This is a genomic window from Streptomyces sp. SGAir0957 (assembly GCF_043523415.1).
The window spans coordinates 5,942,450-6,056,135 of the sequence record NZ_CP027293.1 but is presented as its reverse complement, the minus strand read 5'-3'; the positions used below and the strand labels follow the sequence as shown (position 1 = coordinate 6,056,135).

Genomic DNA, 113,686 nt, shown 5'->3' with positions numbered 1-113,686 from the left:
AAGGTCCTTGAGGTGCTGCTCATAGCGCTCAGGAGAGACGACCTTCACGTTGAAGAGCATCCGGGAGTGGTCGACGCCGCAGAGCTCGGCACACTTGCCCAGGAAGGTCCCCTCCTTGTTGGGGGTCACCTCGAACGCGTTGGTGTGGCCCGGGATGACGTCCTGCTTCATGAGGAACGGCACCACCCAGAAGGAGTGGATGACGTCGCGCGAAGTGAGGACGAAGCGGACCTTCTCGCCCTTGGGGAGCCAGAGGGTCGGGCCGGGGTTGTTGGTCTGCGGGTTCCGCGTACCCGGGGTGCCCACCTCGTAGACGCCGCCGGCGTTAGCCGGGAAGTCGTCCTTGAAGCGCTGGGGGATCGCCGAGAGCTCCTTGGAGGTCTTGGCGTCACCGTCGACACCCGGCACGTTCTCGACGTAGTTGAAGCCCCAGCTCCACTGGTAGCCGACCACGTTGACGGTGTGCGCCGGCTTGTCGTCGAGCTTGAGCAGCTTCGACTCGTCGCGCGCGGTGAAGTAGAAGAGGACCGACACGATGATCAGAGGAACGACCGTGTAGAGGGCCTCGAGCGGCATGTTGTACCGCGTCTGCGTCGGAACCTCGATCTTGGTGCGGCTGCGCCGGTGGAAGATGACGCTCCACAGGATCAGCCCCCACACCAGCACGCCCGTGGCGAGCGCTGCCGCCCACGAGCCCTGCCAGAGGGAGAGGATCCTTGGGGCCTCCTCCGTCACCGGGGTGGGCATACCAAGACGGGGGAAGTCCTTGTATGTGCAACCGGTAGCGGTTACCAGGATCAGGCCCGCAGTCAGCACCTGCGGCAGCTTCCGCCGCATCGGGCGCCGCGACGAGCGGTCGGAGCCGTTGGGACTCACGTAGCGCCTTCCCGAGAGTCTCGCCCGCGCTGGTTGGCTACGGCCGTCTCGCTGGTCGCTCGCCGCCCTGGCACACGGGCAGGGGTTTGGATGTTTATGCGGAGCAAACCCTACTGGACGCTATTTGGGGTCGCGCGGGGAGGGTGCCTAACGCGCCGCGGGTCACTCCGAAGGGTGGGATCCGGGTCCGCCGGGCGTTTCTGACGGGGGGTTGGGGGGCGCCCTCCGGGGTGGGGAGCCATGTGGAGTGGCGGCCACCGGTTCGTCGTGGTCGCTCGCGCAGTTCCCCGCGCCCCTCAGCGGCGTTTTAGGTTTGGCGGCGTGGGTTACTTCGATGTCGCTTCCTCTGCTCCCCTTCATCCCGTCGCGCGGCAAGCGCTTCAGGCCTCCCTCGACGAGGGGTGGGCCGATCCGTCCCGGCTGTATCGGGAAGGGCGAAAAGCGCGTCTTCTCCTTGATGCCGCGCGGGAGGCCGCCGCGGAGGCGGTGGGGTGCCGGACCGACGAGCTCGTCTTCACCTCGTCGGGGACGCGGGCCGTGCACGACGGGATCGCCGGCGCGCTCGCCGGGCGTCGGCGTGTCGGGCGCCATGTCGTGGTCTCGGCGGTCGAGCACTCGGCGGTACTCCATTCAGCGGCGGCCCATGACGGGGCCGGTGGGCAGGTGACCGAGGTGGGCGTCGGACGGGAGGGCGCCGTGTCCGTCTCGTCCTACGCCGACGCCCTGCGGCCCGACACCGCCCTCGCCTGTCTGCAGTCGGCCAACCACGAGGTGGGGACGGTGCAGCCGGTCGCCGAGGTGGCCGAGGTGTGCCGGGCGGCGCAGGTGCCGCTGTTCGTGGACGCGGCGCAGTCGCTGGCGTGGGGGCCGGTGGAGGGTGCCTGGTCGGTGCTGGCGGGCAGCGCGCACAAGTGGGGAGGCCCGGCCGGGGTCGGGCTCCTCGTCGTGCGCAAGGGCGTGCGGTTCGCGCCGCAAGGGCCCGCCGACGAGCGGGAGTCCGGGCGGGCCGCCGGGTTCGAGAACATTCCGGGCATCGTGGCCGCCGCCGCCTCGCTGCGGGCCGTGCGCGCCGAGGCGGCCGGTGAGGCGGCGCGGCTGCGGGAGCTGACGGAGCGGATCCGGGCGCGGGTGCCCCGGCTCGTGCCGGACGTGGAGGTCGTCGGGGATCCGGAGCGCAGGCTGCCGCATCTGCTGACGTTCTCCTGTCTCTATGTCGACGGGGAGACGCTGCTGCACGAGCTGGACCGGGCCGGGTTCTCGGTGTCGTCAGGGTCGTCCTGCACGAGCAGCACGCTCACCCCGAGCCATGTGCTCCGCGCGATGGGGGTGGTGAGCGAGGGCAATGTACGGGTGTCGCTGCCGCTCGGGGTCGAGGAGGCGGAGGTCGAGCGGTTCCTGGCGGTCCTGCCGGATGTCGTGCGCGGGGTGCGGGAGAGGCTCGGGGTGTTCGTCGCCCCGTCGCAGGGCTCGGCGGAGGCGGTGACCGTCGACGCGGTGGGCATGGTCTGCCCGCGGCCGGTGATCGAGCTGGCCCGCGCGATCGGAAAGGTCCGGGTGGGCGGCACGGTCACGGTCATGGCCGATGACGAGGTTGCCGCCGTTGACATTCCTGCCTGGTGTTTCACGCAGGGCCATGAGTATGTGGGGGCGTCCCAGGGGCTTGAAGGGGCCGTCTCCTATGAGGTGCGGAGAGGTCTTTAGGGGCGCGGGGAACTGCGCGACCAGCCACGACGAAAGCCGCAGACGCGTCTGCCCGGTGCATGAGCAGACGCGTCTGCGGCTTTTCGGTGGCTGGTCGCGCAGTTCCCCGCGCCCCTGGCGGGGCCTCAGCCGAGGTACGACTCCACTTCCTCAGCGGCGGCGTCCCCGTACGCCTTGCGGAAGCGGTCCATGAAGGGCGCCCGGCGCAGCGCGTACTCCTGGGTGCCCAGGGTCTCGATGACGAGCGTGGCGAGCATGCAGCCGACCTGCGCCGCGCGCTCGAGGGAGACGCCCCAGACGAGCCCCGAGAGGAAACCCGCCCGGAACGCGTCGCCGACACCCGTCGGGTCGACCTTGGCCTGCTCCTCCGGGCAGCCGACCTCGATCGGGTCGTCGCCGACGCGCTCGATGCGGACGCCGCGCGCGCCGAGCGTGGTGACCCGGTGCCCGACCCGGCCGAGGATCTCCGCGTCGCTCCAGCCGGTCTTGGACTCGATGAGCCCCTTCTCGTACTCGTTGGAGAAGAGGTACGTGGCGCCGTCGAGGAGGCGGCGGATCTCGTCGCCGTCCATGCGCGCGATCTGCTGGGAGAAGTCGGCGGCGAACGGAATGTTCCGGGTGCGGCACTCCTCGGTGTGGCGGGTCATCCCCTCCGGGTCGTCCGCGCCGATGAGCACCAGGTCGAGGCCGCCGACGCGGTCGGCGACGGTCTTCAGCTCGATGAGGCGGGCCTCGCTCATCGCACCCGTGTAGAAGGAGCCGATCTGGTTGTGGTCGGCGTCCGTGGTGCAGACGAAGCGGGCCGTGTGCAGGGTCTCGGAGATACGGACCGAGTGGGTGTCCACGCCGTGCCGGTCCAGCCAGGCGCGGTACTCGTCGAAGTCGGAACCCGCCGCGCCGACCAGGATCGGGCCGGTGCCGAGCTGTCCCATGCCGAAGGCGATGTTGGCGCCGACGCCGCCCCGGCGGACGTCGAGGTTGTCGACGAGGAAGGAGAGGGAGACCGTGTGCAACTGGTCCGCGACGAGTTGGTCGGCGAAGCGGCCGGGGAAGGTCATCAGGTGGTCGGTGGCGATGGAGCCGGTGACTGCGATTCGCACGGCGAGGTCACGCTTCCTGAGGAGAGAGGGGTTGACGGTTCACGCTATCGGGTCGAACACCCTGTCCTGAAGTGGGGAAACTACCCGATAGTAGGGCTTTTTTCCTGAGGCGTGGCGTGCTTACGGTGCGAATATGACCTACGACGTGTCGTTCATGACCCAGGACGGGCTCGCGGCGTTGCGCGGCGACTGTGCGCGGATGGTGCCGCACTGGGTACTGCCACGGGCGCCCTGGGAGACGGACCGGGCGGTGCGGGCGGTCGGCGCGGCCGGTATCCACGGGGTCGTCGTGCCCGCGAAGTCGGCGCGGCTCATCGACGCGATGGCGGACTTCGGCGACTGAGCGCAAGCCCGGGGCGCGTAGAAGGGAACCGCGCGCTCCCCTGTCACGTCCCATCGCTGTCCCCTTTCGCTCTTCCGCATCGAGGGGATACGGGATACGGCGCGACAGGTGAAGGAGCGATGCGGTGAGCACCGAAGAGCAGACGCAGGATCGGCATCCGCGGCGGCGCACGCTTGCGGTCGCCTCGGTGGCGGCGGCTGTGCTGCTCGCGGGGGGCGGCGGCGCGTACCTCGCGGCGCAGAACACGTCGGGCGGTGGCGGCGAGCCCCGTACCGGCGGCGCCGGAGGTGACGGCACTCCCCCGCCGCTCGCCCTGGACGGTTACGCGCAGGGCGGCGGTCCGGGGACGACGAACGGGATCGCGCCGGGCGAGCCCGACCCCAACGGCACGCGGTACCGGGCCTCCGGCGATCTTCCGGAAGGGCCCGGCAAGGCGCCGGTCTACCGGGCCGAGGGCCAGGTGACGGCCGCGGAGGTGGCCGCCCTCGCGAAGGCCCTCGACATCGACGGCACGCCCGAACTCCAGGGCGGCACCTGGCGGTTGGGCCCGGCGAAGGACGGCTCGGGGCCCTCACTCCAGGTGACCCGGGAGGCGCCGGGGACGTGGACGTACGCGCGGTACGCGCCCTCCGCGGGGAACAAGTGCGCGGGCGGGACGAAGTGCGCCGACCCGGCGACCGGCGGCAGCGAGAAGGACGCGGTGAGCGAGGCCGAGGCGAAGGAGACCGCGGCCCCCCTCCTCGAAGCGCTCGGCGAGGACGACGCCGCGCTGGACGCGACCCAGCTCATGGGCGCCACCCGGGTGGTGAACGCCGACCCCGAGATCGGCGGCCTGCCCACGTACGGCTGGTCGACCGGGATCCAGATCGGCCCGGACGGACAGATCAGCGGCGGCAGCGGGCAGCTGAAGGCGCCGGTGAAGGGCGCTACGTACCCGACGGTCGGCGCGAAGGAGACGATCGAGCGGCTGAACAGCTTGGCGGCGGGCGACCGGGCGTCGGTGGGCGGATGCGCGAGCGCGGTCCCGCTGGACGGGGCCGGATCGGGCAGCGCGGAACAGGGCGCCGGGTGCGCGCCGTCGTCGCCGCGACCGCCCGCGTCCACGACGGTCGAGGTCTCGAAGGCCACGTTCGGGCTGGCCGCGCACTATGAGCGGGGGCGGCAGGCGCTGGTGCCGTCGTGGCTGTTCCAGGTGGAGCCGGCCGGGCAGGCGAAGGCGTTCACGGTGACGCATCCGGCGGTGGAGCCCCGGTTCCTGGCGGCGCCGAAGAGCCCCGCCGCTCCCTCCTCCCCCGCGTCCCCGTCCGCGGGTTCGGGGTCGCAGACCAGTGACGTACGGGTGCAGGGGTACCGGAGCGACGGGCGGACGCTGACGCTCCACTTCACCGGGGGCGTGTGCGCCACGTACGCGGCGTCCGCGAAGGAGTCCGGCGACGAGGTCACCGTGCGGGTCACGGCCACCGAGAAGAAGGGCACCGTCTGCATCGAGATGGCGAAGTACTACACGCTGCCCGTGACGCTCGACGCGCCGCTCGGCGACCGTGACGTCGTACGGGAGAACGGCGGGACCGTGCCGCTCGCGGAGAAGAACGGGCCGGGCGGGGCCAGCCCGGCGCCCCGGGACTGAGTGTCGGGGGCACGGCGAAGGGCGGTCACCCCGTACGGGATGGCCGCCCTTCGCTTTACCGGCTTCGGTGCTCGCTCGCTCTAGCTGAACGAGTCGCCGCAGGCGCAGGAGCCCGTGGCGTTCGGGTTGTCGATCGTGAAGCCCTGCTTCTCGATGGTGTCGACGAAGTCGATGGAGGCGCCGCCCAGGTACGGGGCGGACATGCGGTCGGTGACGACCTTGACGCCGCCGAAGTCCTTCACGACGTCACCGTCGAGCGAGCGCTCGTCGAAGAAGAGCTGGTAGCGCAGGCCGGAGCAGCCGCCGGGCTGAACGGCCACCCGCAGAGCCAGGTCCTCGCGGCCTTCCTGCTCGAGCAGCGCCTTGACCTTCGCCGCGGCGTTGTCGCTCAGGATGATGCCGTCGCTGACGGTGGTGGTCTCGTCCGATACGGACATCTACATCTCTCCCGGGTTGTACGGAGACTGCTTGCCGACCATTGCAACCGGCAAAGGCCCGGATCCATTCCGGATCGTCGGGACGTTTCGCGCTTCTCTTTCATGCTCGCACACCCGCGGCGCAGCGGGCACGGGACGGCCTGGGCGGATTGCGTCACATCGACGACATCGGCATCGTCAACGTGACGTGAAGGGGATATGATAGATAGCGTCATTTCGACGAGAAGTGACGTGAAGCAATGCTTAGCAAGCAATGCGAAGTATCGAGAGAAGTCTCGTTCCGCGAACAAGAAAGGGTGCGTGACGTGACCACGGCCCAGACCCCCCAGGCAGTCGTCGACCTGGACGTTGCGCCGACGCCGCTGGCGCTCCTGCTGCTCGGCCGCGAAGCCGACGCCGCGAGCGAGCGCGGTGTCGACTGCCCCGGCGACCTGCCCTCGCCCTCCGACCCCGACCTGGTGGAGCGGGCCCGCGCGGCCAAGGAGAAGCTCGGCGACAAGGTGTTCGTGCTCGGGCACCACTACCAGCGCGACGAGGTCATCCAGTTCGCGGACGTCACCGGAGACTCCTTCAAGCTCGCCCGGGACGCCGCCGCGCGGCCCGAGGCCGAGTACATCGTCTTCTGCGGTGTGCACTTCATGGCCGAGTCCGCCGACATCCTCACCGGCGACGATCAGAAGGTCGTCCTGCCCGACCTCGCCGCCGGCTGCTCCATGGCCGACATGGCCACCGCCGAGCAGGTCGCCGAGTGCTGGGACGTGCTCACCGACGCCGGGATCGCCGAGCAGGTCGTGCCCGTCTCGTACATGAACTCCTCCGCCGACATCAAGGCGTTCACCGGCAAGCACGGCGGCACGATCTGTACGTCGTCCAACGCCGAGCGGGCCCTGAACTGGGCGTTCGAGCAGGGCGAGAAGGTGCTCTTCCTGCCCGACCAGCACCTCGGGCGCAACACCGCCGTGCGGGACCTCGGCATGTCGCTCGACGACTGCGTCGTCTACAACCCGCACAAGCCGGGTGGCGGGCTGACCGTGGAGCAGCTGCGGGCCGCCAAGATGATCCTGTGGCGCGGGCACTGCTCGGTGCACGGGCGGTTCTCGCTGGAGTCCGTGAACGACGTGCGCGAGCGGATACCGGGCGTGAACGTCCTGGTCCACCCCGAGTGCAAGCACGAGGTCGTCGCGGCGGCGGACTACGTCGGGTCCACGGAGTACATCATCAAGGCGCTCGAAGCCGCGCCGGCCGGGTCCAAGTGGGCCATCGGGACCGAGCTGAACCTGGTGCGGCGGCTCGCCAACCGGTTCGCCCCCGAGGGCAAGGAGATCGTCTTCCTCGACAAGACGGTGTGCTTCTGCTCGACCATGAACCGGATCGACCTGCCGCATCTGGTCTGGGCGCTCGAGTCCCTGGCCGAGGGCCGCCTCGTCAACCGCATCGAGGTCGACCGCGAGACGGAACAGTTCGCGAAGCTGGCGCTTGAGCGCATGCTGGCCCTGCCGTAGCCCCGTAAGGGGGCGCGGCGCGCTCAGCCGACGAAAAGCCGCAGTCGCATCTGCTCATGTACCGAGCAGACGCGACTGCGGCTTCGTCGTGGCTGGTCGCGCAGTTCCCCGCGCCCCTAGGGGGTCAGACCCCGTCAGACCCCGGCCCGCTCGGGCTCTGAGGGCACCGCCTGGGCAGGCACCCTCTTCGCCGCGCGCTTGGCGGCCCGGCGCTCCTTGCGGAGCTCCAGCATCGCGTACAGCGTCGGCACGAGCAGCAGCGTCAGCAGCGTCGAGGTGATGAGCCCGCCGATCACGACGACCGCGAGCGGCTGGGCGATGAAGCCGCCCTCGCCCGTGACCCCGAGCGCCATCGGCAGGAGCGCGAAGATCGTGGCCAGGGCCGTCATGAGGATCGGCCGGAGGCGGTGGCGGCCGCCCTCGACCACGGCCTCGACCACGCCGCGCCCTTGGGCCCGGTACTGGTTGATGAGGTCGATCAGGACGATGGCGTTGGTGACCACGATGCCGATGAGCATCAGCATGCCGATCATCGCGGGCACGCCCATCGCCGTACCGGTGAGGACCAGCAGACCGATCGCGCCGGTCGCCGCGAACGGGATGGAGACCAGCAGGATCAGCGGCTGGGCCAGCGACCGGAACGTGGCGACGAGCAGCATGAAGACGATCGCGATGGCCGCGAGCATCGCCAGGCCCAGGTTCTTGAAGGCGTCGTCCTGGTCGGAGGTGACACCGCCGATGGAGGCGGTGGCGCCCTCGGGCAGGTCCAGCTGGTCGATCTTCTTCTGGAGGTCGGTGCTGACCGCGCCCGTGTTGTCCCCGGTCGGCTTGGCCGTGATGGTCGCCGCGCGGGCGCCGTCGATGCGGGTCATGGAGACCGGCCCGTCGACCAGCTCGACCGTGGCGATGTCGCCGAGCTTCACGCCGCCCGGACCCATCGGCAGCTTCTTCAGCCCGTCGATGGTCGAGGCCGGCTTCGCCGACTTGACCACGACGTCGCGCTCGGTGTCGTCGAGGATCGCCTTGCCGCTGGTGGTGCCGCGCACCGCCTGGGCGACGGCGGCGCCGAGCGTCGTGTCGTCGAACCCGGCCGCGGCCGCCTTGCTGTTGGCCTTGACCGAGATCCGCGGCACCGACTGCGACAGGTCGCTGGAGACGTCGGTGACGTCGTCGATCGAGGCGACGGCCTTGCGGACCTGCTCGGCCGCCTTGTCGAGCACGGAGCCGTCGGCGGCCTTCACGACCACGCTGAGGTCCTGGCTGCCGAAGCCGTCACCGGCGGAGATCCGGGTCGTGCCGATGCCGGACAGCTTGCCCAGCTCGCGCTCGATGCGGTCCTGCGTGTCCTCGTAGGACGCCTTGTCCTTGAGCGTGACCTGGTAGGACGCCTGGTTGGTGTCGGTGCCGCCGCCGAAGGCGGCCATGAAGCCGGACGAGCCGACGGTGACCTGGTAGTCCTCGATCGCGTCGAGGGACTTGAGCACCTTCTCGACCTGCTGCGCCGCGGCGTCGGTCGCGGCCAGGCTGGTGCCGGGCTTCATCTCCTGCTTGATGGAAAGGACTTCCTGCTCGCCCTGGTCGAAGAAGTTCGTCTTGAGCAGCGGCGCCATGCCGAATGTGCCGAGGAGCACGACGACGGCGATGAGCAGGCTGGTCATACGGCGGCGCGTCGCGAAGCGCAGCACCGGGACGTAGATGCGCTGGAGGCGGGAGCGGGCCTCCTTCTCCTCGGCCTTGCGGCGGGCCTCCTCCGGGTCGATGCCCTGGATCGCCTTGGGCGGGCGCAGGAACCAGTAGGAGAGGACCGGGACGACGGTGAGGGAGACGAGGAGGGAGGCGAGCAGCGCCGCCGTCACCGTCAGCGAGAACGAGCCGAACAGCTCGCCGACCATGCCGCCGACCAGGCCGATCGGCAGGAACACCGCGACCGTGGTCAGGGTGGAGGACGTGACCGCGCCCGCGACCTCGCGGACCGCCTTGAGGATGGCCTCCTGGCGCTCCTCGCCGTAGCCGAGGTGGCGCTTGATGTTCTCCAGGACGACGATCGAGTCGTCGACGACGCGGCCGATCGCGATGGTCAGCGCGCCGAGCGTGAGCATGTTGAGGGAGAGGTCGCGGGTCCACAGGACGATCAGCGCGAGGACCACCGACAGCGGGATGGAGACCGCGGTGACGAGGGTGGAGCGCACCGACGCGAGGAAGATCAGGATGATGACGACCGCGAAGAGCAGGCCGAGCGCGCCCTCGGTGGTCAGCCCGGAGATGGACTTGGAGACGGCCGGGCCCTGGTCGCTGACGACGGTCAGCTCGGCGCCGGAGCCGAGGTCCTTGCGCAGGTCGGCGAGCTTGTCCTGGACCGCGTCGGAGATGGTGACGGCGGAGCCGTCGTGGTCCATCGTGACGGCGACGGCGAGGCTGGGGCGGCCGTCGGTGCGGGTGATCGAGTCCGCGGTGGACTGCTCCTGCTTCACCGTGGCGATGTCGGCGAGGCGTACGGGCTTCTTCACGCCCTGACCGGTGACCATCAGGTCCTCGATCTGCCGCAGCGAGGTGAAGCCGCCGCCGACCTGGACCGTGCGGTTCTTGCCGTCCTCGGCGAAGGAGCCCGCGGGCAGGGTGGCGCCGCCGGCCTGCAGGGACTGGCTCAGCGTCTGGACGGTGATCCCGGCCGCGGCCATCTTCCGGTCGTCCGGCGTGACATTGACCTGGAGGTCGCGGACGCCGTCGACGCTGACCTGGCCGACGCCGTCGATGTCCTTGAGGGCGGGGACGACGGTCTTGTCGAGCTGGTCGGCGAGCGCCTGCTGGTCCTTGTCGGAGGTGACGGCGAGCACGACGGTCGGGATGTCGTCGGTGGAACCGGCGACGACCTGCGGGTCGACAGCGTCCGGCAGCTGGGAGCGGGCCCGGTTGACGGCCTGCTGGACGTCGGCGACGAGCTGCTTGGAGTCGCTCGCGCTGCCGTAGTCGAACTGGGCCATCACCAGCGCGTTGCCCTCGGAGGCCGTGGAGGTGACGCCGGTGATCCCGTCGACGGCGTCGATGGAGTTCTCGAGCGGCTCGACGACCTGCTTCTCCACCACGTCGGGGGACGCGCCCTGGTACGGGGCCAGGACGGAGACCATGGGCAGTTCGATGGTGGGCAGGAGCTGCTGCTTGAGCTGGGGGATCGCTATCGCGCCGAAGACGAGCGCGATGATGGACACCAGCCCGATCAGGGCACGTTGAGCGAGGCTGAATCTCGACAGCCAGGACATGGCGCGGGGTTCTCCAGGGCGTGTGAGGGGTGGATGACGGCCCTCCGCGCGGACATGCGCTCGGGCCCACCTACACCCTCAGCCACGGCAACAGCCCGATTCGTCGCTCCCAGGTCCCGTTCTTACGCGGCGCCTACTGCGGCCGTAGTACGTACGGCGGTGGAGTCACTCCACCCTTGGACGGACGAGGCCCGATTCGTAGGCAATTACCACGAGTTGGGCGCGGTCGCGGGCGCCGAGCTTGGCCATGGCGCGATTCACGTGGGTCTTCACGGTGAGCGGACTGACCTCCAGGCGCTCGGCGATCTCGTCGTTGGAGAGGCCGCCCGCGACCTGGACCAGGACCTCCCGCTCGCGCACGGTGAGCGCGGCGAGCCGCTCCGCGTGGGCGCCCCCGGGTGCCGTGTCGTCCGAACCGTCGCTCTGCGCGAGGAACTTGGCGATCAGGCCCTTGGTCGCGGCGGGCGAGAGCAGCGCGTCCCCGGCGGCCGCGACACGGACGGCGCCGAGGAGCTCGTCGGGCTCCGCGCCCTTGCCGAGGAAGCCGGAGGCGCCGGCCCGCAGCGACTGCACCACGTACTCGTCGACCTCGAACGTCGTCAGCATCACGACGCGGACGTGGGCGAGTTCGGGGTCGGCGCTGATCTCGCGGGTCGCGGCGAGCCCGTCGGTGCCGGGCATCCGGATGTCCATGAGGACGACGTCGGGCCGCTCGGAGCGGGCCAGGCGCACCGCCTCGGCGCCGTCGGACGCCTCCCCCACCACCAGCATGTCGGCCTCGGAGTCGACGAGGACCCGGAAGGCGCTGCGCAGCAGAGCCTGGTCGTCGGCGAGCAGCACCCTGATCGTCCGGGTGGCGTCGTCGGTCGTACCGCTCGTCATGGCGTGGCATCCCCTGGTGTGGTCGTGCGGGCGTCGACCGGAAGGATCGCATGAACGCGGAAACCGCCGCCGTAGCGCGGTCCGGTGGAGAGGCGGCCGCCGAGCGCGGTGACGCGTTCGCGCATACCGAGCAGGCCGTGGCCGCCGTTCTCGTCGAGGCGGTCGGCGGGTACGGGCTTCGCGCCCGGCCCGTTGTCGATGATCGTGATCTCCACGTCCCGCCCGACGTGCACGACGCTGACCTCGGCCTTCGCGTCGGGCCCCGCATGTTTCCGTACGTTGGTCAGCGCCTCCTGGACGACGCGGAAGGCGGCCAGGTCGACGGCCGCGTGCAGCGCCGGGGCGGCCGCGGTGCGGGCCACCTCGACGGGGAGCCCCGCGTGCCGGAAGGTGGCGACGAGGTCGTCGAGCCGGTCGAGTCCCGGCGCCGGTTCGGTCGGCGCCTCCGGGTCGCCGCTCTGCCGCAGCAGGCCGACGGTGGCGCGGAGTTCGTCGAGCGCGGAGCGGCTGGCGTCGCGGACGTGCGAGAGAGCCTCCTTGGCCTGGTCGGGCCGCTTGTCCATGACGTGCGCGGCGACCCCGGCCTGCACGTTGACCAGGGCGATGTGGTGGGCGACGACGTCGTGCAGATCGCGGGCGATCCGCAGCCGCTCCTCGGCGACGCGCCGCCGCGCCTCCTCCTCCCGGGTCCGCTCGGCCCGGTCGGCGCGGTCGCGTATGGCCTGGATGAAGGCGCGCCGGGAGCGGACCGCGTCGCCCGCCGCGGCGGCCATCCCGGTCCAGGCGAAGATCCCGATGTTCTCCTGCGCGTACCAGGGCAGGGGGCCGACGAGCATGGCGATGGCGGTGAGCACGGCCATCGTGGCGAGGCCGACGCGCCAGGTGGTGGGCCGGTCGGTGGTCGCGGCGACGGTGTAGAGCGCGATGACGGCGGACATCACGACGGGCGCCCGGGGCTCGCCCGTCACGAGCTCGACGACGGAGACGGCCGAGGTCGCGCCGAGGACGCACATGGGGGCGGCGCGCCGGAAGACGAGCGCGGCGGCGCCGAGCACCATGAGGACGAGGCTGAGGGGTTCCGGGGTGCGGGCGCCCCAGACGTACGACCCGTCGGGGCCGTGCGGGTCGACGAAGGAGCCGGCGACCATGGCGGCGAGAACGCCGAGGGCGACGATGGCGTCCAGGGCCAGGGGATGCGCCCTGGCCCACCGTACGAGGGAGGTCACCGGGTTCACGGTAGCCGTCCCCCGTAACCCGGCGCGGGTCAGCCCGGGATCAGGCCGTCGTCGCTGAGCATCTCCCTGACCTCGTCGAGCGTCGCGTCCCCGGCGGGCAGGATCAGCTCGGAGGGTTCCAGGGCGTCGTCGGGGAGCGGGGTGCCGAGGCGGCGCACGGCGTCGAGGAGCGCGGAGAGCGTGCGCCGGAACCCCTCCTCGTCGCCGCCCTCCATCTCCGCGAGCAGTTCGTCGTCCAGCTTGTTGAGCTCGGCGAAGTGGCCGTCGGCCAGCCTCACCTGACCCTCCCCCATGATCCGTACGATCATGACGCCCTCCTCGGGGCTGTTGCCGCCTCTGCTGCGGCTACTGCTTGTCGAAGCGCGGGGTGTCCTGCGGCTGCTGCTGCGACTCCTTGCCCTGGCCCTGGCCCGCGCCGCCCTCGATCGCCTGCTGGGACGGCGAGGAGCCCCCGGCCAGCTCGGCCTTCATGCGCTGCAGCTCCAGCTCCACGTCCGTACCGCCGGAGAGGCGGTCCAGCTCGCTCTGGATGTCGTCCTTGGCGAGCCCGGACGGGTCGTCGAGGGCGCCCGAGGCGAGCAGCTCGTCGATGGCGCCGGCCCGCGCCTGGAGCTGGGCCGTCTTGTCCTCGGCGCGCTGGATCGCCATGCCGACGTCGCCCATCTCCTCGGAGATGCCGGAGAACGCCTCGCCGATCCGGGTCTGCGCCTGGGCCGCGGTGTAGGTGGCCTTGATGGTCTCCTTCTTCGTGCGGAAGGCGTCGACCTTGGCCTGCAGCCGCTGGGCGGCGAGGGTGAGCTTCTCCTCCTCGCCCTGCAGCGTCTGGTGCTGGGTCTGCAGGTCCGTGACCTGCTGCTGGAGCGCGGCGCGACGGGACAGCGCCTCACGGGCGAGGTCCTCGCGGCCGAGCGCGAGCGCCTTGCGGCCCTGGTCCTCCAGCTTCGAGGACTGGCCCTGGAGCTGGTTCAGCTGCAGCTCGAGGCGCTTGCGGCTGGTCGCCACGTCGGCGACGCCGCGGCGCACCTTCTGGAGCAGCTCCAGCTGCTTCTGGTACGAGTAATCGAGGGTCTCGCGCGGGTCCTCGGCCCGGTCAAGGGCCTTGTTCGCCTTCGCGCGGAAGATCATCCCCATACGCTTCATGACACCGCTCATGGGCTTCGCGCGCCCCCTTCTGACAGATCCGACCGGCCGTTCCAGCTCCAGCACTGCGACAGAATCCACAGTACGGGTCCTGCATCTATTACCGCACTGTTCAGGTGCGGATGCGCTCATCCCCAAGGACGACTGCGTACGCCTCCGCTCCGGCGTGAGGAGTAGGTGTGTCCCTACGGAAGGGTCCCTGCGGAGTCCCCGCGGAGTCCCTGCGGAGCCCCCGCGGAGGCGGCTCCGCCGTTTCCCTGCGGTGCCCCTATGGACGCACGACGTTGCCGGATCGTTCCCCACGGGCCTGTGGTCCATGCACGGCCACCGCGTACCCTTGGCTTTTGTGTTCCGTAGCCGATCCAAGGACGACAAGGCCCCCGCCGCCAAGGCCCCGGTGACCTCCTCGTCCACGCAGACCCGAGACCCGCAGGCGCCCAAGGGCCGCCCCACGCCCAAGCGCAGCGCGGCCCAGTCGCAGCGCCGCAGCGTGGCCAACACGAAGATGACGCCGAAGGAGGCGCGCTCCCGGCAGCGCGAGGAACGCCGCACCGCGATGGAGCGTCAGCGCGCCGCGCTGGCCAGCGGTGACGAGCGGTACCTGCCGGCCCGCGACAAGGGTCCCGTGCGCAAGTACGCGCGCGACTTCGTCGACTCGCGGTTCTGCATCGCCGAGTACTTCCTGCCGATGGCGGTGATCATCCTCGTCCTGAGCATGGTCCGCGTCGGGTCGCTGCAGAACATCGCGCTGCTGCTCTGGCTGTTCGTGATCGTCGCGATCGTCATCGACTCGGCCATCACCGGCTTCCGCCTGAAGAAGAAGCTGGCGGAGAAGTTCCCCGACGAGCGCCGCAAGGGCGCGGTGGCGTACGCCCTCATGCGCACGCTGCAGATGAAGCGGCTCCGTCTGCCGAAGCCGCAGGTCAAGCGCGGGGAGCGACCCTGAGCACGGAGTCCTTCACCGGGGGCGCGGCGCGCGCCTGGCAGGCGAAGCTGGGCGGTCTGCGCAATGTCGTCCGCCAGGAGCTGGTGTCCCGGCAGCTCGACGAGCAGATAGCCGGCCGGTTCCCCGTCGGGCAGCGGCTGCGGGTGCTCGACGTGGGGATGGGCCAGGGCACGCAGGCGCTGCGCCTGGCCAGGGCCGGGCACAAGGTGACCGGCGTCGAGCAGGAAGCGGAGATGATCGCGGCGGCACGGCAGGCGCTCGCCGCCGAGCCCGAGGGCGTGCGCGAGCGGGTGCGGCTCGTCGAGGGCGACGGCCGGGAGACCGGCGTCCACTTCCTGCCCGGCAGCTTCGACGTCGTGCTCTGCCACGGCGTCCTGATGTACGTGGAGGAGCCGGACGCGCTGCTCGCGGGCCTCGCGCGGATGCTGGCCCCGGGCGGCCTGCTCTCGCTGCTCGTGCGGAACGCGGACGCGCTCGCGATGCGGCCGGGCCTCGCCGGTGACTGGGTCACCGCGCTCGGCGCGTTCGACTCCACGAACTATCGCAACCGGCTCGGGCTCGATGTCCGGGCGGACCGGCTGTCCACCCTGACGGACACGCTCGCCGGGATCGGGGCGCCGCTGCACGCCTGGTACGGGGTGCGGGTCTTCACCGACCAGGCCGAGGACGGGCTGGAGCCGCCGGAGCGCGGGGAGCTGCAGACGCTGCTCGCGGCGGAGGAGCGGGCGGGTCGCACGGAACCGTACCGCCGGGTCGCGGCGCTGCTGCACCTGTGCGGGGTGCGCGGCTGACGGCTGTGCGCGTACGGGGCTGAACCCTGTGCGCATACGGGGCTGAACCCTGTGCGCGTACAGGGCTGAAGCCTGTGCGGTTGCGCGGCTGACGCCTGTTCGGCGGAGCGGGGCGGGCGGGCGCGGCGGGCGAACGTGACAATCCGGGCATGAACGTCTCTCGCGCGTCTGCACGCCGTACTTCGCCGATCGTCGCCGTCCTGTGCGCGGCGGCGCTCGCCTCGGGCTGCTCGGGCTCCGGTTCGCCCTCCGCCACGTCGTCCGGTTCACCGTCCGACTCGACCACCCAGGCCGCCCCCGCGGCGCCCGCGGCGGCCGGCAGCCTCCAGGACGACTACCAGAAGGTGATCAAGGACGTCCTGCCGTCGGTCGTCCAGATCAAGGCCTCGTCCGACCTCGGCTCCGGCGTCGTCTACGACGACCAGGGGCACATCGTGACGAACGCGCACGTGGTCGGCGACGAGAAGACCTTCGAGGTGACGACGGCCAACAGCACGGACACGCTGACCGCCGACCTCGTCTACGCGTACCCGGACCAGGATCTGGCCGTCATCAAGCTGACGAAGCGCCCCGAGGGGCTGAAGGCGGCGCGGTTCGGGGACTCCGCGAAGGTGGCCGTCGGACAGATCACGCTCGCCATGGGGTCACCGCTCGGGCTCTCCTCCAGCGTCACCCAGGGCATCGTCTCGGCGACCGGCCGCACCGTCAGCGAGAGCCGGTCCGGCGGCGGTACGGGCGCGACGATCGCCAACATGGTGCAGACCTCGGCGGCGATCAACCCCGGCAACAGCGGCGGCGCCCTCGTCAACCTCGACGGCGAGGTCATCGGCATCCCGACCCTCGCGGCGACCGACCCGGGCCTCGGCAACAGCTCGGCCCCCGGCATCGGCTTCGCGATCCCCGCGTCCATGGCCAGGACCGTCGCCGACCAGGTCATCAAAACCGGCAAGGTCACGGATTCCGGCCGTGCCGCCCTGGGCATCACCGGCCGCTCCGTCCTGGACGACGGCTACAAGCCCGCCGGGGTCGCCGTGGTGACCGTGACGAACGGCGGCGGCGCCCGGAAGGCCGGCCTGGAGCCGGGCGACATCATCACCCGCTTCGACGGCACGGACGTCCCGACGATGCAGTCCCTGTCGGAGGCGCTGGCGGAGAAGAAGCCCGGCGACAAAGCGAAGATCACCTACCTCAGGGACGACTCGGAGAAGACGGCCGAGGTCACACTGAGCGAGATCTGACCCGCCCCGCCCCCGGGGCAGCGGCGAAGCCGCGTGCCCCAGGGGCGCGGGGAACCGCGCGACCGGCCACGACGGGACCCGCGGCCGGAACGGCACCCGCACCCGCACCCCTGCGGCGCGAGCCGGTCACTCCTGCGGCGCCGCCGCTTCCGCGTGCAGGCTCATCGGCCCATAGATCACCGTGCTGTCCTCGGAGAGGGTGACCTGGTCCGCGCCGCCCTCGGCCAGCGCCTTCCAGTGTTCGCCGATCCACGACTCGGCGTCGCCCTGGGTCGTGAACTCCTCCGGCTGCACCGCCGGAGGCACCTCCGTGCCGTCGGACTTCTCGAACCGCCACGTCCATGCCGCCATGTCAGCCTCCTGGTACCGGATGTCCGATGTCCTGCTCTGATGTCCTGCTCTATGTCCTGCTGTGATGTCCCTGGAAGCGTAGCCGGGCGCGCGGCCCGTGCGGGGGCGCGGGAAGATCTTCTCGTGGAACTGACTCTGCTCGGCACCGGAGCCCCCGAAGGACTGCCCCGCCCCGACTGCCCCTGCGCGGCCTGCGCGACCGCGCTCGGGCCCCGCGCCCGCGCGGCGACGGCGCTGCTGGTCGACGGGGTGCTGCTGCTCGACCTGACGCCGGGCGCCGCGTTCGCCGCGGCCCGCGCCGGGCACAGTCTGGGCGGCGTGCGCCAGGTGCTGCTCTCGCATCCGCACGACGGGCCCGCGGTCGAGGTCCCGGCGGGCCTGCCGCAGCCCGCGCGGGTGCCGGACGGCCGGGAGCTGGCGCTGCTGACCGGGCACCGGGTGCGGGCGCTCGCCCTGGACGCGCCCGGCACCGGGTACGAGGTGGTGGGGCCCGAGGGCGAACGGGTGCTCTATCTGCCGCCGGGGGCCGCGCCCGCGGGGCTCGAAGGGGCGCGGAGCCCGTACGAGATGGTCGTCCTGGATGTGACCGGGCGCCCCGACGCCCTGGCGCGGCTGCGGTCCGTGGGGGCGATCGGGGCGACCACCGATGTCGTCGCCGTGCATCTGGACCATGACGTGCCGCCCGGCCCCGAGCTGGACCGGCGGCTCGCCGCCGCGGGCGCGCGGGCGGTGCCGGACGGGACGACGCTGATCGTCGGCGCCTACGAGAGCGTGCCCGACGTGCCGCGCAGGACGCTGGTCCTCGGCGGGGCCCGGTCGGGGAAGTCGGTGGAGGCGGAGCGGCGACTGACCGCCTTCCCCGACGTGCTGTACGTGGCGACCGGCGGCACCCGGGGCGGGGACACCGAGTGGGCGCAGCGCGTCAGCGTGCACCGTGAGCGGCGCCCCGGGTCGTGGCGGACCGCCGAGACCTGCGATCTGCTGCCGCTGCTCGCCGACGCGGACGATCCGGCGCCGCTGCTCGTGGACTGCCTGTCGCTGTGGCTGACGCACGTGATGGACGAGGTGGGGGCCTGGGACGACGCCGAGTGGGCGGGCGGGGGCGAGAGGGCGCTGCGGGAGAAGGTCGCCGCCCTCGTCGACGGGGTGCGGCGGACCCGGCGCACCGTCGTCGCCGTATCGAACGAGGTCGGCTCCGGGATCGTGCCCGCGACCGCGTCCGGGCGCCGCTACCGCGACGAACTCGGCCGCCTGAACGCCGCGTTCGCGGGCGAGTGCGAGCAGGTGCTCCTTGTCGTCGCGGGCCAGGCGCTCCCGTTGCGCGGCTGAGCCGGGCCCTACGGGTTGCGGCGGGCGATGATCCGGTACGCGTTCGAGAAGCGGGTGCGGCTGACCAGCGGGGCGAGCAGCAGGTCGGCCGCGTAGCAGGCGACGAAGGCGGGGGCCGCCACGTAGACGAGGACCTGGCGCAGGCGGCGCCGGAAGCGGCCCGGGGCCTTGCGCCACGGGTCGTCGCGGTCGGGCAGGCAGTGGCCGAGGAGCAGGGCGCAGGCGGCCGACAGGTCGAGCGGGATGTGCGGCTCGCGGCGGTCGACGGCGACGACCGTGAAGCCGAGGGCGCGCAGCTCGGTGCGGAGGTTGTCGAGCGGGATGAAGTGCAGGTGCTGGGGCTGGAAGTACGGCACCCACCATTTGCGCAGGAGTTTCGCGTAGCGGCTCTCGGGGTCGGGGACCTCGATGAGGAGGTGGCCGCCGGGGCGCAGGACGCGGTGGGCGGCCTTGAGCTCCTCGCGGGGTTCGACGGCGTGCTCCAGGTGGTGGAACATCGTCATGGCGTCGTAGCGGCCCGCCAGTTGGGGCGCGAGGTCGGTGAGCAGGCCGCGGTGGGCCCGCTGGATGTGGCCGCGTCTGCGGCCCTCCTCGACGGCCGGGCCGGCGTCGAGGCCGTCGAACGCGGTGTAGGGCAGGACCCGGCGGGCGACGGCGGGGAAGTGGCCGCGCCCGGTGCCGACGTCCAGCCAGCTCTCGGGCTCGATGTGCTGGTGCAGGGCGCGGGCCGCGCGCAGGTGGCGTTTGGCGGAGCTCTGCGGGCCGAAGATCTTCTCGGCCTGGTCGGCGTAGAGGCCGTCGTAGAAGTCGCGGTAGTAGAAGGCGAGGCCCTCGGGGGTGAGCCGGGGGTTCTGGAAGGAGTGGCCGCAGACCTCGCACTGGTCGACGGTGAAGGTGCCGGGTTTGTGCTGGAGCAGGTCGGTGGTGCGCAGCCGGGTGCGCAGCCGGGTGGAGCCGCACCAGGGGCAGTCGGGCCGCGGCGGTTCGTGGAAGCGGTCGGTGCCCTGGGCGAGTTCGGTGCGGTAGGCGGGGCGGCGGGCGGCCACGGCCTGCGGGGTGCGGGACATGTCTGCGTCAACTCCTGAGCGAGGCCTGACCGGGCTCCTTGTGGAGCCGGATGCCCGTGGGGCGCCGTCGTGCGGTACGACAATCCGATGTAAAGGTGAACGTAAGGGATGATCAGTCGCCACGCAATGACGCTACGGAGTCGGTGCGTCGCGGGAGGTGATGGCGGGTCAGGTGGGGAGCGGAGCGGCCACTGGGGAGCGCGGGACGTCCCCGACCCCCGGTGGGAACGGCCGGTACTGTTCGGCGAATGAGCTCGCTGAATCTCGACGACTTCACCGACCTGATCGAGCGCCCCGACGGCGGCACCCGCCGCGACGCCGAGGAGCGCAGGGCCCGGTTCGCCGTGCCGCCCGGCGCCCTCGGCCGCCTCGACGAGCTGGGCGAATGGCTCAGCGCCGCCCAGGGCTCGGTGCCGGTACGGCCGGTCGCGCGGCCGCGCGTGATCCTCTTCGCGGGTGACCACGGGATCGCCGGGCTCGGTGTCTCCAAGCGGGTCGCGGGCAGCGCCGCCGCCCTCGTCCGCGAGGCCGTCGAGGGCGCGAGCGCCGGAGCGGTCCTCGCCCGGCAGCTCGGCGTCGGCGTCCGCATCGTCGACATGGCGCTCGACTGCGAGCCGGACGAACTGCCCGCGGACGTCGTGAGCCGGCGGGTGCGGCGCGGCTCCGGGCGCATCGACACCGAGGACGCGCTGACCCTGGACGAGGCCGAGCAGGCGTTCCGCGCGGGCATGGCGCTCGCCGACGAGGAGGCCGACTCGGGTACGGATCTGGTGGTCCTCGGCGATCTCAGCGTGGGCGGCACCACGGCGGCGGCCACGCTCGTCGCGGCGCTGTGCGGCACCGATGCCTCCGTCGTCACCGGGCGCGGCGGCGACCCCATCGACGACCTGGCCTGGATGCGCAAGTGCGCGGCGGTGCGGGACGCGCTGCGCCGGGCGCGCCCGGTCCTCGGCGACCAGTTGCAGCTCCTCGCCACGGTCGGCGGCGCGGACCTCGCCGCCGCCACCGGCTTCCTGCTCCAGGCCGCGGTGCGCCGGATGCCGGTGATCCTGGACGGTGTCGTGTCGGCGGCCTGCGCCCTGGTCGGCCAGCGTGTCGCGTTCCGCGCACCGGACTGGTGGCTGGCGGCGCACATGAGCGGCGAGCCCGCCCAGGCCAAGGCGCTGGACCGGATGGCGATGGACCCGCTCCTGGACCAGGGCGTCCGGCTCGGCGGCGGCACGGGCGGGCTGCTCGCGCTGCCCCTGGTCCAGTCGGCGGCCGCGCTCGCGGCGGAGCTGCCGGAGGCGGAGCAGCCGAAGGCCGAGGAGTCCGACGGGGCCGATGCGTCCGGCGGGGCCGATGCATCCGGCGGTCCCAGCGAGCCCGGCGCGTCCGACGGGCCTGACGCTTCCGACACGCCCGGAGCCGAGTAGCGGTCGCCTGCCGTCCGGGGTCGGCGACGCCGACCCCAAATCACCCATAACTCCACCAAAACGCCCATATGCTCGCCTGCATGGGCGTCACCGGAGAGCCACAGGGCACCAGCACACCGACCTCACGGCGCGCCGCACGGTTCACCGACTGGTACCTGCGGGCGGTCACGTCCCTCAACCTGCTGAGCGCCGTCTGGTTCTCGTTCGGCCAGGACCTGCGGCGGCACAACGCGGAGAACTACTTCACCCCGTACCTCCTCGCGGCGGGGTTCTCCTCGGCGGTCGTCACCTGGTTCCTGGCCGTCACGATGCGGCGGCGCAAACGCGCGGCATGGATCCTCAACCTCGTCCTGAGCGGACTGTTCCTGCTGCTGTTCGGCTGCGTGATGTGCTTCCCCGAGGTCCGGCAGTACGCGCAGAACTGGATCTCGCTCGTACTCACCGCCGCGTTCGTGACCGCCCTGCTCCTGGGCCGCCGCGAGTTCCGCGCGAAGGGCGACCGCGCCAACCCGCGCCTCGCCGCGGCCGTCGCGGTCCTCGGGTCCCTCGCCGCCTCGCTGGCCGCCGCGCTCCTGGTCACCCTCACCGATCGCGGTGACGGCGCGACGTTCCCGGAGCGCTGGCGCTACGGCGCGCTGCGCCTCGTCTCGGTCGCCGCCGACGACTCCCGCCGCCCGGGCATCACCACCCCGCACTGGGTCGACGTCGTCGTCAACGTCCTCTCCACCGCCCTGCTGATCGCCGTCGTCCACGCCGCCTTCCGCTGCCGCCGCGCCGTCGCACCCCTCTCCCCCGAGGACGAGTCGCGGCTGCGCGCACTGCTCGCCAAGGGCGGCGCCCGCGACTCGCTCGGCTACTTCGCGCTGCGCCGCGAGAAGAGCGTCGTCTGGTCCCCGAGCGGCAAGGCCGCGGTGACCTACCGGGTGCTCGGCGGCGTCTCCCTCGCCTCCGGCGACCCGATCGGCGATCCGGAGGCGTGGCCGGGCGCCATCACGGCCTGGCTGGCCGAGGCGCGCGCGCACGGCTGGCTGCCCGCCGTGATGGGCGCGAGCGAGGAGGCGGGGACCATCTACGCGCGGCACGGCCTGGACGCCCTCGAACTCGGCGACGAGGCTGTCGTGGAGACCGCCGGCTTCACCCTGGAGGGCCGGGCGATGCGGACCGTCCGCCAGGCCCACAACCGTGTCGGGCGCGCCGGCTACACGGTCCGCGTCCGCCGCCACGAGGACCTCCCCGCGGCCGAGATGGCGTACCTCCTGAGACGCGCCGACGACTGGCGCGACGGCGCCACCGAACGCGGCTTCTCCATGGCGCTCGGCCGCCTCGGCGACCCGGCCGACGGACAGTGCGTGATGCTCGAATGCACCGATGCGCACGGCGAGTTGAGAGCAGTGCTCTCTTTCGTGCCGTGGGGCGCCGCCGGGCTCTCCCTCGACCTGATGCGCCGTGACCGCGCCTGCGGCAACGGCCTCATGGAGTTCATGGTCATCGAACTCCTGCGCCACGCCCCCGAGATCGGGATCACCCACGTCTCGCTGAACTTCGCCATGTTCCGCTCCGTCTTCGAACGCGGCGCGCGACTCGGCGCGGGCCCGGTGCTCCGCCTGTGGCGTGCGCTGCTCAGCTTCTTCTCGCGGTGGTGGCAGATCGAGTCGCTGTACCGGGCCAACGCCAAGTACCGGCCCGTCTGGGAGCCCCGTTTCCTCCTCTTCGAGAAGAGCGCCGACCTGCCGCGCATCGGCCTCGCCTCGGCCCGCGCCGAGGGCTTCCTCGACGTACCGGTCCTGCGCCGCCGCCCCCGCCTGGAGCACCACGGATGACCGGCTTCCGCGCCTGGGCCCGCGGGGAGTGGGGGCCACTGGTCACCCTCGTACGCGCACGGCTGCGCGCCCGGCGATGGCGGTCGGTCCCGCTGACGGCGGGGGCCATGTTCCTGACGGCGGCGTTCCAGTACGTGCAGAACCAGCCCTGGGGTTACCGGTTCGTGCAGGACATCGGCTCGGTCCGCGCCGAGGACCCGTTCCCGCTCGCCCTGCTCCGCACGCCGCTCTCCCTCTTCGTCCCGGCGCTCGACCTGCCCGTCTGGGGCGCGCTCGCGCAACTCCTCGTCGTGTTCGGCATCGCCGAACTCTGTCTCGGCCGCCGCAGCACCCTCGCCCTCGCCTACGCGGCCACGCTCGCCGGCACCCTCTACGCGCGGCTCGGCGTCGCGCTCGGCCCGGACGGGCCGCTCGGCCTGCCCGCGTCCGACGCGCGGGTCGTGGACAACGGCCCGTCGGCGGCGGTCGTCGGCCTCGCGGTCTATGTGTGCTGGCGCCATCGGGCCCGCTGGACGGGCGCCCTCGTCGTCGCCCTGATGGTGACCGAGTGCGTGCTCGAACCGAACCTGGCGGGCAAGGAGCACCTCGCGGCGATCACCGCCACGTTCGCCCTGTGCGCCGCGACGGCGCTGCGGGACCGGCCCGCCGTCCGCGGATGTGTGCCGGGATAACCTCCCCCGGTGTCCGCAACAAGCTCCCGCGCCGCCCTCGCCGACGGCATACGTTTCGCCTTCGGGACCCTCACCGTCCTGCCCGTCAAGGTCACCCGCTGGGACCGGGACGCCGCCCGCACCGGCATGGTGTGCGCCCCGCTGGCCGGCCTGTTCGTCGGGCTCGCGGCGGCAGCCCTCGGCGCGGCGCTGACCTTCCTCGGCGCGGGCGCGCTCCTCGCGGCGGTCGCCTCCGTCGCGGTCCCCGCGGTCCTCACCCGGGGCCTGCACCTGGACGGCCTCGCGGACGTCGCCGACGGCCTGGGCAGCGGGAAGCCTCCGGCGGACGCGCTGGCCATCATGAAGCAGTCGGACATCGGCCCGTTCGGCGTCGTGACCCTGGTGCTCACCCTGCTCGCCCAGGTCGCCGTCCTGGCCCAGCTGTACGCGGACTCCTGGGTCCGCGGCGCCCTCGCGGCCGTCGTCTCGGCGGTGACGGCCCGCCTCGCCCTCACCTTCGCCTCCCGCACCGGCGTCCCCGCCGCCCGCCCCGAGGGCCTGGGCGCGGCGGTGGCCGAGACGGTGTCGCCGCGCACCGCCCTGTGGACGGGCGCGGTGATCGCCGTCCTGGCGGCTCCTCTCTCACCGCCGGCGACCCCCGCCGTCGTCCTGGGCTGCGGCGCGGCCGAACTGCTCCTGCGCCGGTGCGTACGCAGGTTCGGCGGGGTGACGGGGGACGTGTTCGGCGCGGTGGCGGAGACGGCGGCGACGGCCGCCCTGGTGACGCTGGCCGTCGGTTGAGCCCCGCCCTCGTACGAGAGGCGGCGGGGTCCGGGGCGGAGCCCCGGGACGGCCACCTCGACGGGGCGGCACGAACGGCAGCGGCGTAGGCTCGCAACCGGGCCACCCCAACCCCGCAACACGAAAGAGGGACCTCACCACAGTGACTGCTCTGACTCTCAGCACCGCCGCGGCCAGCGGCCTGCGCGCCGACGCGATCGTCGTCGGTGTCGCCAAGGGCGACAAGGGCCTGGTCGTCGCGCCCGGCGCGGAGGCCGTGGACAAGGCGTACGACGGCAAGCTCGCCTCCGTCCTGGAGACCCTCGGCGCCACGGGCGGCGAGGGCGAGGTGACCAAGCTCCCCGCGCCCTCCGGCTTCAAGGCGCCGGTGGTGCTGGCGGTCGGTCTCGGTGCCCAGCCTGAGGACGACGAGGTGTTCGACGCCGAGTCGCTGCGCCGCGCGGCGGGTGTCGCCGCCCGCACCCTCGCCGGTGCGAAGAAGGCCGCGTTCGCGCTGCCCGTCGAGGACGCCGAGGACGCCGGTGCGATCGCCGAGGGCGCGCTGCTCGGCGCGTACTCCTTCGACGCCTACAAGGAGTCCGCGAAGGACCCGAAGAACGGCAAGGCGCCCCTCGCCGAGGTGGCCCTGCTCGGCACCAAGCCGCGCGACAAGGCGTACAAGGCCGAGATCGAGCGCGCCCTCGCGCTCGGCGAGGAGCTGAACCGCGCCCGCGACCTGATCAACACCCCGCCGAACGACCTCAACCCGGAGGCCTTCGCCGCCGTCGCCCAGGCGGCCGGCAAGGAGCACGGCATCAAGGTGCAGGTCCTCGACGAGAAGGCCCTGGTCAAGGGCGGCTACGGCGGCATCCTCGGGGTCGGCGCCGGTTCCGCCTCCGGCCCGCGCCTGGTGAAGCTCTCCTACACGAGCTCCAAGGCGGACAAGCACCTCGCCTTCGTCGGCAAGGGCATCACGTACGACTCGGGCGGCATCTCGCTGAAGCCGGCCGGGCACAACGAGACGATGAAGTGCGACATGGCCGGCGCCGCCGCCGTGTTCGCCGCCGTCGTCACCGCGGCCCGCCTCAAGCTCCAGGTCAACGTCACCGGCTGGCTGGCGCTCGCCGAGAACATGCCGTCCGGCTCCGCCACCCGCCCCGGTGACGTCCTTCGCATGTACTCGGGCAAGACGGTCGAGGTGCTCAACACGGACGCCGAGGGCCGTCTGGTCCTGGCCGACGCGATCGCCAAGGCCTCCGAGGACGCGCCGGACGCGATCATCGACGTGGCGACCCTGACCGGCGCCATGGTGCTCGCGCTCGGCAACCGCACCTACGGGATCATGTCCAACGACGAGGCGTTCCGTACGGAGATCCACGAGATCGCCGAGGAGGTCGGCGAGCCGGCGTGGCCGATGCCGCTCCCCTCGCACCTGCGCAAGGGCATGGACTCGCCGACCGCCGACATCGCCAACATGGGCGAGCGGATGGGCGGCGGCCTGGTCGCCGGTCTCTTCCTCCAGGAGTTCGTCGGCGAGGGCATCACGTGGGCCCACCTCGACGTGGCGGGCCCGGCCTTCAACGAGGGCGGCCCGTTCGGTTACACGCCCAAGGGCGGCACCGGTTCGGCGGTCCGTACGCTGGTCCGCCTCGCGGAGCGCACGGCCGCGGGCGAGCTCGGCTGATCCCGCGTCGGCACTGGTGACAGCCCCGGGCGCGACCGCCCGGGGCTGTTCGCTTTCGACGAACATGCGGCGTCGGCCCGCTCCTGTCACACCCGCCTCCGGTGTAACCGGGGTCTCAGTGACCGGCCCGGCGTCCCGCATGCCTGCGACAAGTGCGAGGATGGGGGGCGGCAGGACAGGGCCCCCACCACAGGGCCGAAGAACGAGCGGCCGAACACCAGCCGCCGCGCGGTCATCGGAGACCGGCGTACGGCGCACATGCATGGAGGACGTGACGTGGCGAACGACGCCAGCACCGTTTTCGACCTAGTGATCCTCGGCGGTGGCAGCGGCGGTTACGCCGCGGCTCTGCGTGCCTCGCAGCTGGGTCTCGACGTCGCTCTGATCGAGAAGGGCAAGGTCGGCGGCACCTGCCTGCACAACGGCTGCATCCCGACGAAGGCCCTGCTGCACGCGGGCGAGATCGCCGACCAGGCGCGCGAGAGCGAACAGTTCGGCGTCAAGGCGACCTTCGAGGGCATCGACATCGAGGCCGTCCACAAGTACAAGGACGACGTCATCTCCGGGCTCTACAAGGGCCTGCAGGGGCTGATCGCCTCCCGCAAGGTGACGTACATCGAGGGTGAGGGCAAGCTCTCCTCCCCGACCTCCGTGGACGTGAACGGCCAGCGCGTCCAGGGCCGCCACGTCCTGCTCGCGACCGGCTCCGTGCCGAAGTCGCTGCCGGGCCTGGAGATCGACGGCAACCGCATCATCTCCTCGGACCACGCGCTGAAGCTGGACCGCGTCCCGAAGTCCGCGATCGTCCTGGGCGGCGGCGTCATCGGCGTCGAGTTCGCCTCGGCGTGGAAGTCCTTCGGCACCGACGTCACGATCGTCGAGGGCCTCAAGCACCTCGTGCCGGTCGAGGACGAGAACAGCTCGAAGCTCCTTGAGCGCGCGTTCCGCAAGCGCGGCATCAAGTTCAACCTCGGCACGTTCTTCGACAAGGCCGAGTACACGCAGGACGGCGTCCGCGTGACCCTCGCCGACGGCAAGACCTTCGACGCGGAGGTGCTGCTCGTCGCCATCGGCCGCGGCCCCGTCTCGCAGGGCCTCGGCTACGAGGAGCAGGGCGTCGCCATGGACCGCGGCTACGTCCTCGTCGACGAGTACATGCGCACCAACGTGGAGACGATCTCCGCCGTCGGTGACCTCGTCCCGACGCTCCAGCTCGCGCACGTCGGCTTCGCCGAGGGCATCCTGGTGGCGGAGCGTCTCGCCGGTCTCAAGACCGTCCCGGTCGACTACGACGGCGTGCCGCGGGTGACGTACTGCCACCCCGAGGTCGCCTCCGTGGGCATCACCGAGGCCAAGGCCAAGGAGATCTACGGTGCGGACAAGGTCGTCGCTCTGAAGTACAACCTTGCGGGCAACGGCAAGTCCAAGATCCTGAAGACCGCGGGCGAGATCAAGCTCGTACAGGTCAAGGACGGTGCCGTGGTCGGCGTCCACATGGTCGGCGACCGTATGGGCGAGCAGGTCGGCGAAGCCCAGCTGATCTACAACTGGGAGGCGCTGCCCGCCGAGGTCGCCCAGCTGATCCACGCCCACCCGACGCAGAACGAGGCGATGGGCGAGGCCCACCTGGCGCTCGCCGGCAAGCCGCTGCACTCGCACGACTGAGCGCGGCGTCCGCCACCACGCCACTGCGTCGCGAAAACTGGGCGCGACGACCGACCGACACAGACTTCCGCAACACGGCACCCGTGGTTGCGCATCGTTAAGGAGCAACAGAAACCATGGCGGTTTCCGTATCCCTTCCGGCGCTCGGTGAGAGCGTCACCGAGGGCACTGTCACCCGCTGGCTGAAGGCCGAGGGCGAGCGCGTCGAGGTCGACGAGCCGCTGCTCGAGGTGTCGACCGACAAGGTCGACACCGAGATCCCCTCGCCCGCCGCCGGCGTCCTGGCCTCCATCAAGGTCGCCGAGGACGAGACCGTCGAGGTCGGCGCCGAGCTGGCCGTCATCGACGACGGCTCCGGCGCCCCGGCCCAGGAGCAGGCCCCGGCCGCCGAGCCGGCGCAGCCCGCCGAGGCCCAGCCGTCCACCGAGGCCGAGGCCCCCGCCCCGGCCCCGACCCCCGAGGCGAGCGCCGGTTCCGGCTCCGCCGAGGGCACCGACGTGACGCTGCCCGCCCTGGGCGAGTCCGTCACCGAGGGCACCGTCACCCGCTGGCTGAAGGAGGTCGGCGAGGAGGTCGCGGAGGACGAGCCCCTGCTCGAGGTCTCCACGGACAAGGTCGACACCGAGATCCCCTCCCCCGTCGCCGGTGTGCTCCTGGAGATCACCGTCGCCGAGGACGAGACCGCCGAGGTCGGCGCCAAGCTTGCCGTCATCGGTGCGCCCGGTGCCGCTCCGGCCGCCGCGCCCGCGCAGCCCGCGGCCCCCGCGCAGGAGGCCCCGGCCCCGCAGCAGGCCGCCCCGGCGCAGCAGGCTCCGGCGCAGGAGGCCCCCGCCGCCCCGGCGCCGCAGGCCCCCTCGGCCCCGGCCCCGCAGCAGCAGACCGCCCCGGCGCCCGACCCGGCCCCGTCGCAGCCCGCCCCGGCCCCGGCCCCCGCGCCGGCTCCGCAGCAGGCCGCGCCGAAGGCTCCCGCGTCCGCCCCGGCGGACGACGGCGCCTACGTGACGCCGCTGGTGCGCAAGCTCGCCGCCGAGAACAACGTGGACCTGTCCACGGTCAAGGGCTCCGGCGTCGGCGGCCGCATCCGCAAGCAGGACGTCACCGCCGCCGCCGAGGCCGCCAAGGCGCAGGCTCCGGCCGCCGCCCCGGCCGCCTCCTCGGCGCCGAAGTCCCCGGCCCTGGAGGCGTCGCCGCTGCGTGGCCAGACGGTCAAGCTGCCGCGTATCCGCAAGGCCATCGCGGACAACATGCACAAGGCGCTGCACGACCAGGCGCAGCTGTCCTCGGTCATCGAGGTCGACATCACGAAGCTGATGAAGCTGCGTGCGAAGGCCAAGGACGCGTTCGCCGCCCGCGAGGGCGTCAAGCTGTCCCCGATGCCGTTCTTCGTCAAGGCCGCCGTCCAGGCGCTGAAGGCCCACCCGGTCATCAACGCCCGCCTGAACTACGACGAGGGCACGATCACCTACTTCGACTCGGAGAACGTCGGCATCGCCGTCGACTCCGAGAAGGGCCTGATGACCCCGGTCATCAAGGGCGCGGGTGACCTCAACATCGCGGGCATCTCCAAGAAGACCGCGGAGCTGGCCAACAAGGTCCGCACGAACAAGATCGCCCCGGACGACCTGTCGGGCGCCACCTTCACGATCTCCAACACGGGGTCGCGCGGCGCGCTCTTCGACACGGTCATCGTCCCGCCGAACCAGGTCGCCATCCTGGGCATCGGTGCCACGGTGAAGCGCCCCGTCGTCATCAACCACCCGGACCTCGGCGAGACCATCGCCATCCGTGACATGACGTACGTGACGCTCTCCTACGACCACCGTCTGGTGGACGGCGCGGACGCCGCCCGCTACCTGACGACGGTCAAGCAGATCCTCGAGGCCGGCGAGTTCGAGGTCGAGCTGGGTCTGTAGTGCTACGGGGTGCTTCGTGCGGCACCCCGTCCAGTACTTCGGTGGCGGCTGTTACCAGCCTCACCTGCGGCGCCCCCGCCCGGAGCACCTCCGGGCGGGGGCGCCGCCGTATTGTCTAGGTCGTCAACTCCCTTGGCCCTCCGGAGGAGCCCTCATGACCACGCCGGTCGTCCACTCGCTGCGCGAGCAGATCCGCGAGCACATCGTGGAGGGGATCGTCAGCGGCCGCTGGAAGCCGGGTGAGCGGATCGTGGAGCGCCGGATCGCCACGGAGCTGGAGGTCAGCCAGACGCCCGTACGGGAGGCCCTGCGGGAGCTGGAGTCGCTGCGGCTGATCGAGTCGGCGCCGAACAAGGGCGTGCGGGTCCGCAACCTCTCGGCGGCCGACCTGGAGGAGAGCTATCCGGTGCGGGCCGGTCTGGAGGCCATCGCGGCGGAGCTTGCCTGCGGCCGCCTCGCGGAGGACTGCTCGGCGCTGGAGCCGCACGTCGCCGCCTTGTATCGGGCCGACCAGGAGGCCGACGGGACCGCGCAGGTGCGGCACACGGTCGGATTCCACCGGGAGCTGGTGCGCGCCGCGGGCAATTCGGTGTTGCTGCACACCTGGGAGGGGCTCGGGATCGAGGTCTTCACGGCGCTGTCCATCCGGTGGCTGGGCACGGTTCAGCAGTCCTACGCGGAGGAGCACGAGGAGCTGGTCGCGGCGTTCCGGCGGCGGGATCCGGAGATCGCGGCGCTCGTGAAGGCGCATGTTCTCGGATGCGCGCCGCGTCCGTGACGACCCCGGACAGCGTCTGCCATGCGCGGTGCGTCGCCGGATGATCGCTCGTTGTGGCTGGTCGCGCCGTTCCCCGCGCCTCTGGCGGGGCACGGAGTGCCCCTGCTCATGGCACCTTGTGCCTACTTTCTCGATCTGAAGAGGTTTTACTCCTCAACCCTTTGATCGATCATCGATCACGGAGTTATTGTCCTTGGCGGGTCTCCACCGGGACCCCGCCCTGTCCTGCCAAAGACCAAGGGCACCCCCACCCCACCCCCTTCGACTCAGGAAGGCGTGCGGCGACTATGACCGACCCCATGCGCATCCAGCCGAGCGAGCTCGACCAGCTCCCGGACCGCGACCCCGAGGAGACCGCCGAATGGCAGGCCTCCCTGGACGCCGTCACCAAGGCGGCCGGGCCGCACCGTGCCGCGCAGCTGATGCGACGCACGCTGGAGCGCGGCGAGGCCGGCGGCCTGCCGCTGCCCAAGCTCCTGTCGACCGAGTACATCAACTCGATCCCCACCTCCGCCGAGCCGGACTTCCCCGGTGACATGGAGATGGAAGCCAAGATCACCGCGTACAACCGCTGGAACGCGGCCGCGATGGTGACCCGTGGCTCGAAACACGGCGTCGGCGGCCACATCGCCACGTTCGCCTCGGCCGCCTGGCTGTACGAGACCGGCTTCAACCACTTCTTCCGCGGCAAGGAGGGGGACGGCTCCGGCGACCAGCTCTACATCCAGGGCCACGCCTCCCCCGGCATCTACGCCCGCGCCTTCCTCGACGGCCGCCTCTCCGAGGCGCACCTCGACAACTTCCGCCGCGAGGCCGGGGGCAACGGTCTGCCGTCGTACCCGCACCCGCGCCGCCTTCCCTGGCTGTGGGAGTTCCCGACCGTGTCCATGGGCCTCGGCCCGCTCTCCGCGATCTACCAGGCGCGCTTCAACCGCTACCTGACCGCGCGGAACATCAAGGACACGTCCAACTCCCACGTCTGGGCCTTCCTCGGCGACGGCGAGATGGACGAGCCCGAGTCGACCTCGGCGCTCACCCTCGCCGCCCGCGAGGGTCTGGACAACCTGACCTTCGTCATCAACTGCAACCTGCAGCGCCTGGACGGCCCGGTCCGCCCGAACTTCCGCGTCGTGCAGGAGCTGGAGGCCCAGTTCCGCGGCTCCGGCTGGAACGTCATCAAGTCGATGTGGGGCAACGCGTGGGACGAGCTGTTCCAGCTCGACACCACCGGCGCGCTCCTGGAGCGGCTCCGTGAGGTCCCGGACGCCCAGTTCCAGACGTACCAGACGCGCGACGTCGCCTACATCCGCGAGAACTTCTTCGGCACGAGCCCGGCGCTCGTCGAGCTCGCGAAGGTGCTGTCCGACGACAAGATCTCCGAGTGCTTCCACGTCTCGCGCGGCGGTCACGAGCCCCGCAAGGTCTACGCGGCGTACAAGGCGGCCGTCGAGCACAAGGGCGCCCCGACGGTCATCCTCACGCAGACCGTGAAGGGCTTCACGCTCGGCAAGGGCTTCGAGTCGAAGAACGCCAACCACCAGATGAAGAAGCTGACGATCGACGAGTTCAAGGACATGCGTGACCTCCTTGACCTGCCGATCCCGGACAGCCGCTTCGAGGACGGTGTCGTTCCGTACGCGCGTCCCGCCGAGGACTCCCCCGAGCTGCGCTACCTGGCCGAGCGCCGCGCCGCCCTCGGCGGTCCGGCCCCGGCCCGCCGTACGCAGCCGCTCGCGCCGCTGCCCGCCCCGGCCGACAAGGCGTTCGCCTCGTTCGACAAGGGATCGGGCTCCCAGTCGGTCGCCTCGACGATGGCGCTCGTACGGCTCCTGAAGGACCTCGTACGGGACAAGACGTCCGGCAAGCGCTGGGTGCCGATCATCCCCGACGAGGCGCGCACCTTCGGCATGGAGTCGCTGTTCCCGTCGCTCGGCCTGTACTCGCCCAAGGGGCAGACGTACGACCCGGTCGACCGTGACCAGCTCATGTACTACAAGGAGTCCGAGTCGGGCCAGATCCTCAACGAGGGGATCAACGAGGCCGGTTCGCTCGCCGACTTCATCGCCGCCGCCACGTCGTACTCGACGCACGGCGAGCAGATGATCCCGCTGTACATCTTCTACTCGATGTTCGGCTGGCAGCGCACCGGCGACCAGTTCTGGCAGCTCGCCGACCAGATGGGCCGCGGCTTCGTCGTCGGCGCCACCGCCGGTCGGACGACGCTGACCGGCGAGGGCCTGCAGCACGCGGACGGCCACTCGCCGATGATCGCGGCGACCAACCCGGCGGCCCTGTCCTACGACCCGGCCTTCGCCTACGAGATCGCGGTCATCATGAAGGAGGGCCTGCGCCGTATGTACGGCGAGGCCAAGCCGGGCGAGGACCAGGACGTCTTCTACTACCTGACGGTCTACAACGAGCCCATGCCGCAGCCGGCCAAGCCGGCCGTGGAGGGTCTCGACGAGGCCATCGTCAAGGGCCTCTACCGCTTCAACACGGCGGAGACCGCGGGCGTCGACGTGGCGGCGGCGAACGCCCCGCGCATCAACCTCATCGGTTCCGGCACCGCCATCCACTGGACGCTCAAGGCGCAGCAGCTGCTCGCCGAGGAGTGGGGCGTCGCCGCCGACGTGTGGTCGGCCACCTCCTGGACCGAGCTGCGCCGTGACGCCCTGGAGGCCGACGAGGCGCTGCTGAAGGGCGAGGAGCGGATCCCCTACGTCCGTCAGGCGCTCGCCAACGCGCAGGGCCCGGTCCTGGCCGTCTCCGACTACATGCGCCAGGTCCCCGACCAGATCGCGCAGTGGGTCGAGCAGGACTACACCTCGCTCGGCGCGGACGGCTTCGGCCTCTCCGACACCCGTGAGGACGCCCGCCGCCACTTCGGCGTCGACGCCGAGTCGATCGTCGTCGCGGCCCTCGCCCAGCTCGCCCGCCGCGGCGAGGTCAAGGCGACGGCCGTGAAGGAGGCGCGCGAGCGCTACGGCCTGTAAGAGCCGCAGCAAGCGCGGTAAACGCAGTAAGTACTGGGTCACGCGTGCCCCGTCCCGATTGCCGGGGCGGGGCACGCGTGCGTGAATGGACGAGTCGTCAGGGGGGCTAGGGGCGGGCCCGGCCGTGGGAGGCATTCGCGTGCAGATCTCCAAGACCCCCTCCGCACCCTGCTGGGCCGACCTGTCCACACCGGACCCGGACGGGGCCCGCGGCTTCTACGAGGCCCTGTTCGGCTGGCGTGCACGGCCCGCCGACGGCCCGGCGGCCGACGGCTACGGCATGTTCGCGCTCGACGCCGAGGACGGGCACCTCGTCGCCGGGGTCGGCCCGGCGGCGGAACCCCGGGAGCCCGCCGCATGGCTGCCGTACTTCCAGTCCAGCGGGATCGACGCGGTCACCGCGCGCGTGGACGGCAATGGCGGCCGGGTCGTCGCCGGTCCGGCCCCCGTGGCGGGGCAGGGCAGGGTCGCGGTCTGCCAGGACGCGGCCGGGGCCCCGTTCGGGCTGTGGGACCCGCTCGCGCACGCGGGGTTCGAGGTGGTGAACGTGCCGAGCAGCTTCTGCTGGTTCGAGCTGCTCACGCGGGACGGGGCCGGCGCGGTGGACTTCTACCAGGCGGTGCTCGGCTGGGGCACGCGGCAGCGCCCCTTCGGCGGTGACGGGGCCACGTACACGGAGTGGACGGTGGCCGACGACGCCTTCGGCGGAATGGTCGACATGTCGACAGGACCGGCCGACGCGTTCCCGCTGGAGCTGCCCTCCCACTGGAACCTCTACGTCGCCGTGGACGCCCCGGACGCCACCGCCGCGCGCTGCGAGGAACTGGGCGGGCGCGTCCTGATGGCGCCGACGACGATCCCGACGGGCCGGTCGGCGGTCCTCGCGGACCCGCAGGGCGCGACGTTCTCGGTGATGCACTACACGACGGGATGAGGCGAACGCGGCGCGCCCGTTGTCAGTGGCGCGGTCCATGATGGCGCCATGCGCGCTGCCCGCCTGATCAAGATGGTGCTGTTGCTCCAGTCCCGGCCTTCGATGACCGCGGCCGAGCTGGCGCGCGAACTGGAGGTCTCCGAGCGGACGGTGACGCGCGACGCGCAGGCGCTCTCGGAGGCGGGCGTCCCGGTCTACGCGGACCGGGGCCGGGTCGGCGGCTACCGGCTGATCGGCGGTTACCGGACGCGCCTGACGGGCCTGGCCCGCGGCGAGGCGGAGGCGCTGTTCCTGTCCGGGGTGCCCGGGGCGCTGCGCGAGATGGGGCTGGACGACGCGGCGTCGGCGGCCCGGCTCAAGGTGTCGGCGGCGCTGACCCCGGCGGTGCGCGATGCGTCCCGCACGGCGGCGCAGCGGTTCCATCTGGACGCGCCGGGCTGGTTCCAGGAGCCGCGCACGCCCGAACTGCTGCCCGCGGTCGCGGAGGCGGTGTGGGGCGACCGGGTGCTGCGCGTCGCGTACGCGCGCCGGGACCGGCGGGAGAGTCCGGTCGAGCGGCTGCTGGAACCGTACGGCCTGATCCTCAAGGCGGGCGTCTGGTACCTGGCGGCGGCCGTGCGCGAGGGGGCGGGGTCCCCGGTGGAGCAGCGGGTGTACCGCATCGACCGGTTCACGTCCGTCGAGGCGCTGGACGAGCGGTTCGAGCGGGACGAGGAGTTCGACCTGCCCGCGTTCTGGGCGGAGCGGGCGGCCCAGTTCGCGCGGGCGATCCTCCATGCCGAGGTCGTCGTACGGCTGACGGCCGACGGGGTACGGCAGCTGCCCTACGCCACCGATACGGCGTCCGCGCGGGAGGCGCTGGCGGCGGCGGGCCCGGCGGACGCGGACGGGCGGGTGACCGTGACGCTGCCGGTCGAGTCGGAGGACGTGGCGTACACCCAGCTCATGACGCTGGGCCCGGAGGCGGAGGTGGTGGCCCCCGCCGCGTTGCGGGAGCGGTTCGCGGAGGCGGTGCGGCGGATGCGGGGGTGGTACGGGCAGGACGGGTGACGGGTCGTTCGGCGGGGTGCCCTGGGCATGTGCATGCGTAACGAACTGGCGCAGGTCCGGCGCTCGGCGTGCGGCCCCCCGGCCCAGGGCCGATGCTTGTCCCGTGATGGACGAGACCGAGTTCTGGGAGATCGTGGACAGCACCCGCGAGGCCGCCGAGGGCGACCCCGAGGACCACGCCGAGCTGCTCGTCGACAGACTCCTGCGCTCCGACCCCGACTCGGTGCTCGACTTCGCCCGGCACTTCGAGTCCCGCTACAACCGCGCCTACCGCTGGGACCTCTGGGGCGCGGCCTGGGTGCTGCTCGGCGGGGCCAGCGACGACGCGTTCGACTACTTCCGGTGCTGGCTGATCGGGCAGGGCCGGGAGGTCTTCGAAGGCGCCCTGCACGATCCGGACTCGCTGGCGGAGTCCCTGGGCGAGTTCGACGAGGACGTGGACGGGGACGGGGAGGATCTCGGTTACGCGGCGGACGAGGCGTACGAGGAGCTGACCGGCACGGTCGCCCCCGACCTCGGCCTGCCGCCCGCCCCCTCGGAGCCCGAGGGCACCCCGCTCGACTTCGAGAACGAGTCGTTGCTGGCCGCGCTGTACCCCCGCCTGACAGAACGCTTCACCTAGCCCAAACCCCGACGGCCCACCCTTCCTCGTCGCCGTGGCCGCTCGACCGGCGTCCCGCCGTGGGGACCTCCCTCGTCGCCGAGTGCCGCACCGTCGTGGCTGGTCGCGCAGTTCCCCGCGCCCCTGAAAGCTGCGGCTCCGCCGCGCTTCCCCCGCCCTGCGATGGCGCACGAAGTGCGCATCGCAGGGGCGCGGGGAACGGCGCGAGCAACCACGACGAAACCCGCACCCGCCATCTGATGGGAGGCCGCACGAAGTGCGCGTCCAGGGGCGCGGGGAACTGCGCGACCAGCCACGACGAGACCCGCACCCGGAGACGACCTGAAGGTCACGCGGCGCGGATCGCCTGGTCCAAAGCGGGGAACGCGAACTCGAAGCCGGATTCGAGCAGACGGGTGGGCACCGCCCGGGTGGAGCCCAGTACCTCCCCGGCCATTTCCCCGAGCACCAAGCGGAGCGCAACCGCCGGGGCGGGAAACAGCACGGGCCGCCGCAGCACCCGCCCCATCGCCGCAGCGACCTCACGATTCGTCGCCGGATGCGGAGCGGTCAGATTGACCGGGCCGGCCAGGCCCTCCGTGTCGATGCAGTGCCGCAGCGCCGCGACGTGATCGTGCAGCGCGATGTACGCCCAGTACTGCCGCCCGTCCCCGAGCCGCCCCCCGAGCCCCGCTTTGAACAGCGGGAACAGCTTCCCCCAGGCCCCGCCGCCCCGGGCGACGACGAGCCCCGTCCGCGCGAGGACCGTACGGACTCCGCCGTCCCGCGCGGGCGCGACGGCGTCCTCCCATTCCACGCACACGTGGGCGAGGAACCCCTCCCCGGCGGGCGCGGTCTCGTCGACGGCGCGGCTGCCGGTGGAGCCGTAGTACCCGATGGCGCTGCCGTTGACGAAGACGCGGGGCGGCGTGGAGAGCCCGGCGATCGCCTCGGCGAGTGTCCTGGTCCCGAGGACGCGGCTGTCGCGGATCTCCCGCTTGTACGCGTCGGTCCACCGGTGATCGCCGACCCCGGCACCGGCGAGGTTGACGACGGCGTCGCATCCGTCGAGCCGTTCGGCGTCGATCTCCCCCTTCTTGGGGTCCCAGCGCGCTTCGTCCGCCGCGCGCGGCGCCCGGCGCACCAGGCGCAGCACTTCGTGTCCGTCATCGGTCAGGGAGCGGACGAGGGCCGAGCCGGTGAGTCCTGAGGCGCCCGCCACCGCGATACGTGTCATGCCTCCATCCTGCCGGTCGTACAGTGACGCGCATGTCACCGCAGCGACCGCTCATACGTTTCGCCGTGCCGGACGACGACGGGGTCCTGAGCCGCCTCGACGGGGACACGTGGTCGCCCCTGCACGCGGTCGTGGAGCGGCACGAGCCGCCCTACCCGCCGTTCTTCAGTCAGCGGTTCGGCCCGCTCGACCATCTCGTGGCGGAGCTGCACGGGCGGGTCGTGGGCTACGTCCGCCTCGTCCGCCCGACCCCGCTGCTGTCGAACGCGCACGTCAGGCAGGTGCAGGGGCTGGCCGTGGCGACCGCCGCGCGCGGGCTCGGCGTGGGCCGGACGCTGGTGCGGGCGGCGATCGCGGAGTCCCGGCGGCAGGGCGCGCGCCGTCTGACGCTGCGCGTGCTCGGCCACAACACCCCGGCCCGCGCGTTGTACGAGGCCGAGGGCTTCGTCGTGGAGGGGGTGCTGCCCGGGGAGTTCCTGATCGACGGGGTGTACGTGGACGACGTGCTGATGGGGCGGTCGTTGCTGGACGGTACGCGGCGGAGTGCGGGGGCAGGCGACTCGTAGCAGGGTTGATGGCGTAGGCCGTCGCGAAGGGAGCCCTGCCGGCATGACCTGGCCCTTGGCGCGCCGTCGTGACGGGGAGGAGCGTGCCTGGCTGCGCGGGGCGCCGCCGCCCCGCTGGGTGCGCTGGCTGCCCATCGTGCTGCTCGTCGGTCTGGGCGCGCTCCAGGCCGGCACCGAGCAACATCTGGAGCTGGGTTTTCTCCTGGGCGCGATCCCGCCGCTGGCCGCACTGTCGTACGGGCCCGCGGCGACGGGTGTGCTCGGCGCCGTCGTCGTGGTGATCCTGGCGCTGCCCCCGGCGGGGTTCGGCCGCCCCGGCAACAGCGACGTGCTGATCGTGCTGTTCGTCTCCGTCCTGAGCGTCCTGATCGCCTGGGTGCGCCAGCGCCGCGACGAGCATCTGGTGACGGTGCGTACGGTCGCGGAGGCCGCCCAGTTCGCGGTGTTGCCGCCGTTGCCGGAGCGGGTGGGCCGGGTGCGGTGCGCGGGCCTGTACCGGGCGGCGCAGCGCGGGGCCCTGGTCGGCGGCGACTTCTTCGACGTACGGCGCGGGCCGCACGGCGTGCGGGCGGTGGTCGGCGACGTACAGGGGCACGGGCTTTCCGCGGTGGGCACGGTGGCGGGGCTGCTCGGCGCGTTCCGGGAGGCGGTGCTCGACCAGCCGGACCTGGAGAGCGTGGCGGCACGCCTGGACCGGCGTCTCATCGTGGACACGGCGGGCGACGAACTGGCCGAGCTGTTCGCGACGGCGGTGCTCCTGGAGTTCCCGGACGACGCCTCCGTCGTGCGGATCGTCAGCTGCGGTCATCCGTGTCCGCTGCTGCTGCGCGGCGGCCGGGTGACGGAGGTTCCGGTGCCGTCGGGGGCGCCGCTGGGCGTCGGCCTCGACACCGAACCGCCCGTCGCGGTCACGCTCGATCTGCTTCCGGGGGACCGGCTGCTCGCGCTGACCGACGGGGTGACGGAGGCGCGGGACGCGGCGGGCCGCTTCTATCCGCTGGCGGAGCGGCTGCGGGGCCACGCCAGTGACGAACCGGCGGCGCTGACGGACGCGGTGTGGCGGGACGTGGTGCGGTTCGCGGGGACGGTCCGGGACGATCTGACCCTGCTCGTCTTCGCCCCGGACGTGCCCTGACCGCGCCGGAGGTGCCCCGGGCGTGCCTCACGGAGCGTGAAGTGTGAACGTAGGGGCCATGAAATACCTGGGACTCCGGCTCCGCCCGGGGCGTCGCCGTACCGTGACCGCCGTCTCCGTACTGCTGCTGCCGCTGACGCTGTCCGCGTGCTCGGACGACGACGGGACGGCGAAGCCGCCGGTGGCGTCCCCGCCCGCGACGGCGAGCGGCGCGCGGTGCGCGACGGCGCCGCTCGACACCGACCACGGCTCGCCCGCGGCCCCCGCGCCGACCGGCGCGTACACGCTGGACAGCGGCGAGCGGGCGGCGCCGCGCAAGGAGGAGTTCGAGACGGACGAGCGGGACGAGTCGGCGGTGCTCGTGTCCGGCTCGGGGCACCTCTCGACCCGTGACGCCCATGTCACGAAGCGAGGCGGCACCTCGTCGCTCGACGCGTCCGCGAGCGACGGGCTGAACGCCGGAGCGCTGGCCAGGGACGGCGGCCGCCTCGATCTGTCCGGCGGCTGGTCCTCCACCAAGGGCAAGGGCGCGACCGGCGTCTTCGTGTCGGGCGAGGGGACCCGCGCGACGCTCAGCGCGAGCGCCGTGCGCACCAAGGGCTCCTACGCGCCCGCCGTGCGGGCCGCGGGCGGGGGCGCGGCCGAGCTGACGTACGCCGAGATCGAGACGGCGGGCGCGCAGGCGCCACCGGTCGCGGCGGGTCCGGGCGGCGGGAAGGTCGAGGTGTACGACTCGACGATGACGTCGGCGGGCTGCGGTTCGCCCGGCGTGCAGACGGCCGGGGAGGTGGCGGTGACGGGCACGCTGTTCGATCTGGCGAACTCCGAGGCGTTCACGGTGGAGCCCGGCGGCTCGCTGTCCCTGCGCAACGTACGGGCGACGGCCGCCGCGGGCGGGGTGGTGCTGCGGGGTGACGGCGACACGGCGTTCACCATGACGGGCGGGTCGATCGAGGCGGCGGACGGCGACCTCTTCTCCGTACGGGAGACGGTCGCGGACGTGCGGCTGGGCGGCGGCGCGGAGCTGAAGACGAAGCGCGGCAAGCTGCTGCGCGTCCGCGACAAGGGGGTCGTGACGCTCTCGGCGGACGGCCAGAAGCTGAAGGGGGACGTGGTCGTCGCCGACGGCTCGGCCTCCCTCGACCTGATCGGCCGCGCCAAGCTGGACGGGGCGGTCCGGGGTGCCTCCCTGAAGCTGGGCGCCCGCGCCAGGTGGTCGGTTGCCGGCGACTCCCGGCTCGAAGGCCTGGACCTCGGCTCCGGGGCGCGGGTCTCCAAGGTGATCGTCGGCAACGGGCACTCGGTGACGTACGACCGCTCCGCGAGCCCCGGCCTGCACGGCAGGACGTACCGGCTGAACGGCGGCGGCACCTTGCGCCCCGCCTAGCCTTCCGGTCGCGTTAGTCGCGGTGCTGGAGGCGGGCGGCGCGGTCGCGGATCGCGGGGAGTGCGCGCATCAGCGCCTCGCCGGGGCACGCGGTCTCGTAGCCGTCGCGGTGGCCGGCGATCGCGTGGAAGCCGGCGGAGGTGCCCTTCTTGTAGCGGCTGAGGCTGTTGCTGGAGGTCAGCCGGACGGTGGAGCGCGGGTCGACGTCGGACAGGCCGAGCTTCCACGCGGCGAGCGCGGCGATGGAGTCGGCCATCGCTCTGGGCACCGGGGTGCCCTCGCCAAAGGTGCCGATGGCGGCGATCCCGGCGGTGTCCTGGTTGAAGCCCTGGGTGTGGGCGCCGACGACGGGCCGGTCCACGCCCCCGGCCCGGCCCTCGTAGACGGTGCCGCAGCGGTCGACGAGGAAGTTGTAGCCGATGTCGTCCCACTCCTTGCCGCCCGCCTGGCCCGCGTAGACGAAGCGGATGATCTCCGGAACGTCGGCGCAGTCGTAGCCGTTGGGCGAGTCGGTGTGGTGGACGAAGACGGCGACGACGCGGTCCCCGTACCGGACGGGGTCGCGGTCGTACGTCTTCGTCCCGGCCAGCCACCGCGAGCGCGGCACGACGCGCGGCTGCGGGGCGGCGTGCGCGCCGCTCGCCCGGTCCGCGGGGACCGCTGTCGCCTCCCGCTCGGAGGCCCCCGGACGGTCGCCCGCGACGGCACACAGCACCAGGGCCCCGAGGGCCAGTCCCCCGGGCGCCCACCGCACCGCCCTCCGCACTCCACGCACGCCTCCCACTCTCGGACGCGGACGCCCTGTGCGGTCTCCCACATGTAGGCCGGTTGGCGGAACCAGCACGGTCATCGCATTCGTTTGTTACCGATATGGACCCGCAGAACCACGTCCTCGATGGCGCCCTGATCGTGCTCGCGCTCGTCTACGCCGTGTCCGGCTACCGGCGCGGGCTGCTCGCGGGCCTCGTCTCGCTCGCCGGATTCGTCGGCGGCGCGGTCGTCGGCGTATGGCTGCTTCCGTACCTGATGGACTCGGTCACGCCCGGCACGTCGACGGCGACGGTGGTCGCCGTGGTCACCGTGCTGCTGCCCGCCGTCGCCGGGCAGGCGCTCGCCGGGCGGCTCGCGGCGCGGGTGCGCGGCGGGATGGACCGGGCGCCGGGCCCGCTGCGGGTGGCGGACGGGGCGGGCGGCGCGGTCGCGAGCGCGGCGGCGGTCCTCGTCGTCGCCTGGGTGGCGGCCAGCGTCCTCGCGTCGTCGTCCTCGGCGGTGCTCAACCAGGCGATCCGGGGGTCGTCGGTGCTCGGCGCGGTCCACGACACCATGCCCTCGTCGACCCCGGGCTGGTTCTCGCGGGCCACCGGGGCGCTCACCTCGGCGGGGTTCCCGCAGGTCTTCGACCCGTTCGCGAACGAGCCGTCGGCCGAGGTCGCGAAGCCCTCGGGGGACAACGTGACGGCGGCGGCGACGCGGGCGGCGCAGCGCAGCACGGTGAAGGTGGAAGGTTCCTCCGGCACCCAGGGCCGCGAGGGCAGCGGCTTCGTGTACTCCCCGCAGCACGTGATGACCAACGCCCACGTGGTCGCGGGCATCGACGACCCGTCGGTCCGGGTCGGCGGCGTCGGGCGCCCGTACGGCGCGCGCGTCGTCCTCTTCGACCCCGACAAGGACGTGGCGGTCCTCTACGTCCCCGATCTGCGCGCCCCGGCCCTCGCCCTGGACGACAGCGCCTCCCGGGGCGCCGCGGCGGTCGTCGCGGGCTACCCCGAGAACGGCGGTCTCGACCTGCAGGCGGCGACGGTCGCGGACACGATCCGCGCGGGCGGCCAGAACATCTACGGCTCCGGCACGGTCACCCGGGAGATCTACTCCATCCGCTCCACGGTCCTCCCCGGCAACTCCGGCGGCCCGCTCCTCACCACGGACGGCCGCGTCTACGGCGTGGTCTTCGCCCGCTCCACGACGGACGCGGGCACGGGCTACGTCCTGACGGCGGACGAGGTGGCCCCGGAGGCGAGGAGCGCGGCGGACGCGAAGGAGGCGGTGGACACGGGGGCGCTGGTCTCCTCGTAGCGCGTTCGCGGGCACCGGGGCGGGGCGCATTCCCGTGTCACCGCGTGCCTCCGTGCCGCCCCCACGCGCGACTGTTCCTGGACGCGGGCGCACCTAACCTCGTGCCGAACCCGGGTATTCCGGCGCCTCGCCGCGGGCATGACGCCTCCGAGCCGATCCGCCGCCGGCCGCGCAACGCTGGGAGGGGCACGTGCTTGAGCCCGCTGACGCAGGAGCAGGGGCCGTCGTCGTCGTAGGGGCCGGGGTCGCGGGACTCGCCGCCGCCGGGGACCTGACCAGGGCGGGGGTCCGCGTCCTGGTCCTGGAGGCCGGGGGCACGGTCGGGGGCCGGATGGCGACGGAGAAGGTCGACGGGTTCCGGCTCGACCGGGTCGGGCGGCCCCTTCTCACCTCGTACGCCGGGCTGCTCCGGTGCCCAGGACTCGACGGGCTCACCCTGCGGCTGTTCGCGCCTGGTGTCGTCGTGCACAGCGGGGGCCGACGCCATCGCGCGGGCGAGCCGACCGACCCCCGGCGCGCGAGGGGCGCATTAAGCGCGGCGCGCGCCCTCGCGAGCGCTCCCCGCCCGCCGCGCGGCACGCGCCCACCCCTGGGCGGCCCCCTGGACCACGCGCGGCTCGGCGCGTCCCTCGCCCGGCTCGCCGCGACCGACCCCGCCCGGCTCCTCGCCCGCCCCGAACTCCCCGCCGCACGCGCCCTGTCGACCCGTTCGCTGCCCGCGCGGACCCTGCACGGCTTCGTACGCCCGCTGCTCTCGGCCCTGCTGTGCGATCCGGAGCTGACGACGTCCAGCCGGTGCGCCGACCTCGCGCTGCACGCCTACGCCTCGGGCCGGCTCGCCGTGCCGGAGGGCGGCGCGGACACGCTCCCCGAACTGCTCGCGGCCACCTTGCCGCCGGGCACCGTGCACACCGGCGTCCGGGTCACCGACGTCGCGGCGAACTCGGTCACCACGGCCGACCACGGGCAACTGCCGTGCCGGGGAGTCGTGTTGGCGACCGACGCCGCAGCCGCCGCCGCGCTCCTGCCCGGTCTGCGCGTGCCCGCCTTCCACGAGGTGACCGTCGTCCATCACGCGGCGCCCGAGCCGCCCCTCACCGAGCCGGCGCTGCTGCTCGACGCCGACCGCCTCGGCCCGGTCGCGCACACCTCGGTCATCAGCCAGGTCGACCCGGTGCGGGCCCCGGCGGGCCGCACGCTCGTCTCCTCGACGGTGCTCGGCCCCCCGCCCACCGACCGGGAGCTGCGCCTCCATCTGGCCGCGCTCTACGGCACCTCGACGTCCGCCTGGGAGACCCTCGCCGTCCACCACACCCCGCACGCGGTCCCGGCGATGCCCGCCCCGCACGACCCCCGCCGCCCCGTCCGCCTCCTCGACGGCCTGTATGTGTGCGGGGACCACCGGGACACCAGCACCGTCGAGGGCGCCCTCACCTCCGGCCGCCGGGCGGCCCGGGCGGCACTGCGCGACCTGGGCCTCCCGGCCGCCCCGGCACAGCACCGCCCGCGGGCATCGCCGCCGGTGGAGGACAAGGCGGCCTGAGAGCCTGTCAGCCCAGCGCCGCGACCTTCTCGCGGTACCCCCGGACGGGCCCCGCGTCGCGGTACGGCTCCAGCCGGCGCTCGAACTCCCGCACATACTCGTGCGCCCGCACCGACCGCATGTCCGCCGCCGCGGTCGCCGCCTCCGCGCCGAGCGCGCACGCCGAGTCCAGCTCACCGAGGCCGAGCCGCGCGGAGGCGAGCACGACCCGGCAGAACAGCCGGCTCCGCGCGAACCCGGGCGCCCGCAGCCGCAGCGACCGCTCCGCGTGCTGCGCCGCCGTCCGGTACAGCTGGAGGTCGCGGTGGCAGTGTCCGAACTCGTCGGCCAGCTGCGCCTCGTCGAAGAACCGCGCCCAGTGCGGCACGTCCTCCCCCGTCCGCGCCGCTTCGAGCGCCCGCTCGGCCCGTACGAGCGACGCCGTGCAGGCCCGCACCTCGCCGAGCACGCCGTGCCCGCGCGCCTCGACGGCGTGCAGCAGCGCCTGGAGGACGGCGGGCGCCGCCGCCCCGACCCCCTGCTGCGCGACCCGCGCCAGCTGCACCGCCTCCCGGCCGTGCCCGAGGTAGACGGCCTGCCGGCTCATGGTGATGAGGACGTACGAGCCGTACATCCGGTCCCCCGCCGCCTGCGAGAGCCGCAGCGCCTGCACGAAGTACCGCTGGGCGAGCCCGTGCGCCGCGATGTCGTACGAGGTCCAGCCCGCGAGCCGGGTGAGATCGGCGACGGCCGCGAAGAGCCGCCGCCCGGTCTGCTCCCCGTACGTGCCGCGGAGCATGGGTTCGGCCTCGTGCTCCAGATAGCGGACGAGCGCCTGCCGGGCGTGCCCGCCGCCGTAGGCGTGGTCGAGGGCGCGGAACAGCTCGCCGACGGAGCGGAGCGCCGCGATGTCGCCGCCGGAGACCCGGTGGCCGGGCCCCCGCTCGGTGGTCGTGCGCTGGCGCGGCACGACGGGCCGCCCCTGCGCGGGCACCCGGGGCGGTGCCTCACCTCTGAGCACGCGGTCGTCGGCGCGGCCGATCAGCCAGTCGCGGCTGGGCACGACGAGCCCGGCCGGGGTGAACGCGATCTTGCGGAGTTCGGCATGGCTCCCGGAGTCCTTGCGCCACAGGCCGCTGACGATGTCGACGGCCTCCTCGGGCGAGCCCGCGAACTCCAGGCCCGCGTAGACGGGGGCACATGCGTCGAGCCCTAGGTCCTGGGCCGACAGACGGCGGCCGAGGCGGCGGGTGAACACTTCGGCGATGAGGGCGGGGGTCGTCCCGCGCGGCTGCTGCCCGCGCAGCCATCTGGTCACCGATGTCTTGTCGTATCGCAGGTCAAGACCGTGTTCGAGCCCGAGTTGGTCCACGCGGCGGGCAAGGCCCGCGTTGGAGAAACCAGCCTCCGCGATGAGCGCGGCGAGCTGGCGGTTCGGTGTGCGCTGCGGAGGTCGTTCCGTCATCAGCTGTGCGGTCTCCTGCCTTCCGGGCCGGGGTGCAGCCCTCATGGAACGGCGCGAATGTAGCGGCGATATTCGGCCTCCACCGGGCCTTCAGGGACCCTTCATCCGATCGTGTGACGAACTCAGCGAAGAGTGGACGCGTCGGCACTCGAAGGAGGTGCGGACGGCGGGGGAACGACGTGTGGACGGGCCGGTCCGGAGGCGGCCTCCGCTCAGGCATACGATGCCTGTGCACTACACCGAGAAGTACTGAGTACCCGTAAGCGGTCGACGGCGGCCCCGGTCGCCGCGCTCCGCCGCCCAGTACCCGGTAGAAGTACCCGGAAGGTCTGTCCCGTGCCTCACATCGTCATCGACTACTCCGACGGCCTCGCCGGCACGGTCGACGTCCCCGCCCTCGTGGCCGAACTCCACCCCCTCGTCGTCGAGCGCGTCAGCTCGGTCGGCGTGGGCAAGACGTTCGCCCGCCCCTCCACCACGTACGTGGACGGGGTCGCGGCCCCCTTCCTCCACGTGGAGGTCGGCCTGCTGGCGGGCCGCCCCCAGGCGGTGAAGAACGCGCTGTGCGACGACGTCCTCGCCCTCCTGGACAAACACACCTCGTCCGCCCCCGGCGTCACCTGTTCCGTGGAGGTCCGCGACCTGGACGCCTCGTACCGCCTCTTCCCCACCCACTGAGCCCGGGACCGGGCGCCGTACAGTTGTTCAGGGCGCGATATATGCACGGTGCAGCCGACTCTGCGCGGTGCGGCTGGTCAGCTGGTGAGGGAGGCACAAGCCGTGAGTGAGTTCCGGTTCGTCCGCATGGGGTTCGGTGCGGACATGGTCGAGTACCAGGTCGCCTGGGACGAGCAGCGCCGCGTGCACGCCGCCCGTTTCGCCGACGAGATCCCCGACACCTGTCTGCTCCTGGAGCACCCGGCGGTCTACACCGCGGGCCGGCGCACGGCGCCCGAGGAGCGCCCCCTGGACGGCACCCCCGTCATCGACGTGGACCGCGGCGGCAAGATCACCTGGCACGGTCCGGGCCAGCTCGTCGGCTACCCCATCCAGAAGCTGCCCCGCCCGGTCGACGTGGTCGCGCACCTGCGCCGCCTGGAGGACGCGATGATCGCGGTCTGCGCGGAGTTCGGCGTCGCGACCTCGCGCGTGGAGGGCCGGGCGGGAGTCTGGGTCCTCGGCGACCCCGTCGAGCAGCGCCCGCAGCTCGGCGGCCTCACCCTCGACTTCGACCCGCGCGCGGCCGACCCGGAGTTCGACCCCCGGCTCAACGGCCCGGAGTACGCCCCGTCCAACGCGGGCCAGCGCCGCGAGGACCGCAAGATCTGCGCCATGGGCATCCGCGTCGCCAAGGGCGTCACGATGCACGGCTTCGCGCTCAACGTGAACCCGGACACCTCGAACTTCGACAAGATCATCCCGTGCGGCATCCGCGACGCGGGCGTCACGTCCCTCTCGTACGAGCTGGGCCGCGAGGTCACGATCGAGGAGGTGCTCCCGGTCGCCGAGAAGCACCTGGGCGCCGTGCTCGGCGACGCGGACCTGCGCCCGCGCCTCGTGGAGAAGACCCCGGCGTAGCCAACCGTGGGGAATGCACCCCGAAGGCCAGAGGTTGGCCATCGGTAAGGGCCATGAACATCACGGGCGTACCCTGATGTACGCCGAGGAATCAAAGCTTTAGGGAGCCGGTCGTGTCCGCAGTCGCACCCGACGGACGCAAGATGCTGCGCCTGGAGGTCCGTAACGCTCAGACCCCCATCGAGCGCAAGCCCGAGTGGATCAAGACCCGGGCGAAAATGGGTCCCGAGTACACGAAGATGCAGAACCTCGTGAAGTCCGAGGGCCTGCACACGGTCTGCCAGGAAGCGGGCTGTCCCAACATCTACGAGTGCTGGGAGGACCGCGAGGCCACGTTCCTCATCGGCGGTGACCAGTGCACCCGGCGCTGCGACTTCTGCCAGATCGACACCGGCAAGCCCGAGGCCCTCGACCGCGACGAGCCGCGCCGCGTCGGCGAGTCCGTCGTCACGATGGACCTGAACTACGCCACGATCACCGGCGTCGCCCGCGACGACCTGGAGGACGGCGGCGCCTGGCTCTACGCGGAGACGGTCCGCCAGATCCACGAGCAGACCGCGAACCGCGCCGAGGGCCGGACGAAGGTCGAGCTCCTGGCCCCCGACTTCAACGCGGTCCCCGAGCAGCTCGCCGAGGTCTTCTCCTCGCGCCCCGAGGTCTTCGCGCACAACGTCGAGACGGTCCCGCGGATCTTCAAGCGCATCCGCCCCGGCTTCCGCTACGACCGTTCGCTCAAGGTCATCACCGAGGCCCGCGAGTACGGCCTCGTCACCAAGTCCAACCTGATCCTGGGCATGGGCGAGGAGCGCGCCGAGGTCAGCGAGGCGCTGCGCCAGCTGCACGACGCGGGCTGCGAGCTGATCACCATCACGCAGTACCTGCGTCCTTCCGTGCGCCACCACCCCGTGGAGCGCTGGGTCAAGCCGCACGAGTTCGTGGAGCTGAAGGAGGAGGCCGAGCAGATCGGCTTCTCCGGCGTCATGTCGGGCCCGCTGGTCCGCTCCTCGTACCGCGCGGGCCGGCTGTTCCAGATGGCGGTCGAGAAGCGGGGCGCGTACGTGGCCTCGCAGGCGGTCTGAGCGCGGGTACTGCTCGCCGCCCCCCGCGTGTGAATTCACGCACAAGTGACTACCGGCCGGTATCGGCCTGAAGGACGCGGTCCCGGCCGTCCTCGCAGATGGGGACGGCGATCGGGGCCGCGTCCGCGTGTGAACGATGCGCGCCGGGGCTTCATCACGGTTTGACCGGCCGGTCACGCCCTGGTAACACCAATCAGTGACCCTGAAATCACGCCTCGTGCACCTTTCACCAAAGCCGTGATCGGTTCCGCTTCGCGATCCGCTTTGTGCTCCGCTTCGTCTCCGTGATCCGTTATCGAGGGGGGACCTCACCCATGCAGGCCGCGCCCGTACGCGCCACCGCGATCCCGACCTTCACCGACGCGCTGCGCGCCGTCGAGTCGCTGCTGATGAGCAGCGGCCAGCGCACCGCTCGCCGCAATGCCTGGACCTCCGTCCTGGAGGACCGCCGCCGCGCCAAGGACCGGGTGGAGGCCCAGCGCGTCCTCGAATCGGTCGGCTCGCACGGCTGAGCCCAGGCCCTCCGCCGGGCCCCGGGCCGGTGCTGCTGTTCAGCGGCGGCCACCGGCCACGTAGACTTCACACATGGCGAGGAAGGAACCTGCAGCGGACGCTGCAAACACCGGGCGACTCAAGCAGATCGCTCTGACCTACAAGATGACCCGCAAGGTCGATTCGAAGATCGGTCTTGTACTCGCGGCTGTGGGAATCGTCACCTTCGGTGTCTTCCTCGCGATCGGTTTCTTGATCGGTCACCCCATCTATCTCGGAATTCTCGGCTTCCTGCTCGCCTTCCTCGCGATGGCGATCATCTTCGGGCGCCGCGCCGAGCGAGCGGCCTTCGGCCAGATGGAGGGCCAGCCCGGCGCGGCGGCGGCGGTGCTCGACAACATCGGGCGCGGCTGGACGACGACGCCGGCGGTCGCGATGAACCGCAGCCAGGACGTCGTCCACCGGGCCGTCGGCAAGGCCGGCATCGTCCTGGTCGCCGAGGGCAACCCGAACCGGGTCAAGTCCCTGCTGGCCGCCGAGAAGCGCCGCATGGCCCGAGTCGTCGCGGACGTCCCCGTCCACGACCTCCTCGTCGGCAACGGCGAGGGCCAGGTCCCCCTCAAGAAGCTCCGCACCACCATGCTGAAGCTGCCCCGCGTTCTCCCCGGCCCCCAGGTGACCGCCACCAACGACCGGCTGCGCGCCATGGGCGACCTCATGTCGAACATGCCGCTGCCGAAGGGGCCGATGCCGAAGGGGATGCGGATGCCTCGCGGCGGCGGCAAGATGCGCTGACGCTCCGCCGACATTGCTGGGAAGGCGCCCCGAGCTTCTGCTCGGGGCGCCTTCTTTGTCTGATCTCAGCCGCGGGTCTCGTCGGAGCTGGTCGCGCGGTTCCCCGCGCCCCCGAAGGCCTGCGGCTCCGCCGCACCTTCCTCGGGAGATGGTGCGGGACTCAGGCGCGGACCTCTACGGACTTCGCGAGCCGATCGTGCAGCCCGCGACCGTCCCGGTCCCAGACCAGCGCGGGCACGGCCACACACAAGAGCAGCGTCCGCACGACGACCCGCCCGATACCAAGCCGCCCACCCGCCTCCGAAACCACCCGCAGCCCGACAACCCGCTTACCCGGCGTACAGCCGATCGTGCCGACGGTCAGGACGCCGAGTACGAAGAAGATGAGGAGCGCCCAGTTCCCCGTAGCCTGGTCGTAACCATGCGTGACCAGGCCGTATGCGATCAGCATGCAGAGGGCCCAGTCGATGACGAGCGCGCCGATGCGGCGGCCGGGGCGGGCGATGGAACCGGGCCCGTCCTCCGGCAGTCCGAGCTGCCGGCCGCGGTATCCGAAGTCCGCGCCCGACTGTTCCAGGGCCTCGCGGGGCCCGGACAGCCACGATCCCATTGCTTCCCTGTTGTCCACGCATCCACGGTACTGCGCGCGCCCGCGGCGCCCGCCCTACCCCCCGGGTCCGGTTAACTTGAGCGAAACAAATGGGTCATGCTTGAGAAACCACGTCTGCCTATGGTCAGGTCCAGCGTGTGCCACCGCACCGGCCGCACCACCGAGCTGCAAACCCCGCCCCTCCCGGGTGGGAGTAGGAGGAGTTGGATGTTCCAGAACGCCGATGACGCCAAGAAGTTCATCGCGGACGAGGACGTCAAGTTCGTCGACGTCCGGTTCTGCGACCTGCCGGGTGTGATGCAGCACTTCACGGTGCCGGCCGCGGCGTTCGACCCGGCGGAGGAGCTGGCCTTCGACGGCTCGTCGATCCGCGGGTTCCAGGCCATCCACGAGTCCGACATGGCGCTCCGCGCCGACCTGACGACCGCGCGCGTCGACCCGTTCCGCCGCGACAAGACGGTCAACATCAACTTCTTCATCCACGACCCGATCACGGGCGAGCAGTACTCCCGCGACCCGCGCAACGTGGCGAAGAAGGCCGAGGCCTACCTCGCCTCCACCGGCATCGCCGACACCGCGTACTTCGGCCCCGAGGCCGAGTTCTACGTCTTCGACTCGGTCCGCTTCGAGACCTCCGCCAACCGCTCGCTCTACGAGATCGACTCCGAGGCGGGCGCCTGGAACACCGGCGCCGTCGAGAACAACCGCGGCTACAAGGTCCGCTACAAGGGCGGCTACTTCCCGGCCCCGCCGGTCGACCACTTCGCCGACCTGCGCGCCGAGATCTCCCTGGAGCTGGACCGTCAGGGCCTCCAGGTCGAGCGCCAGCACCACGAGGTGGGCACGGCCGGCCAGGCGGAGATCAACTACAAGTTCAACACGCTGCTCGCCGCGGCCGACGACCTGATGCTCTTCAAGTACATCGTGAAGAACGTCGCCTGGCGCAACAACAAGACCGCGACCTTCATGCCGAAGCCGATCTTCGGTGACAACGGCTCGGGCATGCACGTCCACCAGTCGCTGTGGTCGGAGGGCTCCCCGCTCTTCTACGACGAGCAGGGCTACGCGGGCCTCTCGGACATCGCCCGCTACTACATCGGCGGCATCCTCAAGCACGCCCCGTCCCTCCTGGCCTTCACCAACCCGACGGTGAACTCCTACCACCGCCTGGTGCCGGGCTTCGAGGCGCCGGTCAACATGGTGTACTCGCAGCGCAACCGCTCCGCGGCCATGCGTATCCCGATCACGGGCTCGAACCCGAAGGCCAAGCGCGTCGAGTTCCGCGCGCCGGACCCGTCCTCGAACCCGTACCTCGCCTTCTCGGCGCTGCTCATGGCGGGCCTCGACGGCGTCAAGAACAAGATCGAGCCGGCCGAGCCGATCGACAAGGACCTCTACGAGCTGGCTCCCGAGGAGCACGCCAACGTCCAGCAGGTCCCGACCTCCCTCCCCGCGGTCCTCGACGCCCTCGAGGCGGACAACGAGTACCTCCAGGCCGGCGGCGTCTTCACCTCCGACCTCATCGAGACCTGGATCGACTACAAGCGCACGAACGAAATCGCCCCGATCCAGCTGCGTCCGCACCCGCACGAGTTCGAGCTGTACTTCGACATCTAAAGATCATCACGCCTCTGAGCTGGACGGACCCTCTGCGGACTCTTCTACAGTCCGCAGAGGGTCCGCAGCGTTAGTGATCAAGGGCCCCATGGCACGTTCCACGGCGGCCCTGGTCGACTGATCCGAGTCGGGCCACAGGTGACCGTATGTGTTCAACGTCGTCGTGGCCTTCGAGTGGCGCAGCCGAGCGGTGACTACCTTCACGTCTGCGCCCGACGCGATCAACATGCTGGCGTAGTAGTGCCGAAGATCGTGGAACCGGAAGACGGGCGACAGTCCCGGCACCTTCTTGCGGATGCGTCGCATGTGCCGCTCGATCTTCCACGGCCCCAGCTGCTCGCCCTCGTCGTCCGGCACGACCCAGCCATCGGTACGCCCGTCGAGGAGCCGCTTCAGCTCCCCGACGAACGCGTCCGGGATCGGCACGGCCGCCATGCTCGTCTCCGTCTTCAGCGGCACCGCGGGGTACTGCACCATCGGCGTTATCGTCCGCGCGTTGAGGTCGACGTCCTGCACCCGGAGGCCGCACGCCTCGGCTGTGCGCAGGCCAGCGAACGCCCCCAGCAGAAGCGCCGGCCGGTACTTCTCGTCGGCCGCCTCGTACAGCTTCCACAGCTGGGCATCCGTGCAGACGTAAGGCCGCTGCTTACCGCCGCCCGGCGACGTCTCCCGAGAGCACGGGTTCGCCGTGATCTTCTTCGCCCGGACTGCGGCCCGCATCACCTGCGAGAGACGGCTGTGCAGGGCGAACCGGTACGACTGCTGCACGCCTTCCCGGTGCAGGCGAGCCATCCACTTCTTCACGGCCATCTCGTCGACGGCCATCAACGGCAGCTTGCCGAACTCCGTCCTGATCTGCGCCAGGTGCACTTTCGCCTGTCGGACGGTGGAGTCCCGCTTCGCATAGGACTCGATCCACAGGTCGCACCACTCGTCGACCGTCAGCTTCTTGTCCTTCGGGTCAACGTAGGTGTTGGTCACGAGTGCGGCCGTGACCTCGTCGAGCCAGTTCTCGCCGTCGATCTTCCGGGCGAAGTGCCGGGCGTGCTCCTTGCCCGCCAGGTCCCGGTACCGGGCCCGCCACTTACCGTTCGGGCGCTTCTTGATGCTCTTGCTCGCCATCCGCGTTCCCCTCTTCCGTGTCCCATGCGCGCAGCTCTGCTACAGGGACCTCGGTCCTAAAGATGCGGTCGTCGGTACCCGACAGAGGGACGATTCCGCGAATCCAGTAACGGGCGCGCTCCGTGGGTACCGACTCGTCGGAAGTCACCCTGTAGGCGCCACCGTTCTCAAGCGGCACCAGAAGGTGGATCGGAGCGACATCGAGTGCACGGGCCAGCGCCAACCATTCGTCGACCGTCACGTTCTGGCGCCGCCCGGTCTCCAGTTTCGTCACTGTGGCCCGATCCCAGCCGACCTTGCCGGCTAGCTGCTGAGCCGTTAGTCCCTTGCGTTGGCGGGCCGCGCGGACCCTCGTCGCAATGGCCTCAACTGGCGATACGCCCTCTTGATGTTCCATGAGAGAACATTAAGTGGACCTTGCGGAACACGCAACCATGGGGCACTATCGGCTCTAACGGGTCCATCACGGCTCGTCATGTTCTTTCACAGAACATTCCGTTCCGCTAGAGAGGATCAAGGTATGGCCCGGGGAACTCTCTCGTCCGGTGGGCGCCCACTGGCCACCGTCCCGGACCTGGCCACCCACTACGGCGTCCCTGAAAAAACCGTCCGGCGCTGGCACTACACGCAGACCAACGTCGGCCCCTTGATGTTCAGGGTCGGCAAGTACCTGCGGGCCCGCTGGGACGACATCGAGCAGTACGACGCCGAACAGGTGGGAGGTCAGCGCGCGGCATGACCCTGAACAGCAACGAACCCCGAGAGGCCCAAACTCCCGGGGGTCGTGTAAGCAACGCGGTGGTCGCAGAGCCCAAGGTACAGGAAGGCTCCGACAACCGGCAGACCAAGGGTGCTCGCAAGGTGAGTACCCCTGAGACCGACGAGGTCGCGGCGATCCGCGACTACTGGACCGCCGCCAAGAAGCGGTACAAGACCGGCGACTTTCCCGACTACGGGACCCCGGACTGGTGCGCGCTCGAACTCGAAGACCCCCGCAAGATGGCGGGCCTCGTCGCCTTCGCCCAGATGTGGCGCAAGTACGGCGACGAGATCGCCGCCGACCTGAACCGCCGACTCCAGACCCCCCACGACCTCTGGAGTCGGCCCACCCTGGCTGATCTCGACCAGGCCCATGCGGACATGCTCGCGCGCGCCCGCCGTGCAACCGGAAAGAAGGCGGCGTGACCGACGAACGAGAGATGCCGCCGCCGACGAACCCAATGGCAGTCGCCCGTGAGCTGGCGCCCGCCTGGCGGTACGAAGGCACCGACCTGCTGACCCGCCGGTACTGGCGCAACACGTGGATGCGGTGGGAAGGCTCGTACTGGCGGGAGATGGACCCACAGGAGGTACGGGCCAGCCTGTACAAGAAGCTGGAGTACGCCATCTACGTGGCCGGTCTCGACAAGGACGGCAACGAGGTCATCAAGCCATGGGCGCCGACCAAGCGGAAGATCTCCGACCTGATGGAGGCGATCTCCGCTGTCACCCATCTGCGACCGCAGGTCGATGCCCCGGAATGGATCACCCGAGACGGGTTGAGTCGGGACTCTGCCAATTACAACGCGCACGGAGATCTCGTCCCGATCGTGGCGTGCACCAACGGTCTCCTCCGAGTCTCTGACCGGGAACTCCTGCCGCTCACCCCAGGGTTCTTCAACCTCGTCTCGGTGCCGTTCGACTATGACCCCGAGGCGACCGCGCCCACCTGGGAGCAGTTCCTCGCCGGGGTCTGGCCGGACGACGAGGCGTCGATCGCCGCGTTGCAGGAGTGGTTCGGCTACGTCCTCTCCGGCCGCACCGACCAACAGAAGATCATGCTCGTCGTCGGTCCGACCCGCTCGGGAAAGGGGACGATCGCACGCATCCTGACCAACCTCGTCGGCAAGGGCAACATGGCCGGTCCGACCCTGGCGGGCCTGGCCACGAACTTCGGTCTGTCCCCGCTGCTCGGCAAGTCCCTGGCGGTCATCTCGGATGCGCGGCTCGCCGGCCGGGACGGGCATCAGGTCGTCGAGCGGCTGCTCACTATCTCCGGTGAGGACACGATCGACGTCGACCGCAAGTTCAAGGACCCGTGGACCGGCAAGATGCCGACCCGGCTGATGATCCTCTCCAACGAGCTGCCCAACTTCGGCGACTCGTCCGGGGTGATCGCCCGCCGCTTCGTCGTCCTGAACATGCAGGTGTCCTGGCTCGGCAAGGAAGACACCGACCTCACCGACAAGCTGGCGGCGGAGATGCCGGGCATTCTCAACTGGGCGCTGGACGGTCTCGCCCGGCTGGAGAAGAACGGCCACATCACGGAGCCCCCGGGGTCCGCCGAGGCGGTCACCACCATGCAGGACACGGCCTCCCCGACGTCCGCGTTCGTCCGCGAACTCTGCGACACGGGGGCGACGCACCAGATCGCCGTCGACGAGCTGTGGGAGGCATGGAAGGCGTGGGGCGACGATCAAGGAGTGCGGCACGGCACGAAGGCGATGTTCGGTCGCAACCTGCAGTCGGTCGTCCCGCAGGTGAAGAGGACACGGCCGCGCGACGACTTCGGCAAGCAGGTGCCCACCTACACCGGAATTGGGCTGAAGAACTACACCCGCAATAGCGAGAGTCCCGACTCAACCCGTCTCAGCGACTCAGAAACGGGCGTGAGACGGGTTGAGTCGGGACTCAGTCCATTGTGGGCGCAGCATTCGGAGAAACCGAAGTGCGCCGGTTGCGGGTTCCCCTTCGAGCCGATCGAGCCGAACCAGACCACGCACCCGGGATGTGATGCCGCGTGATCAACCCCGAAGCCGCGTTCGTGGAGACGGGCGCGCTCGTCGTCGCCGCCGCGCTGCAGGGCGACGAGGACGGCGTGAGGCTGCTCCTGCACTCCCTGCCCGACCAGCACGTCCGGGCCGTCTGCGAGGGCGCCGTCTGCGCGATGGCACTGCTCCTCGCCGACCACCTGCCCGACCAGGCCCTTGCCCGCGCCATCACAGAGGCCCGCGCCGTAGCCCACCAGGCCAGCACCGAAGGAGAACCCTCATGACCGAGACGATTTCGCAGAACACCGCGCTGACGCTCGTCGTCGTAGACCGGGCCATCAGCTGGCACGGCGACCTCAGTTCGTACAACGAGATCGCAGACATCCTGGCCAGCCGAGACCCGGAGCAGCTGCGGGAACTCGCCCTCGCCGCCATCTGGCAGCTCGGCACCACCCTCCACAGCCAGGCCCCGGACACCGTCGCCACGATCCCGTACCCCGACACGTTCGCCCCGGCCGGACACCTGACCGTCGCCATGTCCACCAAGCGCCCCGCCCCGGAAGGAATCTGACCATGACCCCCGAGCAGATCCACGCCGCGTTCGCCGCGAAGGTCGAGAAGATCCGCGACCGGCAAGACCTCACCGGCCAGGCCAAGCAGGTGGCCATCGCCCGCGCCCACCGCGAAGCCTCCGAAAAGATCGGCGCGCTGCGGGACACCGCCCGGCAGCAGTACAGCGACCGCAAGGCCACCTTGGAAAAGCGGCTGTACGGCAACCGGGAACTGTCCGGCACGGACGCCCTGTCCGCCCGTGACGCCCGTGAGCGGGCCGCCACCTTCACCAACCCCGACGAAGCCCTGCGCGCCTACCAGCGGGCCCAGCGCGACGGCGACCGCGACATGATGCGGGCCCTCGGCTCCTGGGCCGCGGACCAAGCCGTCCTGCCCGTCCTCGGAGACGCCTGGCAGCCGCTCGTCGAGCAGCACGCCGCAGCCACCCCCGGCTACGCCGAGAACCTGGCAGAGCTGCGCGGCCTCGTCGAGCCCGGCACCTACGGCGACTTCACCTACGCCACCCCGGCCGTCCCCTCCGAACTCGGACGGATGACGCCGAGCCAGGTCACCCAGCTCGCCGACTCGGACCTGACCGTGTACGGCAACGACGCACCGGAGGCGGCATGATCTCCTTCGACCACGACACCCACGCAGCGGATCGGGCCGTGCGGGCGGCCCGCCGCCGCAAGCTGCCCGTACCCGACGAGATCGACAACGTGGCCGCCATGGTCGACGTCGCCGTCAAGGCCGCGCACATGCAGCCCCCGCCGCGTCCCACCCGCGACGACGTGCCCGCCACCGCCGACGAGCTGGCCGCATTGATCGAGGAACGCGCCCACGCGTGGCGGATCGCGGAGTCCCACCACAAGGTGGCCACGGACTTCCTCGAACCCATCGCCCGCCGCTACAACCAGCTGGTACGCGAGCAGGTCCCCGGCTGGATCCGCGCCCTGCAACCCGAGTTCAACGGCCTGGTCAAGCAGCTGCGCGCCCAGTCCAAGAAGCTGCCCGCCCGGCTCGACCGGAACTTCCTGGACTGGAACGACCCAGCTGTCACCGGTCCGTGGGAGAAGGCGGAAGGTGTCGCGTTCCAGCTGGATCAGATCGTCAGCGACCGCAAGGACATGGCGCGAGCCGGCGACCTCGCAGGCGAAGGCGGCCACGACAACGACCTGTACGCCGTGGCCAAGCTGCCCGAGCCGACGAGCGAGGATGTGGTGCAGCATCGGATGCGCACCCACATCAGCCCCGAGGTACAGCAGTGGCGAGAGCTGAGGCAGCAGCCAGTCTCACGCTGGCTGCAGCTCGCACGGTCGGAGCACCTCACCATCGAGCTGGCCACACCCGACGAGGTGAGGCAGCGCGCTGCGGTGAGGGACAAGTGGACCGAAGCGCTCGCCGAACGCGGTGTTGCACCAGTACCAACCCAGAAGGCCATCAAGGCTATCGAGTCAGTCTTGCGAGGCTGATCCGATGAGACGTCGACGCTCCGCGAGTTTGGTTGGGCCCGCGTTGCAGCGTCGACACCGCGGTCCGGCCAGCTCATGGGCCTGTGGTTGGCCGGACCGCCCAAACCATGATCAATCGGACCATGATCAGGTGGGGGGTCATCCCATGATCATGATCCTTTTCGGATCGAAGACGTATAGAAGCTGGCCCCGTGTACGGGTCTGGAAGGTTCGACACCCTCCGTAATCGGTTGACTACTGATCTTTGAAAAACGCCTTGGAAACCCAGGCACAAGGTGAGCTTCTATACGTCTTCGATCCCAGAACGATCATGATCAAGGGATCTCCCCCCATCCGGTTCGTCCCGAAAGGAGAAGATCAATGCCGAACAACTGGCACACGAGTACGCGGAAGTCGAGGCTGCCGAAGGACTGGGGCAAGCGCCGTAAGGAGGTGCTTGAGCTGCAACCGACCTGCATGATCTGTGGTGTTCGAGCATCGACTGTCGTCGACCACATCGAGCCGATGACCGACAACCATGAGATCGAGGCGTTGCAAGGCGTCTGCGATCCGTGTCACCGCCAGAAGACGGCCAACGAGGCTGCTGCCTTCCGTGCCGCTGCTCCTCGTCCGACGCGCGCTCGCCCCGACGAGCGCCATCCAGGTCTGCTCTGACCTTGCCTGTTCCAGTCCTCCAAGTCCCGCGCCGGCGACTGCCTAGGAGGGCAGCACGGTGCCAGCTATCTCGGTCGGCTCGGTTGAAGTCGACGTTGTCCCCAACACGAAGGGGATTCACCGGCAGCTGACGAGAGACCTCGTCGCGGCTGCCACGCAAGCAGGCCACTCGGCAGGCAACGCCGCTGGCGAAGCCTTCGGGCCGGCGATGACCTCGTCCATCTCGGATGCCATCGGCGAGCGCATCGGTACGCAGATCGGTACGCAGATCGCCGGGCGGATCACGGCGTCGATCCGTGACGGCGTGCGGGACGGCATCACGCAGGGCGGCCAGACCGCCCGCCCGGCGGCCACGCGGCAGGGCTCCGACACTGGCGGCGCGTTCGCCCGCTCGTTCAAGGCCCGCGTCACGGCCGCACTGTCCAGCCTTCCCGATGTCCAGCTGAACGCCGACTCGACGGACGCCGAGCGGGAGATCGCGGCGATCCGCGCGCAGCTGGTGACGCTGCGGGACGCGAAGGTCGGCGTCGACATCGACGCGACAGAGGCGTCGGCCCGGATCGCCCGGCTGCAGGAGCGGCTGCAGCGGCTCACGACCGGTGAGAACGACGTCAACGTCCGTATCGACGCGGGCCAGGCGGAGGGCGAGCTGGCCGCGTTCCAGGCGTCGGTCAACCGGATCGACGGGCAGACGGCGACGGTCGACGTCGACACCCGCAGCGCCGCCGCCAACCTGAACCTGCTCACCACGGCTGCGATCACCTTCGGGCCCGCACTGATTCCGGCGCTGCCGGTTGTCGCGGCCGGGCTCGGCTCGATCGCCGCGGCGGCGACGGCGGCCGGGGTCGGCATCGGCGCTATCGCCCTGGTGGCGATGCCCGCCTTCAAGCAGATCACCAGCGTCTTGCAGGCGCAGAAGGCGGCGCAGAACGAGGCGGCGACGGCGACGAACACGGGCGGGCAGGCAGCTGCGCAGGCCGCTTCGAAGGCGAACCAGCTGGCTTCGGCTCAGGCGGCGGTGGCGTCGGCGGAACGGAACGGGGCCCGGCAGATCGCCGCCGCACAGAAGGCGGTGACACAGGCACGCCAGAACGCGGGCCAGGTGGCCGCTCAGGCGGCGCAGAGGACCGCTGAGGCGGCCCGGAGGGTCCAGGACGCCGAAGAGTCCCTGTCGGACGCTCAGAGGGACGCACGGCGCGCTCAGGAGGATCTCACTGCCGCCCGGCGGACGGCTGCGCTCGAGCTGGAAGACCTGAACACCCGGCTCGCCGACTCGGTGCTCTCCCAGCGGGACGCGGAGATCGCCTTGAAGGAGGCGACGCTCGAGCGGGATCGGGTCTTGAAGGACCAGAAGTCTTCGCCGCTCGACAAGGAGAAGGCGCTTCTCCAGTACGACCAGGCGGTTCAGCGCCTGAAGGAGCAGACGACCGAGACGTCCCGGCTGAAGACGGAGACGGCCGCCGCCAACAAGGCCGGGGTGGACGGCTCGGAGACGGTGCGGGCGGCACAGGAGAAGATCGCTGCCGCGCAGGACACGGTGGCGGACCGCACCCGGGACCTGAAGGACGCGCAGGCAGAGCAGGCGCGCACGGCCGTGCAGAACGGCCAGGACATCGCCAAGGCGCAGGAGCAGATCGCCGACGCCCAAGCGCGGGTCGGGGAGGCGCAGCAGCAGGCAGCCGAGCAGGCGGCGTCGGCACAACGGCAGCTGGCGCAGGCGCAGCAGTCGACGGCGACGTCCGCCGGCTCCGCGTCGACCGCGCAGTCCCGCTATCAGCAGGAGTTGGCGAAGCTGTCCCCGTCGGCGCGGGCCACCTACGACGCGTTCCTGAACCTGCGCACGGCGTTCGGCGCCTGGTCGAAGTCGTTGCAGCCCGCCGTGATGCCGCTGTTCACCCGGGCCCTGGACGGCATCCGCCGGGCGCTGCCAGGGCTGACCCCGTTCGTACTGGGGGCCGCCGACGCGATCGGCGTGCTGCAGGACAAGGCGTCCGCCGGCTTCAAGTCGCCGTGGTGGAAGACGTTCAAGAAGGATCTCGCCGGATCGGTGAAGCCCGCCATCGTCGGGCTGGGTGTCGCCTTCGGCCGGATCTTCAAGGGGATGGCCGGGATCATCGGCGCGTTCCTGCCGCACATGGACGACATCTCCTCGTCGATGCAGCGGATCACGAAGCGGTTCTCCGACTGGGGGCAGGGGCTTAAGGGCTCGCCCGCCTTCGAGCGGTTCCTGTCGTACAGCGCGGACAAGGCGCCGCTGCTCGGGGACGCGCTCGGCAAGGTGGCCGGGGCGTTCATCGACATCGGTACCGCGCTGGCCCCGGTGTCGGGGCCGCTGCTGCAGGTGATCGGCGCTCTCGCGCAGGGGATCGGCTGGCTGGCCTCGAACGTGCCCGGTCTGGCGATCGGCATCTACGCGCTGTTCGTGGCGACGAAGCTGTGGGCGGCGGCGCAGCTGGTCATGAACGGGCTGATGACCGCGTTCCAGTTCATCATGTCGCTGGGCCCGTGGGGCTGGATCGTGATTGCGATCGTCGCCGTCGTCGCCGCGGTCGTGCTCATGTACAACAAGTTCGACTGGTTCCGGGCCGCGGTCGATGCGATCTGGGCGGCCATCAAGGTCTCGGCGATGTGGCTGTGGGACAAGGTGCTCAAGCCCGTCTTCACGTGGATCGGCGACCTGTGCGTCTGGCTGTGGTCGAACGTCATCAAGCCGTACTTCGGCTATGTCGTCAGCATGTGGAAGCGGGTCGCCTCCGTCGCCCAGTGGCTTTGGGAGAAGGTGCTCTCCCCCGTCTTCCACAAGATCGCGGACATCATCTCGTGGTGGTGGAACAACATCGTCAAGCCGTACTTCGGGCACGTGAAGGAGGCGGTCGGCAAGCTGGGCGACATCTTCAAGTGGCTCTACAACAACATCATCAAGCCGGTGTGGAAAAAGATCCGGGACGCCATCAGCTGGGCGTGGGACCACGTCATCAAGCCCGTCTTCGACAAGCTCAAGTCCGCTGTGAAGAAGGTCGCGCAGTCCTTCGAGGACGCCCGGGACTTCATCAAGAAGGCGTGGGACAAGCTGTCCGGGATCGCCAAGAAGCCGGTGCGGTTCATCATCAACACGGTCTACAACAAGGGGATCGTGCCGGTCTGGAACAAGGTGGCGACCGCGTTCGGCGCGGACCCGATCGAGCGGATGGACATCTCCGGGTGGGCGAGCGGCGGTGTCCTGCCCGGCTACACCCCGGGCCGCGACCCGCACAAGTTCTACTCGCCCTCCGGTATGGGCCTGGAACTGTCCGGCGGTGAGGCGATCATGCGCCCGGAGTTCACCCGGGCCGTGGGCGCCGGCTTCGTGAACACGATGAACGCGGCGGCGAAGAACCGCGGCCCCGAAGGGGTGCGGGCGGCGCTGGCCCCGATGCTCGGCGGCAACCCGACCATGAAGTTCGCGGACGGCGGCATCTTCGGGTGGATCGGCAAGGCGAAGAACGCGGTCGCCGGCGCCGGATCGGCGGCGTGGGAGGGCGTGAAGAAGGTCGCCGGATGGCTCAAGGACGGCTTGGAGGCCAGCGCCCGCGCGGGTGTGAAGCACGTCGTCGACCCGCTTCTCGCCAAGTTCCCGGGCGCGTCCGGCGAGTTCGGCAAGATGATCCGCCGCATCCCCAACAAGGTCGTCGACACGCTGTTCGGCTACTCCAAGACGGCCGACAAGAAGGGCGGCGCGGGCGGCACCGGAGGCCCGCGGATCACGGCCGCGCTGAACTGGGCCAAGTCGCAGCAGGGCAAGCCGTACATCTGGGGTGGCGTCGGCCCGAAGGGCTACGACTGCTCCGGGTTCATGTCGGCGATCGAGAACGTCATCCGCGGCACCGACATCCATCGTCGCCGCTGGGCGACCGCCTCGTTCGGCGGGAAGCGGGCCGCGGCCGGCTGGGTGTACCACGGCGACTCGGCGTTCAAGGTCGGCATCACGAATGCGGGGGTCGGCCACACGGCGGGCACCCTGGGCAAGACGAACGTGGAGTCCCGGGGCGGGCAGGGTGTCGTGGTCGGCTCGGCGGCGCGCGGCTTCAAGTCGTCGCTGTTCACCGACTGGTACGGCTTCCAGCCCGCCAAGTACGACCGGGGCGGCTTCCTGCAGCCCGGCTTCAACCTGGCCTACAACGGGACGGGACGGCCCGAGCCGGTGCTCACGGGCAGCCAGTTCAACTCGATGGCGTCGAGACAGGAGAGCATCGGCGACGTCAGCGTGAAGGTGTTCGTCGGCGACCGGGAGATCACGGACATCGCCCGGACGGAGGTCCAGATGTCGCAGCAGCGGTTGATCCAGCGGCTCCGGGCGAAGTAGGGAGGGAAGCAAGCCAGGGGAGCCACAAGGGCCGGAAACAGCCCTCATGACTCCCCTGGTTCCCTTGCCTCCCTGCCTCCCTAAACCCCTGTTTTCGCAGGTCAACCATGGGGAGGCGGTGAGGGAGGCGGGTAGGGAGAACTCCCTCCTACTCGTCGTCCTCCCCGTCTTCCTCCCCGCGGGCGGCGATGGCGTCGAGGATGCGATCGAGGCTCACGTGCTGGCGTCCACCGGTCTTGAACTCGCCGTGTCCGGCCTCGTCCAGGACGGCCCGGAGGTCCCGGAACGTCCAGCTGCCGTACTCGGCCGGGTTGTGGTCGGCCAGGCGCTTGAGCACGTCCTGGGTGAGCAACTTGTGGTCGTGGCCGTGCACGGTGGCGATGTCGGTGAGGTGGTCGACCGGCTTCGTCTCGGGTACCTCCCACACGTCGCCGCGCTTGTACGCCTTCAGGGCGCGCTCGACGACCGGGGTGACCTCGTCGATGCCCTTCTCCGGGTCGCGGGCGACGTAGTGGCAGCGGATCACCTCGAACGGCTTCCTGGTGAAGCCAGTCGTCACGGCCGTACCGATGTGCTCGAAGGGGATGAGCGTGGTCGCCGAGATACCGGCCCGGTATTTGCCCGTGCCGAGCAGACCGTCGTTGGCCACGTAGTCGCCGACCGCGAACGCCACGTTGTTGCTGGTGTTACGGGTGACGTCCTTCGGGATGCTGTCGGCGGTCGGGGAGACCGTGGTGAAGATGAGCGTGATGCCGCACTTCCGGGCCTTCTTGATGACCTTGGTCGCCAGGTCGCCGGCCTCTTTGCCGTGCTTCTTGTGCCCGAACAGCTCGTGGCACTCGTCGAAGATGACGACCTTGGGCCGCATCCTGTCGTCCTTTACCGCCAGTTCGCGAGTCAGCTTGACCGACTTACCGCCCATGGCCTCCAGCAGCTGCCCGCGCTCGCTGACCTCGTCGGCCAGGCGGCGCAGCGCATCGAGGGCGGCCTCGACAGCCTCGTCGTCGTCGCCCTTGACCAAGGTGCGCAGCCTCGGCTTCATCGGGTCGAAGTCGACGTTGTACGCCATGCAGTACACCTCGGCCTCGACAATGGGATCGAGGAGTGCGCCGAGCAGCAGCGTGACGACCAGGGACGACTTGCCCTGCCCCATGATGCCGCCGATCAGGTAGTTCGCCTCGGCCAGCTTGCCGAGGATCGGCTCGCCACGCTGGGAGACGGCGACCGGCACGCCCTTGAAGTAGTCGACGGTGCCCTCGGTGAGCAGCGGCCACGGGGCGATCTTGCCCGACAGGCTGCCCTGGTCGGCGACCCACAGGTCGAGGACGCCGGGCTGGGTGTCGGGTTCGGTCGGCCATACCTCGATGGGCTTGCGCAGCAGGTTGGAGGCGAGCACCGTCTTCTTCTTGTTGATCATCTCGACGGTGACGCCCTGCGGGAGCTGCAACTGGGCGTGGTAGCCATTGCCGGACCGGACGGAGCCCTGTAGCCAGCGGGGCTGCCAGCCCTCCTTGCGGGCCTTGTTGAACGGGGCAACCCCGATGTTCTCCAGGGCCTGCAGGATGGCGTTCTCGTCGGGCAGGACGCCCAGGTCTCCGGGGTCGGTGGGCAGTGCCCAGGCGGGGGCGGTGCGCTGGTGGCGTCCGACGCCCCACACCCCGGCCAGCGCCAGCCAGGGCAGCGCCCAGAGGAACGGCCGCCAGACGACGCCGGCGATGAACGCGACCCAGGACACGAAGTCGATGGCGGCCTTAAGCGGAACGAAGACGTCGGTGACGTCCTTGCGGGCGGCGGCGATCATCACGCCGAGGATGAGGAGCATCCCGGTACCGGCCGCGGTCGCCATGCCCACCGCCTTGGGCGCGTTGAGGACCATCTGCAGCAGCTCGATGCGGCGCCGGTGCCGGGCGAAGCGGAACGCGTAGGCGCGCTGCTCCCACTTCATCGCCGCTTCCTCGTTGCCGGACAGTTCGGCCTGCCGCATCATCCGCGTGTGCATGGCGGTCGTGCGGGAGTCCCACGCGCGGCGGGTCAGGACCCGGGTGCCGCCCCAGATGTAGGAGCCGTGCCGGATCGCGAGCCTGTACCCGGGGTTCGTCCGGGTGGCGGTGATGATGCGCCGCAGCCGGTCGGCGCGTACCCGGCGCCGTTCCCGGACCTTGGCGATGTCGGCCGTCTTCGGCTTGTCGAAAGGTACGGGCGTACCCGGGTCGGGTACGGCGGGTACGCCCGTACTCGGGCGCTTGGTATTGGCAGGTACGTGGGTGTCGGCCATGCTGTGATCTCCGGTTGCTCGATGGGTGATCGGCAGACACGGGGCGGCCGGTGTACCTGTGCCGGGTACGGCCGCCCCGTGTCGTCTTCAGAGGTGGATCAGTTGGGGGCGCGGCTTTCGAGGACGCCACGGATGCGCTTCGCTCTGCCTTGCCCGATGGAGTAGGTCTCTTTCAACTCCCGATAGGTCGGGATCTGGTTGTTGAAGTCGCCGCGTACTCGCTCGACCAGCTCGCCATCGTCGTCGGGCACGGGCTCGGATACAGAGGTGCGCGGCGACTCCGCGGCGAGTACGGCGCCCGGACTTTCGTTACGGATTTCGTTTCGCTGCGGCTCGGGCCGGGCGACGATCGGCAGCAGCCGGACCCCCGCAGGTACGGTCTCGGGTACGGCCGCAGGTACGGGCCGGGACTCGGGTACAGGCTGGCTCGTCTCGGGTGCGTCCGGCTCGCAGCCCCGCAGCGCGTGGACCCGCCAGAGGACGAGCGGGGCGATCGCGGAGACAGCGACGACGAGCGGCACGTTCACCGGGATCAGCTGCGCGGTGACGAGGTGGCTCAGCGCGTTCACCACGATCATGGCGATCACGGTTGCGGCGACGTCCTTTCGGGCCCGCAGCGCCCGTACTGCGTAGATGTCCAGGGCGGCTGGGACCGCGCCGGCGACGAGCTGGCCGAACCCGCAGGCGCGGGCCAGCTCGTACTCCGCCGACGCAGTCACGACGAGGGCGGCGGCCAGCGCCGCCCACATCAACGGATCACGCTTCACGCCGACACCGCCGTCGCGCGCTCGCGGCACCGGCGCGTCGCCGCCGAATAGCAGGTGCGGCAGGTTCGGACGCCCTCGGCGGAGAAGTTGACGTTCTCCAGGTCGTCCAGGCGGTGCCCGTTGCAGCACTCCTTGACGGTCGGATCCGTCGCACCGGAGCCCTGCGGCTGCCCGCCCTTGCGGAACGGAGGCGGCGGCCAGCCGCACGACGACTGCCAGCAGGCGCCGCCCTCCCGTTCCAGATCCGCGCGCAGGTTGCCGACAACCCGGCAGGCTTCCTGAAGCTCGACGAGCGCGCCGTCCCGCTCCTCAGTCGTGCGCTCAAGCTCGGCCTGCCACTTGGCCACGACGGCGGGATCGCTGTACAGGTCGGCCCGGTGGCGGTTCCTCGACACCAGACCGTGCAGGTCCCGCCACCGCTTGGACGCCTCCTGCATCCGCTCCATGGCGGTCTGCAGCTGGGCGACCAGGAGGGCCAGCTCCGGCTCTCCGGAGGCGTACCGGTCGGCGGCCTCCACGTGGATGACACTCTCGGGCAGCACCTCGCCCGCGAAGTCGACCATCACGGCCTCGGCGTGCACCTTCGACTTGTTGGCGAAGTAGTCGGCCATCCGTCGCAGCGCGATCTTCTTGAGCAGGCTCCAGGGGTAGTCGACGGTCTTGCCCTTCTGCAGCATCGCCCACAGGTCGGCGAACGCCTCTTGCGCGTAGTCCTCGGCAGCGTGCGTCGCGTGAGCTGGCAGCTTCCAGTGCAGCCACTTCACGATGCGCGGGTGCTGCTCGGCGTAGATCGCGTTGAACGTCGTCTCGATGCTCACGACTCGGCTCCGTCTTCGATCGTCTTCAGCTGGCGGGCGAGCGGGGTGAGGTGACCAAGCGCGAAGATGACGAGCGCGTCGACGACGTCCCGGAGGGCCGCCGAGTCGAACTCGTGGTCGCCGTCGAAGTCGAGGGTCACGACCGGCGCCGTCGTCCCGTACTCGCTGTACGGCCGCTGGATCAGACAGGCGGTGAGCAGCTGCCGGGGGCCGTGGCAGATCGTGTCGAGGATGAGCGGCACCTCGGCGCCGTGGTGCTCGATGTCCGCCCGGTACCCGCCGGCCGGGTGGCGCCCGAGGCACCACACCGGCTCCTCGATCCGCACCGTGCCGTAGTCGACGGTGACCACGGCAACCGTGCGCGAGGCGCTCACGCCGTCCGCTCCTCGTCGGTGGCGCCGAACGCGCGGGCGAGGAGGTCGCGGGCCGTGTAGTCGTGCTCGAACTCGTCGCGGCCGGTCGGCATCGCCAGGATGCGGGAGCCGTCCTTCAGCTCGAAGACGGCGCCGTAGAACCTGGGGTCGTCGATCGGCGTCTGAACCATCTCGACGTTGAGCTCGGCGAGCAGCTGCGGAATCGGGGCGCTCATCACGTGGGCGGCGCTCGGGTTGGGCATGGCAAGATTCGCCATAGCGGATCTCCTGGCTTCCTCAGGTGTTCCGTTAGGCCCCTCCCTGGTGGTTGCACACCGGGTTGGGGCCGCCCCCGTTTCTGGGGGCCGATGAACCCACCGTAGGGAACACCATGTTCCCTGTCAACGCCCATACACCTAGGCAATTGCACTCGATATAGGTAACGTCATGTTCCATGATGACGACTGCGACACTATGTGGCATGGATAAGCGATCACTCGCGCAACTCGCAGGACGGTTCAGAGACACCGAAGCGCGAGCCGAGATTCTGCGGCAGGAGCTGGCGGTGGCCATTCACCAGGCGGACGTCGACGGGGTGTCGCAGAAGGACATCTGTGAGGCGACGGGGTACACCCGGCAGCAGGTACGGAGGATCGTCAAGGCCATCGCTGCGGACAGTCACAGCGAGCAGTCCGCAAACGGTCCGCAAGACAACGGGACACGCTGAGGCATCATGAGTCACATTGCGCCGCATTACCGCAGGTCAAGGCAGGTGGAGGCGCAAGATCGCAGTACAGAGGTACGCCGCACGAGTTCGAGCTGTACTTCGACATTTAAGAACGCCACAGGTCAGAGCGGGTCTTCGCTCTCCTGGGCCGTCTCTGGGCCGTCGGCCGTGTTCTTCCGCTCTCGGAAGGCACGGCCGACGGCCTTTTCCGTGGGCACCGCTCAGGCCGCGATCGGAGCCGCGCCCTCGTCTCCGTCCTCGCCCTCCGGGGCTGCGCCGAACGCGCCGTCGATTGCGTTCCGCGCCCGGTCCTGACTGTTCGGCATCAGGTGTGTGTACGTGCGGAGCGTGAACCCCGGATCGGAATGACCGAGGTACTCGGCGAGAGCCTTGACGTTCTCCCCCGCGTCGAGCAGCACGGATGCGTAGTAGTGCCGCAACGCGTGCATGCCGTGCTCGCGCGACTTCGAGATGCATCCCGCGGTCGCGGAAGGCGCTCGTGGCGCCGCCCTGAGGCGAGAGCCGCCAGCGTCGGGTGCGGCCGCACTCTTCGAGTCGCTATCGATACCGCACGAGGCGTCTCCGGAGCAGGGATCCGTCTAACCGCTTCACTGGGACGGGCCGTCATCGGGCCGTGACACTATGACCGAGAGGGGCTCCCGCTGCAATGCGAGAATGCGCGATGAGGTTCCGGACCCGGAGCGACTAGACGAAGTCCTGGCCGGACTCAATCGGCTCACTGCTCGGGACGAACCGTGCAGGCCTCCTGTATCTCTGTTCTGCCAAATCCGCAGTGCCTGGGCCTGCAGCGCGAGTCCGTGCAGGCCCAGACTTACCTCAACCAGCTGTAGGCCACCGCTGGTTGTCGTAGGGCAACAGCCAGCCGGCAACTTCACCGGCAAGGCTCCGAACGTCAGGCTCGGGCGTACCGTCCCTCAGCGGCAGCAGTTGAAGCTCATGCCATTTCGCCGTCTTAGAAACGTCCAGCAGGTATTCGCCGATATGGCTAGCCAAACCACAGGGATCGTTCGGGCGGCAGACAGACCCGACGTAGCAGACTATGCCGCGGCGGTCTGAGGCCACATAGATGGCGCACGAGACATCCGGCATCTGTTCGGCCAATGGCCTCACGGCGCTGGGAAGGCAGTAGGCGAGGTTGTCGCCGCACATCTTAGCCAGCGCCAGGTAGATGGCTCGGTCCATCAGGCGGCCTCCCCATCGCCATCCGCAGCCGGGTCGGAATCCTCCATGCCGTCTACGCCGCTCTGGGCCCCGTCCGTTTCGGCTTCCACCCCAAGCCAGTCAAAGGCCTTGTCCTGCAATACCCTGAGCTGATTGTGCAACAACAGGGCGTAATGCCGCCCCTCGGTCTCAATGAAGAGACGGCCTTCCTCGTCGGTGTCATCCCCCAGGTCCAACATGCAGTTCTCCAGCGCCCGGATGGCAAGCCTCGTCGCCTTCACGTCGCGGCGGTACCGGTCCCGGGCAGCCTGTCCAGGGGCAACATCGGGCGGAGATCCGTCCTTAGAAGTGATCTTTCGCAGAGAAGCGTTGTCGATCTCTAGGTCCTCTCCGACCGCATTCTTTCGCAACTGGCCCTGCCCATCCACCTGACGGGGCTTCAGTCCGGCACGGTCATCCTCAACGATCTGACGCAGCTGCAGAAGTCCGGCCTCCACCTCTAGCAGATCGGCGATGACATCAGCCGGAGTTCGGCGGTCACTGACGGATCCCTTGTCATGCCGACCGCCGCTGATCTTCCCGTGCTTCGTAAGCACATACGCCGCACGAATCCATAGCTCCGATCCCGCAGGCCCGCCGGCCTCGCCATCGGCGAATTCCTGGAGCGCGGCCCTGTACAGCTGATCCGCGGTGCGCTTGGTCGGCTTCCACACACGCTTGTTCAGGTCCGCCGGGAGGGCTTCAGGCAGAGCCTTCCGGAAGTCGGCCAGCTTACTTTCAGATACAGCACCGCGCAGTTCACGCGCGATCAGTTCGACAGCTAGCGGCAGCTTGGCACGACTGGTGACCTTTACCTGCTTGCGCCCTGCTGCTGCCTCCTCGGACAGCACGAGGGCAATGGGCTGTCGGATTGCCTGATAGATCTTGGCATCCTGGCGGGTAGTGAACAGGTAAACCGTGTGTGCTGCCCTGTTGTCGCCGTAGGCGGAAATCCCATCGGCGGCGGCATCCTCGCTCGTAAGATAACCGCCGAGCCAGGCAGCCTCGGCTTCTGAGGAAAGTACGCCTAGTGCATAAGCAGACCTGAGGCACTCCTCAGCGAGAGCGGTGTTCTTGGACGCAGGCGACCATTCCTTCTTGGTGTTCAAGTGATCCTGAGCGACCCTCGCTTTGATCGCCTGCGCGAGATCTACGGCGCCCGCCGAATCTGGCTGAACGTCGATGATGAGCTCGAAGTCCGTGACTGCACAACGAACCGCTGCCTGCTGGCTCCCCTTAATATCATCGCCAGGCTGCTCAAGGTAGCCGTTCATGTTGGCAATGTGTGACTGCATAGGAGCAGCACCGCGAGGAAACCCGAAGAGAACCTCTTCGGCTGATACGCCGAGCCAGTTCAGAGCATGGCTGAGGCGAGACGAACCTTCACGAACCACAATGTGAGTGGTAGGACCCTGGGTTGGGTCACCGTAGTGAACAGTAGCTGCCACCCCGATGGGGGGATCCATGATTCCCTGCGTATCGATGCGGGGGTGCGGAGAGTTGCGGTTGCGGGTGGTCTCCATCGCCCAGTCGAGCTGATCAATGAGCGCCTCACGGCTCGGTACGCGCAGCCCCAGCTCGCCCACGCCTTCCGTTTCTGCTGCCACGAGCGCGGTAGGTGGCGCATCTACAGAATTGGCCAGAGCGAACTGAACCTGGTCGGCGTTACGAGGGTTGTGAGGGTCCGGAGCCAGGCGAACGGTGTACACCTGACCCGAGATGACCAGAAGTTCCGCACCAGGGATCCTGCGGCGTTGGGGATTCGTCACCTGTGGCAGGACAGCGGCAGGGTCCGTCCACATTGTCGAGATGGCTGTTGCGACTCGGTCGCTCATGCCGCGCTTCTTTAGCGCTGCTCGCAGTGCCTTGTGTTCCGAAGATGCTGGCAGCGAAGGAATCCGTCGCAATGGCTTGTCGAGCGTCGTACGCTCTCCTACGAGCGTCGGCGTTCCGTTAGATGTACTCGATGCCACGAGTAAGCCTCCTTCAGGCTCCCTGAAATCCGCGGGAGCCGCTCCCACGGAATGATCACGCGGGAGCCGAAGACGCCGAACCGGCCCTCGCTTCCCCCCTCGCCGGATCTTGGTCCGACGCGAAAGGAGCGGAAGAGAGTATTTCTGCCACTGTGCCGGCCCAGCCTCGGCGCTCAACTGCGCTCAACGGGCTTTGCCGCACTCTCTACGAAGTCGGCGCTTCAAAAGAGTGCACAGTGACGCATACTCCACGTCACTCCCGTAGTTTATCTCAAGTCTCCGCAGATTCAACTGCACTCAAATGATCTAGAGATCGCATCGCCCGCTCCTGCGCCACCGCGCGCCGCAGCCTGGGAGAAAATCTTCTCCTGCTGTCCGCCAAACACATCGCGGTACCTGCCGCTACCGAAGCGGTGACCTGCACAAATACCTTGGAGATCAGGTTCAGATCCTGCCCTGACCTTGTTCGGGACGACGAAGTCGCTCGGTATAGCTGTTCCGCTGAAGGCAAACCGCCAATCCGTTGGGCCGTCGCTGGGCCGTCGAAGGGGAGCCGAGGATGGCCAGCAACGACCAACGATGACCGCTCCCCCGCTGGTCAGAGAGGCGATGCGATCGCGCCTCACAGGTCGCCGGACCAGCGCATCACTTCTTCGACATCTAAGCCGCGCGACCCGGTCGCCCCGTAGGAAAGCCCCGCCTGACACAGGCGGGGCTTTCCTCGTTTCCCCGGCTACTCCTCCAAGGCGCCGCTCGCCGCGGATACGCCCCCGGACGTTCGCGCGGCGCGGGGTCTCCCGTCGGCTCCGCGTCCCCCAGGGACGACGACGCGCTGGTGACACCGCATCCGGCCCGCATGGTCGGCCATGACGCGCCCATGCTGCACCTGCGCCGCCACGCCGCGAGAGGCGGGACGCGGTCCTAGGCCCCCCGGGGAAGATCCCCGTTCTCGATCACCTCTCGGCTCACGTCCGCCACCTTCCGCTGATGCGACCGCGCATACTTCCGCAGGCGGGAGAACGCTTCGTCCAGGGAGACGGAGTGTTGCGCGGCGAGGATGCCTTTGGCCTGTTCCACGACCACGCGGCTGGAGAGGGCGTGTTCGAGTTGGCCGGCGAGGACTCGGCTCTCGGTGACCTCGCGTTGGAGGGAGAGGGTGTGGGCGGCGGCGTCGGCGAAGGAGCGGGCCAGGGAGAGGGCCTTCTCGTCGAGGCTGCGGCCGGGGGCGCCGAAGAGGACGAGGGCACCGGCCGGGCCGTCCTTGGCGGGCAGCGGCAGCGCGGTGACCCGGGTGTGGCCGATGGTCTTCACGCGGGCGGTCCAGCGCGGCCAGCGGGCGCGGGTGGGCTGCGTGGTGACGTCCACGTCGATGAGGGCGCAGCCCGTCGTACGGACGTCGTAGCCGGGGCCCTCGCGCCAGGCGGCGGCGTCCGCGGCGAGCGCGCGCAGTTCGGGGTCGGTGGCCTCGGTGGCCACGGGCGCCGCGCCGGGCGCGTAGCAGACGATCGCTCCGGGCGCGTCGAACAACCGCCTGCCGCCCTCCACGAGAGTGGCGAGCAGGTTCTGCGTGTCGAGCGGGTCCCGTGCGGCTGCGCCTGTCAGTTGGGCGAAGACCGCCGCGAGTTCCTGCTCCTGGAGCGTCACGGTGGAAGACCTCTCAGCCGAGTTTCAGTTGTCCGTGGACGATATCCCGGGCCACGTCCCCGATGGGACGTCCATCGGCGAACGCCCGCGCTTTGACCAGTTCCAGCGCATCGCCGACCAGGCAGTGCAGTTGGACGGCGACCATGCCGGCGGCCTGGTGGACGACGGCCCGGTAGTCGACGTCTCCGAACAGTCCGGGTACCGCGTCCTGGCCGATCAACACACTCCGGGTGAGCGCGTCGGCGACCTCGGTGACCTGTGTCGTGGTGGTCGTGCCGGGGCGTGGGTCGAAGACCGCGAGCGCGCCGATGCACTCCCCCGGCACCTGCAGGGGCACCGCCACGACCTGGGCGATGCCGAGGGATCTGAGCGCCGGGCCGTAGCCGGGCCAGCGGGTGCTCAGGCCGGTGTCCGCCGCCTCGACGGGGCAGCGGCCGTGCACGGCGTCCCGGGCGGGGCCTTCGCCGAGCACGAACTCCAGGTCCTGTGCCGTGTTGGAGTGCGGGTCGGAGGACGCGACCGCGATCTGGTTGCGCTCCCCGTCGACGAGGGTCACCGCGACGCTGGGCGTGCCGCAGGCCTCGGCGACGCCGGTCATGAAGAGGGGTTGCGGTCCCCCGTCGCGGGCCCATGCGCCGGTGCGGCGGGCGTGCGCCTCCAGGAGTTCCGCGGCGACCTTCTGGCGGGCCGCGGTGGTGCGGTGGAGGTCGGCGAGGCGCAGGTACAGGGCGTCGTGCGTCTTGTCGGCCAGTGCTTCGTACCGTCTGACGAGCTTGCGGGCGCGGTCGGCGCGCTGCCGGGCCGTGGCCGCACGCTGCCAGACGAGTGCGGCCTGTGTCGGCGAACCGGCCCCGGACTCCATGGACGCAGCCTACGCCCGCCGGGTCAGGCCGTACCGACGCTTCGGCCTTCTTCCATCAGAAGGACCACACCGCCGCGGTGACCGTCGAAGGGGCTGCACTGCACGGAGCAGACGAAGCTGCGGCCGAGCCGGTTGACCGCGTCGATCTCCACGGGCGCGCCGCGCTTGCCGGACCTGACGCATTCCTCCACGACGGCGCGCAGCCGGTGCGTGGGCAGGCCGAACTCCAGACCGAAGAAGGGGGTGTCGAGCACTTCGTCGGTGCGCAGGCCCCACAGGTCGATCGCGCCCCGGTTCCAGCTCTTGACGTTGAGCTTCTTGTCGAGGACGACGACGGCGGCGGCGATGGAGGTGAGGACGCCTTCGAGGAAGGCGCGCGCCTCGTCCAGCTCCTCGCTGCGGATGCGCGTCTCCTCGTTCATGGTCTCCAGTTCCTCGTTGCCGGACTGGAGCTCTTCGTTGGTGGTCTCCAGCTCCTCGTTGGTGGACTGGAGCTCCTCGTTGGTGGTCTCCAGCTCCTCGATGGAGGACTGGAGCTCCTCGTTGGTCGTCTCCAGCTCCTCGTTCGTGGACTGGAGCTCCTCGTACGCCGTCTCGAGGTCCTCGCGTACGCGCTTGATCTCGGCCTTGAGCTTGGTGGCGACGGTGACGTCGGTGAAGGTGATGTTGGTGGCGGCGGGCAGGCCGGCCGCGCCGACGAGCGGCTGCACGGTGATGTCGAAGAACTGGGCGTCCTCGCCCGCTCTGCGCTCCGCGCCGTTGACCCGCAGGGTGCGGCGCTCGTGGGTGGCCTGGTCGATGAGGGAGCGCAGTTCGACCGGGCGGTAGGAGATCTCCAGGTCCTGGAAGGGGCGGCCGATGTCGTTGGTCGTCAGGCCGAACTGGACCCGGGCGTGGTTGTTGATGAGGACGACGACGCCGTCGGTGTCGACGGCGAGGGCGGCGCCCGGCGCGGCGTCGAGGACCAGGTCGCGCACCTGCCGGTTGCGGGCGACGCTCTGCAGTTCGCCGCCGAAGTTGGTGCGCAGCTTGGGCGGGGCGGGCTGGTACGGGGTCGACGGGTTGCCCGCGCGGCGGCGGAAGATGCGCTGGCGCATGCTGACGACGTCGAACCGGTCGGCGTCGTTGAGCAGCATCTCGGCCTTGCCGAGGAAGAGGAAGCCGCGCTCGCGCAGGGCGAAGTGGAAGCGGTCGATGATCTGGGTCTGCGCCTCGACGTTGAAGTACATCAGCGCGTTGCGGCAGACGAGGAGGTCGAGGCGGGAGATCGGCGCGTCGCGGGTGATGTCGTGGCGGCCGAAGATGACGCGGCGGCGCAGGTCGGGCCGGAAGCTGAACTTCGACCCGTTCACCTCGAAGTACCGTTCGCGCAGGTCGGCGCTGAGCGGTTCGAGGGTCTTCGCCGGGTAGAGGCCGGAGCGCGCGTCGCGCAGCGCCTCCTCGTCGACGTCGGTGCCGTAGATCTTGACGCGGGCCAGGGTCTCGTCGAGGCCGAGGTGCTCCGCGAACATGATCGCGAGGGAGTACGCCTCCTCGCCGCTGGAGCAGCCCGCGCTCCACACCCGGATCTCGTCCTCGGCGCCGAGCCGTTCGAGGAGTTCGGGGATCACCTCGTGCTGGAGGAAGGTCCAGGCGTCGGCGTCCCGGAAGAGGGAGGTCACGTTGATGAGGATGGTGTTGAACAGGGCCCGGAACTCGTCCGCGTTCGTCTCGAGGAGGTCGCGGTAGTCCGAGTAGGCGTGGATGCCGACGTCGGCCATGCGCTTGCGGATGCGGCGGCCGAGCGACGAACGCTTGTACCCGGTGAAGTCGAAGCCGCGGGCGTCCCTCAGGAAGCCGAGGAGGTCCTCCAGCTCCTCGTCCGTCTCAGCCTCGCGGGGCGCTTCACTCATCGTCGCGTACCTACTGCCTCTTGAACTCGACCAGTCCACGGATGACCGTGGGGATTTCTTCCAGAGGTAGCACGAAGTCCACCGCTCCCGTACCCACGGCGGCCTCCGGCATGCCCCGGAACTCCGCGCTCCGCGGATCCTGCGCGATCACGGTACCGCCCCGGGTCTTCACGGCGTCCACACCCATCGCGCCGTCGTTGCCGGTGCCGGTGAGGACGACGGCGACGGCGCGCGGCCCGTACGCACCGGCCACGGACTCGAAGAGCAGATCGGCGGAGGGCCGCAGGAAGTGCACCAGTTCGGTACGGGTGAGGGTGAGCGTGCCGTCGGGGCCCACGAGGAGGTGCCGGTCGGGCGGCGCGATGTATACGGTGCCGGCGCGGGCCGCCTCGTCCTGTTCGGCGAGTTTGACGTCGAGGTCGGTGCGGCGGCCCAGGATCTCGGCGAGGACGGTGCGGTGGCGCGGGTCCAGGTGCTGGACGACGAGCACGGGGACGGGCAGCTCCGCGTCGAGCCCGCCGAGCAGGGTGGCGAGGCCGTGGATGCCGCCCGCGGACGCGGCGACGGCGATGACGGCGAAGGTCTCGGCGCCCGTGTCCCGGGCGGCGTCGCGAGCGGTGTCGGGCGGTTGTGGCGGCACCTCGCCCAGCCTAGTCCGCCCGCGCCCACCGCACAGGATGCCGTTCCCGGCCACGCGCCGCAGGACCCGACGCCCGGTCCGGCACAAAGGGGCCCGCCGCCCGGTCCGGCGCAGAAGGGGCCGGACGCGCGGTCCGGCCCCTTCTGTGCGCCTCAGGTCAGCGGCAGTGCCTCAGGTCAGGGCAGTACCGCCTATGCGTTTCGGGTCAGCGGCAGTACCGCATCAGCGTCCGCACCATGTGGCACGTCGTGTCCGACGGCGGATGGATTCCGATGAGTTCGGCCGTGGCGCGGATCCTCTTGTTGTGGGCCTGGTTCGGCAGGTAGACGCCCGAGTCGAGCAGGGCTATCGCCAGGCGCATGGCCTTGAGGCGACGGTTGTGGGTGATGTACCAGTCGCGGGGCCGTCCCGCGGGGAGCGGCTTCTTGGCGAGTGGCGCGTACGGCAGGTCCAGCAGCATCGGTGCGGCAGCGGGCACGGACATCCTCCTGTCGCGAACTCGAAAGCCCCCGAAAGCTCTCGAACAGTGCTTCTATTCTACTGCGGCCCACTGACAAAAGCCGCTGGCCAGCGCCTACTTGAGGGCGTCACGGGAGGCGTCTCGCGTACCGTTGGCCCCATGGAGATCTGGATCAACCCGGCCTGCTCGAAGTGCCGCTCCGCGCTCACCCTGCTCGACGCGGAGGGCGCCGATTACACGGTGCGCCGCTACCTGGAGGACGTGCCGTCCCCGGACGAGATCCGCGCCGTGCTCGGCCGGCTCGGCCTGGAGCCGTGGGACATCACCCGCACCCAGGAGGCGGCCGCGAAGGAGCTGGGGCTCGCGTCGTGGGCGCGCGACGCCGACAGCCGGGAGCGGTGGATCGAGGCGCTCGCCGCCCACCCGAAGCTGATCCAGCGCCCCCTCATCACGGCCGACGACGGCACGGCGGTGGTGGGCCGCAGCGAGGAGGCCGTACGGGACGCGCTGAGCCGGGGCTGAGGCGTTCCGCGCCGAGCCGGGGCTGAGGCGTTCCGCGCCGCCCCGGTCCCGCCTCCACCTCCGGTAACACGGGGTTCACAGCCGGGCAACGGCCGGGAAACCGCCTGTTGACAGGCTGCGCGGCAGATAGAGACCCGTACCTGAGGATGTGGCCCCCGTGACGTTCAAGGCTGAGTACATATGGATCGACGGCACCGAGCCGACGGCCAAGCTCCGTTCGAAGACGAAGATCATCGCGGGCTCGCAGGCGTCCTCGGGGACCCTTGACTCCCTGCCGATCTGGGGCTTCGACGGGTCCTCCACCAACCAGGCCGAGGGCCACGCGTCGGACCGCGTGCTCAAGCCGGTCGCCGTGTACCCGGACCCGATCCGCGGCGGCGACGACGTGCTCGTCATGTGCGAGGTCCTGAACATCGACATGACGCCGCACGAGTCGAACACGCGGGCCGCGCTCGTCGAGGTCGAGGCCCGCTACGGCGCCCAGGAGCCGATCTTCGGCATCGAGCAGGAGTACACGTTCTTCGAGGGCGACCGCCCGCTCGGCTTCCCCGTCGGCGGCTTCCCGGCCGCGCAGGGCGGCTACTACTGCGGGGTCGGCACGGACGAGATCCACGGCCGTGACGTCGTCGAGGCGCACCTGGACAACTGCCTCAAGGCCGGCCTCGGCATCTCCGGCATCAACGCCGAGGTCATGCCGGGACAGTGGGAGTTCCAGGTCGGCCCGCTCTCCCCTCTTGAGGTCTCCGACCAGCTGTGGGTGGCGCGCTGGCTGCTCTACCGCACCGCCGAGGACTTCAAGGTCTCCGCGACCCTCGACCCGAAGCCGGTCAAGGGCGACTGGAACGGCGCGGGCGCGCACACCAACTTCTCGACGAAGGCCATGCGCGAGGGGTACGACGCGATCATCACCGCCGCCGAGTCGCTCGGCGAGGGTTCCAAGCCGATGGACCACGTCAAGCACTACGGCGCCGGCATCGACGACCGGCTGACCGGCCTGCACGAGACCGCCCCGTGGAACGAGTACTCCTACGGCGTCTCCGACCGCGGCGCCTCGGTGCGCATCCCGTGGCAGGTCGAGAAGGACGGCAAGGGCTACATCGAGGACCGCCGCCCGAACGCCAACGTCGACCCGTACGTCGTCACCCGCCTGCTCGTCGACACCTGCTGCTCCGCCCTGGAGAAGGCCGGACAGGTCTGAGCATGTTCCGGTCCCGGCTGTTTTCGGCCAGGGAACGGCTGTGGGCGTCCGCGCATTGTGCGGGCGCCCTCTTATTTGCGTACGGCATCTGCTTCAATAAGGGCATGGCCAGTCACCAGAACATCACCGCGCGGGGTCGTCGTCATGACCTCGAGCCGTTCTGGCCCTCCCGCCAGCATCACGACTTCGACCGGGTGTGTTGCCGCGCGACGAACGCGCAGGCCCTCTAAAACCGGCACCGGTCCCTCCGCTGCACGGCCTTCGGTCCGCGCGCACGACGTACGTCCTGACTCGACGACTCCGCGCGAAAGAGTTGACCACTCATGGCTGATGCCCGCCCGCTCTCCCCGCTCCCCCGCCCCACCCACGCCCGGACCCGGCTGCGCGCCGTCGACCGGGACGAGGTGGCGCCCGCCGCCCTCGTCCCGGCCGTGGACGTGGCCGACTACCTGCCGCCGGGCGCCACGCTGCTGCCCGCCCCGCCGCACACCCTGCCGACGCTGCCCGGCCGGCCGCCGATGATCGGCTACCTGGTGCTCGTCCCGGCCGACCAGCAGCCGCCGCTGCCCGTGACGCCCGCCCCGGCCGCCGAGGACGGGGCCGAGGAGGGCGGGGCCCCCGCCGACCCGCTCATCGGGATCGACGACGCTCAGCGCACCGCCAGCGTCCGGGGGCGTCAACTCGACCTGACGTACCTGGAGTTCGAGCTGCTCGCCCACCTCGTCGCGCATCCGCACCGGGTGCACACCCGCGACGCGCTCGTCACCACCGTGTGGGGGTACGGGCACGTGGGCGACGGCCGCACGGTCGACGTCCACATCGCCCGTCTGCGCCGCAAGCTGGGCGCCGAGCACCGGCACACGATCCAGACCGTGCGCCGCGTCGGATACAAGTACGCGCCGCCCGCCGGTCACTGACCGCGCGTACCGGGGTGTACTCAGCCCCACCCCGGTACGGGTGCCGCTCCCCCTGTCACGGACGCCCCGACCGGCCACACTGTGAGGCGTACGGGTGCCGGGACGGACGGAGCGGGCGATGGGTGCGAGGGCGCGGAGCGCCGTGGTGGCGGGCCTTCGCGGCCTCTGGGTCGCGGTGGCCGGGTTCGCCGGGTCGCTCACCTTGTTCGTGCTGTCGGTCCTCTCGATCGTGCTGATCGTGGCCGGGGCCGGCATCCTGACGACCCCGTCGGTGCTCGGCCTCGTACGGCACTGGGCGAACTGGCGGCGGGCCGTCGCCGCCGAGTGGTGCGGGGTACCGATCCCAGCCACGTACCGGCCGCTCCCCGACGGTCTGCGGGGCGGACTCGTCGGGCGGGCCGAGCGGACCCGGCTGCTCCTCGGCGACCCGGCGACCTGGCGGGACCTGGGGTGGCTGCCCGTCGACACGACCGCCGGGTTCGTCACCGCGCTGCTGCCCGCCGCGCTGATCCTCTACCCCCTGGAGGGGTACGCGCTCGCGGCCGGGCTGTGGCGGGCCTTCACGGACGGCACGTACGTCGGCTGGTGGTACGGGTTCGTGCCGGTCGGCGGCCAGGGGACGGCCCTGCTCGCCGGCCTGCTCGCGACGGCGCTGCTCGCCGCCGGGCTGTTCGTGACGCCCGCGCTGCTGCGGGCGCACTTCCTCCTCACCCGGTACGTGCTCGCGCCCGCCACCGGTCAACTGGAGCAGCGTGTGCGGGTGTTGACCGCTTCGCGGCGCGACGCGGTGGACACCTCGGCGGCCGAACTGCGCCGCATCGAGCGCGATCTGCACGACGGGGCGCAGGCGCGACTCGTCGCGGTCGGCATGGATCTCGGCACGGTCGAGGCGCTGATGGAGAAGGACCCGGCGAAGGCCAAGGAGCTGCTCGCGCGGGCCCGGCAATCGTCGGCGGAGGCGCTGACCGAACTGCGGGACCTGGTGCGCGGCATCCATCCGCCGGTGCTCGCCGAGCGGGGCCTCGGCGACGCGGTACGGGCGCTCGCGCTGCGGCTCCCCGTGCGGACCGAGGTCGAGGTGGAGCTGGCGGGGCGGGCCGAGGCGCCGGTCGAGTCCGCCGCGTACTTCGCGATCAGCGAGGCGCTCACCAACGCCGTGAAGCACGCGGGCGCCGACCGGATCTGGGTCGACCTCGCCCACACCGACGGCCGGCTGCGGATCGCCGTCACGGACAACGGCAGGGGCGGCGCGGTGATCGCCGACGGCGGCGGACTGAGCGGCGTCGAGCGCAGGCTCGGTACATTCGACGGTGTCCTCGCCGTCGGCTCCCCGCCCGGCGGCCCCACCATGGTGACCATGGAGATCCCTTGCGTGTTGTCCTAGCCGAAGACCTGTTCCTGCTGCGGGACGGTCTGGTGCGGATGCTGGAGGCGTACGACTTCGAGATCGCCGCCGCCGTCGAGAGCGGGCCCGAACTCACGCGCGCGCTGGCCGAGTTGACCCCGGACGTCGCCGTCGTCGACGTCCGCCTGCCGCCCTCGCACACCGACGAGGGGCTGCAGTGCGCCCTCGCGGCGCGCCGTGCGCGGCCGGGCCTGCCGGTCCTGGTCCTGTCCCAGCACGTGGAGCAGTTGTACGCGCGCGAACTCCTGGCCGACGGGACCGGCGGCGTCGGCTACCTCCTCAAGGACCGGGTCTTCGACGCGGACCAGTTCGTCGACGCGGTCCGGCGGGTGGCGGCGGGCGGGACGGCGATGGACCCGCAGGTCATTCAGCAGCTTCTGACGCGGCGCGCGGCGGACGCCCCGCTCGGCGGGCTCACCCCGCGCGAGCTGGAGGTCCTGGAGCTGATGGCGCAGGGCCGCTCGAACGCGGCGATCGCGGTTCAGCTGGTGGTCACCGAGCGCGCCATCGCCAAGCACACCTCCAACATCTTCGCCAAGCTGGGCCTGCCGGTCTCGGACGACGACAACCGGCGGGTTCTCGCGGTCCTGGCCTATCTGGACCAGGGCCGCTGAGACCCTGTCCGCGAGAACCTGGGGCGCCGATTGAACACGGGCGCCTCCCGTTGCGTACGTAGCCCCATGGGACGCACCTCACGGAAACGGCGCTCTTCGCTGACGACGCGGATGACCGTCGCGTCGGCCGCACTGCTCCTGGGCGGAGGTGGGCTGGTCGCGGTCAACGTGTACGCGTCCGCCCAGGAAGAACCGGGGCAGGACGCGGGCAGCGGGACGCAGCAGCAACAGACACAGGACCAGCGGGCGGGGCAGGTCGCCACCATCGACTGCCCGGACGTCGGCACCGCCCTGCCCGAGGTCCCGGACGGCGCCCGCGCCCAGGTCGACGGTGAACTGGCCACCCTGGACAGCCAGATCACCGCGGCGTACCAGCGGCTCGCCGCGAACCGGGACGCCGCCGCGCGGGACCCCGGCTTCGTGCAGAACAGCATCCTCGGCCCGCTGAAGGACAAGCGCGGCGCCGTCCTCGGCCGCATCGGGGAGGACATCCGGCGCTCCGGCGGGCGCCCGCCGCGGCAGCTCGACGGGATGGCGGCCTGCACGGGGCGCTCGCCGGAGCAGCCGCAGCAGCCGTCGCCGCAGCCCTCACAGGGCTCCTCACAGGGGTCCTCGCAACAGCCCTCCCAGCAACCGTCGCAGCAACCCTCCGCACCGCCCGCCGGCGGTGGCGGCGGCACGGGCAACGGCCCCGATCCCGCCGACTTCGTCGACATCACGTCCGTCCGGCCCAACGTCGTCACCCCGCGCAACCGGCGCGCCGCCTCACGCGGCACCTTCACCACCGCCTGCGGCCGCAACGAGAACGGCAAGTTCAATCCGGACAACGTCATCGTCGCACCGGGCGTCGGCAATGGCGCCCACCACATGCACGACTACGTGGGGAACCAGGCGACGGACGCCTTCTCCAGCGACGACGATCTCGCCGCCGGGCAGACCAGTTGCCGCAACCAGGGCGACAAGTCGACCTACTACTGGCCGGTCCTGCGGCTCCAGAACGGGAAGGACGAGGCGGACGCGGGGGCCGACGGCGGCGGCAAGGACCAGAACACCGGGGAGATCCAGACCCCGTCGTCCGTGACGCTCAAGTTCGACGGGAACCCGACGAGCAAGGTCGTCGCGATGCCGCGCTTCCTGCGGATCATCACGGGCGACGCGAAGGCCCTCACCAACGGCGACGCGAACGCCAACGCGTCCTGGAGCTGCACCGGCTTCGAGAACCGCCAGCTCAAGGACAAGTACCCGATCTGCCCGAACGGTTCGAAGGTCGTGCGCACCTTCCGCTTCCAGAGCTGCTGGGACGGGGCGAACACCGACAGCGCCAACCACCGGACGCACGTCGCGTTCGAGGACCCGCGCACCGGCGCCTGCCCGGCCGGTTTCAAGGCGATCCCGCAGCTCGTGCAGCGCATCGTCTACAGCGTTCCGCCGGGGCCCGGCTTCGCGGTCGACTCGTTCCCCGAGCAGCTGCACAAGCCGGTCACCGACCACGGCGACTTCATCAACGTCTTCGACGACCGGCTGATGCGGCGCGTGGCGAGCTGCATCAACCGCGGCGACCGCTGCACCTGACCCCTGGCCCGCCCCCAGCGAACCGAGCCCCCACCCACAGACCCCCCACGGGCCGCTGCGCGGCCGTCTCAGTGGTGACCCGCGTGGCTTCCCCCGGCCCGCTCCACGGTCCCGCCGAGCCGGCCGCGCAGCCGTGTCACGACGCGGTCGGCGCCGACCGCGACCCACTTGCGGCCGATGAGGTAGGTGCCGCCGTAGTCGTCGGCCGCGTCCAGCCATTCGGCCTGGCCCCGGTCGGTGGCGAAGGTGGCGAGGACGTAGCGCTCCCGGCCGGTGCCGCAGGTGGCCTGGCGGAGTTCGGCGGCGTCGGTCTGGAGGTCGGGGCGGCAGCCCGCGGTGCGCGCCAGTTGCTCCAGTGAGCCGCTGGCCGTCCGGGGGATCTCCGGGGGCCCGGGGGTCTCCTCGTGCGCCCCGCAACCGGTCGCCACCGCGGCCACCACGACCCCTGCCACCAGCAGTTTCCTCATCCCGCACTCCTGTCCCGGCCGCGCACGGCTCATCGACGTGTTCCCGCCAGACTCCGTACGCACCGTTGAGCGCGGGCGTGCGCCCCGGTTACGGTGCGCCGCACCATCCGCGACGCAGGGGGTCACACGTATGTCCGCGCCAACGCGACGCACGGTTCTCGGCACGGCAGGCGCCATCGGGCTCGGCACGGCCCTGGGGGTGGGCGTGCCAGCGACCGCTCAGGCGGCACCGCACGCACTTGATACGTCGGCGGCCCGCGCGGCGCTCAACCGGCGACTGCCGCACCACGCGGACCAGTTCAGACTCAGACTGCTCCCGCCCCAGGGCGGCGCGGACCGTTTCCGGGTCTCCGGCAAGCGGGGCGCGATCGAGGTGTACGGGACGACCCCGGCGACGCTGCTCGCCGGGGTCCACTGGTATCTGAAGTACGTGTGCGGCGCGCACATCGCCTGGAACGGCGACCAGCTCGACCTGCCCCGCACCCTCCCGGCCCCCACCCGCGCCCTGGAGCGGTCCACGTCCCTGCCGCACCGGTTCGCGCTGAACGACACCAACGACGGCTACACGGCGCCGTTCGCGGGCTGGCCGTACTGGGAGCGCATGATCGACGTGCTCGCGCTGCACGGCTGCAACGAGGTGCTCGTCATCGCGGGCATGGAGGCCGTCTACCACCGGCTCCTCAAGGACTTCGGCTACAGCGACGAGGAGTCACGGGCCTGGCTCCCCGCCCCCTCGCACCAGCCGTGGTGGCTCCTGCAGAACCTCTACGGGTACGGCGGCCCCCTCTCCCCCGAACTCATCGCCGACCGCGCCGAGCTCGGCAAGAAGATCACCGACCGGCTGCGCGAACTGGGGATGAAGCCCGTCATGCCGGGCTACTACGGGCATGTGCCGAAGGGGTTCGTCGAGCGCAACGGCGGCGACGCGCACGTGGTGCCGCAGGGCAGCTGGCACGGCTTCGACCGGCCCGACTGGCTCGACCCCCGCACGACGTCGTTCGCGCAGGTCGCCGAGGCCTTCTACGGGCATCAGCGGGACCTCTTCGGTGAGCTGGACGCGTTCAAGATGGACCTGCTGCACGAGGGCGGCACCCCCGGGGACGTGCCCGTCGCGGACGCGGCGCGCGGCGTGGAGACGGCGCTGCAGAAGAACCGGCCGGGCGCCACCTGGGTCATCCTCGGCTGGGAGGCGAACCCGCTGCCCGCGCTGCTCGACGCCATCGACAAGAAGAAGATGCTGATCGTCGACGGGGTCTCCGACCGGTTCAGCTCCGTCACCGACCGCGAGAAGGACTGGGGCGGCACCCCGTACGCGTTCGGCACCATCCCCAACTTCGGCGGCCGCACCACCATCGGGGCCCGCGCGCACCTCTGGATGGACAAGTTCTTCGCCTGGCGCGACAAGGCGGACAGCGCCCTGGCCGGCACCGCGTACATGCCCGAGGGCACCGACCGCGACCCGGCCGCCTTCGAGCTGTGGTCCGAACTCGCCTGGACGGAGCGGAAGATCGACCGCGCCGAGTGGTTCGCCGGGTACGCCGACTTCCGCTACGGGCGCCGCGACAAGGACGCCCGCGCCGCCTGGCAGGCCATGGAGGAGACCGCGTACCAGCAGATGGCCGTCGAGCGCTCCGACCCGCACGACTCGCTGTTCGCCGCGCGCCCCGACCTCTCCGCCGACCGCGCCGCCTACTACGCGCCGCGCGCCCTCACCTACGACCCGGCCCGCTTCGACGCCGCGCTGACCGGTCTGCTCGGCGTGTCCGCGAGCCTGCGGGGCAGCCAGGCGTACAAGTACGACCTCGTCGACGTGGCACGGCAGGCGCTCGCGCACCGCAGCCGCCAGTACCTGCCCCAGCTCAAGGCCGCGTACGCCGACAAGGACCAGGCCCGCTTCAAGGACCTCGCCACGCTGTGGCTGAAGCTGATGCGCCTGTCGGACGACGTCACCGGAGCCCACAGCGCCTTCCTGCTCGGACCGTGGATCCAGGACGCGCGCGACATGGCGACGAACGACGCCGAGCGCGCCGAGTTCGAGCGCTGCGCGAAGGTCCTCATCACGGTCTGGGGCGACCGGGCCACCTCCGACCCGGGCAACCTGCACGAGTACGGCAACCGCGAGTGGCACGGCCTGATGGCCGACTTCTACCTGCCGCGCTGGCAGAAGTGGCTCGACGAACTCCAGGACGCCCTCGCGGCGGGCCGCGAACCCACCAAGGTCGACTGGTTCGCCTTCGAGGAGCCGTGGACCCGCGAGCGCAAGGACTACCCGCTGCGCCCGTACGGGGACGCGTACCGCACGGCCTCGCGCGTGTTCGACGTGCTGGCCCGCGCCCCGTACCAGGGCGCCCTGACGGTGACGGCCGAGCCGCCCGCGTTCCCGCCGGGCGGCCACGCGCGCGTGGCCGCCACCTTCCGCAATGTCAACGGGCTGCGCGCGACGGGCCGCGTCGACTTCGCGCTGAAGGGCATCGACGCGACGCCGGAGCACGGCACGTCGCTGCGCAGTGTGCCTCCGGCGGGCGAGGGCACCGTGTCCTGGCAGGCCAGCGCCCCGGGCACCCCGCTCGACGCGCCGCTGCGCCCACTGCCCTACACGATCGACGTCACGTACGGGCCGCAGGGCGAGGACCGGGTCACCACCTCGTACAAGGGCACACTCTTCGAGGCCGGTCCCCTGGAGGCGGGCTGGAAGACGTACACCAACAACGAGGCGATCTTCGGGCAGCTGGGCGACCGGTTCGCCATCGACGGCGCCGGGAACGACCTGTGGAAGGGCACCACCCAGTTCGGCACCATCTACCGCGAGGGCGCCCTCCAGGACGGCACGTCCGTCATCCTGCGGGTGGACTCGCAGGCCGTCACGGGCGCGTGGGCGCGCGCGGGCATCATCGTCCGCAACTCCCTCGCCACCCCGGGCTCCCCGGGCTTCCTCAACCTGGCCGTGACGCCCTCCAACGGCGTGGTCCTCTCCTACGACACGAACGGTGACGGCACGCTCGACACCTACCAGCGGATCACCGGCGTCAAGGCGCCGGTGCTGCTCCGCCTCACCCGGGCCGCCGGCGCGTACACCGGCGCCTGCTCCACGGACGGCGGAACCACCTGGCGGACGGTGGCCACCGTGCCCGTACCGGGCGCCGCCGCGACACAGGACGTGGGGATGTTCATGAGCGCGACCAACGGCGGGAACGGGGCGCGCGGCACCGTCGAGTACAGCGGCTGGCAGCTCACGTAGGGCCGCGAAGGGCCCGGGCCGCACTCGGAAAACGGTTGACGCGCACCGGCCGATCTCCGAGTGTGGCCCGATGAGCACCGAGAACAGCGTCTGGGAAGAGCGGATCGCCGCCGCGTGGGCCTCCTTCGACGACTACGGCGAGGAGCGCGCCGACGCGTTCCGCGCCCTCGTCGACGGCCTGGTGGCGGAGCTGCCCGCCGACAGCCCGGTGGGGCCTTTCGAGCGGGCCTGCGCCTTCGACTCGACCGGCCACTCCGACCGGGCGGTGCCGCTCTACGAGGAGGCGCTGCGGCGGGGTCTCTCCGGCTACCGGGCGCGCCGCACGAAGATCCAGCTGGCCAGTTCACTGCGGAACGTGGGGCGCCCGGCGGAGGGTGTCGCGCTCCTCGAACCGGAACTGACCGCTCCGAGCGACGAACTGGACGACGCCGTACGGGCCTGTCTCGCACTGTGCCTGTCCTCCCTCGGCCGCGACCGCGAGGGCCTGTCGCTCGTGCTCGGGGCGCTGGCACCGCATCTGCCGCGCTATCAGCGGTCGATGGCCAACTACGCCCGGGAGCTGATCCGTTCGGAGTGAGGAACGGGTCCGGGTGACCATCCCACGATTCGCTCGTTCTGCTGAACGTGCAGTCAAAGGTGGAGCAACCCAGTCCCGCGCGGCCCTCCAGCACCCCCGGCACGCCCGACGTCATCGACGTGGAGCAGGCCGAGGCAGCCCTGGTCGAGCACTACCCGCGCCTCGTCCGCCTCGCCTACCTGGTGCTCCCGCCGAGCCTCGGCCGCAACCGGCGCGTCCTGACCGCCCACTCCGTCACCCAGCGGGCGCTCCCCCGCGGCCGCACCGCGACGGCGCCCCCGGCCCTGCCCGCCCAGCGCGGCAGCGCGCCGCGCGGCGCCGACCCGGGCTACGCCTACGTCCGCCTCAAAGTGCTGCGCAGCGCCCTCGAAGCCGGGCGCCCGCTGCTCCGCGCCGCCTGGCCCAAGCGGTCCCAGCTGCCGCCGCTGCTGCCCCGGGTGCGCGGCCTGCGCCTGTTCCCCAAGTCCGGCGGCGCCGACGAACTCGCCCTGGACCAGCGGCTCTCCGCGCTCAGCGGCCCGGCCCGCGCCGTGTACGTGCTGCGCGGCCTGGAACACCTCGACGACACCGCCGTGCGCACCGTGCTGACGGCGGCGGGCTGCACGCCCCAGGAGACGACCGCCGCACTGCACGAGGCGGACCGGACCGAGGCCCAGTACGAGCTGCTCGCCTCCCCCGAGTTCGACCCCTGCTCCCTGCACGCGCGCCCCACCGACCTGATGCGCCGCCGCCAGCACACCAAGGCGGCGATCGCGGGGGCCGCCGCGCTCCTCGTCTGCGGCGCGCTGCTCGGCCTGCCCGGCGAGGGCTGGGGCCCGGACGGCGCGGCGGCGCCCCCGTACGCGCAGAACCCGGCGGGCCAGGCGGCGCTCGACCCGGCGAAGCTGACCCGGGTCGCCCCGGTGACATGGCGGTCCTCGGCCCGCACCGACTTCTCCGTGTGGCCCGCCCGCGGCTCCCTCACCGGCGACGAGGCGCTCCTGCGCCGCGCCCTCGCGGTGTGGGCGCGGCCCGGCGAGAGCGTCCAGGTCTCCGCGACCCCCGGCACCCCGGCGGGCGCCCCGCCGGGCCCCGCCCAACTGCTGTACGCGGGCGAGCTCGACCAGGCCCGCGTCGTCCTCTTCTACGACGGCCTGCGCATCGTCCGCTACGCCGAACCCGCGCAGGGCACCAGCGGCGCCGCCCTCGACCTCGCCCGGGTCGACGGGGCGGACGCCGCGCAGTCCGGCGCCGTCGTCATCGACCGGTCCGACAGCAACGTGCGCTATCTGACGGCGCCCTGGGTGACCGGCGCCGCCGTCCGCGACCTGCTCGAGCCGTCCGGCGCGGCGCGGCCCCTGACCCGTACGAAGGACGGCGTGACGGCGCCGTTCCCGAGCCCGGCGCTCGCCCCGGCCGACCAGCCCTGCACCAGCTGGAACGCGCTCGCGCTGACCGACGCCGACACCACCCGGTACACCAGCGACCTCGGCGAACTCGTGCCCGCGCACCTCACGTCCGGGGCGCCGGACGCGCCGCGCGAGGCCGATCCCGCCGAGTGGGCGGCCCCGGCCTGCTCCCTCGCCGCGGCCCGCTCGCACGGCGTGCGCTCCGTCAACGCGTGGGCGTACGCGCGGCAGACCATGCCCGAGGCCAACGGGGAGGCCGCGTGGGTGTGCACCCGGGCCGAGACCTGGCGGGGCGGCGGGCCGCGCACGCTGGCGCTGTTCCGCGCGCCGGGGGCCGGATCCGCGGTCGTCGCGGCCAAGTCGGAGAGTTCGGCGGCGTGCGGGGAGCGGGATCAGGTCGTGCTCGCGGGGGTGCGCTGGAAGTCGCGGGGCGGGAACTGGTACCTGGTCGCTGCGGGGAGCGACAAGGTGCGGTCCTTGAGTGCGGCGGGGTCGAGCGAGGCGGGGCATGTGCTGGCCGTGCGGGTGGCGCGGGGCGCGGACGTGACGCTTGCCGGGGTCGCCGACGGCGGGGTCGACGTGTCACCGCTGCGGTAGTGCGGCCCCGAGGGCTCCGCCCCCGGACCCCCGCTCCTCGATCGCCGGAGGGGCTTGATGGAGGCACCCAGCGGTCAACTGGACTATCGGCTTGGCTCGGTAGAGTGTTCGTATGACGACCGGGGTGCGGCGCAGGATGGGTGTCGAGGAGCGGCGGCGGCAGTTGATCGGGGTCGCTCTCGAACTGTTCAGCCACCGCTCGCCCGACGAGGTCTCCATCGACGAGATAGCGGCCGCCGCGGGCATCTCCCGGCCCCTCGTCTACCACTACTTCCCGGGCAAACTCAGCCTGTACGAGGCCGCGTTGAGGCGGGCCGCCGACGATCTGGCGCAGCGGTTCGAGGAGCCGCGGGAGGGACCGCTCGGCGCCCGGCTGCTGCGGGTGATGGGCCGGTTCTTCGACTTCGTGGACGAGCACGGGCCGGGTTTCTCGGCGCTGATGCGCGGCGGCCCCGCGGTCTCGGCGGGCGGTTCCTGTTCCCCGGAGACGGTGTCGGCGACGAACGCCCTCATCGACTCCGTGCGCCAGGCCGCGTACGTCCAGATCCTCGCCCATCTGAACGTGGGCGAGCCGTCCGCCCGCCTCGAACTCGTGGTCCGCTCGTGGATCTCCCTCGCCGAGTCGACCGCGCTGCTGTGGCTCGACGGGCGGCGCGTCCCGCGCGAGGAGCTGCAGCTCCAGCTGGTCCACGACTTCGCCGCGCTCGCGGCGGTGAGCGCCGCCCACGACCCGGGGACGGCGGCGCTCCTGCGCGGCATCCTCACGGACGAACCGGCCGACGGCCCGTTCACGGACCTGCTGAACCGGCTCGGCGCCCTGGTGGTGTGACGGCTCAGCCGCGCGCCGACCTGTAGGCCGCTTCCAAGTCCCGTACCTCGACCGACAGATGAATGCCCCCGGGCTCCTTGATGTGGCCGGGCAGCAGCGCGAGGACCGCTTCCGTGAGCGCCGCCCTGGCCTCCTCGGTGCGTCCGGCGAGCAGGGCGATCTCGATGTGCACCACGTGCGCCTCCTCGGTGCCGTCGCCGACGACCGTCTCCTCGGCGCTCCGGAAGCGCGTCTTGCAGGCGGGGATCCGGGCGCCGACGAGGTCGACGCAGGCCTGGTGGACGGCGCCCGCGAGCGCGGGCCGGTCGAGGCGGCCGTCCAGTGCGGCGGAGTGGTCGACGGTGATGTTGGGCATGGCTGCTCCAAGGGTGTGGCCTGCGGTGTCCGCTGTCACCGGCCACCTTTACGGTGATCGGCATGAGCGCACAACTCACGTTCCGTCTGGCGGACACCGACGACCTCCACGCCTTGCCGGCTATGTGCACCGCCTGATGGTGCGGCGCGGCGCGCCCTCCGGTACGGGCGGCGCCCTCCTCGCGCACGCCGAGCGGCGGACCGCCGGGACGGGCCGTACCCGCTGCCGCCTCGACTGCGTCTCCACGAACCCCCGGCTGCGCGCGTACTACGAGGGCCGGGGCTACACGGTCGTCGGCGAGCAGCCCTTCAAAGCCGGTGCGGGCGGCAGCGCCTACGCGGTGACGCTCATGGAGAAACCGGTGGGCTGAGCCGCAGGGCGAGCAGGGCGATGTCGTCGGCCCGGTCGGCGCCGAAACGGGACAGCAGGGTGTCGCAGAGCGCGTCGGGCGTCGCGGGGGCGGTGGTCGCGGCGGCGCTGAGCTGGCCCATGGAGACCGAGAGGTCGGTGCCGCGGGTCTCGATGAGCCCGTCGGTGACCATGAGCAGCCGCTCGCCGGGCGCGAGCTCCAGCGCGGTGGGTTTTGGGTGCGGCAGGCCGAGGCCGAGCATCGGGCCCGCCGCGTCGGCGTAGTGGGCCGGGCCCCGGTGGGGCACGCGCAGGGGCGGGATGTGCCCCGCGTTCGCGATCAGGGTGCGGCCGGTCGCCGGGTCGACGAGGGCGAGGCAGAGCGTGGCCGAGCTGTCCGGGTGGTAGTGCTGGAACATCCGGTCCAGGCGGGTCAGGAGCCGGGCGGGGTCCGGGTCCTCGATGCTGTACGCGCGCAGGGCGTGCCGGATCTCCACCATGACGGTGGCGGCGTCGAGCGAGTGCCCGACGACGTCGCCGATGGCGACGAGGACCCCGGCGGAGGTGGGCAGCGCCGCGTAGAAGTCACCCCCTATCTCCGTCTGCTGCGACGCGGGCACGTAGCGGAAGGCGACGTCGACCCCGGGCAGCGCGGGCAGCTGCGCGGGGAGGAAGCTGCGCTGGAGCGTCAGCGCGACGTGCCGCTCCTGCTCGTACATGAGGAGGGGTTCGGCGGCGAGGGCGGCGGCGCGGGCGAGCTGGGCCACGAGCGGTCCGACCCGCCCGGCCGGGTCGGGCGCGACCGGGGTCGCCAGGCAGACGGGGAGGTGTCCGGCGCGGGTGCGGGCGAGCACCAGCTGGACGTCGCGGGGCCCGAAGTAGGCGCTCGGCCACAGCGACCGGGGCACGATCGTGCTCTGTACGCCGCCGGGGGCGCAGTCCACGCGCCGGGCGATCGCGGCCGCCTGTTCGCGGGCGACGGCGTCGGGGACGGGGGCGAGGCCGCCGCGCCGGGACAGCCCGGCGTGCACGTCCCCGTCGTCGCCGAGGACGAAGACGGCGGCGCTCTGCCGGGTCAGCCGGGCCGCCGCGTCGGCGGTGGTGGTGGCCAGTTCGACGAGGCAGCGGGCGCCCTGCACGTCGACGACGGTCTCGGAGAGCAGCGCGAGCCGGTCGAACTGGCTGTGGGCGTCGGTGAGTTCGCGGGCGCCGCGCAGCGCGGCGCGGACGACGGCGCGGATCTCCTCGGGTTCGGCGGGGACCGTCAGATACGCCTCGCCGCCCGCGTCGAGCCCGCGGCAGCGGTCGCCGGGGCCCGAGGGGCGGGCGGAGAAGTGCACGACGGGGATGCCCGCGAGCAGGGGCAGGGCCTTGACGCGGCGGCACAGCTCGTAGCCGCTGAGGTCGGGGAGGCCCACGTCGACGAGGGCCACGTCGGGCAGTGCTCCGGCGCGCAGCCGCGTGTCGAGTTCGACGAGGGCCTCACCGGCGGAGGCGACGGGGACGACGACGTGTCCCGCGCGGGTGAGGACCGCGCCCATGGCGTAGCGGCTGGCCGCGGTGTCGTCGACGACCAGGACCGTGCTGCCGTGCCCGGTCATGGTCTGCTGGGCGGTGATGTTCACGAGGCGGCCCCCTCGGGGCGGAGCGGGCGGGCCCCCTGCGGCCCACCGCACCACGGTATCGCCGGGCGTGCCCGGCGGCGCCCCCGATCGCGCAGCTTCACCGTTCCGGGTGGCACACGGGCAACCCGGCGCCACGGAAGGGCACTTCCCCGCCGGACCCGTTCGGTGTGCAATAGGCCATGTGACCGGTAAGGTCCCGTCCCGTGACCGCACGTCTTGCCGACATAGCAGCTCAAGCGGGGGTCAGCGAAGCGACCGTCAGCCGCGTGCTCAACGGCAAGCCCGGGGTCGCCGCGGCCACCCGTCAGTCCGTCCTCGCCGCGCTCGACGTGCTCGGGTACGAGCGGCCCGTGCGGCTGCGCCGGCACAGCGCCGGTCTGGTCGGCCTCATCACGCCGGAGCTGGAGAACCCGATCTTCCCGGCGCTCGCACAGGTGATCGTGCAGGCGCTGACCGGGCAGGGGTACACGCCGGTTCTGGCCACCCAGACGCCGGGCGGCTCCACGGAGGACGAGCTGACGGAGATGCTCGTCGACCGCGGAGTCAGCGGCATCATCTACGTCTCCGGGCTGCACGCCGACACCACGGCCGACACGCGGCGCTACGAGCGGCTGCGCGGCCAGGGCGTCCCCTTCGTCCTCGTCGACGGCTTCTCGCCGGCCGTGGCGGCCCCGTTCATCTCCCCCGACGACCGGGCGGCGGCGCGGCTCGCGGTGACCCACCTGGCCTCGCTCGGCCACCAGCGGATCGGCCTGGCGGTCGGCCCGCGCCGGTTCGTGCCGGTGCAGCGGAAGATCGAGGGCTTCGTCCGCACGATGCGGGAGCTGCTCCCCCTCTCCCCCGAAGAGGTGGAGAACGATCTCGTCCAGCACTCGCTGTACACGCTGGAAGGCGGTCAGGCCGCGACGGCGGCGCTCCTGGAGCGGGGCTGCACGGGGATCATCTGCGCCAGCGACATGATGGCACTGGGTGCCGTCCGGGCGGTGCGGGAGCGGGGTCTGGAGGTGCCGACGGATGTGTCGGTGGTGGGTTTCGACGATTCGCCGCTGATCGCCTTCACCGACCCCCCGCTGACCACGATCCGCAAGCCGGTGCACGCGATGGGCCAGGCGGCCGTCAACACGCTCCTGGAGGAGGTGGGCGGCACGCCCGCGCCGCAGAGCGAGTTCGTGTTCATGCCGGAACTGGTGGTCCGGGGGTCGACGGCGTCGTCCCCTGGGGTCCGCCCTCGTCCTTAGGGCGTAGAGGATGCGACCGATACTCGACCGGGGGATGATCGGACGAGGGCCGATATCTGGCAGACTCTGTTGCTATGGGTGAATCGACCGTGACGACACTGGAAGGCCGACAGGGGCCCCCCTCGTCACCCCTCGCGGAGGACCGTGACGGGCAGCGCGGTCGTGGCCGTCTGGCTGTCGTACGGCGGCTGCGGACGCCGCGGCGTCCCCGGCTCTGGTTCGAGATCCTTCTGATCGCGGTCAGTTACTGGACGTACTCGCTGATCCGCAACGCGGTGCCGGAGCAGAAGGCGCAGGCGCTGAGCAACGCGGACTTCATCTGGGGCGTCGAGCGGCACCTCGGCATCGCCTTCGAGCGGAGCGTCAACCACGCCGTCGACTCGGTGAGTTGGCTCATCGTCGGCATGAACTACTACTACGCGACGCTGCACTTCGTCGTCACGCTCGGGGTCCTCGTGTGGCTGTTCCGCCGCCATCCGGGCCGGTACGCGGCGGTGCGCCTGGCCCTGTTCGCGACGACCGCCGTCGCCCTGGTCGGCTACTACTTCTATCCGCTGGCGCCGCCGCGCCTGATGACCGGCGGGCACTTCATCGACACGGTCGCCGTCCATCAGACCTGGGGGTCGATGGCGTCCGGCAACCTGAAGAACATGTCGAACCAGTACGCGGCCATGCCGTCGATGCACATCGGCTGGTCGCTGTGGTGCGGGCTGACGATCTTCGCGCTCGCGTCGGTGCCCTGGGTGCGGGTGCTCGGCCTGCTGTACCCGGCGCTGACCCTGCTCGTCATCGTGTCGACGGCGAACCACTTCTGGCTGGACGCGGTGGGCGGCATGATCTGCCTGACGTTCGGCTTCCTGGTGGCGCGGCTCTGGTACGGGGCACTGCCCTACGCGCTGCCCCGGCAGGTCGCCGCGGCGGCCGCTAAGGAGCCCCGTAGAAGCGTTCCTCCATCACCGCGCGGGCCCGGCGCGTGATCCGCCGGTAGTCGTCCAGCATGTCCCCGACGTGGCCCGGGTCGTACCCGAGGTAGCGGCCCACGGCGCCCAGCTCGCGCCCGTCGGAGGGGAAGGTGTCGCCGGCCCGGCCGCGCACCAGCATCACCGCGTTGCGCACGCGGGTCGCCAGGACCCAGGCCTCGTCGAGCGTGGCCGCGTCCTGGGCGGGCAGGAGGTCGGCCGCGCAGGCCGCGGCCAGCGCCTCGCGGGTGCGGGTGGTGCGCAGGCCCGGCAGGGCGTGGCCGTGCTGGAGCTGGAGCAGCTGCACCGTCCATTCGACGTCGGACAGGCCGCCGCGGCCGAGCTTGGTGTGCAGGGTGGGGTCGGCGCCGCGGGGCAGCCGCTCGGACTCCATGCGGGCCTTGAGGCGGCGGATCTCGCGTACGGCGTCGTCGCCGAGCCCTTCGGCGGGGTAGCGCAGCGGGTCGACGAGTGCGCAGAAGGCGGCGCCGAGGTCGGCGTCGCCCGCGACGTGCTGGGCGCGCAGCAGGGCCTGGGCCTCCCAGACGAGGGACCAGCGCCGGTAGTACGCCTCGTACGACTTGAGGGTGCGCACCAGCGGGCCCGACTTGCCCTCGGGGCGCAGGTCCGTGTCGATGAGCAGCGGCGGGTCGGCGCTGGGCAGGGCGAGCAGGCGGCGCATCTCGCCGACGACCTTGTTGGCGGCCTGGGCGGCCTCCTGCTCGTCGGCGCCCTCGCGGGGCTGGTGGACGAAGAGGACGTCGGCGTCGGAGCCGTAGCCCAGCTCGTGGCCGCCGAAGCGGCCCATGGCGATGACGGCGAAGCGGGTGGGGAGCTGGTCGCCCCAGCCGTCCCTGACGACGGCGCGCAGGGTGCCCGCGAGCGTCGCCGCGGTGAGGTCGGAGACGGCGGCGCCGACGCGGTCGACGAGGGCGCCCTGGTCGGCGACGGCGGGGCTGTCCTCGGTCCCGTAGGAGGCGATGATGTCGGCGGCGGTGGTGCGGAACAGTTCGCGGCGGCGGACCCCGCGGGCGGCGGCGACGGCCTGTTCGACGCCGTCGGCGCGGCCGACCGCGGCGAGGACCTCCTGCTCCAGCTGGGCGGCCGGGCGCGGGTCGAGGCCATGGGGGTCGCCGAGGAGGGCGACGGCCTCGGGGGCGCGCATGAGGAGGTCCGGGGCGAGGCGTCCGGCGGACAGGACGCGGGCGAGGTTCTCGGCGGCGGCGCCCTCGTCGCGCAGGAGCCGCAGGTACCAGGGGGTCTTGCCGAGCGCGTCGGAGACCTTGCGGAAGCCGAGGAGGCCCGCGTCGGGGTCGGCGGAGTCGGCGAACCAGCCGAGCAGCACGGGCAGCAGGGTCCGCTGGATCGCCGACTTGCGGGAGACGCCGGAGGCGAGGGCCTCCAGGTGGCGCAGGGCCGAGCTGGGGTCGGCGTAGCCGAGGGCGACGAGCCGCTCACGGGCCGCCTCCGTGCTCAACCGGGTCTCGCCCGGAGCGAGTTGCGCGACGGCGTCGAGGAGCGGGCGGTAGAACAGCTTCTCGTGCAGGCGGCGCACGACGGAGGTGTGCCGCTTCCAGGCACGGCTGAGGTCGGTCAGCGGTTCGGTGCGCATGCCCATGGAGCGGCCGATGCGGCGCAGGTCGGCGTCGTCCTCGGGGACGAGGTGGGTGCGGCGCAGCTTGTAGAGCTGGATGCGGTGTTCGAGCGTGCGCAGGAAGCGGTAGGCGTCGTCGAGCTGGACGGCGTCGACGCGGCCGACGTAGCCACGCTCGGCGAGGGCGGCCAGGGCGTCGAGGGTGGTGCCACTGCGCAGCGAGGTGTCGACCCGCCCGTGCACCAACTGGAGGAGCTGGACGGCGAATTCGACGTCGCGCAGGCCGCCGGGGCCCAGTTTCAGCTCGCGGTCGACCTCGCCGACCGGGATGCCCGCGATGACGCGCTTGCGCATCTTCTGCACGTCCGGCACGAAGTTCTCGCGCTCGGCGGCCTGCCACACCATCGGGGAGACGGCCTCGACGTAGGCGGCGCCGAGTTCGGGGTCGCCCGCCACCGGGCGGGCCTTGAGCAGCGCCTGGAACTCCCAGGTCTTGGCCCAGCGCTGGTAGTAGGCGACGTGGGAGGAGAGGGTGCGCACCAGTGGGCCGTTGCGTCCCTCGGGGCGCAGGTTGGCGTCGACCGGCCAGATCGTGCCCTCGACGGTGGTGTCGGAGCAGATCCGCATCATGTGCGAGGCGAGCCGGGTCGCGGCCTGGACGGCCTTGCCCTCGTCCTCCCCCTCGACGGCCTCGCCGACGAAGATGACGTCGACGTCGGACACGTAGTTCAGCTCGTGGCCGCCGCACTTGCCCATCGCGATCACGGCGAGGCGGCACAGCGCGGCGTCGGCGGGCGCCGCCTCCCGGGCGATGGCGAGGGCGGCGCGCAGGGTCGCGGTGGCGAGGTCGGCGAGTTCGGCGGCGGTCTGCGCGACATCGGTGGTGCCGCACACGTCACGGGCGGCGATGGACAACATGCAGCGCCGGTAGGCGACGCGCAGCGAGTCCGGGTCGTCGGCATCCGCGAGGCCGCGCTCGAACTCCTCGACGCCCGGGTGCAGATCGCTGTGCTCGTACGTGACGAGGGCCCGCCAGTCGGCCGGGTGCCGGGCGAGGTGGTCGGCGAGGGCCTCGGAGGCGCCGAGGACGCCGAGGAGGCGGTCGCGCAGCGGCTTGGCGGTGACGAGCGTGTCGAGCAGTTCGCGGCGGCCCGGGTCCCCGTCCGCCCGCTCCTGCGCCTCGACGAGCCGGACCAGGCCGAGCAGGGCCAGATCGGGGTCGGCGGTGGCGCCGAGCGCGTCCAGGAGGAGCGGGTCGGAGCGTACGGCGGCCAGCGCGGGCGTCTCCAGCAGTCGCTCGGCGCCGGACGGGTCGGTGAACCCGTGCCGCAGCAGTCGCGTGAAAGTACTGCTCCTGCGCCCCTGCGGCACCGACATCCCGGCCTCCTGTTCGATCACACGCTGGTCATGAGGGTACTGCGGCCGGTGCGGGACCGATGGGTTGTGGGGCCGCGCGGAGTCGTCATGATGGTGGCAAGAGTCGCCACACGTTCAGCAAAGTCGTCCCTGTCGGCAGGAACGCCGTCCGAACAGGCGGGAATGCCGTCCCCCCGGCAGGCGTGCCGCCCCCTTCGGCGGGAGCGCCGGCCCCCTTCGGAAGGACAGCAGGACATGGAGTGGACGCTCGAAGTGGTCGTCGTCCCGGTCTCGGACGTGGACCGCGCCAAGGAGTTCTACGCGGACAAGGCCGGGTTCAAGGTCGACGTGGACCGGCAGGTCGCGCCCGGCATCCGCGTCGTGCAGCTGACGCCGCCGGGCTCGCGCTGCTCGATCTCGCTCACGGAGGGCCTGCCGGGCGCGCCGGGCCGGCCGGGCATGGCGCCGGGCTCCCTCTCCGGCCTCCAGGTGTGCGTCACGGACATCGCGGCGGCGCGCGAGGAATTGGCGGGGCGCGGCGTGGACGTGTCCCCCGTGCGGCACGCGGGCGCGCGGGGCTGGGAGGACGGCCGCGGCGACGAGCCGTGGAACTCGTTCATGTTCTTCACGGACCCGGACGGGAACGGGTGGACGGTGCAGGAGGCGCCGGCGCCGCTGTCGGAGCGCTGAGCCCTTCTTCGCGGGGTCGCGGAGGCGGCCCCCCAGCCGTTCACCCACGCTTCACCCGTCAGGGTGGCCACATGTGACCCAGGGGGCTCTTGGCGTGTGCATGATCTGCCCGCACGCCAAGATCCCCCGCCCCTCCCACGGAGGTCACACGTGTCCGGCAGAACACTCCTCAGCCGCGCCCGCGGCAAGGCGCTCGCCTCGGCCCTCGCCCTCGCGGCGGCCGCCACCGGCAGCTGGCTCGCCCTCACCGGCGTCTCCCCCGCGCAGGCCGCGGCCGCCGTGCCCACCCCGGACCACACGGTCGTCGTGGTCTTCGAGAACCACGCGTACAGCCAGGTCATCGGCGCCTCCAGCGCGCCGTACATCAACAGCCTGCGGACGGGCGGCGCCAACCTCACGGCCTCCTACGCCGAGACCCACCCGAGCCAGCCCAACTACTTCGCGCTGTTCTCCGGCTCCACCCAGGGCGTCACCGACGACAGCTGCTACACACCCGGCTTCTCCTCCGCGCCCAACCTCGCCTCGGAGCTGATCGCCGCCGGAAAGACGTGGGGCAGCTACAACGAGGACCTGCCGAGCCAGGGTTCGACCACCTGCTCCTCCGGCGACTACGCCCGTAAGCACAACCCGTGGTTCGGGTTCAGCAACGTACCGACGTCGTCGGCGAAGACGTTCACCCAGTTCCCGTCGGACTACTCGGCCCTCCCCCAGGTCTCCTTCGTCGTCCCCGACCTCTGCTCCGACATGCACGACTGCTCCGTCTCCACCGGCGACACCTGGCTGAAGAACAAGCTCGGCGCCTACGCGACCTGGGCCAAGACCCACAACAGCCTCCTGGTCGTCACCTTCGACGAGGACAACCGGCTGAGCGGCAACCGCATCCCGACGGTCCTGTACGGCCAGCGGGTCACACCCGGCGTCACGTCCTCGACCACGTACAACCACTACGACCTGCTGCGCACCCTGGAGGACATGCACGGCCTCCCGCACGCGGGCAACGCCGCCACCGCCAAGGACATCACCGGCGTCTGGACCTCGTGACATGTACGTAGCGGACAGCCGCGCCGGCACCCCGCCGGGCCCGGCGCCGACGTCCGCGGAGCCCGCCGCCCGGCCACGCGCCGGGCGGCGGCGCGCCGTGGGCCCCACCGTGCTCGCGCTCGGCACGGTCAGCCTGATCACCGACGTGTCCTCCGAGATGGTCACGGCGGTGCTGCCGCTGTACCTCGTCGCGGGGCTCGGCCTCAGCCCGCTCGGCTTCGGCGTCCTCGACGGCGTCTACAACGGCTTCTCGGCGCTCGTCCGCCTGGTCGGCGGCCGTATCGCGGACAGTGGCGGCGGCCGCCACAAGACGGTCGCCGTCCTCGGCTACGGCCTCTCCGCCCTCTGCAAACCCCTGCTCCTGCTCGCCGGCTCGCTCCCCCTCATCGGCGCCGTCCTCGCCGCCGACCGCACCGGCAAGGGCCTGCGCACCGCCCCGCGCGACGCACTGATCTCCCTGTCCAGCGAACCGGCGGCGCGCGGCCGCGCGTTCGGCGTGCACCGGGCGATGGACACGGCGGGCGCGCTGCTCGGCCCGCTGGTGGCGTTCCTCATCCTCCGGTGGACCGTGGACGGGTACGACGCGGTGTTCACGGTGAGCTTCTGCGTGGCGGCGGTCGGCGTGGCGGTGCTGGTGCTGTTCGTGCCGCCGTCACGGGGCGCGTCGACCCCGCGGCCCGTCCGGCGCCCGCGGCGCGACATCGACTGGTCCCACCTGGCACGCCCCACACTCTGCGCGACCCTCCTCGGCCTGGCCACGGTCAGCGACGCCTTCGTCTACCTGCTCCTCCAACGCCAACTGGGCGTCCCGGAACGCTGGTTCGCGCTTCTCCCCCTCGGCACGGCGGCGGCGTTCCTGCTCCTCGCCGCGCCCCTCGGCCGCCTCTCCGACCGGGTGGGCGCCTGGCCCGTCTTCCTCGGCGGCCACGTGGCGCTCCTGACGGTCTACGGCCTCCTCCTCACCCACGCCCGCAGCCCGGCCCTGCCCTGCGCGGTCCTCCTGCTCCACGGCACGTTCTACGCGGCGACCGACGGCGTCCTGATGGCGGCGGCGTCCGCCGGACTCCCCGAGGACCGCCGCTCGTCGGGCCTCGCGGTGGTGCAGACGGGCCAGGCGCTGGCCCGCTTCGGCTGCTCGCTCGGGTTCGGCGCGGCGTGGACGGCGTGGGGCGACCGTACGGCGCTGACGGTGGCGGCGGTGCTGCTGGCGGGGTGCGGCGCGGTGTCGTACGCGCTGCGACCACCGACGTCCGGGTCCACTGGCAGAAAGGTCACCGCATGACGAACCGCGGCAAGCTCACGATCCTGACCGCGGTGGTGCTCGCGCTCGCGGCGGTGGCGACGGCGGCGATCCTGCACGCGTCGGCGCGCGCGGACCGCGTGCACCGGGCCGGGCCCGGTGGCCCGGCGGTGACGGCCGGCGAGGTGTCACTGACACCCCGCGCCCCACGGCTGGTCTTCCGCAACATGGCGTGGGGCCCGCACCGCGACGAGTTGGCGACGACGCCGGCCAGCGCCCCCGGCGACGGCCGGCGCACGGCGACGGCGACCGGCCTCACGTGCCTGCGCTTCTACGCCGACGCGGGCACGGGCATCTGCCTCCGAGCGGTCCACGGCACCCTCACGGACACCTACCGGGCCACGGTCCTGGACGCCCGCCTGCACGAGAAGGCCCACTACGCGGTGCCCGGCATCCCCTCCCGCGCGCGGGTGTCGCCGAGCGGGCGGTACGCGGCGTGGACGGCGTTCGTCGGCGGCGACAGCTACGCGGGCACGAACTTCTCGACGCGGACGGCGATCGTCGACACGGAGACGGGAGAGCTGACCCCGTCGCTGGAGTCGTACGGAATCGTCAAGGACGGGCACGCCTACCGGTCGTCGGACGTGAACTTCTGGGGCGTGACGTTCGCACGGGACGACCGCCACTTCTACGCCACGCTGGCGACGAAGGGCAGCACCTACCTGGTCCGGGGCGACCTGCGCGCCCGCACGGTCACCACCCTCCACCGCAACGTCGAATGCCCGTCCCTCTCCCCCGACGGCACCCGGATCGCGTACAAGAAACGAGTGGCCGGCGCGCCCGCGGACGCCCCCTGGCGCCTGTACGTACTGGACCTCGCCACGCTGCGGGAGACGGCGCTGGCCGAGCCGCGCAGCGTGGACGATCAGGCGGTGTGGAGCGACACCCGGCACCTGACGTACGCCCTGCCGGGCGACTACGGCGCCGACCTGTACACGGTCCCGGCCGACGGCACGGGCGGCGCGCGACGCCTCCTGACGGCGGCCGTCTCACCCGCCTACCTTTGACCGATGGACATGACCCTGGAAGTGATCCCGCTGCCGGTCTCGGACATCGACCGCGCCAAAGCCTTCTACACGGACAAGGTCGGCTTCCACTGCGACGTGGACCGCGAACTGTCCCCGGACACCCGCATCGTCCAGCTCACCCCGCCCGGCTCCGGCTGCTCCATCGTCCTCGCCGACGGCATCCCCCTGCCCACGGCACCTACCACGGCCTCCAGCTCGTCGTCACCGACATCAAGGCCGCCCACGCCGAACTGACCGCCCGCGGCCTGGAGGTCTCGGACCCGGTCCAGTACGGCCCGGACGACGGCGGCACGTTCGCCTACTTCACGGACCCGGACGGGAACGGGTGGGCGATCCAGGAGTACCGGAAGCGGGCTACCACGCCGTTGCGGGACGCACTGGGCTGACGGGCGGACTTCCGTGCCCGCCCGTGCGCCCGGCCCGGCGGGGCATGAGGAGGAGCCTCAGCGGCTTCCCCTCATGCCCGACCGCACGCCCCGAGCACTCCGACTGGCCATCCAGGAACACGCGCCGCACCTGATGCCCGATGTCGAGGCCCACTGGAAGCGCGCCGTCAGCGACACCTCCGCCAGGACCCCGGCCCCGGCCCTGGCGGCCTTCATGCGCCTGTGGTGGACGCAGTACGCCATCGCGCGTGACCCCGCCCTGGACGCCCGTCTCCGCGATCTCGAAGCCCGCGCCGCCGAGTCCGAGGACCCGGAACGGTCCCTCCGGCTCCTGGAGGAGTACAGCCGCCTCCGGCACGAAGCCGCCGAGAGCGAACCCGGAGAGTGATCGACGAACCGCCCCCCGCACACGCACAGGCGGCGTCCGCCCCAGTTCGGCCACGCAGCGGCCTCGCTGGGGCGGACGCCGCCCTGGAACGCCCTACCGGCGCCCGTAGGACGTCACATAACCCGGCGCCGGCGACCCGACCCCCGTGACGTCGTCGTAGCCGCGGACCGCCTTCAGGGAGGCGTCCTTGCCGAGGCTGCGGACGGAGGTCAGCAGGCCCTCCGTCGCGTCGAAGCCGTTCGCGAAGTCCACGCGTGCCACGGCCAGGTCACCCTTCACCGGGTGGTCGGTGACGTCGTGGTAGACCCGGGACCCGTACCGGTCGTAGATGGACGGGTTCGCGAACCCGATCGCCCGTCCGCCCCGCGTCTGCTGCGCGAGCGCCTGGACGCCCGCGATCACCGGCGCCGCGAGGGACGTGCCGCCGATGCGGTACTCGTCGTACCCGAGGGACCCGTCCGGCAGTGTCTGCGTCTGGCCGACGAGGAACCCGGTGTTGGGGTCGGCGATCGCGGAGATGTCGGGGACGACGCGGTTGAGGCCGCCGTTGGCGCGTGCCAGCGAGTTCGGGACGACGCCCCGCTGGTAGTACGGCTGCGCGACCGTACGGCTCGTGCCGCCACCGGCACCGGAGGTGTACGCGCCGGGGAAGTCGGTCCAGCTCTTGCCGTCGGCGGAGAGGTTGGCCTTGAGGGTGCCCCAGCCGGTCTCCCACTGGTACTTGTCGCCCTTGCCGACGGCGAGCGACGTGCCGCCGACGGCCGTGACCCAGGCGGAGTTCGCGGGCGTGTCGACCTGTTTCACCCCGGTGTTGGCGACCTCGTCGCCGTTGTCGCCGGAGGAGAAGTAGAAGCCGATGCCCTCGATCGCGCCGAGCTGGAACACCTGGTCGTACGCGGCGGCGAGCTGCGGCGTCTGGTTGGCCTCGATGTCGCCCCAGGAGTTGGAGACGATGTCGGCGAGGTGCTTGTCGACGATGGTGGCGAGGGAGTCGAGCAGGTCGTCGTCGTAGCAGGACGCCGCGCCGACGTAGGTGATGTCGGCCTGGGGCGCGACCGCGTGCACGGCTTCGACGTCGAGGGTCTCCTCGCCGTACCAGCCGGCGGCGCCGCACTCCTCGGTCTTGGTGTAGTCGGCGGGGAGGACCTGCTTGAGCTGGCCCTTCGCGTACTTCGCGTCGCCGTGCTTGGCCGCGTACGTCGCCGCGTCCTTGGCGATGGTCGGCGAGGCGTACGCGTCGGTGATCGCGACCCGCACCCCCTTGCCGGTGGCCTTGCCCGCACCGTAGGCGGCGCGCAGCTGCTTGCCGGTGTAGCCCTTGACGGCGTACGGGACCTTCTTGCCGTACGCGGAGGGCAGCTTCTTGGCGACGTTGGAGCCGTAGTACGAGGAGAACGGCCCGGCGTTGCGGAAGACCGCGTCCGGCGGCGGGAGTTCGTCCTGGTGGTCGGCCTTGTGCGGGGCGCTGTCCAGGCCGGTGACGGTGAGCACGGCGCCGTCGAGCGAGCGCGGCACGGACGCGGTGCCCGAGGGCGCGCGGTAGGTGTGCTTGCCCTTGGCGTAGTTGTGCAGCTGGGTGCCGAACGCCTTCTCGGCGGCGGCGACGTCGCCGGACACGGATATGTAGTGCTGGGTGGTGCCGGTCACGGTGAGGCCCGAGGACTTCAGCCACTTCGTGACCTCGGCTATCTGCGCCTTCGAGGCGCCGAACCGTTCCTGCGCCTGCTGCGCGCTCAGGTACCTGCCGTACGAGGCGGAGGACGGGTCGGAGACGGCCTTGGCGTAGGCGGCCAGACCGGCGGAGTCCCGCCCGGCGAGGTAGACGCGGGCGGTGACCTTGTTGCCGTCGGCCGTCGCCCCCTTGTCGGCCGTGCCGGTGGCCCACAGCGGCTTGGTGCCGGCGAGGGAGGCCCGGCCGGTGTCGGCCTGCGCGGCCGGGGCGGCGAGGGCGATCGCGCCGGCGAGGAGCGGCAGTGTCGCTGCCAGGCTCAGGCCGGCGCGGGTGCGGCGCGAACCGCGGATGGATCTCATGGAACGACCCCCTGGTCTCATGGAACCCCTGGGTGAGGTGCACGTGTCCTGCGGAGCGTGTAACGCACACGCAGAGGGCTTCACTCTCGTCAGGAACACTTCACGCTGGGGGAATGCGGGGACCAAGAAGGGGTCAAGTCGCGCCAAGTCCGATCGGAAACAGCCGATTTGACCGGGGTACCGGTGCTCAGGGAGTCCTGTCCGGGGTGGCACCTCTGGCCTTCAGCATGTCCGTCATCAGGTCGATCTCGGACTCCTGAGACGCCACCATGCCGCGCGCGAGCCGCCGTTCGGCCCCGACCACGCACCGCTTCACACAGCCCTCGGCCATGTGCACACCGCCCTTGTGGTGGGCGATCATCAGCCGGAGGTACAGGATCTCGGCCTTGCGCCCGCTGGCCTTGTTCAACTCGGCGAGCTGCGCGTTGGTCGCCATGCCGGGCATCAGCGCACCGTCCTCACCGGCCGGCGCGTCCCCCATCCCCATCCACGCCATGGGCGCCTTCTCCGACACCTTCGGCAGCTCCCACAGGTCGAGCCAGCCGAGCATCATGCCGCGCTGGTTGGCCTGGGTCTGCGCGATGTCGTAGGCGAGACGGCGCACCTCCACGTCCTTGGTGCGGTCGCGCACGATGTACGACATCTCGACGGCCTGCTGATGGTGCACGGCCATGTCCCGAGCGAACCCGGCGTCCGCGGACTCGGCCGCCGGCACCTTCAGATCGGCCGGGCCGTCGTCCCCGTCGGCGGCCGCGTACGTGACCGCGCCCGTGACCACGGCGACCGCCGCGGCCACGGACACCAGCCACCCTGTCGTCCTGCGCATCACTTCGACAGACCACCCGTGCAGGAGGCGCCCGGCTCCGGGGTCTGCTTGCCCTGCACGAACGTCGAGAAGAACGACGCGACCGCCGGGTCCGTCGCGCTCTTGACCGTCCGCTGGTGCCCCCAGGCGCTGAGCATGATCGGGTCCTTCTGGTCCTCGACGGGGCTCATGAGCGAGTAGGGCGTGCTCTTGACCTTGGAGGCGAGCGCCTCGACGTCCTTCCCGGCCGCCTTGTCGGTGTACGTCACCCAGACGGACCCGTGCTCCAGGGCATGTACGGCGTTCTCGTTCGGGATGGCCTTGTCGTAGACGTCGCCGTTGCAGTTCATCCACACCGGGTTGTGGTCGCCGCCGACCGGCGGGTTCATCGGGTAGGCGACCTTCTTGGTGACGTGGTTGCGGGTCAGCTTCGCGCTCCACGTGCCGACGCCGTCCTTGTCGTAGGAGAAGTGGCCGGAGGCACCGGACGCCTTCCCCTCGCTCTTGTCGTCGTCACCACTCTTGGTCACGGCCCACGCGGTGACTCCTATCAGGGCGGCCACGACGACCGTGCTCAGCGAGATCACGGCGATCCGGCCACGCCGGGCGCGGGCGCGCTCGGCACGGCGCATCTCCTCTATACGGTCCCGGCGGTCCCTGGCGGGAGCGGCGGAGGTCTTCTTGGCGGAACCCATGGCATGTCCTTCAGGGAAAAGGATGAGACGGGCGGGCCCGCTGATCGTAGTGCGCAAAACGGGTTCCGCGGGAGGTGCCTGTCGTCCGTGCCGCGCACGGCAGGCACTATGGCCCTGGGGGGTGCAGCAGGCACTATGAACACGACACCGGCCGATCAAGGACGATCAAGGTCGGCAACGCGCACGAAACGGGCGTGTGGTGGGATGTGAACGGGCCCTTCGACGTCCCCGGAGCAGCGGCCTGACCAGCAAGGATGGGTGGAAGCGGAAGATGGACAAGCAGCAGGAATTCGTGCTCCGGACCCTGGAGGAGCGCGACATCCGGTTCGTACGCCTGTGGTTCACGGATGTGCTGGGCTTCCTCAAGTCGGTCGCCGTGGCCCCCGCCGAGTTGGAACAGGCGTTTGACGAGGGAATCGGCTTCGACGGCTCTGCCATCGAGGGGTTCGCCCGGGTCTACGAGTCCGACATGATCGCCAAGCCGGACCCGGGAACCTTCCAGGTCCTGCCCTGGCGCGCGGAGGCCCCGGGCACCGCCCGGATGTTCTGCGACATCCTGATGCCCGACGGCTCGCCGTCCTTCGCCGACCCGCGCTACGTCCTCAAGCGTGCCCTCGCCAAGACGTCCGACCTCGGCTTCACCTTCTACACGCACCCCGAGATCGAGTTCTTCCTCCTGAAGAACAAGCCGCTCGACGGCTCACGCCCGACCCCGGCCGACAACTCGGGCTACTTCGACCACACCCCGCAGAACGTGGGCATGGACTTCCGCCGCCAGGCGATCACCATGCTGGAGTCGATGGGCATCTCGGTGGAGTTCAGCCACCACGAGGGGGCGCCGGGCCAGCAGGAGATCGACCTGCGCTACGCGGACGCGCTCTCCACGGCGGACAACATCATGACGTTCCGCCTGGTCATGAAGCAGGTGGCCCTTGAACAGGGCGTGCAGGCCACCTTCATGCCGAAGCCGTTCTCCGAATACCCGGGCTCGGGCATGCACACCCACCTCTCGCTCTTCGAGGGCGACCGGAACGCGTTCTACGAGTCCGGCGCCGAGTACCAGCTCTCCAAGGTCGGCCGCTCCTTCATCGCGGGCCTGCTGAAGCACGCCGCCGAGATCTCCGCGGTCACCAACCAGTGGGTCAACTCCTACAAGCGCATCTGGGGCGGCTCGGAGCGCACCGCGGGCGCCGGCGGCGAGGCCCCCTCCTACATCTGCTGGGGCCACAACAACCGCTCGGCCCTCATCCGCGTCCCCATGTACAAGCCCGGCAAGACGGGCTCGGCCCGCGTCGAGGTCCGCTCCATCGACTCCGGCGCCAACCCGTACCTGACCTACGCGGTCCTCCTCGCCGCCGGCCTCAAGGGCATCGAGGAGGGCTACGAGCTCCCGCCCGGCGCCGACGACGACGTCTGGGCCCTCTCCGACGCCGAACGCCGCGCCATGGGCATCGAACCCCTCCCCCAGAACCTCGGCGAGGCCATCGCCCTGATGGAACGCTCCGAGCTGGTCGCGGAGACGCTGGGGGAGCACGTGTACGACTTCTTCCTGCGCAACAAGAAGCAGGAGTGGGAGGAGTACCGCTCCGAGGTGACGGCGTTCGAGCTGCGGAAGAACCTGCCTGTGCTGTAAGGCTCCCGGCGCGTTTCCGGCGCCTTGGCGTCTGCGGAGCGCGCCTCCACGGGCGGCCACCGGTCACGTCGTGGTTGCTCGCGCCGTTCCCCGCGCCCCCGAGATGCGCACTTCGTGCGCCATCTCAGGGGCGCGTCGCGCGCTCGGCGACGAGACAGGCGGACCGGGCCACGCGGACGCTGACGCGAGGCCCGGTCAGGCCAGGCGGGCCATGTCGGCCCGGGTTGTTTCGCCGCGCAGGGCATCGCCCCGCACCACCCGTTCCACCTCCTCCACCGCATACAGCCCGAGGCACCGCACCTCGCTCCCCTGCGCCCCGGCGATGTGTGGCGTCACCTGGACGTTGGGGAGGGTCAGCAACGCGTGCCCGGAGGGCAGAGGCTCGGGGTGCGTGACGTCCAGGTAGGCCGACAGGCGACCCGCCCCGCACTCGGCGGCCAGCGCCTCCGTGTCGAGGAGAGACCCCCGCGCCGTGTTGATCACCGTTCCGCCGTCGGGGATCAGCGCCAGCATCTCCGCGCTCAGCATCCCCCTGGTGGACGGCAGTTGAGGCGCGTGCAGCGTCACAATCGAGCTGCGGCGGCACAGTTCCGCCAGGTCGACCCGCTCCGCCCCGAGCCGCGCCGCCTCGGCCTCGTCCACGTACGGGTCGCACAACAGCACCTGGTATCCCGCGGAGTCGGCCCGCAGCGCCTCGATCACCCCGCGGCCGATGCGTGACGCCCCGACGACTCCGACGACCCGCGCGTCCGCCCCTTGCCGCGCGGCGAAGTCCGGCCACGCCGTCGCGTACCGCGCGGCCGCGCCCAGCGTCCCCTTCGCGGCGAACGCGACGGCCGCGAGGGTGAAGGCGACGACGGGCCGCGCGTTCGCGTCGGCCGCCGAGGAGACGAGGAGCCCGCGCTCCCACACGGCGTCGGTGACGACGGGGCGTACCGATCCGGCGGCGTGGATCACGGCCCGCAGGCGCGGGGCCGACGCGAGGACCCCTTCGGTGAGCGGCGGGCAGTCCCAGCCGGTGATGAGGATCTCCGTGCCGGCCAGGGTCCGCGCGGCGTCCGGCCCGTCCAGAGGGCCGGTCAGCGGGGCCGGCGCGAGGCGTGTGCTGCGGCCGAGCCGTTCCCGCAGGTCGGGCGGGAAGACCGCGTCCACCACCTGGGCCCCCATGGCCAGTGCCGCGGTCGGTCGGTGTGCCGTCACTCGGTCCCACCCATCGTTGTAACCGGTTACTACCTTGTGCCAGGAGGCTAGGCAGCTGCGGTGACCGGGGTCAAGGGCGATCCAGGCCAAGGGGGTTGACCGTTCGTAGTAACCGTTTTAGATTCCGCTCACCTTGTTCCAACGACGGAGGGGTTCCCGTGCCCACTGTGGCGAAGGAAAGGCCCGATGCCGGGGCGGTGATGCCTCCGGACGAGCCGCAAAACGGGTCAACTGACTACATAGGTCAGCGTGATTCGGTGTGGAAACGCTTTCGGCGCAGCCGTACGCTTCTGCTGCTCATGGTGCCGGGCGTCGTCTACTTCCTGGTCTTCCACTACGGCGCCTTCGTCGGCAACGTCGTGGCGTTCAAGGAGTACGACCCGTTCGCCGGACTGTGGGGCAGCCCCTGGGCCGGGGCCGGCAACTTCAGCCGGATGTTCGGCGACCCGGACTTCTGGCACGCGACGTGGAACACCCTCTACATCGCCGTGCTGCAGCTGGTCTTCTACTTCCCCGTGCCGCTCGCGATCGCGCTGCTGCTGCACAGCCTCACCTCCGACCTGCTGCGCCGGTTCGTGCAGTCGGTCGTCTATCTGCCGCACTTCCTGTCGTGGGTGATCGTCGTCGCCCTGTTCCAGCAAGTCCTCTCGGACACCGGTCTGTTGAACTCGTTCCTCGACGGCAGTGGCCTGCACACCGTCGACATCATCGGCAACCCGGACGCCTACCGTCCGCTGGTGGTCGCCGAGGTGATCTGGAAGGACGCCGGCTGGGGCACGATCATCTTCCTGGCCGCCCTGATGCAGGTCGACGAACAGCAGTACGAGGCCGCCGCGATCGACGGGGCCGGGCCCTGGCGCCGGTTCTGGCACGTCACGCTGCCGTCGATCCGGCCCATCGTCGTCCTGCTGCTGATCATGCGGCTCGGCGACATCCTCTCCGTCGGTTTCGAACAGATGCTGCTCCAACGGCAGTCGGTGGGTCCCGAGGTCGGGGAGGTCCTGGACACCTTCGTCTTCTGGCAGGGCATCGTCGGCGGCGACATCGGCTACGCCACCGCCGCCGGACTCTTCAAGGGCCTGGTCGGCGCGGCCCTCGTCTTCGTCGCCAACCGCATCGCGCACAAGCTCGGCGAGCAGGGGGTCTACAAGTGAGCCGTACAGCGACAGCCCCCGCCCGGCCCTCCTGGATGGAGAAGCCGAAACCCGTCACCCGCGCCGCCAAGGGCCTCGCCGTCCTCGTCCTGCTCGCGCTCGTCCTCGTACCGTTCCTCGTCATCGTCTCCACCTCCCTCGCCTCCAACGAGGAAGTGGTCGCGGGCGGCGGCTGGGTGCTGTGGCCGACCGAGCCGACGCTGCGCGCCTACGAGACGATCCTCAGCGGCGGCATCGTGACGAAGGCGCTCGGGGTGAGCGTCGCGATCACCGTCGTCGGCACGCTGCTCTCGCTCGCCTGCACCGCGTTCCTCGCCTACGCGCTCAGCCGCCCCGGTGTCTTCGGCGGCAAGCCTGTACTGCTGCTCGTGCTGTTCACGTTCCTCTTCCCGCCCGGCATGATCCCCGCGTTCCTGCTGGTCAAGGGGCTCGGGATGCAGAACATGTACGCGGCCGTCGTCGCCCCCGTCCTCATCAACGTCTTCAATCTGGTCGTGCTGCGCGGCTTCTTCCAGGGCATCCCGGAGGAGCTGTACGAGGCCGCGCGGCTCGACGGGGCCGGGGACTGGACCACGTTCTGGCGGATCGCGCTGCCGCTGTCGAAGGCCGCGCTCGCCGTGGTCGGCCTGTTCTACGCCGTCAGCTATTGGAACTCCTGGTTCACCGCCTCCATCTACCTGGAGTCCGACCACTGGCCGCTGTCGCAGGTCCTGCGGACGTACGTCATCGGCGGCGCGCAGATCGCCGACACGGGGCTGAGCGAGGCCGGGATGGTGTCGGCGCCGCAGACGACGCAGATGGCCGTCCTCGTCATCGCCGTCGTGCCGATCCTGCTCGTCTATCCCTTCCTGCAGAAGTACTTCACCAAGGGCGTGCTCACCGGCGCCATCAAGAGCTGAGCCCCGCTCCTCCCCCGAGCCCCGCTCCTCCCCCGAGGCCCGCGCCTCCCCCGCTGACTTCCCTTTCACCGAGAGGCTTTCCCATGTCCGCGCACCTGTCGCGCCGCACCCTGCTGCGCTCCGTCGCCGTCGGTGGCGCCGCGCTCGCCGTACCGTCCCTGCTCACCGGCTGCTCGACGCAGAGCAGCGGCGGCGGCTCCGTCCACAACAAGGGCACGAAGGCCGCGCCCTGGCCGACGTACGCCGCCGCGCAGGGCCCGGCGCCCGACCTCGCGCCGACCGCCGACGGGGTGCAGGCGGGCTTCCTGAAGTACCCGGAGAAGCTCGTCCGGGCGGTCGCCGAGAAGCCCGGCACCGGCAAGGAGAAGGTGCGGATCATCTCGATCACGTACGGCACCCCGCCCAAGCCCGCGGCGCAGAACAAGTACTGGGCCGCGCTGAACGAGGCGCTGGGCGTCGAGGTCGAGTTCACCGTCGTGCCGGACGCCGACTTCCGCACCAAGATGGCCACGCTCATGGCGGGGGACGACCTGCCCGACATCATCGCGATCGGCGGCGGCTACACCCTGCCGCGCGAGGCCCAGTTCGTGAAGGAGCGCTGCGCCGACCTGACGGAGTTCCTGTCGGGCGACGCGGCGAAGGACTATCCGCACCTTGCGGCCATTCCGACGTACGCGTGGGAGGGCATGGGGCGGATCGCCGGGAAGATCTACGGGGTTCCGGTGGAGCGCCCCAAGCCGCAGGACACGTTCTTCCTCAACCAGGAGGCGTATCGGAAGGCGGGCTTCGAGCAGGGGATGTCCGCGGCCGACTTCGCCACCGTCGCGAAGGCCGCGACCGGGCACCGCACGTGGGGGCTCGGCGCCTCCATGACCAGCTACTTCGGCTACAAGACGCACGCGATATGGCACGGCGCGCCCAATGAGTGGCGGATCAAGGGCGGCAAGGCCGAGTATTTCGCCGGCACCGACCAGTTCAAGGCGGCCCTGGAGTACATGGCGAAGCTGCGGGCGGCCGGTGCGTACTACCCGGAGGCCACCTCGGTCTCGCAGGTCGACCTGAAGACGCAGTTCTACAACGGCACCGCCCTGTCGATGACCGACGGCTTCGGCGCCACGATCTCCAACGCGCAGGGCATCAAGGACGCGTACACCCTGGACCTCGCGCAGCCCTACACGGTGGCCGGGTCACCGCAGTTCCAGCAGAGCCGCGGCATCTTCGGCTACACGGCGCTGAAGAAGGGCTCCAAGGACCGCGTGAAGCTGCTCCTGCGGGTGCTCGACTGGCTGGCGTCGCCGTTCGGCTCGACGGAGTACGAGCTGCTGCACTACGGCATCGAGGGCACGCACTTCGAGCGCGACAAGGACAACAATCCGATCGCGACCGAGCGGGGCCTCGTCGAGTCCAAGGACAACCTGCCGCTGGTCAAGGTCGCGGACGCGCCGCAGCCGCTGTACTACCCGGGCTACGCGGACCTCACGAAGCGGGTGCACGCCTGGCAGCGGAAGGTGGTGCCGATGATGGTCGCCAACGACCGGTGGGGGCTTCAGTCCGACACCTTCAACCGGCAGGGCGCCACGCTCGACCAGATCATCAACGACGGGGTCACGGCGGTCGTCACCGGCCGCAAGAAGCTCTCCGACTGGGACGGCGTCTACAAGAAGTGGCTCGCCCAGGGCGGGAAGAAGGCCCTTGAGGAGTTCGGCGCCGAGTACGAGGCCGCCCACTGACCCGGCGGAGCGTCGGCGACGAAGCACGCGATGATGGTGCGGGGCCCCCGGGTGGCGGGCCCCGCAGCGGCGACATTCCAGGGAGTCAGGGTGGGCCAGCGCAGCGGGACGGGGACGCCCCAGGGCGAGGGCGGCGGACGGGCGACGATCCGCGACGTGGCCGCGCGTGCGGGGGTGTCGGTGGCGACCGTGTCCCGCGTCCTCGCGGGCAACTACCCGACGTCGGCGGCCTCGCGCGCGAAGGTGCTCCGCGCGGCCAAGGAGCTCGACTACGTGGCCAACGCGCACGCGCGCGCGTTGGCGGGCGCGGGCCGCAAGACCATCGCCGTCCTCATGCTGGACGTGGTGAGTTCCTTCTACGCGGCGGTCGCGCAGGGTGTCGAGAAGGAGGCCGCGCAGCACGACCGGCTGACCCTCGTGGCGTCGACCGGCGCGGACCCGGCCCGGGAGCTGGCGCTCGTGCAGATGATGCGCGAGCAGGCGGCGGAGGCGGTCGTCCTGGTCGGCGGGGTCGTGGAGGACGCGGCGTACCGGGAGCGGATGGCGCAGTACGCGCAGTCCCTGGCGGCGGCCGGGTCACGCCTTGTGCTGTGCGGGCGTCCGGCGCCCGCCCCGGACGTCCCCGCGGTCGTCGTGGAGTACGACAACGAGGCGGGCGCCTACGCCATCACCAGCCACCTCCTGGGCGCGGGCCACCGCAGGATCGCCCTGATCGGCTACCAGCCGGGCAACACGACGGGCGAGGACCGCGTACGCGGCTATCTGCGCGCCCTGGAGAGCCATGGCGTCCCGGAGTCGGATGCGCTCCTGCACGGCATCGGCTTCGGCCAGATCAACGGGGACGAGGCGATGCGCGACCTCCTCGACAAGTGCGACGGGCGGCCGGACTTCACGGCCGTCTTCGCGGGCGACGACCGGGTGGCCGCCGCCGCCGTCAAGGCGCTCGCCGAGTACGGGCTGCGGGTGCCGGAGGACATCTCGGTGGTCGGCTACAACGACGACCCGGTGGCCGCCGACATCACCCCGGGCCTGACGACCGTCCACATCCCGGGCGAGGAGCTGGGCCGCACGGCGGTCCGGCTCGCCCTCGCCAAGGCGGGCAGGACCGGCCAGCGGCGCCGGCTCCTCGGCACCCACATCGTGATCCGGGACAGCGTGCGCCGCCTCACGCCGTAGCGTCAGCGGGCCGAGGTCGGCTCCCGCTCCGCCGGGACGTGGCTCGCCACCAGGCGGCCCGTGCCGGACGGCAGCGCGGCGCGGCGGCGGTCGACCCCGTAGGCGAGCGCCGCGACGCCCAGGCCGAGGACGGCCAGGACCGCGCCGGTGAGCGCCGGGGAGGTGAGGCCCATCCCCGCCGCGAGGGCGAGGCCGCCGAGCCAGGCGCCGCCCGCGTTGGCCAGGTTGAACGCGGCCTGGTTGGCGGAGGAGGCGAGGGAGGGCGCGGCGGACGCCTTCTCCATCACCATCAGCTGGAGCGGCGAGCCGGTGGTGAACGCCGCCATGCCGAGCAGCAGCACGGCGAGGGCCGCGCTCCACTCCGTCCGCATGAGGAGCGGGAACAGGGCGAGGACGACGACCAGGGACGTGAGGCCGCCGAAGAGGGTGGCGCGCAGGGAGTGGTCGGCGAGGCGGCCGCCGGCCAGGTTGCCGACGGTGGCGCCGACGCCGAACAGGGCGAGCAGCAGGGTGACGCTGCCTTCGGCGAACCCGGCGGTGTCGGTG

At 71.3% G+C, this 113,686-nt stretch carries 102 protein-coding genes and 2 pseudogenes (2 of these 104 cut by a window edge); 66 read left to right on the top strand and 38 right to left on the bottom strand.

From position 1 onward, the window contains the following. On the bottom strand, positions 1-876 hold the 5' portion of the coding sequence (gene coxB, locus C1N81_RS32205) for an aa3-type cytochrome oxidase subunit II (RefSeq protein WP_394434822.1). Its footprint begins 84 nt before the window's first position; 876 of the gene's 960 nt are visible here — the first part of the coding sequence; it begins with the start codon at positions 874-876; its stop codon lies beyond the left edge, outside the window. A 321-nt stretch (positions 877-1,197) separates the two neighbouring features. Here coxB and C1N81_RS32200 point away from each other — a divergent pair, with 321 nt between their 5' ends. Beyond that, the gene (locus C1N81_RS32200; protein ID WP_394434821.1) at positions 1,198-2,577 is read left to right on the top strand and encodes a cysteine desulfurase/sulfurtransferase TusA family protein; all 1,380 of its coding nucleotides are present in this window, start codon (positions 1,198-1,200) and stop codon (positions 2,575-2,577) included. A gap of 125 nt (positions 2,578-2,702) precedes the next feature. Here C1N81_RS32200 and C1N81_RS32195 read toward each other — a convergent pair whose 3' ends face one another. Beyond that, the gene (locus C1N81_RS32195) at positions 2,703-3,677 is read right to left on the bottom strand and encodes a carbohydrate kinase family protein (RefSeq protein WP_394434820.1); all 975 of its coding nucleotides are present in this window, start codon (positions 3,675-3,677) and stop codon (positions 2,703-2,705) included. A gap of 133 nt (positions 3,678-3,810) precedes the next feature. On the opposite strand from C1N81_RS32195, the gene C1N81_RS32190 reads away from it, so the two are divergent. Then, the gene (locus C1N81_RS32190; RefSeq protein WP_394434819.1) at positions 3,811-4,020 is read left to right on the top strand and encodes a hypothetical protein; all 210 of its coding nucleotides are present in this window, start codon (positions 3,811-3,813) and stop codon (positions 4,018-4,020) included. Between the two features lie 124 nt (positions 4,021-4,144). Further along, on the top strand, positions 4,145-5,647 hold the full coding sequence (locus tag C1N81_RS32185) for a hypothetical protein (protein ID WP_394434818.1): 1,503 nt from the start codon (positions 4,145-4,147) through the stop codon (positions 5,645-5,647). Between the two features lie 80 nt (positions 5,648-5,727). Here the strand turns inward: C1N81_RS32185 and C1N81_RS32180 are convergent, their stop codons facing one another. Then, positions 5,728-6,084, bottom strand: coding sequence for a HesB/IscA family protein (locus C1N81_RS32180; RefSeq protein WP_361068990.1), 357 nt, complete (start codon positions 6,082-6,084; stop codon positions 5,728-5,730). A 296-nt stretch (positions 6,085-6,380) separates the two neighbouring features. Between C1N81_RS32180 and nadA the strand changes: the two genes are divergently transcribed. Further along, positions 6,381-7,586 carry a quinolinate synthase NadA gene (nadA, locus tag C1N81_RS32175; RefSeq protein WP_394434817.1) on the top strand — a complete coding sequence of 402 codons (1,206 nt, stop codon included), beginning with the start codon at positions 6,381-6,383 and terminating at the stop codon, positions 7,584-7,586. A gap of 134 nt (positions 7,587-7,720) precedes the next feature. Here the strand turns inward: nadA and C1N81_RS32170 are convergent, their stop codons facing one another. The 5 genes from C1N81_RS32170 to C1N81_RS32150 all read right to left on the bottom strand — a co-directional run bounded on the left by C1N81_RS32170 (position 7,721) and on the right by C1N81_RS32150 (position 14,112). After that, positions 7,721-10,843 (bottom strand): efflux RND transporter permease subunit, encoded by a 3,123-nt coding sequence (locus tag C1N81_RS32170; protein WP_394434816.1) that lies wholly within the window; start codon positions 10,841-10,843, stop codon positions 7,721-7,723. Positions 10,844-11,008: 165 nt separating this feature from the next. Further along, positions 11,009-11,725 carry a response regulator gene (locus C1N81_RS32165; protein WP_394434815.1) on the bottom strand — a complete coding sequence of 239 codons (717 nt, stop codon included), beginning with the start codon at positions 11,723-11,725 and terminating at the stop codon, positions 11,009-11,011. Continuing rightward, positions 11,722-12,951 carry a sensor histidine kinase gene (locus tag C1N81_RS32160; RefSeq protein WP_394434814.1) on the bottom strand — a complete coding sequence of 410 codons (1,230 nt, stop codon included), beginning with the start codon at positions 12,949-12,951 and terminating at the stop codon, positions 11,722-11,724. The genes C1N81_RS32165 and C1N81_RS32160 overlap by 4 nt, the downstream gene beginning before the upstream one ends. A gap of 38 nt (positions 12,952-12,989) precedes the next feature. After that, complete coding sequence (locus C1N81_RS32155) at positions 12,990-13,268, bottom strand: PspA-associated protein PspAA (RefSeq protein WP_394434813.1); 279 nt, start codon at positions 13,266-13,268, stop codon at positions 12,990-12,992. 37 nt (positions 13,269-13,305) lie between these two features. After that, the gene (locus C1N81_RS32150; RefSeq protein ID WP_394434812.1) at positions 13,306-14,112 is read right to left on the bottom strand and encodes a PspA/IM30 family protein; all 807 of its coding nucleotides are present in this window, start codon (positions 14,110-14,112) and stop codon (positions 13,306-13,308) included. A 304-nt stretch (positions 14,113-14,416) separates the two neighbouring features. Between C1N81_RS32150 and C1N81_RS32145 the strand changes: the two genes are divergently transcribed. The 3 genes from C1N81_RS32145 (at position 14,417) to C1N81_RS32135 (ending at position 17,075) form a co-directional block, all read left to right on the top strand. Beyond that, a complete protein-coding gene (locus tag C1N81_RS32145; RefSeq protein ID WP_394434811.1) occupies positions 14,417-15,046 on the top strand; it encodes a DUF3043 domain-containing protein in 630 nt (209 codons plus the stop codon). 83 nt (positions 15,047-15,129) lie between these two features. Continuing rightward, positions 15,130-15,837, top strand: a complete 708-nt coding sequence (locus C1N81_RS32140) for a class I SAM-dependent methyltransferase (protein WP_394434810.1) — start codon at positions 15,130-15,132, stop codon at positions 15,835-15,837. A gap of 149 nt (positions 15,838-15,986) precedes the next feature. Further along, on the top strand, positions 15,987-17,075 hold the full coding sequence (locus C1N81_RS32135) for a S1C family serine protease (protein WP_394434809.1): 1,089 nt from the start codon (positions 15,987-15,989) through the stop codon (positions 17,073-17,075). Between the two features lie 126 nt (positions 17,076-17,201). Here C1N81_RS32135 and C1N81_RS32130 read toward each other — a convergent pair whose 3' ends face one another. After that, positions 17,202-17,426, bottom strand: coding sequence for a hypothetical protein (locus C1N81_RS32130; RefSeq protein WP_394434808.1), 225 nt, complete (start codon positions 17,424-17,426; stop codon positions 17,202-17,204). A gap of 123 nt (positions 17,427-17,549) precedes the next feature. On the opposite strand from C1N81_RS32130, the gene C1N81_RS32125 reads away from it, so the two are divergent. Continuing rightward, positions 17,550-18,755 carry a bifunctional adenosylcobinamide kinase/adenosylcobinamide-phosphate guanylyltransferase gene (locus C1N81_RS32125; RefSeq protein ID WP_394434807.1) on the top strand — a complete coding sequence of 402 codons (1,206 nt, stop codon included), beginning with the start codon at positions 17,550-17,552 and terminating at the stop codon, positions 18,753-18,755. Positions 18,756-18,763: 8 nt separating this feature from the next. Here C1N81_RS32125 and C1N81_RS32120 read toward each other — a convergent pair whose 3' ends face one another. After that, positions 18,764-19,822 (bottom strand): class I SAM-dependent methyltransferase, encoded by a 1,059-nt coding sequence (locus tag C1N81_RS32120; protein WP_394434806.1) that lies wholly within the window; start codon positions 19,820-19,822, stop codon positions 18,764-18,766. A gap of 248 nt (positions 19,823-20,070) precedes the next feature. Here C1N81_RS32120 and cobT point away from each other — a divergent pair, with 248 nt between their 5' ends. The 12 genes from cobT (at position 20,071) to C1N81_RS32060 (ending at position 36,126) form a co-directional block, all read left to right on the top strand. Next, positions 20,071-21,237, top strand: coding sequence for a nicotinate-nucleotide--dimethylbenzimidazole phosphoribosyltransferase (cobT, locus tag C1N81_RS32115; RefSeq protein ID WP_394434805.1), 1,167 nt, complete (start codon positions 20,071-20,073; stop codon positions 21,235-21,237). 80 nt (positions 21,238-21,317) lie between these two features. Beyond that, positions 21,318-23,057, top strand: a complete 1,740-nt coding sequence (locus tag C1N81_RS32110) for a phosphatidylglycerol lysyltransferase domain-containing protein (protein ID WP_394434804.1) — start codon at positions 21,318-21,320, stop codon at positions 23,055-23,057. Continuing rightward, positions 23,054-23,728, top strand: coding sequence for a hypothetical protein (locus tag C1N81_RS32105; RefSeq protein WP_394434803.1), 675 nt, complete (start codon positions 23,054-23,056; stop codon positions 23,726-23,728). Before C1N81_RS32110 ends, C1N81_RS32105 begins: the two co-directional genes overlap by 4 nt. Positions 23,729-23,737: 9 nt before the next feature. Continuing rightward, the gene (cobS, locus tag C1N81_RS32100; protein ID WP_394434802.1) at positions 23,738-24,508 is read left to right on the top strand and encodes an adenosylcobinamide-GDP ribazoletransferase; all 771 of its coding nucleotides are present in this window, start codon (positions 23,738-23,740) and stop codon (positions 24,506-24,508) included. A gap of 142 nt (positions 24,509-24,650) precedes the next feature. After that, positions 24,651-26,171, top strand: coding sequence for a leucyl aminopeptidase (locus C1N81_RS32095; protein ID WP_394434801.1), 1,521 nt, complete (start codon positions 24,651-24,653; stop codon positions 26,169-26,171). Between the two features lie 276 nt (positions 26,172-26,447). After that, complete coding sequence (gene lpdA / locus C1N81_RS32090) at positions 26,448-27,836, top strand: dihydrolipoyl dehydrogenase (protein WP_394434800.1); 1,389 nt, start codon at positions 26,448-26,450, stop codon at positions 27,834-27,836. 116 nt (positions 27,837-27,952) lie between these two features. Continuing rightward, positions 27,953-29,749, top strand: coding sequence for a 2-oxoglutarate dehydrogenase, E2 component, dihydrolipoamide succinyltransferase (gene sucB, locus C1N81_RS32085; protein ID WP_394434799.1), 1,797 nt, complete (start codon positions 27,953-27,955; stop codon positions 29,747-29,749). A 154-nt stretch (positions 29,750-29,903) separates the two neighbouring features. Then, the gene (locus C1N81_RS32080) at positions 29,904-30,527 is read left to right on the top strand and encodes a GntR family transcriptional regulator (protein ID WP_394434798.1); all 624 of its coding nucleotides are present in this window, start codon (positions 29,904-29,906) and stop codon (positions 30,525-30,527) included. 287 nt (positions 30,528-30,814) lie between these two features. Next, positions 30,815-33,520, top strand: coding sequence for a pyruvate dehydrogenase (acetyl-transferring), homodimeric type (gene aceE, locus C1N81_RS32075; protein ID WP_394434797.1), 2,706 nt, complete (start codon positions 30,815-30,817; stop codon positions 33,518-33,520). A 139-nt stretch (positions 33,521-33,659) separates the two neighbouring features. Continuing rightward, on the top strand, positions 33,660-34,454 hold the full coding sequence (locus C1N81_RS32070) for a VOC family protein (protein ID WP_394434796.1): 795 nt from the start codon (positions 33,660-33,662) through the stop codon (positions 34,452-34,454). Between the two features lie 48 nt (positions 34,455-34,502). After that, on the top strand, positions 34,503-35,504 hold the full coding sequence (locus tag C1N81_RS32065; protein WP_394434795.1) for a helix-turn-helix transcriptional regulator: 1,002 nt from the start codon (positions 34,503-34,505) through the stop codon (positions 35,502-35,504). A gap of 106 nt (positions 35,505-35,610) precedes the next feature. Beyond that, positions 35,611-36,126, top strand: coding sequence for a DUF4240 domain-containing protein (locus C1N81_RS32060; RefSeq protein ID WP_394438365.1), 516 nt, complete (start codon positions 35,611-35,613; stop codon positions 36,124-36,126). A gap of 328 nt (positions 36,127-36,454) precedes the next feature. Here C1N81_RS32060 and C1N81_RS32055 read toward each other — a convergent pair whose 3' ends face one another. Further along, complete coding sequence (locus tag C1N81_RS32055) at positions 36,455-37,342, bottom strand: TIGR01777 family oxidoreductase (protein WP_394434794.1); 888 nt, start codon at positions 37,340-37,342, stop codon at positions 36,455-36,457. A 32-nt stretch (positions 37,343-37,374) separates the two neighbouring features. On the opposite strand from C1N81_RS32055, the gene C1N81_RS32050 reads away from it, so the two are divergent. Genes C1N81_RS32050 through C1N81_RS32040 form a run of 3 tightly spaced genes read left to right on the top strand, consistent with a single transcriptional unit; the run spans position 37,375 to position 40,430 of the window. Then, positions 37,375-37,908, top strand: coding sequence for a GNAT family N-acetyltransferase (locus tag C1N81_RS32050; protein ID WP_394434793.1), 534 nt, complete (start codon positions 37,375-37,377; stop codon positions 37,906-37,908). A gap of 43 nt (positions 37,909-37,951) precedes the next feature. Then, positions 37,952-39,043 (top strand): PP2C family protein-serine/threonine phosphatase, encoded by a 1,092-nt coding sequence (locus C1N81_RS32045; protein WP_394434792.1) that lies wholly within the window; start codon positions 37,952-37,954, stop codon positions 39,041-39,043. Positions 39,044-39,101: 58 nt separating this feature from the next. After that, positions 39,102-40,430 (top strand): hypothetical protein, encoded by a 1,329-nt coding sequence (locus C1N81_RS32040; protein ID WP_394434791.1) that lies wholly within the window; start codon positions 39,102-39,104, stop codon positions 40,428-40,430. 13 nt (positions 40,431-40,443) lie between these two features. Here the strand turns inward: C1N81_RS32040 and C1N81_RS32035 are convergent, their stop codons facing one another. Next, a complete protein-coding gene (locus C1N81_RS32035; RefSeq protein ID WP_394434790.1) occupies positions 40,444-41,205 on the bottom strand; it encodes a peptidoglycan recognition protein family protein in 762 nt (253 codons plus the stop codon). A gap of 95 nt (positions 41,206-41,300) precedes the next feature. On the opposite strand from C1N81_RS32035, the gene C1N81_RS32030 reads away from it, so the two are divergent. Beyond that, positions 41,301-42,503: a MarP family serine protease gene (locus C1N81_RS32030; protein WP_394434789.1), complete on the top strand. Its 1,203-nt coding sequence runs from the start codon at positions 41,301-41,303 to the stop codon at positions 42,501-42,503. A gap of 190 nt (positions 42,504-42,693) precedes the next feature. Then, positions 42,694-44,046 carry an FAD-dependent oxidoreductase gene (locus tag C1N81_RS32025; protein ID WP_394434788.1) on the top strand — a complete coding sequence of 451 codons (1,353 nt, stop codon included), beginning with the start codon at positions 42,694-42,696 and terminating at the stop codon, positions 44,044-44,046. 7 nt (positions 44,047-44,053) lie between these two features. On the opposite strand, the gene C1N81_RS32020 is transcribed toward C1N81_RS32025, so the two are convergent. Next, positions 44,054-45,490, bottom strand: a complete 1,437-nt coding sequence (locus C1N81_RS32020; protein ID WP_394434787.1) for a regulator — start codon at positions 45,488-45,490, stop codon at positions 44,054-44,056. A 336-nt stretch (positions 45,491-45,826) separates the two neighbouring features. On the opposite strand from C1N81_RS32020, the gene C1N81_RS32015 reads away from it, so the two are divergent. The 5 genes from C1N81_RS32015 (at position 45,827) to C1N81_RS31995 (ending at position 49,434) form a co-directional block, all read left to right on the top strand. Further along, complete coding sequence (locus C1N81_RS32015) at positions 45,827-46,168, top strand: 5-carboxymethyl-2-hydroxymuconate Delta-isomerase (protein WP_394434786.1); 342 nt, start codon at positions 45,827-45,829, stop codon at positions 46,166-46,168. 102 nt (positions 46,169-46,270) lie between these two features. After that, the gene (gene lipB / locus C1N81_RS32010) at positions 46,271-47,068 is read left to right on the top strand and encodes a lipoyl(octanoyl) transferase LipB (RefSeq protein ID WP_394434785.1); all 798 of its coding nucleotides are present in this window, start codon (positions 46,271-46,273) and stop codon (positions 47,066-47,068) included. A gap of 113 nt (positions 47,069-47,181) precedes the next feature. Continuing rightward, positions 47,182-48,147, top strand: a complete 966-nt coding sequence (lipA, locus tag C1N81_RS32005) for a lipoyl synthase (protein ID WP_394434784.1) — start codon at positions 47,182-47,184, stop codon at positions 48,145-48,147. Positions 48,148-48,461: 314 nt separating this feature from the next. Further along, the gene (locus tag C1N81_RS32000) at positions 48,462-48,659 is read left to right on the top strand and encodes an SCO2195 family GlnR-regulated protein (RefSeq protein WP_394434783.1); all 198 of its coding nucleotides are present in this window, start codon (positions 48,462-48,464) and stop codon (positions 48,657-48,659) included. A 73-nt stretch (positions 48,660-48,732) separates the two neighbouring features. Then, a complete protein-coding gene (locus tag C1N81_RS31995) occupies positions 48,733-49,434 on the top strand; it encodes a DUF4191 domain-containing protein (protein ID WP_394434782.1) in 702 nt (233 codons plus the stop codon). Positions 49,435-49,594: 160 nt separating this feature from the next. On the opposite strand, the gene C1N81_RS31990 is transcribed toward C1N81_RS31995, so the two are convergent. After that, the gene (locus C1N81_RS31990) at positions 49,595-50,062 is read right to left on the bottom strand and encodes an RDD family protein (protein WP_394434781.1); all 468 of its coding nucleotides are present in this window, start codon (positions 50,060-50,062) and stop codon (positions 49,595-49,597) included. A 189-nt stretch (positions 50,063-50,251) separates the two neighbouring features. Here C1N81_RS31990 and glnA (C1N81_RS31985) point away from each other — a divergent pair, with 189 nt between their 5' ends. Continuing rightward, the gene (glnA, locus tag C1N81_RS31985) at positions 50,252-51,661 is read left to right on the top strand and encodes a type I glutamate--ammonia ligase (RefSeq protein WP_394434780.1); all 1,410 of its coding nucleotides are present in this window, start codon (positions 50,252-50,254) and stop codon (positions 51,659-51,661) included. 6 nt (positions 51,662-51,667) lie between these two features. On the opposite strand, the gene xerC is transcribed toward glnA (C1N81_RS31985), so the two are convergent. Both xerC and C1N81_RS31975 read right to left on the bottom strand, forming a co-directional pair. Next, the gene (gene xerC / locus C1N81_RS31980; protein WP_394434779.1) at positions 51,668-52,783 is read right to left on the bottom strand and encodes a site-specific integrase; all 1,116 of its coding nucleotides are present in this window, start codon (positions 52,781-52,783) and stop codon (positions 51,668-51,670) included. Continuing rightward, positions 52,746-53,180 (bottom strand): helix-turn-helix domain-containing protein, encoded by a 435-nt coding sequence (locus C1N81_RS31975; RefSeq protein ID WP_394434778.1) that lies wholly within the window; start codon positions 53,178-53,180, stop codon positions 52,746-52,748. The genes xerC and C1N81_RS31975 overlap by 38 nt, the downstream gene beginning before the upstream one ends. Before the next feature lie 123 nt (positions 53,181-53,303). Here C1N81_RS31975 and C1N81_RS31970 point away from each other — a divergent pair, with 123 nt between their 5' ends. From C1N81_RS31970 to C1N81_RS31930, 9 genes are all read left to right on the top strand, one after another. After that, positions 53,304-53,522: a hypothetical protein gene (locus C1N81_RS31970; RefSeq protein WP_394434777.1), complete on the top strand. Its 219-nt coding sequence runs from the start codon at positions 53,304-53,306 to the stop codon at positions 53,520-53,522. A 122-nt stretch (positions 53,523-53,644) separates the two neighbouring features. Beyond that, positions 53,645-53,968 carry a hypothetical protein gene (locus C1N81_RS31965; RefSeq protein WP_394434776.1) on the top strand — a complete coding sequence of 108 codons (324 nt, stop codon included), beginning with the start codon at positions 53,645-53,647 and terminating at the stop codon, positions 53,966-53,968. Continuing rightward, positions 53,965-55,566 carry a DNA primase family protein gene (locus tag C1N81_RS31960; RefSeq protein ID WP_394434775.1) on the top strand — a complete coding sequence of 534 codons (1,602 nt, stop codon included), beginning with the start codon at positions 53,965-53,967 and terminating at the stop codon, positions 55,564-55,566. Before C1N81_RS31965 ends, C1N81_RS31960 begins: the two co-directional genes overlap by 4 nt. Beyond that, positions 55,563-55,817: a hypothetical protein gene (locus tag C1N81_RS31955; protein ID WP_394434774.1), complete on the top strand. Its 255-nt coding sequence runs from the start codon at positions 55,563-55,565 to the stop codon at positions 55,815-55,817. Before C1N81_RS31960 ends, C1N81_RS31955 begins: the two co-directional genes overlap by 4 nt. Next, a complete protein-coding gene (locus tag C1N81_RS31950) occupies positions 55,814-56,104 on the top strand; it encodes a hypothetical protein (RefSeq protein WP_394434773.1) in 291 nt (96 codons plus the stop codon). The genes C1N81_RS31955 and C1N81_RS31950 overlap by 4 nt, the downstream gene beginning before the upstream one ends. Positions 56,105-56,106: 2 nt before the next feature. Then, positions 56,107-56,715, top strand: coding sequence for a hypothetical protein (locus C1N81_RS31945; RefSeq protein WP_394434771.1), 609 nt, complete (start codon positions 56,107-56,109; stop codon positions 56,713-56,715). Next, entirely contained in the window at positions 56,712-57,557 is an 846-nt protein-coding gene (locus C1N81_RS31940) for a hypothetical protein (protein WP_394434770.1), read from the top strand. Before C1N81_RS31945 ends, C1N81_RS31940 begins: the two co-directional genes overlap by 4 nt. 360 nt (positions 57,558-57,917) lie before the next feature. Beyond that, positions 57,918-58,211, top strand: coding sequence for an HNH endonuclease (locus C1N81_RS31935; RefSeq protein ID WP_394434769.1), 294 nt, complete (start codon positions 57,918-57,920; stop codon positions 58,209-58,211). 208 nt (positions 58,212-58,419) lie between these two features. After that, the gene (locus tag C1N81_RS31930) at positions 58,420-62,553 is read left to right on the top strand and encodes an NlpC/P60 family protein (RefSeq protein WP_394434768.1); all 4,134 of its coding nucleotides are present in this window, start codon (positions 58,420-58,422) and stop codon (positions 62,551-62,553) included. Between the two features lie 148 nt (positions 62,554-62,701). Here the strand turns inward: C1N81_RS31930 and C1N81_RS31925 are convergent, their stop codons facing one another. From C1N81_RS31925 to C1N81_RS31905, 5 genes are all read right to left on the bottom strand, one after another. Further along, positions 62,702-64,828 carry an FtsK/SpoIIIE domain-containing protein gene (locus tag C1N81_RS31925; protein WP_394434767.1) on the bottom strand — a complete coding sequence of 709 codons (2,127 nt, stop codon included), beginning with the start codon at positions 64,826-64,828 and terminating at the stop codon, positions 62,702-62,704. Positions 64,829-64,926: 98 nt separating this feature from the next. Next, positions 64,927-65,595: a hypothetical protein gene (locus C1N81_RS31920; RefSeq protein ID WP_394434766.1), complete on the bottom strand. Its 669-nt coding sequence runs from the start codon at positions 65,593-65,595 to the stop codon at positions 64,927-64,929. Then, entirely contained in the window at positions 65,592-66,413 is an 822-nt protein-coding gene (locus tag C1N81_RS31915; RefSeq protein WP_394434765.1) for a sigma-70 RNA polymerase sigma factor region 4 domain-containing protein, read from the bottom strand. The genes C1N81_RS31920 and C1N81_RS31915 overlap by 4 nt, the downstream gene beginning before the upstream one ends. Next, positions 66,410-66,787, bottom strand: a complete 378-nt coding sequence (locus tag C1N81_RS31910) for a DUF6907 domain-containing protein (protein WP_394434764.1) — start codon at positions 66,785-66,787, stop codon at positions 66,410-66,412. The genes C1N81_RS31915 and C1N81_RS31910 overlap by 4 nt, the downstream gene beginning before the upstream one ends. Next, on the bottom strand, positions 66,784-67,044 hold the full coding sequence (locus C1N81_RS31905) for a hypothetical protein (protein WP_394434763.1): 261 nt from the start codon (positions 67,042-67,044) through the stop codon (positions 66,784-66,786). Before C1N81_RS31905 ends, C1N81_RS31910 begins: the two co-directional genes overlap by 4 nt. Before the next feature lie 176 nt (positions 67,045-67,220). On the opposite strand from C1N81_RS31905, the gene C1N81_RS31900 reads away from it, so the two are divergent. Further along, positions 67,221-67,493: a hypothetical protein gene (locus C1N81_RS31900; protein ID WP_394434762.1), complete on the top strand. Its 273-nt coding sequence runs from the start codon at positions 67,221-67,223 to the stop codon at positions 67,491-67,493. 221 nt (positions 67,494-67,714) lie between these two features. Here the strand turns inward: C1N81_RS31900 and C1N81_RS31895 are convergent. The 8 genes and pseudogenes from C1N81_RS31895 to C1N81_RS31860 all read right to left on the bottom strand — a co-directional run. Next, positions 67,715-67,957: pseudogene (locus tag C1N81_RS31895) on the bottom strand (tyrosine-type recombinase/integrase); the annotation flags it as partial. A gap of 373 nt (positions 67,958-68,330) precedes the next feature. Then, entirely contained in the window at positions 68,331-68,696 is a 366-nt protein-coding gene (locus tag C1N81_RS31890; protein WP_394434761.1) for a hypothetical protein, read from the bottom strand. Then, positions 68,696-70,687, bottom strand: a complete 1,992-nt coding sequence (locus tag C1N81_RS31885) for a hypothetical protein (RefSeq protein WP_394434760.1) — start codon at positions 70,685-70,687, stop codon at positions 68,696-68,698. The genes C1N81_RS31890 and C1N81_RS31885 overlap by 1 nt, the downstream gene beginning before the upstream one ends. A gap of 921 nt (positions 70,688-71,608) precedes the next feature. Then, complete coding sequence (locus C1N81_RS31880) at positions 71,609-72,331, bottom strand: ANTAR domain-containing response regulator (RefSeq protein WP_394434759.1); 723 nt, start codon at positions 72,329-72,331, stop codon at positions 71,609-71,611. Between the two features lie 13 nt (positions 72,332-72,344). Continuing rightward, positions 72,345-73,193, bottom strand: a complete 849-nt coding sequence (locus C1N81_RS31875; protein ID WP_394434758.1) for a GAF and ANTAR domain-containing protein — start codon at positions 73,191-73,193, stop codon at positions 72,345-72,347. Between the two features lie 23 nt (positions 73,194-73,216). Then, positions 73,217-75,085 (bottom strand): CheR family methyltransferase, encoded by a 1,869-nt coding sequence (locus tag C1N81_RS31870; protein ID WP_394434757.1) that lies wholly within the window; start codon positions 75,083-75,085, stop codon positions 73,217-73,219. Positions 75,086-75,095: 10 nt separating this feature from the next. Further along, entirely contained in the window at positions 75,096-75,656 is a 561-nt protein-coding gene (locus C1N81_RS31865; protein WP_394438363.1) for a chemotaxis protein CheB, read from the bottom strand. 274 nt (positions 75,657-75,930) lie between these two features. Continuing rightward, the gene (locus tag C1N81_RS31860; RefSeq protein ID WP_394434756.1) at positions 75,931-76,209 is read right to left on the bottom strand and encodes a hypothetical protein; all 279 of its coding nucleotides are present in this window, start codon (positions 76,207-76,209) and stop codon (positions 75,931-75,933) included. Between the two features lie 135 nt (positions 76,210-76,344). On the opposite strand from C1N81_RS31860, the gene C1N81_RS31855 reads away from it, so the two are divergent. The 7 genes from C1N81_RS31855 (at position 76,345) to C1N81_RS31825 (ending at position 82,413) form a co-directional block, all read left to right on the top strand. Beyond that, positions 76,345-76,707: an arsenate reductase family protein gene (locus tag C1N81_RS31855; RefSeq protein WP_394434755.1), complete on the top strand. Its 363-nt coding sequence runs from the start codon at positions 76,345-76,347 to the stop codon at positions 76,705-76,707. A 157-nt stretch (positions 76,708-76,864) separates the two neighbouring features. Next, positions 76,865-77,905 carry a glutamine synthetase gene (glnII, locus tag C1N81_RS31850; RefSeq protein WP_394434754.1) on the top strand — a complete coding sequence of 347 codons (1,041 nt, stop codon included), beginning with the start codon at positions 76,865-76,867 and terminating at the stop codon, positions 77,903-77,905. 104 nt (positions 77,906-78,009) lie between these two features. Beyond that, entirely contained in the window at positions 78,010-78,135 is a 126-nt protein-coding gene (locus C1N81_RS31845; RefSeq protein ID WP_394434753.1) for a hypothetical protein, read from the top strand. A 93-nt stretch (positions 78,136-78,228) separates the two neighbouring features. Next, complete coding sequence (locus C1N81_RS31840) at positions 78,229-78,822, top strand: winged helix-turn-helix domain-containing protein (RefSeq protein ID WP_394434752.1); 594 nt, start codon at positions 78,229-78,231, stop codon at positions 78,820-78,822. 118 nt (positions 78,823-78,940) lie between these two features. Then, positions 78,941-80,206: a sensor histidine kinase gene (locus C1N81_RS31835; protein WP_394434751.1), complete on the top strand. Its 1,266-nt coding sequence runs from the start codon at positions 78,941-78,943 to the stop codon at positions 80,204-80,206. Next, positions 80,191-80,841, top strand: coding sequence for a response regulator transcription factor (locus C1N81_RS31830; RefSeq protein WP_394434750.1), 651 nt, complete (start codon positions 80,191-80,193; stop codon positions 80,839-80,841). Before C1N81_RS31835 ends, C1N81_RS31830 begins: the two co-directional genes overlap by 16 nt. Before the next feature lie 66 nt (positions 80,842-80,907). Next, positions 80,908-82,413, top strand: coding sequence for a DUF1996 domain-containing protein (locus C1N81_RS31825; RefSeq protein ID WP_394434749.1), 1,506 nt, complete (start codon positions 80,908-80,910; stop codon positions 82,411-82,413). 68 nt (positions 82,414-82,481) lie between these two features. Here the strand turns inward: C1N81_RS31825 and C1N81_RS31820 are convergent, their stop codons facing one another. Continuing rightward, a complete protein-coding gene (locus C1N81_RS31820; RefSeq protein ID WP_394434748.1) occupies positions 82,482-82,880 on the bottom strand; it encodes a hypothetical protein in 399 nt (132 codons plus the stop codon). Positions 82,881-83,010: 130 nt separating this feature from the next. On the opposite strand from C1N81_RS31820, the gene C1N81_RS31815 reads away from it, so the two are divergent. The 4 genes from C1N81_RS31815 to C1N81_RS31800 all read left to right on the top strand — a co-directional run bounded on the left by C1N81_RS31815 (position 83,011) and on the right by C1N81_RS31800 (position 89,509). Continuing rightward, entirely contained in the window at positions 83,011-86,118 is a 3,108-nt protein-coding gene (locus C1N81_RS31815) for an alpha-N-acetylglucosaminidase (RefSeq protein WP_394434747.1), read from the top strand. A gap of 70 nt (positions 86,119-86,188) precedes the next feature. Further along, positions 86,189-86,695, top strand: a complete 507-nt coding sequence (locus tag C1N81_RS31810; protein ID WP_394434746.1) for a tetratricopeptide repeat protein — start codon at positions 86,189-86,191, stop codon at positions 86,693-86,695. 47 nt (positions 86,696-86,742) lie between these two features. Then, positions 86,743-88,680 (top strand): hypothetical protein, encoded by a 1,938-nt coding sequence (locus tag C1N81_RS31805; protein WP_394434745.1) that lies wholly within the window; start codon positions 86,743-86,745, stop codon positions 88,678-88,680. Between the two features lie 112 nt (positions 88,681-88,792). Then, a complete protein-coding gene (locus C1N81_RS31800; RefSeq protein WP_394434744.1) occupies positions 88,793-89,509 on the top strand; it encodes a TetR/AcrR family transcriptional regulator in 717 nt (238 codons plus the stop codon). Positions 89,510-89,513: 4 nt separating this feature from the next. Here C1N81_RS31800 and C1N81_RS31795 read toward each other — a convergent pair whose 3' ends face one another. Continuing rightward, positions 89,514-89,864: a 5-carboxymethyl-2-hydroxymuconate Delta-isomerase gene (locus C1N81_RS31795; RefSeq protein ID WP_394434743.1), complete on the bottom strand. Its 351-nt coding sequence runs from the start codon at positions 89,862-89,864 to the stop codon at positions 89,514-89,516. A gap of 124 nt (positions 89,865-89,988) precedes the next feature. Between C1N81_RS31795 and C1N81_RS31790 the strand changes: the two genes are divergently transcribed. Further along, positions 89,989-90,234: a hypothetical protein gene (locus tag C1N81_RS31790; RefSeq protein ID WP_394434742.1), complete on the top strand. Its 246-nt coding sequence runs from the start codon at positions 89,989-89,991 to the stop codon at positions 90,232-90,234. Here C1N81_RS31790 and C1N81_RS31785 read toward each other — a convergent pair. Continuing rightward, positions 90,212-91,813 (bottom strand): SpoIIE family protein phosphatase, encoded by a 1,602-nt coding sequence (locus C1N81_RS31785; protein ID WP_394438361.1) that lies wholly within the window; start codon positions 91,811-91,813, stop codon positions 90,212-90,214. The genes C1N81_RS31790 and C1N81_RS31785 overlap by 23 nt on opposite strands. Before the next feature lie 227 nt (positions 91,814-92,040). On the opposite strand from C1N81_RS31785, the gene C1N81_RS31780 reads away from it, so the two are divergent. Both C1N81_RS31780 and C1N81_RS31775 read left to right on the top strand, forming a co-directional pair. Then, positions 92,041-93,075: a LacI family DNA-binding transcriptional regulator gene (locus tag C1N81_RS31780; RefSeq protein WP_394434741.1), complete on the top strand. Its 1,035-nt coding sequence runs from the start codon at positions 92,041-92,043 to the stop codon at positions 93,073-93,075. 74 nt (positions 93,076-93,149) lie between these two features. Further along, complete coding sequence (locus C1N81_RS31775) at positions 93,150-94,052, top strand: phosphatase PAP2 family protein (protein WP_394434740.1); 903 nt, start codon at positions 93,150-93,152, stop codon at positions 94,050-94,052. On the opposite strand, the gene C1N81_RS31770 is transcribed toward C1N81_RS31775, so the two are convergent. Continuing rightward, positions 94,000-97,005 carry a bifunctional [glutamine synthetase] adenylyltransferase/[glutamine synthetase]-adenylyl-L-tyrosine phosphorylase gene (locus C1N81_RS31770; RefSeq protein WP_394438359.1) on the bottom strand — a complete coding sequence of 1,002 codons (3,006 nt, stop codon included), beginning with the start codon at positions 97,003-97,005 and terminating at the stop codon, positions 94,000-94,002. The genes C1N81_RS31775 and C1N81_RS31770 overlap by 53 nt on opposite strands. 234 nt (positions 97,006-97,239) lie before the next feature. On the opposite strand from C1N81_RS31770, the gene C1N81_RS31765 reads away from it, so the two are divergent. The 6 genes and pseudogenes from C1N81_RS31765 (at position 97,240) to C1N81_RS31740 (ending at position 101,817) form a co-directional block, all read left to right on the top strand. Beyond that, a complete protein-coding gene (locus C1N81_RS31765) occupies positions 97,240-97,674 on the top strand; it encodes a VOC family protein (protein ID WP_394434739.1) in 435 nt (144 codons plus the stop codon). A 150-nt stretch (positions 97,675-97,824) separates the two neighbouring features. Next, positions 97,825-98,715, top strand: a complete 891-nt coding sequence (locus C1N81_RS31760; RefSeq protein ID WP_394434738.1) for an alkaline phosphatase family protein — start codon at positions 97,825-97,827, stop codon at positions 98,713-98,715. A gap of 1 nt (position 98,716) precedes the next feature. After that, a complete protein-coding gene (locus C1N81_RS31755) occupies positions 98,717-99,997 on the top strand; it encodes an MFS transporter (protein ID WP_394434737.1) in 1,281 nt (426 codons plus the stop codon). After that, positions 99,994-101,022 (top strand): TolB family protein, encoded by a 1,029-nt coding sequence (locus tag C1N81_RS31750; protein ID WP_394434736.1) that lies wholly within the window; start codon positions 99,994-99,996, stop codon positions 101,020-101,022. Before C1N81_RS31755 ends, C1N81_RS31750 begins: the two co-directional genes overlap by 4 nt. A gap of 3 nt (positions 101,023-101,025) precedes the next feature. Then, positions 101,026-101,429, top strand: a pseudogene (locus C1N81_RS31745) (VOC family protein). Positions 101,430-101,502: 73 nt separating this feature from the next. Next, positions 101,503-101,817 (top strand): hypothetical protein, encoded by a 315-nt coding sequence (locus tag C1N81_RS31740; RefSeq protein WP_394434735.1) that lies wholly within the window; start codon positions 101,503-101,505, stop codon positions 101,815-101,817. Between the two features lie 93 nt (positions 101,818-101,910). On the opposite strand, the gene C1N81_RS31735 is transcribed toward C1N81_RS31740, so the two are convergent. From C1N81_RS31735 to C1N81_RS31725, 3 genes are all read right to left on the bottom strand, one after another. Beyond that, positions 101,911-103,848, bottom strand: a complete 1,938-nt coding sequence (locus C1N81_RS31735; RefSeq protein WP_394434734.1) for a S53 family peptidase — start codon at positions 103,846-103,848, stop codon at positions 101,911-101,913. 187 nt (positions 103,849-104,035) lie between these two features. Then, positions 104,036-104,674, bottom strand: a complete 639-nt coding sequence (locus C1N81_RS31730) for a DUF305 domain-containing protein (protein WP_394434733.1) — start codon at positions 104,672-104,674, stop codon at positions 104,036-104,038. Beyond that, entirely contained in the window at positions 104,674-105,348 is a 675-nt protein-coding gene (locus tag C1N81_RS31725) for a DUF3105 domain-containing protein (protein ID WP_394434732.1), read from the bottom strand. The genes C1N81_RS31730 and C1N81_RS31725 overlap by 1 nt, the downstream gene beginning before the upstream one ends. 271 nt (positions 105,349-105,619) lie before the next feature. On the opposite strand from C1N81_RS31725, the gene glnA (C1N81_RS31720) reads away from it, so the two are divergent. Continuing rightward, positions 105,620-106,981 carry a type I glutamate--ammonia ligase gene (gene glnA / locus C1N81_RS31720; RefSeq protein WP_394434731.1) on the top strand — a complete coding sequence of 454 codons (1,362 nt, stop codon included), beginning with the start codon at positions 105,620-105,622 and terminating at the stop codon, positions 106,979-106,981. Between the two features lie 195 nt (positions 106,982-107,176). Here the strand turns inward: glnA (C1N81_RS31720) and C1N81_RS31715 are convergent, their stop codons facing one another. Further along, positions 107,177-108,148 carry a hydroxyacid dehydrogenase gene (locus tag C1N81_RS31715; RefSeq protein WP_394438357.1) on the bottom strand — a complete coding sequence of 324 codons (972 nt, stop codon included), beginning with the start codon at positions 108,146-108,148 and terminating at the stop codon, positions 107,177-107,179. A gap of 332 nt (positions 108,149-108,480) precedes the next feature. Here C1N81_RS31715 and C1N81_RS31710 point away from each other — a divergent pair, with 332 nt between their 5' ends. The 4 genes from C1N81_RS31710 (at position 108,481) to C1N81_RS31695 (ending at position 113,140) form a co-directional block, all read left to right on the top strand. Continuing rightward, entirely contained in the window at positions 108,481-109,335 is an 855-nt protein-coding gene (locus C1N81_RS31710; protein WP_394438355.1) for an ABC transporter permease, read from the top strand. Between the two features lie 35 nt (positions 109,336-109,370). After that, on the top strand, positions 109,371-110,234 hold the full coding sequence (locus C1N81_RS31705) for a carbohydrate ABC transporter permease (RefSeq protein WP_394438352.1): 864 nt from the start codon (positions 109,371-109,373) through the stop codon (positions 110,232-110,234). An 83-nt stretch (positions 110,235-110,317) separates the two neighbouring features. Next, positions 110,318-111,964, top strand: a complete 1,647-nt coding sequence (locus C1N81_RS31700; RefSeq protein ID WP_394434730.1) for a type 2 periplasmic-binding domain-containing protein — start codon at positions 110,318-110,320, stop codon at positions 111,962-111,964. Between the two features lie 90 nt (positions 111,965-112,054). Continuing rightward, positions 112,055-113,140 (top strand): LacI family DNA-binding transcriptional regulator, encoded by a 1,086-nt coding sequence (locus tag C1N81_RS31695; protein ID WP_394434729.1) that lies wholly within the window; start codon positions 112,055-112,057, stop codon positions 113,138-113,140. 2 nt (positions 113,141-113,142) lie between these two features. Here the strand turns inward: C1N81_RS31695 and C1N81_RS31690 are convergent, their stop codons facing one another. Beyond that, on the bottom strand, positions 113,143-113,686 hold the final stretch of the coding sequence (locus C1N81_RS31690) for an MFS transporter (RefSeq protein WP_394434728.1). 680 nt of this gene lie beyond the right edge of the window; only the last 544 of its 1,224 coding nucleotides appear in the window; its start codon lies off the right edge, out of view — the gene reads right to left on this strand; it ends in the stop codon at positions 113,143-113,145.

What these genes read in the sequence shown, in the direction of transcription:
- C1N81_RS32190 (WP_394434819.1), top strand. Translation starts at nt 3,811, where the DNA reads ATGACCTACGACGTGTCGTTCATGACCCAGGACGGGCTCGCGGCGTTG.
- C1N81_RS32180 (WP_361068990.1), bottom strand. Translation starts at nt 6,084, where the DNA reads ATGTCCGTATCGGACGAGACCACCACCGTCAGCGACGGCATCATCCTG.
- C1N81_RS32170 (WP_394434816.1), bottom strand. Translation starts at nt 10,843, where the DNA reads ATGTCCTGGCTGTCGAGATTCAGCCTCGCTCAACGTGCCCTGATCGGG.
- C1N81_RS32165 (WP_394434815.1), bottom strand. Translation starts at nt 11,725, where the DNA reads ATGACGAGCGGTACGACCGACGACGCCACCCGGACGATCAGGGTGCTG.
- C1N81_RS32155 (WP_394434813.1), bottom strand. Translation starts at nt 13,268, where the DNA reads ATGATCGTACGGATCATGGGGGAGGGTCAGGTGAGGCTGGCCGACGGC.
- C1N81_RS32150 (WP_394434812.1), bottom strand. Translation starts at nt 14,112, where the DNA reads ATGAGCGGTGTCATGAAGCGTATGGGGATGATCTTCCGCGCGAAGGCG.
- C1N81_RS32145 (WP_394434811.1), top strand. Translation starts at nt 14,417, where the DNA reads ATGCACGGCCACCGCGTACCCTTGGCTTTTGTGTTCCGTAGCCGATCC.
- C1N81_RS32135 (WP_394434809.1), top strand. Translation starts at nt 15,987, where the DNA reads ATGAACGTCTCTCGCGCGTCTGCACGCCGTACTTCGCCGATCGTCGCC.
- C1N81_RS32130 (WP_394434808.1), bottom strand. Translation starts at nt 17,426, where the DNA reads ATGGCGGCATGGACGTGGCGGTTCGAGAAGTCCGACGGCACGGAGGTG.
- C1N81_RS32120 (WP_394434806.1), bottom strand. Translation starts at nt 19,822, where the DNA reads ATGTCCCGCACCCCGCAGGCCGTGGCCGCCCGCCGCCCCGCCTACCGC.
- cobT (WP_394434805.1), top strand. Translation starts at nt 20,071, where the DNA reads ATGAGCTCGCTGAATCTCGACGACTTCACCGACCTGATCGAGCGCCCC.
- C1N81_RS32110 (WP_394434804.1), top strand. Translation starts at nt 21,318, where the DNA reads ATGGGCGTCACCGGAGAGCCACAGGGCACCAGCACACCGACCTCACGG.
- C1N81_RS32105 (WP_394434803.1), top strand. Translation starts at nt 23,054, where the DNA reads ATGACCGGCTTCCGCGCCTGGGCCCGCGGGGAGTGGGGGCCACTGGTC.
- sucB (WP_394434799.1), top strand. Translation starts at nt 27,953, where the DNA reads ATGGCGGTTTCCGTATCCCTTCCGGCGCTCGGTGAGAGCGTCACCGAG.
- C1N81_RS32080 (WP_394434798.1), top strand. Translation starts at nt 29,904, where the DNA reads ATGACCACGCCGGTCGTCCACTCGCTGCGCGAGCAGATCCGCGAGCAC.
- aceE (WP_394434797.1), top strand. Translation starts at nt 30,815, where the DNA reads ATGACCGACCCCATGCGCATCCAGCCGAGCGAGCTCGACCAGCTCCCG.
- C1N81_RS32065 (WP_394434795.1), top strand. Translation starts at nt 34,503, where the DNA reads ATGCGCGCTGCCCGCCTGATCAAGATGGTGCTGTTGCTCCAGTCCCGG.
- C1N81_RS32060 (WP_394438365.1), top strand. Translation starts at nt 35,611, where the DNA reads ATGGACGAGACCGAGTTCTGGGAGATCGTGGACAGCACCCGCGAGGCC.
- C1N81_RS32055 (WP_394434794.1), bottom strand. Translation starts at nt 37,342, where the DNA reads ATGACACGTATCGCGGTGGCGGGCGCCTCAGGACTCACCGGCTCGGCC.
- C1N81_RS32050 (WP_394434793.1), top strand. Translation starts at nt 37,375, where the DNA reads ATGTCACCGCAGCGACCGCTCATACGTTTCGCCGTGCCGGACGACGAC.
- C1N81_RS32045 (WP_394434792.1), top strand. Translation starts at nt 37,952, where the DNA reads ATGACCTGGCCCTTGGCGCGCCGTCGTGACGGGGAGGAGCGTGCCTGG.
- C1N81_RS32040 (WP_394434791.1), top strand. Translation starts at nt 39,102, where the DNA reads ATGAAATACCTGGGACTCCGGCTCCGCCCGGGGCGTCGCCGTACCGTG.
- C1N81_RS32030 (WP_394434789.1), top strand. Translation starts at nt 41,301, where the DNA reads ATGGACCCGCAGAACCACGTCCTCGATGGCGCCCTGATCGTGCTCGCG.
- C1N81_RS32020 (WP_394434787.1), bottom strand. Translation starts at nt 45,490, where the DNA reads ATGACGGAACGACCTCCGCAGCGCACACCGAACCGCCAGCTCGCCGCG.
- C1N81_RS32000 (WP_394434783.1), top strand. Translation starts at nt 48,462, where the DNA reads ATGCAGGCCGCGCCCGTACGCGCCACCGCGATCCCGACCTTCACCGAC.
- C1N81_RS31995 (WP_394434782.1), top strand. Translation starts at nt 48,733, where the DNA reads ATGGCGAGGAAGGAACCTGCAGCGGACGCTGCAAACACCGGGCGACTC.
- glnA (WP_394434780.1), top strand. Translation starts at nt 50,252, where the DNA reads ATGTTCCAGAACGCCGATGACGCCAAGAAGTTCATCGCGGACGAGGAC.
- xerC (WP_394434779.1), bottom strand. Translation starts at nt 52,783, where the DNA reads ATGGCGAGCAAGAGCATCAAGAAGCGCCCGAACGGTAAGTGGCGGGCC.
- C1N81_RS31975 (WP_394434778.1), bottom strand. Translation starts at nt 53,180, where the DNA reads ATGGAACATCAAGAGGGCGTATCGCCAGTTGAGGCCATTGCGACGAGG.
- C1N81_RS31970 (WP_394434777.1), top strand. Translation starts at nt 53,304, where the DNA reads ATGGCCCGGGGAACTCTCTCGTCCGGTGGGCGCCCACTGGCCACCGTC.
- C1N81_RS31950 (WP_394434773.1), top strand. Translation starts at nt 55,814, where the DNA reads ATGACCGAGACGATTTCGCAGAACACCGCGCTGACGCTCGTCGTCGTA.
- C1N81_RS31945 (WP_394434771.1), top strand. Translation starts at nt 56,107, where the DNA reads ATGACCCCCGAGCAGATCCACGCCGCGTTCGCCGCGAAGGTCGAGAAG.
- C1N81_RS31940 (WP_394434770.1), top strand. Translation starts at nt 56,712, where the DNA reads ATGATCTCCTTCGACCACGACACCCACGCAGCGGATCGGGCCGTGCGG.
- C1N81_RS31935 (WP_394434769.1), top strand. Translation starts at nt 57,918, where the DNA reads ATGCCGAACAACTGGCACACGAGTACGCGGAAGTCGAGGCTGCCGAAG.
- C1N81_RS31930 (WP_394434768.1), top strand. Translation starts at nt 58,420, where the DNA reads ATGACCTCGTCCATCTCGGATGCCATCGGCGAGCGCATCGGTACGCAG.
- C1N81_RS31925 (WP_394434767.1), bottom strand. Translation starts at nt 64,828, where the DNA reads ATGGCCGACACCCACGTACCTGCCAATACCAAGCGCCCGAGTACGGGC.
- C1N81_RS31905 (WP_394434763.1), bottom strand. Translation starts at nt 67,044, where the DNA reads ATGGCGAATCTTGCCATGCCCAACCCGAGCGCCGCCCACGTGATGAGC.
- C1N81_RS31900 (WP_394434762.1), top strand. Translation starts at nt 67,221, where the DNA reads ATGATGACGACTGCGACACTATGTGGCATGGATAAGCGATCACTCGCG.
- C1N81_RS31890 (WP_394434761.1), bottom strand. Translation starts at nt 68,696, where the DNA reads ATGGACCGAGCCATCTACCTGGCGCTGGCTAAGATGTGCGGCGACAAC.
- C1N81_RS31875 (WP_394434758.1), bottom strand. Translation starts at nt 73,193, where the DNA reads ATGGAGTCCGGGGCCGGTTCGCCGACACAGGCCGCACTCGTCTGGCAG.
- C1N81_RS31870 (WP_394434757.1), bottom strand. Translation starts at nt 75,085, where the DNA reads ATGAGTGAAGCGCCCCGCGAGGCTGAGACGGACGAGGAGCTGGAGGAC.
- C1N81_RS31860 (WP_394434756.1), bottom strand. Translation starts at nt 76,209, where the DNA reads ATGTCCGTGCCCGCTGCCGCACCGATGCTGCTGGACCTGCCGTACGCG.
- C1N81_RS31855 (WP_394434755.1), top strand. Translation starts at nt 76,345, where the DNA reads ATGGAGATCTGGATCAACCCGGCCTGCTCGAAGTGCCGCTCCGCGCTC.
- C1N81_RS31845 (WP_394434753.1), top strand. Translation starts at nt 78,010, where the DNA reads ATGGCCAGTCACCAGAACATCACCGCGCGGGGTCGTCGTCATGACCTC.
- C1N81_RS31840 (WP_394434752.1), top strand. Translation starts at nt 78,229, where the DNA reads ATGGCTGATGCCCGCCCGCTCTCCCCGCTCCCCCGCCCCACCCACGCC.
- C1N81_RS31835 (WP_394434751.1), top strand. Translation starts at nt 78,941, where the DNA reads ATGGGTGCGAGGGCGCGGAGCGCCGTGGTGGCGGGCCTTCGCGGCCTC.
- C1N81_RS31825 (WP_394434749.1), top strand. Translation starts at nt 80,908, where the DNA reads ATGGGACGCACCTCACGGAAACGGCGCTCTTCGCTGACGACGCGGATG.
- C1N81_RS31820 (WP_394434748.1), bottom strand. Translation starts at nt 82,880, where the DNA reads ATGAGGAAACTGCTGGTGGCAGGGGTCGTGGTGGCCGCGGTGGCGACC.
- C1N81_RS31815 (WP_394434747.1), top strand. Translation starts at nt 83,011, where the DNA reads ATGTCCGCGCCAACGCGACGCACGGTTCTCGGCACGGCAGGCGCCATC.
- C1N81_RS31810 (WP_394434746.1), top strand. Translation starts at nt 86,189, where the DNA reads ATGAGCACCGAGAACAGCGTCTGGGAAGAGCGGATCGCCGCCGCGTGG.
- C1N81_RS31800 (WP_394434744.1), top strand. Translation starts at nt 88,793, where the DNA reads ATGACGACCGGGGTGCGGCGCAGGATGGGTGTCGAGGAGCGGCGGCGG.
- C1N81_RS31795 (WP_394434743.1), bottom strand. Translation starts at nt 89,864, where the DNA reads ATGCCCAACATCACCGTCGACCACTCCGCCGCACTGGACGGCCGCCTC.
- C1N81_RS31785 (WP_394438361.1), bottom strand. Translation starts at nt 91,813, where the DNA reads ATGACCGGGCACGGCAGCACGGTCCTGGTCGTCGACGACACCGCGGCC.
- C1N81_RS31775 (WP_394434740.1), top strand. Translation starts at nt 93,150, where the DNA reads ATGGGTGAATCGACCGTGACGACACTGGAAGGCCGACAGGGGCCCCCC.
- C1N81_RS31770 (WP_394438359.1), bottom strand. Translation starts at nt 97,005, where the DNA reads ATGTCGGTGCCGCAGGGGCGCAGGAGCAGTACTTTCACGCGACTGCTG.
- C1N81_RS31765 (WP_394434739.1), top strand. Translation starts at nt 97,240, where the DNA reads ATGGAGTGGACGCTCGAAGTGGTCGTCGTCCCGGTCTCGGACGTGGAC.
- C1N81_RS31755 (WP_394434737.1), top strand. Translation starts at nt 98,717, where the DNA reads ATGTACGTAGCGGACAGCCGCGCCGGCACCCCGCCGGGCCCGGCGCCG.
- C1N81_RS31750 (WP_394434736.1), top strand. Translation starts at nt 99,994, where the DNA reads ATGACGAACCGCGGCAAGCTCACGATCCTGACCGCGGTGGTGCTCGCG.
- C1N81_RS31740 (WP_394434735.1), top strand. Translation starts at nt 101,503, where the DNA reads ATGCCCGACCGCACGCCCCGAGCACTCCGACTGGCCATCCAGGAACAC.
- C1N81_RS31735 (WP_394434734.1), bottom strand. Translation starts at nt 103,848, where the DNA reads ATGAGATCCATCCGCGGTTCGCGCCGCACCCGCGCCGGCCTGAGCCTG.
- C1N81_RS31730 (WP_394434733.1), bottom strand. Translation starts at nt 104,674, where the DNA reads ATGCGCAGGACGACAGGGTGGCTGGTGTCCGTGGCCGCGGCGGTCGCC.
- C1N81_RS31725 (WP_394434732.1), bottom strand. Translation starts at nt 105,348, where the DNA reads ATGGGTTCCGCCAAGAAGACCTCCGCCGCTCCCGCCAGGGACCGCCGG.
- glnA (WP_394434731.1), top strand. Translation starts at nt 105,620, where the DNA reads ATGGACAAGCAGCAGGAATTCGTGCTCCGGACCCTGGAGGAGCGCGAC.
- C1N81_RS31715 (WP_394438357.1), bottom strand. Translation starts at nt 108,148, where the DNA reads ATGGGGGCCCAGGTGGTGGACGCGGTCTTCCCGCCCGACCTGCGGGAA.
- C1N81_RS31710 (WP_394438355.1), top strand. Translation starts at nt 108,481, where the DNA reads ATGGTGCCGGGCGTCGTCTACTTCCTGGTCTTCCACTACGGCGCCTTC.
- C1N81_RS31705 (WP_394438352.1), top strand. Translation starts at nt 109,371, where the DNA reads ATGGAGAAGCCGAAACCCGTCACCCGCGCCGCCAAGGGCCTCGCCGTC.
- C1N81_RS31700 (WP_394434730.1), top strand. Translation starts at nt 110,318, where the DNA reads ATGTCCGCGCACCTGTCGCGCCGCACCCTGCTGCGCTCCGTCGCCGTC.